The sequence below is a fragment of the Winogradskyella sp. PC-19 genome (genome assembly GCF_002163855.1).
Classification (GTDB): domain Bacteria; phylum Bacteroidota; class Bacteroidia; order Flavobacteriales; family Flavobacteriaceae; genus Winogradskyella.
The window spans coordinates 2,453,291-2,568,633 of record NZ_CP019332.1; the positions used below are offsets into that span (position 1 = coordinate 2,453,291).

General features: G+C 32.8%; 117 protein-coding genes (2 of these 117 running past the window's edge). 57 read left to right on the forward strand and 60 right to left on the reverse strand.

All coding sequences use genetic code 11. The features are described from left to right. The 8 genes from BTO05_RS11225 to BTO05_RS11260 form a co-directional block, all read left to right on the forward strand. Positions 1–135, forward strand: partial view of a hypothetical protein gene (locus BTO05_RS11225; RefSeq protein WP_157662580.1) — the 3' portion only. 57 nt of this gene lie to the left of the window's left edge; only the last 135 of its 192 coding nucleotides appear in the window; its start codon lies off the left edge, out of view; it ends in the stop codon at positions 133–135. Positions 136–261: 126 nt separating this feature from the next. Further along, positions 262–675 (forward strand): response regulator, encoded by a 414-nt coding sequence (locus BTO05_RS11230; RefSeq protein WP_087492755.1) that lies wholly within the window; start codon positions 262–264, stop codon positions 673–675. Continuing rightward, on the forward strand, positions 672–1,211 hold the full coding sequence (locus BTO05_RS11235) for a heme NO-binding domain-containing protein (RefSeq protein ID WP_087492756.1): 540 nt from the start codon (positions 672–674) through the stop codon (positions 1,209–1,211). Before BTO05_RS11230 ends, BTO05_RS11235 begins: the two co-directional genes overlap by 4 nt. A 5-nt stretch (positions 1,212–1,216) precedes the next feature. Then, positions 1,217–3,679 carry a PAS domain S-box protein gene (locus tag BTO05_RS11240; protein WP_232459735.1) on the forward strand — a complete coding sequence of 821 codons (2,463 nt, stop codon included), beginning with the start codon at positions 1,217–1,219 and terminating at the stop codon, positions 3,677–3,679. A 3-nt stretch (positions 3,680–3,682) separates the two neighbouring features. Continuing rightward, complete coding sequence (locus BTO05_RS11245; protein WP_087492757.1) at positions 3,683–4,000, forward strand: histidine kinase; 318 nt, start codon at positions 3,683–3,685, stop codon at positions 3,998–4,000. Between the two features lie 9 nt (positions 4,001–4,009). Then, complete coding sequence (locus BTO05_RS11250) at positions 4,010–4,726, forward strand: LytR/AlgR family response regulator transcription factor (protein WP_087492758.1); 717 nt, start codon at positions 4,010–4,012, stop codon at positions 4,724–4,726. 116 nt (positions 4,727–4,842) lie between these two features. Next, positions 4,843–7,446 (forward strand): T9SS type A sorting domain-containing protein, encoded by a 2,604-nt coding sequence (locus BTO05_RS11255; protein WP_087492759.1) that lies wholly within the window; start codon positions 4,843–4,845, stop codon positions 7,444–7,446. 209 nt (positions 7,447–7,655) lie between these two features. Next, complete coding sequence (locus tag BTO05_RS11260; protein WP_157662581.1) at positions 7,656–8,510, forward strand: hypothetical protein; 855 nt, start codon at positions 7,656–7,658, stop codon at positions 8,508–8,510. Between the two features lie 116 nt (positions 8,511–8,626). Here BTO05_RS11260 and BTO05_RS11265 read toward each other — a convergent pair whose 3' ends face one another. Continuing rightward, positions 8,627–10,690, reverse strand: a complete 2,064-nt coding sequence (locus BTO05_RS11265) for a tetratricopeptide repeat protein (RefSeq protein ID WP_087492761.1) — start codon at positions 10,688–10,690, stop codon at positions 8,627–8,629. A gap of 154 nt (positions 10,691–10,844) precedes the next feature. On the opposite strand from BTO05_RS11265, the gene BTO05_RS11270 reads away from it, so the two are divergent. The 4 genes from BTO05_RS11270 to BTO05_RS11285 all read left to right on the forward strand — a co-directional run bounded on the left by BTO05_RS11270 (position 10,845) and on the right by BTO05_RS11285 (position 14,055). Then, positions 10,845–11,126 (forward strand): STAS domain-containing protein, encoded by a 282-nt coding sequence (locus BTO05_RS11270; protein ID WP_087492762.1) that lies wholly within the window; start codon positions 10,845–10,847, stop codon positions 11,124–11,126. Positions 11,127–11,158: 32 nt separating this feature from the next. Further along, positions 11,159–11,440, forward strand: coding sequence for an STAS domain-containing protein (locus BTO05_RS11275; protein ID WP_087492763.1), 282 nt, complete (start codon positions 11,159–11,161; stop codon positions 11,438–11,440). Between the two features lie 30 nt (positions 11,441–11,470). Next, the gene (locus BTO05_RS11280) at positions 11,471–12,721 is read left to right on the forward strand and encodes an oligosaccharide flippase family protein (protein ID WP_087492764.1); all 1,251 of its coding nucleotides are present in this window, start codon (positions 11,471–11,473) and stop codon (positions 12,719–12,721) included. Positions 12,722–12,843: 122 nt separating this feature from the next. Beyond that, positions 12,844–14,055: a glycosyltransferase gene (locus tag BTO05_RS11285; protein ID WP_087492765.1), complete on the forward strand. Its 1,212-nt coding sequence runs from the start codon at positions 12,844–12,846 to the stop codon at positions 14,053–14,055. Here the strand turns inward: BTO05_RS11285 and BTO05_RS11290 are convergent. Genes BTO05_RS11290 through BTO05_RS11300 form a run of 3 tightly spaced genes read right to left on the reverse strand, consistent with a single transcriptional unit; the run spans position 14,045 to position 19,864 of the window. Next, the gene (locus tag BTO05_RS11290) at positions 14,045–15,568 is read right to left on the reverse strand and encodes a cellulase family glycosylhydrolase (RefSeq protein ID WP_087492766.1); all 1,524 of its coding nucleotides are present in this window, start codon (positions 15,566–15,568) and stop codon (positions 14,045–14,047) included. The genes BTO05_RS11285 and BTO05_RS11290 overlap by 11 nt on opposite strands. Further along, the gene (locus tag BTO05_RS11295; RefSeq protein WP_087492767.1) at positions 15,561–16,775 is read right to left on the reverse strand and encodes a hypothetical protein; all 1,215 of its coding nucleotides are present in this window, start codon (positions 16,773–16,775) and stop codon (positions 15,561–15,563) included. Before BTO05_RS11295 ends, BTO05_RS11290 begins: the two co-directional genes overlap by 8 nt. Continuing rightward, on the reverse strand, positions 16,775–19,864 hold the full coding sequence (locus tag BTO05_RS11300) for a hypothetical protein (protein ID WP_087492768.1): 3,090 nt from the start codon (positions 19,862–19,864) through the stop codon (positions 16,775–16,777). The genes BTO05_RS11295 and BTO05_RS11300 overlap by 1 nt, the downstream gene beginning before the upstream one ends. Before the next feature lie 184 nt (positions 19,865–20,048). Between BTO05_RS11300 and BTO05_RS11305 the strand changes: the two genes are divergently transcribed. From BTO05_RS11305 to wecB, 9 genes are all read left to right on the forward strand, one after another. Further along, a complete protein-coding gene (locus tag BTO05_RS11305; RefSeq protein ID WP_087492769.1) occupies positions 20,049–21,236 on the forward strand; it encodes a response regulator in 1,188 nt (395 codons plus the stop codon). 13 nt (positions 21,237–21,249) lie between these two features. Next, positions 21,250–21,741 carry a glycosyltransferase family A protein gene (locus BTO05_RS11310; protein WP_087492770.1) on the forward strand — a complete coding sequence of 164 codons (492 nt, stop codon included), beginning with the start codon at positions 21,250–21,252 and terminating at the stop codon, positions 21,739–21,741. Between the two features lie 11 nt (positions 21,742–21,752). Continuing rightward, the gene (locus BTO05_RS11315; RefSeq protein WP_087492771.1) at positions 21,753–22,721 is read left to right on the forward strand and encodes a type I phosphomannose isomerase catalytic subunit; all 969 of its coding nucleotides are present in this window, start codon (positions 21,753–21,755) and stop codon (positions 22,719–22,721) included. A gap of 85 nt (positions 22,722–22,806) precedes the next feature. Next, positions 22,807–23,652: a zinc-dependent peptidase gene (locus BTO05_RS11320; RefSeq protein ID WP_087492772.1), complete on the forward strand. Its 846-nt coding sequence runs from the start codon at positions 22,807–22,809 to the stop codon at positions 23,650–23,652. A gap of 171 nt (positions 23,653–23,823) precedes the next feature. Then, positions 23,824–24,246, forward strand: coding sequence for a hypothetical protein (locus BTO05_RS11325; protein ID WP_087492773.1), 423 nt, complete (start codon positions 23,824–23,826; stop codon positions 24,244–24,246). Positions 24,247–24,299: 53 nt separating this feature from the next. Beyond that, the gene (locus BTO05_RS11330; RefSeq protein ID WP_087492774.1) at positions 24,300–26,039 is read left to right on the forward strand and encodes a tetratricopeptide repeat-containing sensor histidine kinase; all 1,740 of its coding nucleotides are present in this window, start codon (positions 24,300–24,302) and stop codon (positions 26,037–26,039) included. Then, on the forward strand, positions 26,032–26,778 hold the full coding sequence (locus BTO05_RS11335) for a LytR/AlgR family response regulator transcription factor (RefSeq protein ID WP_087492775.1): 747 nt from the start codon (positions 26,032–26,034) through the stop codon (positions 26,776–26,778). Before BTO05_RS11330 ends, BTO05_RS11335 begins: the two co-directional genes overlap by 8 nt. Positions 26,779–26,921: 143 nt before the next feature. Continuing rightward, entirely contained in the window at positions 26,922–27,224 is a 303-nt protein-coding gene (locus BTO05_RS11340; protein ID WP_087492776.1) for a hypothetical protein, read from the forward strand. A 181-nt stretch (positions 27,225–27,405) separates the two neighbouring features. Next, positions 27,406–28,506 (forward strand): non-hydrolyzing UDP-N-acetylglucosamine 2-epimerase, encoded by a 1,101-nt coding sequence (gene wecB / locus BTO05_RS11345; RefSeq protein WP_087492777.1) that lies wholly within the window; start codon positions 27,406–27,408, stop codon positions 28,504–28,506. Here wecB and rpe read toward each other — a convergent pair. The 4 genes from rpe to BTO05_RS11370 all read right to left on the reverse strand — a co-directional run bounded on the left by rpe (position 28,496) and on the right by BTO05_RS11370 (position 32,141). Continuing rightward, the gene (gene rpe / locus BTO05_RS11350; RefSeq protein ID WP_087492778.1) at positions 28,496–29,158 is read right to left on the reverse strand and encodes a ribulose-phosphate 3-epimerase; all 663 of its coding nucleotides are present in this window, start codon (positions 29,156–29,158) and stop codon (positions 28,496–28,498) included. The two genes, wecB and rpe, sit on opposite strands and share 11 nt — an antisense overlap. Before the next feature lie 175 nt (positions 29,159–29,333). Next, entirely contained in the window at positions 29,334–29,564 is a 231-nt protein-coding gene (locus tag BTO05_RS11360; RefSeq protein ID WP_157662582.1) for a BLUF domain-containing protein, read from the reverse strand. Positions 29,565–29,830: 266 nt separating this feature from the next. Continuing rightward, positions 29,831–30,694, reverse strand: coding sequence for an RNA polymerase sigma factor RpoD/SigA (locus BTO05_RS11365; protein ID WP_008270568.1), 864 nt, complete (start codon positions 30,692–30,694; stop codon positions 29,831–29,833). A 121-nt stretch (positions 30,695–30,815) separates the two neighbouring features. After that, positions 30,816–32,141 carry an Omp28-related outer membrane protein gene (locus BTO05_RS11370; protein ID WP_087492781.1) on the reverse strand — a complete coding sequence of 442 codons (1,326 nt, stop codon included), beginning with the start codon at positions 32,139–32,141 and terminating at the stop codon, positions 30,816–30,818. A gap of 95 nt (positions 32,142–32,236) precedes the next feature. Here BTO05_RS11370 and BTO05_RS11375 point away from each other — a divergent pair, with 95 nt between their 5' ends. The 3 genes from BTO05_RS11375 to BTO05_RS11390 all read left to right on the forward strand — a co-directional run bounded on the left by BTO05_RS11375 (position 32,237) and on the right by BTO05_RS11390 (position 34,970). Beyond that, positions 32,237–32,716: a TlpA family protein disulfide reductase gene (locus BTO05_RS11375; RefSeq protein WP_087492782.1), complete on the forward strand. Its 480-nt coding sequence runs from the start codon at positions 32,237–32,239 to the stop codon at positions 32,714–32,716. A 17-nt stretch (positions 32,717–32,733) separates the two neighbouring features. Then, positions 32,734–34,416, forward strand: coding sequence for a DUF6029 family protein (locus tag BTO05_RS11380; RefSeq protein WP_087492783.1), 1,683 nt, complete (start codon positions 32,734–32,736; stop codon positions 34,414–34,416). A 293-nt stretch (positions 34,417–34,709) separates the two neighbouring features. Further along, a complete protein-coding gene (locus BTO05_RS11390; protein ID WP_087492785.1) occupies positions 34,710–34,970 on the forward strand; it encodes a hypothetical protein in 261 nt (86 codons plus the stop codon). 59 nt (positions 34,971–35,029) lie between these two features. Here the strand turns inward: BTO05_RS11390 and BTO05_RS11395 are convergent, their stop codons facing one another. Further along, positions 35,030–37,294, reverse strand: coding sequence for a polyribonucleotide nucleotidyltransferase (locus tag BTO05_RS11395; RefSeq protein ID WP_087492786.1), 2,265 nt, complete (start codon positions 37,292–37,294; stop codon positions 35,030–35,032). A gap of 209 nt (positions 37,295–37,503) precedes the next feature. Next, positions 37,504–37,773 (reverse strand): 30S ribosomal protein S15, encoded by a 270-nt coding sequence (rpsO, locus tag BTO05_RS11400; protein ID WP_087492787.1) that lies wholly within the window; start codon positions 37,771–37,773, stop codon positions 37,504–37,506. A 261-nt stretch (positions 37,774–38,034) separates the two neighbouring features. Here rpsO and BTO05_RS11405 point away from each other — a divergent pair, with 261 nt between their 5' ends. Then, entirely contained in the window at positions 38,035–38,877 is an 843-nt protein-coding gene (locus BTO05_RS11405; RefSeq protein ID WP_087492788.1) for a hypothetical protein, read from the forward strand. Positions 38,878–38,936: 59 nt separating this feature from the next. On the opposite strand, the gene accD is transcribed toward BTO05_RS11405, so the two are convergent. The 3 genes from accD to BTO05_RS11420 form a co-directional block, all read right to left on the reverse strand. Further along, positions 38,937–39,794, reverse strand: coding sequence for an acetyl-CoA carboxylase, carboxyltransferase subunit beta (gene accD, locus BTO05_RS11410; RefSeq protein WP_087492789.1), 858 nt, complete (start codon positions 39,792–39,794; stop codon positions 38,937–38,939). A gap of 177 nt (positions 39,795–39,971) precedes the next feature. Beyond that, the gene (gene fbaA / locus BTO05_RS11415; protein ID WP_087492790.1) at positions 39,972–41,039 is read right to left on the reverse strand and encodes a class II fructose-bisphosphate aldolase; all 1,068 of its coding nucleotides are present in this window, start codon (positions 41,037–41,039) and stop codon (positions 39,972–39,974) included. A gap of 116 nt (positions 41,040–41,155) precedes the next feature. Continuing rightward, positions 41,156–43,747 (reverse strand): BamA/TamA family outer membrane protein, encoded by a 2,592-nt coding sequence (locus BTO05_RS11420; RefSeq protein WP_232459736.1) that lies wholly within the window; start codon positions 43,745–43,747, stop codon positions 41,156–41,158. Positions 43,748–43,849: 102 nt separating this feature from the next. On the opposite strand from BTO05_RS11420, the gene BTO05_RS11425 reads away from it, so the two are divergent. Continuing rightward, positions 43,850–44,575 carry a TrmH family RNA methyltransferase gene (locus BTO05_RS11425; RefSeq protein ID WP_087492791.1) on the forward strand — a complete coding sequence of 242 codons (726 nt, stop codon included), beginning with the start codon at positions 43,850–43,852 and terminating at the stop codon, positions 44,573–44,575. Here BTO05_RS11425 and BTO05_RS11430 read toward each other — a convergent pair. Further along, positions 44,568–45,281, reverse strand: coding sequence for a porin family protein (locus tag BTO05_RS11430; RefSeq protein WP_087492792.1), 714 nt, complete (start codon positions 45,279–45,281; stop codon positions 44,568–44,570). The genes BTO05_RS11425 and BTO05_RS11430 overlap by 8 nt on opposite strands. A gap of 6 nt (positions 45,282–45,287) precedes the next feature. Further along, on the reverse strand, positions 45,288–46,019 hold the full coding sequence (gene ubiE / locus BTO05_RS11435; protein WP_087492793.1) for a bifunctional demethylmenaquinone methyltransferase/2-methoxy-6-polyprenyl-1,4-benzoquinol methylase UbiE: 732 nt from the start codon (positions 46,017–46,019) through the stop codon (positions 45,288–45,290). A 208-nt stretch (positions 46,020–46,227) separates the two neighbouring features. On the opposite strand from ubiE, the gene trkA reads away from it, so the two are divergent. The 5 genes from trkA to BTO05_RS11460 all read left to right on the forward strand — a co-directional run bounded on the left by trkA (position 46,228) and on the right by BTO05_RS11460 (position 50,179). Continuing rightward, positions 46,228–47,577 (forward strand): Trk system potassium transporter TrkA, encoded by a 1,350-nt coding sequence (gene trkA, locus BTO05_RS11440; RefSeq protein ID WP_087492794.1) that lies wholly within the window; start codon positions 46,228–46,230, stop codon positions 47,575–47,577. An 18-nt stretch (positions 47,578–47,595) separates the two neighbouring features. Beyond that, positions 47,596–49,089 carry a TrkH family potassium uptake protein gene (locus tag BTO05_RS11445; RefSeq protein WP_087493353.1) on the forward strand — a complete coding sequence of 498 codons (1,494 nt, stop codon included), beginning with the start codon at positions 47,596–47,598 and terminating at the stop codon, positions 49,087–49,089. Positions 49,090–49,295: 206 nt separating this feature from the next. Next, on the forward strand, positions 49,296–49,547 hold the full coding sequence (locus BTO05_RS11450) for a hypothetical protein (protein WP_087492795.1): 252 nt from the start codon (positions 49,296–49,298) through the stop codon (positions 49,545–49,547). A gap of 97 nt (positions 49,548–49,644) precedes the next feature. Next, on the forward strand, positions 49,645–49,914 hold the full coding sequence (locus BTO05_RS11455) for a hypothetical protein (protein ID WP_087492796.1): 270 nt from the start codon (positions 49,645–49,647) through the stop codon (positions 49,912–49,914). Between the two features lies 1 nt (position 49,915). Beyond that, entirely contained in the window at positions 49,916–50,179 is a 264-nt protein-coding gene (locus BTO05_RS11460) for a hypothetical protein (protein WP_087492797.1), read from the forward strand. Here the strand turns inward: BTO05_RS11460 and BTO05_RS11465 are convergent. Then, entirely contained in the window at positions 50,171–51,355 is a 1,185-nt protein-coding gene (locus tag BTO05_RS11465) for a pyridoxal phosphate-dependent aminotransferase (RefSeq protein WP_087492798.1), read from the reverse strand. The genes BTO05_RS11460 and BTO05_RS11465 overlap by 9 nt on opposite strands. Before the next feature lie 22 nt (positions 51,356–51,377). After that, complete coding sequence (locus tag BTO05_RS11470) at positions 51,378–52,481, reverse strand: fatty acid desaturase family protein (RefSeq protein WP_087492799.1); 1,104 nt, start codon at positions 52,479–52,481, stop codon at positions 51,378–51,380. Positions 52,482–52,620: 139 nt separating this feature from the next. Here BTO05_RS11470 and rsmG point away from each other — a divergent pair, with 139 nt between their 5' ends. Beyond that, entirely contained in the window at positions 52,621–53,247 is a 627-nt protein-coding gene (gene rsmG, locus BTO05_RS11475) for a 16S rRNA (guanine(527)-N(7))-methyltransferase RsmG (protein ID WP_087492800.1), read from the forward strand. 43 nt (positions 53,248–53,290) lie between these two features. On the opposite strand, the gene BTO05_RS11480 is transcribed toward rsmG, so the two are convergent. Together BTO05_RS11480 and pruA are read right to left on the reverse strand one after the other, a co-directional pair. After that, on the reverse strand, positions 53,291–55,024 hold the full coding sequence (locus BTO05_RS11480; RefSeq protein ID WP_087492801.1) for a T9SS type A sorting domain-containing protein: 1,734 nt from the start codon (positions 55,022–55,024) through the stop codon (positions 53,291–53,293). A gap of 116 nt (positions 55,025–55,140) precedes the next feature. Further along, positions 55,141–56,769: an L-glutamate gamma-semialdehyde dehydrogenase gene (pruA, locus tag BTO05_RS11485; RefSeq protein WP_087492802.1), complete on the reverse strand. Its 1,629-nt coding sequence runs from the start codon at positions 56,767–56,769 to the stop codon at positions 55,141–55,143. A gap of 162 nt (positions 56,770–56,931) precedes the next feature. Between pruA and BTO05_RS11490 the strand changes: the two genes are divergently transcribed. Then, on the forward strand, positions 56,932–57,936 hold the full coding sequence (locus BTO05_RS11490; RefSeq protein ID WP_087493354.1) for a DUF6695 family protein: 1,005 nt from the start codon (positions 56,932–56,934) through the stop codon (positions 57,934–57,936). A gap of 36 nt (positions 57,937–57,972) precedes the next feature. Here BTO05_RS11490 and apaG read toward each other — a convergent pair whose 3' ends face one another. From apaG to BTO05_RS11505, 3 genes are all read right to left on the reverse strand, one after another. Beyond that, on the reverse strand, positions 57,973–58,359 hold the full coding sequence (gene apaG, locus BTO05_RS11495) for a Co2+/Mg2+ efflux protein ApaG (RefSeq protein ID WP_087492803.1): 387 nt from the start codon (positions 58,357–58,359) through the stop codon (positions 57,973–57,975). Between the two features lie 57 nt (positions 58,360–58,416). Then, positions 58,417–59,793, reverse strand: coding sequence for a pyridoxal phosphate-dependent decarboxylase family protein (locus BTO05_RS11500; RefSeq protein ID WP_087492804.1), 1,377 nt, complete (start codon positions 59,791–59,793; stop codon positions 58,417–58,419). Positions 59,794–59,876: 83 nt separating this feature from the next. Then, a complete protein-coding gene (locus BTO05_RS11505) occupies positions 59,877–61,124 on the reverse strand; it encodes a type IX secretion system plug protein domain-containing protein (protein WP_087492805.1) in 1,248 nt (415 codons plus the stop codon). 244 nt (positions 61,125–61,368) lie between these two features. Here BTO05_RS11505 and BTO05_RS11510 point away from each other — a divergent pair, with 244 nt between their 5' ends. The 6 genes from BTO05_RS11510 to nqrF are packed head-to-tail and all read left to right on the forward strand — an operon-like array spanning position 61,369 to position 67,443. Further along, positions 61,369–62,721, forward strand: a complete 1,353-nt coding sequence (locus BTO05_RS11510) for a Na(+)-translocating NADH-quinone reductase subunit A (protein ID WP_087492806.1) — start codon at positions 61,369–61,371, stop codon at positions 62,719–62,721. Further along, on the forward strand, positions 62,721–63,929 hold the full coding sequence (locus BTO05_RS11515) for an NADH:ubiquinone reductase (Na(+)-transporting) subunit B (protein ID WP_087492807.1): 1,209 nt from the start codon (positions 62,721–62,723) through the stop codon (positions 63,927–63,929). Before BTO05_RS11510 ends, BTO05_RS11515 begins: the two co-directional genes overlap by 1 nt. 2 nt (positions 63,930–63,931) lie before the next feature. Beyond that, the gene (locus BTO05_RS11520; protein ID WP_087492808.1) at positions 63,932–64,726 is read left to right on the forward strand and encodes a Na(+)-translocating NADH-quinone reductase subunit C; all 795 of its coding nucleotides are present in this window, start codon (positions 63,932–63,934) and stop codon (positions 64,724–64,726) included. Positions 64,727–64,731: 5 nt separating this feature from the next. Then, entirely contained in the window at positions 64,732–65,376 is a 645-nt protein-coding gene (locus BTO05_RS11525; protein ID WP_087492809.1) for an NADH:ubiquinone reductase (Na(+)-transporting) subunit D, read from the forward strand. Between the two features lie 32 nt (positions 65,377–65,408). Beyond that, positions 65,409–66,131 carry an NADH:ubiquinone reductase (Na(+)-transporting) subunit E gene (gene nqrE, locus BTO05_RS11530; RefSeq protein ID WP_087492810.1) on the forward strand — a complete coding sequence of 241 codons (723 nt, stop codon included), beginning with the start codon at positions 65,409–65,411 and terminating at the stop codon, positions 66,129–66,131. 1 nt (position 66,132) lies between these two features. Next, the gene (nqrF, locus tag BTO05_RS11535; protein WP_087492811.1) at positions 66,133–67,443 is read left to right on the forward strand and encodes an NADH:ubiquinone reductase (Na(+)-transporting) subunit F; all 1,311 of its coding nucleotides are present in this window, start codon (positions 66,133–66,135) and stop codon (positions 67,441–67,443) included. A 74-nt stretch (positions 67,444–67,517) separates the two neighbouring features. On the opposite strand, the gene BTO05_RS11540 is transcribed toward nqrF, so the two are convergent. From BTO05_RS11540 to BTO05_RS11575, 8 genes are all read right to left on the reverse strand, one after another. Next, positions 67,518–67,967 (reverse strand): Na(+)-translocating NADH-quinone reductase subunit F, encoded by a 450-nt coding sequence (locus BTO05_RS11540; RefSeq protein ID WP_087493355.1) that lies wholly within the window; start codon positions 67,965–67,967, stop codon positions 67,518–67,520. Between the two features lie 177 nt (positions 67,968–68,144). Then, a complete protein-coding gene (locus tag BTO05_RS11545; RefSeq protein WP_087492812.1) occupies positions 68,145–68,519 on the reverse strand; it encodes a hypothetical protein in 375 nt (124 codons plus the stop codon). A 3-nt stretch (positions 68,520–68,522) separates the two neighbouring features. Then, positions 68,523–69,278: a DUF6090 family protein gene (locus tag BTO05_RS11550; RefSeq protein ID WP_087492813.1), complete on the reverse strand. Its 756-nt coding sequence runs from the start codon at positions 69,276–69,278 to the stop codon at positions 68,523–68,525. Further along, complete coding sequence (locus BTO05_RS11555) at positions 69,279–69,656, reverse strand: hypothetical protein (RefSeq protein WP_087492814.1); 378 nt, start codon at positions 69,654–69,656, stop codon at positions 69,279–69,281. It lies immediately after the preceding gene. Between the two features lie 58 nt (positions 69,657–69,714). Further along, positions 69,715–69,963, reverse strand: coding sequence for a DUF6090 family protein (locus tag BTO05_RS11560; RefSeq protein ID WP_087492815.1), 249 nt, complete (start codon positions 69,961–69,963; stop codon positions 69,715–69,717). 38 nt (positions 69,964–70,001) lie between these two features. After that, the gene (locus BTO05_RS11565) at positions 70,002–70,721 is read right to left on the reverse strand and encodes a DUF6090 family protein (RefSeq protein WP_087492816.1); all 720 of its coding nucleotides are present in this window, start codon (positions 70,719–70,721) and stop codon (positions 70,002–70,004) included. Beyond that, entirely contained in the window at positions 70,714–71,487 is a 774-nt protein-coding gene (locus BTO05_RS11570; RefSeq protein WP_087492817.1) for a DUF6090 family protein, read from the reverse strand. The genes BTO05_RS11565 and BTO05_RS11570 overlap by 8 nt, the downstream gene beginning before the upstream one ends. Positions 71,488–71,611: 124 nt before the next feature. After that, entirely contained in the window at positions 71,612–73,051 is a 1,440-nt protein-coding gene (locus tag BTO05_RS11575; RefSeq protein ID WP_087492818.1) for an SLC13 family permease, read from the reverse strand. A 55-nt stretch (positions 73,052–73,106) separates the two neighbouring features. Between BTO05_RS11575 and BTO05_RS11580 the strand changes: the two genes are divergently transcribed. The 6 genes from BTO05_RS11580 to BTO05_RS11605 all read left to right on the forward strand — a co-directional run bounded on the left by BTO05_RS11580 (position 73,107) and on the right by BTO05_RS11605 (position 79,700). Beyond that, a complete protein-coding gene (locus BTO05_RS11580; protein WP_087492819.1) occupies positions 73,107–73,973 on the forward strand; it encodes a DUF4846 domain-containing protein in 867 nt (288 codons plus the stop codon). Continuing rightward, positions 73,966–74,343: a Na(+)-translocating NADH-quinone reductase subunit F gene (locus tag BTO05_RS11585; protein WP_087492820.1), complete on the forward strand. Its 378-nt coding sequence runs from the start codon at positions 73,966–73,968 to the stop codon at positions 74,341–74,343. The genes BTO05_RS11580 and BTO05_RS11585 overlap by 8 nt, the downstream gene beginning before the upstream one ends. Positions 74,344–74,348: 5 nt before the next feature. After that, positions 74,349–75,338, forward strand: coding sequence for an FAD:protein FMN transferase (locus tag BTO05_RS11590; protein ID WP_087492821.1), 990 nt, complete (start codon positions 74,349–74,351; stop codon positions 75,336–75,338). 93 nt (positions 75,339–75,431) lie between these two features. Then, the gene (locus BTO05_RS11595; RefSeq protein ID WP_198295227.1) at positions 75,432–77,276 is read left to right on the forward strand and encodes a histidine kinase; all 1,845 of its coding nucleotides are present in this window, start codon (positions 75,432–75,434) and stop codon (positions 77,274–77,276) included. Between the two features lies 1 nt (position 77,277). Continuing rightward, a complete protein-coding gene (locus tag BTO05_RS11600; protein ID WP_087492823.1) occupies positions 77,278–78,027 on the forward strand; it encodes a LytR/AlgR family response regulator transcription factor in 750 nt (249 codons plus the stop codon). A gap of 95 nt (positions 78,028–78,122) precedes the next feature. After that, on the forward strand, positions 78,123–79,700 hold the full coding sequence (locus BTO05_RS11605) for a LamG-like jellyroll fold domain-containing protein (protein WP_087492824.1): 1,578 nt from the start codon (positions 78,123–78,125) through the stop codon (positions 79,698–79,700). A gap of 48 nt (positions 79,701–79,748) precedes the next feature. Here BTO05_RS11605 and BTO05_RS11610 read toward each other — a convergent pair whose 3' ends face one another. Genes BTO05_RS11610 through gpmI form a run of 5 tightly spaced genes read right to left on the reverse strand, consistent with a single transcriptional unit; the run spans position 79,749 to position 83,519 of the window. Further along, positions 79,749–80,513, reverse strand: coding sequence for a class I SAM-dependent methyltransferase (locus tag BTO05_RS11610; RefSeq protein ID WP_087492825.1), 765 nt, complete (start codon positions 80,511–80,513; stop codon positions 79,749–79,751). Between the two features lie 5 nt (positions 80,514–80,518). Next, positions 80,519–80,716 (reverse strand): hypothetical protein, encoded by a 198-nt coding sequence (locus BTO05_RS11615; protein ID WP_087492826.1) that lies wholly within the window; start codon positions 80,714–80,716, stop codon positions 80,519–80,521. Between the two features lie 2 nt (positions 80,717–80,718). Next, entirely contained in the window at positions 80,719–81,537 is an 819-nt protein-coding gene (gene map / locus BTO05_RS11620) for a type I methionyl aminopeptidase (RefSeq protein WP_087492827.1), read from the reverse strand. A 47-nt stretch (positions 81,538–81,584) separates the two neighbouring features. After that, positions 81,585–81,998: a BT0820 family HAD-type phosphatase gene (locus BTO05_RS11625; RefSeq protein ID WP_087492828.1), complete on the reverse strand. Its 414-nt coding sequence runs from the start codon at positions 81,996–81,998 to the stop codon at positions 81,585–81,587. Between the two features lie 3 nt (positions 81,999–82,001). Next, positions 82,002–83,519 (reverse strand): 2,3-bisphosphoglycerate-independent phosphoglycerate mutase, encoded by a 1,518-nt coding sequence (gene gpmI, locus BTO05_RS11630; RefSeq protein ID WP_087492829.1) that lies wholly within the window; start codon positions 83,517–83,519, stop codon positions 82,002–82,004. A 262-nt stretch (positions 83,520–83,781) separates the two neighbouring features. Between gpmI and BTO05_RS11635 the strand changes: the two genes are divergently transcribed. Next, positions 83,782–84,177, forward strand: a complete 396-nt coding sequence (locus tag BTO05_RS11635; protein WP_087492830.1) for an ankyrin repeat domain-containing protein — start codon at positions 83,782–83,784, stop codon at positions 84,175–84,177. 51 nt (positions 84,178–84,228) lie between these two features. On the opposite strand, the gene BTO05_RS11640 is transcribed toward BTO05_RS11635, so the two are convergent. Both BTO05_RS11640 and BTO05_RS11645 read right to left on the reverse strand, forming a co-directional pair. Next, complete coding sequence (locus BTO05_RS11640; RefSeq protein ID WP_087492831.1) at positions 84,229–84,996, reverse strand: M48 family metalloprotease; 768 nt, start codon at positions 84,994–84,996, stop codon at positions 84,229–84,231. 119 nt (positions 84,997–85,115) lie between these two features. Further along, positions 85,116–85,382: a gliding motility-associated C-terminal domain-containing protein gene (locus BTO05_RS11645; protein WP_157662583.1), complete on the reverse strand. Its 267-nt coding sequence runs from the start codon at positions 85,380–85,382 to the stop codon at positions 85,116–85,118. 152 nt (positions 85,383–85,534) lie between these two features. Between BTO05_RS11645 and BTO05_RS11650 the strand changes: the two genes are divergently transcribed. Next, positions 85,535–85,960 carry a GNAT family N-acetyltransferase gene (locus tag BTO05_RS11650; RefSeq protein ID WP_087492833.1) on the forward strand — a complete coding sequence of 142 codons (426 nt, stop codon included), beginning with the start codon at positions 85,535–85,537 and terminating at the stop codon, positions 85,958–85,960. Here the strand turns inward: BTO05_RS11650 and pepE are convergent, their stop codons facing one another. Beyond that, positions 85,961–86,668, reverse strand: a complete 708-nt coding sequence (gene pepE / locus BTO05_RS11655; RefSeq protein WP_087492834.1) for a dipeptidase PepE — start codon at positions 86,666–86,668, stop codon at positions 85,961–85,963. It lies immediately after the preceding gene. Between the two features lie 175 nt (positions 86,669–86,843). Here pepE and BTO05_RS11660 point away from each other — a divergent pair, with 175 nt between their 5' ends. The 6 genes from BTO05_RS11660 (at position 86,844) to BTO05_RS11685 (ending at position 92,472) form a co-directional block, all read left to right on the forward strand. Next, on the forward strand, positions 86,844–87,629 hold the full coding sequence (locus tag BTO05_RS11660) for a carboxypeptidase-like regulatory domain-containing protein (protein ID WP_087492835.1): 786 nt from the start codon (positions 86,844–86,846) through the stop codon (positions 87,627–87,629). A gap of 29 nt (positions 87,630–87,658) precedes the next feature. Continuing rightward, on the forward strand, positions 87,659–88,402 hold the full coding sequence (locus BTO05_RS11665; RefSeq protein WP_157662584.1) for a hypothetical protein: 744 nt from the start codon (positions 87,659–87,661) through the stop codon (positions 88,400–88,402). Then, positions 88,386–89,180, forward strand: a complete 795-nt coding sequence (locus BTO05_RS11670; protein WP_087492837.1) for a carboxypeptidase-like regulatory domain-containing protein — start codon at positions 88,386–88,388, stop codon at positions 89,178–89,180. Before BTO05_RS11665 ends, BTO05_RS11670 begins: the two co-directional genes overlap by 17 nt. 45 nt (positions 89,181–89,225) lie before the next feature. Further along, complete coding sequence (locus BTO05_RS11675; RefSeq protein WP_087492838.1) at positions 89,226–89,735, forward strand: DUF6702 family protein; 510 nt, start codon at positions 89,226–89,228, stop codon at positions 89,733–89,735. Between the two features lie 63 nt (positions 89,736–89,798). Further along, positions 89,799–92,102: a M1 family metallopeptidase gene (locus BTO05_RS11680; RefSeq protein ID WP_087492839.1), complete on the forward strand. Its 2,304-nt coding sequence runs from the start codon at positions 89,799–89,801 to the stop codon at positions 92,100–92,102. Between the two features lie 79 nt (positions 92,103–92,181). After that, positions 92,182–92,472 carry a twin-arginine translocase TatA/TatE family subunit gene (locus BTO05_RS11685; RefSeq protein ID WP_087492840.1) on the forward strand — a complete coding sequence of 97 codons (291 nt, stop codon included), beginning with the start codon at positions 92,182–92,184 and terminating at the stop codon, positions 92,470–92,472. 9 nt (positions 92,473–92,481) lie between these two features. Here the strand turns inward: BTO05_RS11685 and BTO05_RS11690 are convergent, their stop codons facing one another. The 11 genes from BTO05_RS11690 to BTO05_RS11740 form a co-directional block, all read right to left on the reverse strand. Then, positions 92,482–93,123, reverse strand: a complete 642-nt coding sequence (locus BTO05_RS11690; protein WP_087492841.1) for an O-methyltransferase — start codon at positions 93,121–93,123, stop codon at positions 92,482–92,484. A gap of 28 nt (positions 93,124–93,151) precedes the next feature. Further along, positions 93,152–93,373 carry a hypothetical protein gene (locus tag BTO05_RS11695; RefSeq protein WP_087492842.1) on the reverse strand — a complete coding sequence of 74 codons (222 nt, stop codon included), beginning with the start codon at positions 93,371–93,373 and terminating at the stop codon, positions 93,152–93,154. A 56-nt stretch (positions 93,374–93,429) separates the two neighbouring features. Continuing rightward, positions 93,430–94,515 carry an amidohydrolase family protein gene (locus BTO05_RS11700; RefSeq protein WP_087492843.1) on the reverse strand — a complete coding sequence of 362 codons (1,086 nt, stop codon included), beginning with the start codon at positions 94,513–94,515 and terminating at the stop codon, positions 93,430–93,432. Further along, positions 94,508–95,044: a 3-hydroxyanthranilate 3,4-dioxygenase gene (locus BTO05_RS11705; RefSeq protein WP_087492844.1), complete on the reverse strand. Its 537-nt coding sequence runs from the start codon at positions 95,042–95,044 to the stop codon at positions 94,508–94,510. Before BTO05_RS11705 ends, BTO05_RS11700 begins: the two co-directional genes overlap by 8 nt. Before the next feature lie 30 nt (positions 95,045–95,074). Further along, a complete protein-coding gene (locus BTO05_RS11710; protein ID WP_087492845.1) occupies positions 95,075–95,857 on the reverse strand; it encodes an SDR family oxidoreductase in 783 nt (260 codons plus the stop codon). After that, positions 95,858–96,382, reverse strand: a complete 525-nt coding sequence (locus tag BTO05_RS11715) for a hypothetical protein (RefSeq protein WP_087492846.1) — start codon at positions 96,380–96,382, stop codon at positions 95,858–95,860. Positions 96,383–96,393: 11 nt separating this feature from the next. Further along, entirely contained in the window at positions 96,394–97,833 is a 1,440-nt protein-coding gene (locus tag BTO05_RS11720; protein WP_087492847.1) for an aldehyde dehydrogenase, read from the reverse strand. Next, positions 97,833–98,237 carry a RidA family protein gene (locus tag BTO05_RS11725; RefSeq protein WP_087492848.1) on the reverse strand — a complete coding sequence of 135 codons (405 nt, stop codon included), beginning with the start codon at positions 98,235–98,237 and terminating at the stop codon, positions 97,833–97,835. The genes BTO05_RS11720 and BTO05_RS11725 overlap by 1 nt, the downstream gene beginning before the upstream one ends. 6 nt (positions 98,238–98,243) lie before the next feature. After that, positions 98,244–99,644, reverse strand: a complete 1,401-nt coding sequence (locus BTO05_RS11730) for an FAD-dependent oxidoreductase (protein ID WP_087492849.1) — start codon at positions 99,642–99,644, stop codon at positions 98,244–98,246. Beyond that, positions 99,641–100,906 (reverse strand): kynureninase, encoded by a 1,266-nt coding sequence (kynU, locus tag BTO05_RS11735; protein WP_087493356.1) that lies wholly within the window; start codon positions 100,904–100,906, stop codon positions 99,641–99,643. Before kynU ends, BTO05_RS11730 begins: the two co-directional genes overlap by 4 nt. Positions 100,907–101,077: 171 nt before the next feature. Further along, a complete protein-coding gene (locus tag BTO05_RS11740; RefSeq protein WP_087492850.1) occupies positions 101,078–101,749 on the reverse strand; it encodes a hypothetical protein in 672 nt (223 codons plus the stop codon). A 41-nt stretch (positions 101,750–101,790) separates the two neighbouring features. On the opposite strand from BTO05_RS11740, the gene BTO05_RS11745 reads away from it, so the two are divergent. Together BTO05_RS11745 and BTO05_RS11750 are read left to right on the forward strand one after the other, a co-directional pair. After that, on the forward strand, positions 101,791–102,591 hold the full coding sequence (locus tag BTO05_RS11745) for a class I SAM-dependent methyltransferase (RefSeq protein ID WP_087492851.1): 801 nt from the start codon (positions 101,791–101,793) through the stop codon (positions 102,589–102,591). Between the two features lie 83 nt (positions 102,592–102,674). Then, positions 102,675–103,301, forward strand: a complete 627-nt coding sequence (locus BTO05_RS11750; RefSeq protein WP_087492852.1) for a hypothetical protein — start codon at positions 102,675–102,677, stop codon at positions 103,299–103,301. 47 nt (positions 103,302–103,348) lie between these two features. Here the strand turns inward: BTO05_RS11750 and msrA are convergent, their stop codons facing one another. The 3 genes from msrA to BTO05_RS11765 all read right to left on the reverse strand — a co-directional run bounded on the left by msrA (position 103,349) and on the right by BTO05_RS11765 (position 106,022). After that, entirely contained in the window at positions 103,349–104,014 is a 666-nt protein-coding gene (gene msrA, locus BTO05_RS11755) for a peptide-methionine (S)-S-oxide reductase MsrA (RefSeq protein ID WP_087492853.1), read from the reverse strand. Positions 104,015–104,139: 125 nt separating this feature from the next. Then, the gene (locus BTO05_RS11760; protein WP_087492854.1) at positions 104,140–104,925 is read right to left on the reverse strand and encodes a zinc ribbon domain-containing protein; all 786 of its coding nucleotides are present in this window, start codon (positions 104,923–104,925) and stop codon (positions 104,140–104,142) included. A 2-nt stretch (positions 104,926–104,927) separates the two neighbouring features. Beyond that, positions 104,928–106,022 carry a Nif3-like dinuclear metal center hexameric protein gene (locus tag BTO05_RS11765; RefSeq protein WP_087492855.1) on the reverse strand — a complete coding sequence of 365 codons (1,095 nt, stop codon included), beginning with the start codon at positions 106,020–106,022 and terminating at the stop codon, positions 104,928–104,930. Positions 106,023–106,064: 42 nt separating this feature from the next. Between BTO05_RS11765 and lpxK the strand changes: the two genes are divergently transcribed. Next, positions 106,065–107,063, forward strand: a complete 999-nt coding sequence (lpxK, locus tag BTO05_RS11770; RefSeq protein WP_087492856.1) for a tetraacyldisaccharide 4'-kinase — start codon at positions 106,065–106,067, stop codon at positions 107,061–107,063. Here lpxK and BTO05_RS11775 read toward each other — a convergent pair. From BTO05_RS11775 to BTO05_RS11805, 7 genes are all read right to left on the reverse strand, one after another. Continuing rightward, a complete protein-coding gene (locus BTO05_RS11775) occupies positions 107,060–109,294 on the reverse strand; it encodes an ATP-binding protein (RefSeq protein ID WP_087492857.1) in 2,235 nt (744 codons plus the stop codon). The genes lpxK and BTO05_RS11775 overlap by 4 nt on opposite strands. 27 nt (positions 109,295–109,321) lie before the next feature. Further along, complete coding sequence (gene gap, locus BTO05_RS11780) at positions 109,322–110,338, reverse strand: type I glyceraldehyde-3-phosphate dehydrogenase (RefSeq protein ID WP_087492858.1); 1,017 nt, start codon at positions 110,336–110,338, stop codon at positions 109,322–109,324. Beyond that, entirely contained in the window at positions 110,338–111,210 is an 873-nt protein-coding gene (lipA, locus tag BTO05_RS11785; protein WP_087492859.1) for a lipoyl synthase, read from the reverse strand. Before lipA ends, gap begins: the two co-directional genes overlap by 1 nt. Before the next feature lie 64 nt (positions 111,211–111,274). Beyond that, positions 111,275–112,516 (reverse strand): NRAMP family divalent metal transporter, encoded by a 1,242-nt coding sequence (locus BTO05_RS11790; RefSeq protein WP_087492860.1) that lies wholly within the window; start codon positions 112,514–112,516, stop codon positions 111,275–111,277. Beyond that, positions 112,509–113,063 (reverse strand): RNA polymerase sigma factor, encoded by a 555-nt coding sequence (locus tag BTO05_RS11795; protein ID WP_087492861.1) that lies wholly within the window; start codon positions 113,061–113,063, stop codon positions 112,509–112,511. The genes BTO05_RS11790 and BTO05_RS11795 overlap by 8 nt, the downstream gene beginning before the upstream one ends. Next, the gene (locus BTO05_RS11800) at positions 113,054–114,166 is read right to left on the reverse strand and encodes a glycosyltransferase (protein WP_087492862.1); all 1,113 of its coding nucleotides are present in this window, start codon (positions 114,164–114,166) and stop codon (positions 113,054–113,056) included. Before BTO05_RS11800 ends, BTO05_RS11795 begins: the two co-directional genes overlap by 10 nt. Before the next feature lie 7 nt (positions 114,167–114,173). Beyond that, on the reverse strand, positions 114,174–114,377 hold the full coding sequence (locus tag BTO05_RS11805; protein ID WP_087492863.1) for a membrane or secreted protein: 204 nt from the start codon (positions 114,375–114,377) through the stop codon (positions 114,174–114,176). A 99-nt stretch (positions 114,378–114,476) separates the two neighbouring features. Between BTO05_RS11805 and aqpZ the strand changes: the two genes are divergently transcribed. Then, positions 114,477–115,163, forward strand: coding sequence for an aquaporin Z (aqpZ, locus tag BTO05_RS11810; protein ID WP_087492864.1), 687 nt, complete (start codon positions 114,477–114,479; stop codon positions 115,161–115,163). Positions 115,164–115,240: 77 nt separating this feature from the next. On the opposite strand, the gene BTO05_RS11815 is transcribed toward aqpZ, so the two are convergent. Further along, positions 115,241–115,343: the final stretch of an RNA polymerase subunit sigma-70 gene (locus tag BTO05_RS11815; RefSeq protein WP_087492865.1), read on the reverse strand. It continues 677 nt past the right edge of the window; the window shows 103 of its 780 coding nt (coding positions 678–780); its start codon lies off the right edge, out of view; it ends in the stop codon at positions 115,241–115,243.

Here is a 115,343-nt window from a genome sequence, read left to right on the forward strand (position 1 = left end):
TATTTATCCTGCAGAGAAGATTCTGACTTTTCATCAGAATTTCTTCAGAGCTTTAATCAATTAAAGATTGATGCACAACTAGCAACGCTAAATAGTACTAATGCAATAATGAAAAAAGTTAAAACTGCAGCTTAATTTTTAATTTCCATTCGTCGACACTTAACTGCCATCCAACGACACTTAATCTCGCTTAACCGAAATCAAAATTATAAGTATAGTACATAATTTACCTTGCATTATTCTAAAATGTAAAAACTGATTATGATACCTCTTAAAATAATGCTTATTGAAGATGATATGATTGAAGTGATGAAGCTAAATAGAGCAACTAGTTCACTAAAATTAAACCATAAAATAATCGAAGCTAATAACGGAGAAGAAGCACTTAAAGCTCTTGAGCAAAAGGATAATCTTCCAGACATTATTTTGTTAGATTTAAATATGCCTAAAATTAATGGTATAGAATTTTTAAAAATTCTAAAAACTGACGAAAGGCTAAAATATATACCTACCATAATATTAACCACCTCCAATAATCAACGTGATTTATTGGAGTGCTACAAAATAGGTGTAGCTGGTTACATTCTAAAACCATTAAAATATGAGGAGTATGTTTTTAAAATAGAAAAATTATTATCATATTGGAGTATTAATGAATTGATTAAAGTATTATGAAAGGAATAATATTTACCGAGTTTTTAGAATTAGTTGAGAATAAATTTGGTCTTGGCATGGTCGATAAAATCATCAACCAGTCAGAATTGAAGTCTGGAGGTGTTTACACTTCAGTAGGTACATATGAATTTTCAGAAATGCTACAGCTTATATCTCAACTGAGTGAAAATACCGATATATCTGTCGATGATTTACTTTTAGTCTACTCTGAACATCTATTTTCTGTTTTAATAAACTCTTATCCCAGTTTAATTGAGCATTACAAAACCCCTATGGATCTTTTAGCATCAATTGAAAACCATATACATGTAGACGTGCAAAAAATTTATACAGAAGCACAATTACCTACTTTTGAACTAGAAGAACGTACAGAAACTAAAATGGTAATGGTTTACAAATCTGATAGAGCTTTATACATGCTAGGTAAAGGATTAATGCTAGAAACATTTAAACTCTTTAACATCCCTGTGGATATTAAATTTGAGAAACTTAATGATGATGGCACAGAAGTAAGATTTTTTATAAATAAAAAATAAGGATTTTGGAGGAAGTAGATATTCTTAAAAGAGCACTGGTTAGAGAAAGAGCCTCAAGAAAGGCTGCTGAAGCTATTCTAGAGGCTAAATCTGCTGAACTTTATAACCTGAATAAAAAATTAGAAACCTCACATGAAAAACTTAATGTCTTATATAATAAGACTACCTCTCAACTTCAAGGTGTTTTTGAAAATATAGTAGATGCTTATGTGATTATGGATTTATGGGGTAATGTTTTAAAGATGAATGATGCCGCTGTAGAATTGTTAGGATTTCAAAGTGCTAAAGATGATTATAATTTAATAAAAATTGTCAATCCTAAAGAAGTACATCGCATAGCTCCTGCATTTAGGACTTTAAATGAAAAAGGTTCTATTACAGATTTTAAAATAAAGATAGTTACGCTAAAGAAAGAGCACAAACTTATTCATATTAATGCCAGTATCATCTATGAAAACAATATTCCCGTTGCCGCCCAAGGAATTATTAGAGATATAACATTGGATAACAATTATCAATTAGCAATTGAAAGCGAGAAACAAAAGTATAGTAATGTAATAGCCAATATGAATCTTGGTTTAGTTGAAGTAAATAACAACGATGAAATTTTGATGGTTAATCAAAGTTTTGAAATTATGTCTGGATATTCAGCAAAAGAACTTATTGGAAAAAAAGGATCAGAACTATTCTTTGAACCTAGCAATAATACTATTAATTCAGAAACAAGAAAACGAATTAGAGGGGAATCCAGTTCTTATGAATTAAATGTAAAGACTAAAGCTGGTGATTTACGTTGTTGGCTTGTAAGCGGTGCACCTAATTATGATGCAAAAGGAAATGTAATTGGTTCTATTGGAATTCATTTAGATATAACGGAAGGAAAAAGAAACTTAAAACTATTAAAAGAGAAAAAAGATGAATTAGATATCATTTTAAATAATGCCTCCATAGGAATTGTGCTTGGAAAGAATGAAAAAATTTTGAGAACAAATCCAAGCTTCAATAAAATGTTAGGATATAAAAGCAATGAACTATTTGGAAAAAATATGAGTCATATCACAGTATTAGATGATTTTTATGAGAATCAACATAATTTAGATAAATTAAGTCAAGGACTAATTGATAACTTTATAATCAATAAAAGATTCAGATGTAAAGATAAATCTTATATATGGGCAAGGACCAATGTTTCTGGAGTACGAGATTACAACGGAGAATTAAAATATCAAATAGCAACAATAGAAGATATAACTACAGAAAGGAATAAGTCTTTGATTTTTCAAATGATTAATAATTTGACAAAATCGATTTTAGGTAAAATAAATGTAAATGAATTAGCATGGGAAATCGTTAATATTTTGGGAGAATATTTACAAACGGAAGATTGTGTAATTTATGTTGTTGACAATACTAATAAAACGCTACAACAAGTTGCGGCGCTAGGGAATAAATTGGATGAAGATAAAAATATTTTAAATAAATTAACTTTTTCATTTGGAGAGGGAATTGTCGGTGAGGTGGCTAAAACGGGAAAGTCAGAACTGATAAAAGATACTTCAAAAGATAGTAGATATGTTATAGACGATAAGATGAGATTTTCAGAGATAACAGTCCCAATAATTAGAAATAGCAAAGTAATAGGAATTATAGATGCTGAGCACATAAATATAAATTATTTTACCAAAGAACATTTGAAAACATTAGAAAGTGTTGCTCATATAGTAGGAATACAAATAGAAACAGCGGTTAACATTAGTAAAAGAGAAAAAGCAGAAGCAACAAATAATGAGTTATTAGAAAAATTAGAAAAAAGTAATTTTGAATTGCACGAATATGCACACATTGTCTCACATGATTTAAAGTCACCTCTCAGAAGTATTAATGCTTTGGTAAATTGGCTTAAGGAGGATAATCAAGATAAATTTGATGAAAATAGTCTTCAAAATTTATCTCATATTGAAGCTATATTAGAAAAAATGGAACTTTTGATTTCTAATGTCTTGGAATATTCCGGTATTAATTCAAATGATTATGACACTGAATATGTAGATTTAAATGAGCTTATAAATGAACTTTCAAAGATTTTATTAATTCCTAAACATATAAAATTTAATGTTACAAGACGACTTCCGATTGTAAAAGGTGATAAGGTTAAATTGCAGCAACTCTTTCAAAACTTAATTGGAAATGCTATTAAGTTTAATGACAAAAAGGAGGGCTTAATAGAACTAGATATAGAAGATGAAAATTCATTTTTTCAGTTTTCTATTAGTGACAACGGTATGGGAATTGAAAAACAGTATCACGACAAGATTTTTAAGATGTTCAATGCTTTAAATAAAAGTAAAAATTCCACAGGTATTGGACTATCCATCGTTAAAAAAATAGTAGACTTGTATAAAGGTCAGATTTGGGTTGAATCCGAATATGGTAAAGGTACAACCTTTCACTTTACACTTAAGAAATAGAAAATGCAACAACCAAATTTATCATATTTAAAAAGCATGTCTGATGGTGATAAGGTTTTTCAGCAAAAATTAATAGATATCATAAAGTCTGAGTTTCCAATAGAGAAAAAACATTACCTTAATAATATTAAAGATAAAAATTTTAAAGCAACAGCTGAAAATGTTCATAAAATTAAACATAAAATTAGTATTTTAGGACTTGTTAAGGGTTATGAAATAGCGGCTAATTATGAAAATAACCTAAATCAAAATAGTACTAAGGGTAAAGCTGAATTTGAATCTATATTAAAGTTAATAACAAAATTTTTAAAGACCATATAAACCTACTTTATGAATTGTATTATTATTGATGATGAAGCGACAGCAAGAGCTATAATTTCTCAATATTGCTCAAATGTCTCAAGTTTGAATATGTTGGAAGAATTTTCAAATGCAATGCAAGCCATAAAATATCTTAATCAAAACATAGTAGACTTAATATTTTTGGATATTCATATGCCAGATTTTACAGGTTTTGATTTTATAGAAACTTTAAAAAATATACCAAAAATTATCCTTACCACATCAGATGCTAATTTTGCTATACTAGCATTTGAGTACGATTGTATTGTCGATTATTTGGTAAAACCAATAACACCAGAACGTTTTCAAAAAGCAATTCAGAAAGCAGAGTCTTCACCAACTGTAAAAAAATCTACTGGAGAAAGTTCTACTGAAAAAGTCGAAACGACATCAGGCAATGATTTGTATGTCAATATCGATAGAAGACTTATTAAAATCGATATCCCAAGTATTTATTTGGTAGAAGCCAAAGGCGATTATATCCATGTAAAAACAGAAGATAAAAATTATACAGTACATTCAACGCTTAAAAAAATTGAAGAGAAATTACCAGATAGCTTATTCCTTAAAGTACATCGTTCATATATTATTAACGTCGATAAAATTATTGATATCGAGGATAATAGTGTGCTTATAAAAAAGGATGTGATACCTGTAAGTCGTTCAAATAGACCTGAGTTAATGAAAAGACTAAATTTACTTTAAAGCCATTGGTCGATAGTAAACGGTCTTCCGTCGCTTCCATTTCTATGCCAATCGAAAATTAATAAATAAACTCTGATAGCTAGATAGTTTTGTTTCATATTATTAAATGAAATAGAATGAAATCAGAACTTTACACTTTAAAAAATCAACTAAGATTAATCCTAATATTAGCATTAAGTTTTATTGGTCAAGCACAAGAAGGAGAACCTTTTTACTGCGATTATAATGCTTACTTATTTCAGTACAATGATGTTTTTGCCATAGACTTGGCTTCTGGTGACTCTTATAGAGTAGCAACAGATATAACTCCAGGTAATGTTAATGCAGCAGCTTATAATCCTGCAGACGGATACATTTGGGGTTCTTTATCATCACCTGCAAAATCTATTGTAAAGATTGGTAAGGATTTTTCTACAACAACGTATTACATTGAAGAATTGCCTAACAATGGAAGGTATATTGGAGACGTAAGTGCTACTGGAATGTATTTCCTAAAAGGTGGCGGAACAACCTATTACAAAATAGATTTAGACCCAGAATCTTCAACTTACATACAGCATAATGCTACAGAAAGCCTGTCTCAAAATATCAGTATTCACGATTGGGCATTTAACGCAGTAGATAATCAATTATATACAGTAGAAAAGAACTCGAATATACTTTACAGAATTAATCCTGATAATGGACAAGTAACATCATTAGGTGTTGTGCCAATTTTAGATGGTAATAATTATACGTATGGTGCTGTATATTTTGATGCAGACGGACGTTTTTACGTGTCGGCAAATCAAACAGGAACGATATATGTTATTCAAGCTGTGCAGAATGTGAATAGTGCTGATGATATGGAATCTAACCTGTTTGCTTTTGGACCATCGAGTGCCAGTAACGATGGTGCGCGTTGTCCTACAGCGCCAGTATTACAAGAAGATTGTGATAATGGTATTGATGATGATGGCGATGGACTTATTGATTGCGAAGACCCATCATGTTCTGGTTTTGGTTCTTGTGAGGTTATAGAGCCACCTGTTTCTGGTGGAGATGGCGGCGGATTAGAAAGTAATAATCGCCTATCTGAACAGATTAATAAGCGTAATTTTAATCGTGCGAAATCTGGTTATACATTTAATAGAAGTACAGCACCAAGGTTCGAAAGACCGCAAAGTTACTTGCAGCGTAATACCGACAATTCGTTTACCCTAGAAGACTTTATTCCTGTAGGTGTTATTGGCGAGACTGAAGCTATTAATTCTTCGCCAACAGATTTATTAGAGATTACAAATGCAACAGAGATATTCGCAGTAGATTATATGAATGTCGATACGCCTATTGCCACCATATTAGCATTAAAAACTGAAGATGGAGTTTACGAACACACTAAATATATTTGTGATCGTTTATTAGGAGCTGAGTTAATAACAGTGTCTACAATAAATATTAATGAGCAGCAGTTTATTAAATCTGTAATAAAAAATCCTGATGGTACACATGAGTTTGTATTAAGCTTATCTGCAAAAGTGATTAATAATGATGCTGAATTTGCTATAGAAAGCCACTGGAATTTAGATAAGTACGAAGAAAATACAACGTTCTATAATTTTCAGATATGGGCTAATACTGTAGACGATTTATACTTATTAGGCGCCGAGGTTTTAAACCTATTGGCTATCGAAAAGCCAATTGTAGATTACAATAATTCTGAACCACCAGTAGTATTTGTAAGAAAGGGAGAATACAACAATGGCGGATTAGACTTGCAAATTATAAATATCAATGCAACACAGAGCGTCAACTTTGATGCGGGCTATAGAACTTCTGAAACAGCTGAGTTTAGTAACCTTAATATGGATATTGACTTAAACGGGCAATACCTAACTAACATTAGAGTAGAAACTGGACTATTATTTGATATTGGTTTTAGAATCGGTGATGGCATCACTACACCAGACGATTTGTTTATGTCTGATGGCCCTTGGGGATTAGACGATTCTCAAGAAGGAACAAATATAGATAGTTATGAAATTACAACTAATGACTATACTTTTGCTGAGCAAGACAGGCCAATAGAACGTAATGTTTATTTAGACGCTACAACAAATACTTATGTTGCTGTTTATAGAGCTTTGACACCACGTTTTAAAGCTATAGACTTAACCACCTTTAGTAGTTTAAAATTTAAAGCAAAAGGGACAGGGCAATTAGAAATCGCTTTTGTTAAGGAAAGTATCACTGATTGGGGCCAACAATTTAAAAGAACAGTTACGTTATCCGATACTTGCCAAACCTATTTGCTGCCAATTGAAGAGTTTGCTTCTAGCACAGGAAACGGCTCGCTCGACGATGTAGTTACATTAGTGTTTACAATGGTATCTCAAGACGGAACATTAGTAAATAAAAAAATGACTTTAGAGAATTTAAGACTCTCGAATAACAATGCATTATCAGTAGAAGATTTTTCTAGTGACGTATCAGAATTAAGAGCATTCCCTAACCCAATGGATACGCAAACAGAATTGCAATTTACAGCTGCACAAAACGAAACAATCAGTTGTATTATTTACAATACACTTGGTAAAGAAGTGTACAAGACAACTTTTGATGCAAAATCTGGTAAAAATAGTATGACCCTAAAAAATGAAGGCTTAGTCCCGGGCTTATACTTCTGTAAGTTGCAAAGCCAATACAATGATTACAAAATAATAAAGCTATTAGTGAAGTAGAGTTTCATTAATGATTTGGTTTGATGGGCAGAAGGCAAAAGCGAAAGCTTTTGCTTTCTGTTTTTTAATATAGGTTTCGGTTTTATAATTGTATTTATGTGTCTTCATCCATAAAAATGATATTAACTTGTGAGTAAAAAAATAGTACTTTTCAAGTAGGATATAGTTATTGTATTAAATTGTTGTAAGCAAGCTAAAAAAGAACAGAAATGTCTAAAATGTACAATTATATTGACCAAACAGGAATTCCATTTAAAAAGCTCGATTGCTTCTCAGTCAGAGTTCAAGAAAGAAACATTTTAAATAAGTTGAAAATTGAATCTGATGAAACAACAAATAAGATTATAAATAAGGGAGAATTAATCATTTCTACACATAACCACCCCAATATAAAAGCACCTGATTTTCCAAATAAATTCATGCTTAACAGAAAAGCCCAAGAAGAAATTGTGATTAATTGGTTAAAAGATACCACAGGTTATGTTGTTGATGATTTTAAAACTCTTTTTGAACTTCCTGAATTGAATGGAAAACCTTTTTTGTTGCAAATTGAAAGAGGTATACGGAATTACTTTTTAATTCTAGCGAATCATATAGTTGATGGAGATATGATTGTAAGAGAAAAATACCATAGTTATCATGGTTTTGTACAGGAAAATTTCATTAAAACATTTGGACAAATAACAAAAATAAACGGAACTTTAGGTATTGACGGGAAAATGAATGACTTTGCAAACTTAAACGAAGTTGGTGGCGATTTGTGGTTTTCTAATCACGTTTACCAAGAAAATTTAGAATCTATTTATCCATTAAAAATAGTTTATGGTGATTTAAATTTAAAAAACACTCATGCGTCATTAGAGTGTTTAGAAGAAGTTGGAGGGAATTTGAATTTAAGAAAGACTACATGCTATAATATTTCATCTTTAAAAAGAGTTGGTGGTAATGTATTAATTTCAAAAAGTCAATTCGAAAAATATGATTTTTCAAAAGTTGAAATTAAAGGAAAAATCAAGATTTTTAATGATAAATTTAATCATAGAGTACTGACAAGACCACATTAATTATTACAAAATAATTTAAAAAATAGATGAAGTCAATAAACAAATAAACTTTATGTTCATCACAAGAGTTCACTTTGTGTTTTCTCAACTAGTTGAATATATAGATAGCTAAATTGTTATTTCTTAAAGGTAGCCCTGTTCCAAAACACCCACTTAAACCTCAACCCAATCTCCGTAAAAGTAAATCCAGCAGCAGTCGCAGAGGCAATATTACTATGGGTGCCATAAGCGTTAAGTAAACTACGCTCAGAAAACTTGTACCCAAAAGCACCTTGTAGTCTATACGTACTTTGCTTGGCATCGTCTTCTATAAACTGGTAACCAAATGCTGCGGTTAGGTTGTAAAACCACTCGTTTGGTTTAGCAACTGCTTCGTCCTTTATAAGGTTTACAAATACTTCGCCAGCATTAAATTGCTCTGGGCTAAAGTAAATACTTGGTACTTGGTCTTTAAACGTAATGTACTGGTAGTTAAGTCCAACTTTTAAAGAGGGTTTTGCCAATAGGTTATAGTACAATGAAGTAAATAGTAAGTTACGGTTATTGCCATCGTTCTGGTCCGTAAACATGTATTGTGTATACCAACCTAAATTAAAATTAGTGCTTAAATTATAAGTGGCGTAGTAGTTGTTTTGCACTAACTCTTGGTCTAATAAATCGGCATTAAAACTTTCGACTTGTCTTTTATAACCAACTGCGATGTTCTGTAATTTTAGTGCATTGATATTAAGTGATAGGTCAGTCACTAATTGTGTAAAATCGTTAGTTTCTGCATTTGCTGCAGTGATACCTGCAGTACCATTAACTGTAATATTTGGTATAAGTTGGTATGCCAAGCCTAATGAAAAATTGTTAGAGCTTGCCGTATTATTTGTTACTGTATTATTAGTGGTTCTGTAATTATAGCTTCCTAACACCTTTAGTTTTGTAGATAGCGGATAGGTTACTGTGGTATTAAAGGCAAATGCTTTATTATCTCCATTATCAAAAGTATGTGATGCTTTAGATTCTAAAACTGGTGAAAAACTGCGGTCTAATTGGTCAATAAAATTAACGGCATCTTTTTGGTTGTCATATATTTTTAATGTGTTTTCTGCCCAAGTATACGCATCGTCAAATCTACCTAAGGCTTTTAGGGTATTAGCTTTTCCCAAGTTGCCATCAAAAGATGTACTGTCATTTTCTAAAATTCTGTTATAATCGGCGAGACTCTGCTTAAAATTGCTTTTGTAAACATTTAGTGTTGCTCTTAAAGCCAATACCCAATTTTTGTTAGGATGCTTCGCGATTAAGTCTGTAATAAGATGTGTCGCAGCGCTGTACTTTTTATTCCAAATCAATGCTTGTGCATAACGCTCAGTGGTTTGTTGTGCTACATTTGCATCTGTATTATCAGTAATGCTATTATAAGCTTCAGTACTTATTTGTAAAGCCTTTTTTTCTTTTCCGTTTAAATGCGCTACCAAAGACAAACCGTTTTGTGCTAACATTAGATTTTCAGGTTGTTTGGCTAGACGTTGGTAGGTTAGCTCGGCATCATCAAGCTTTTCCCATATTAAATACAAGTTGGCCAGATTTAGTAAAGTGTCTTTATCGTCATTAAATAATTCTAGGTTTTTTATTAATAACTGTTCTGCCTTATCATAGTTTTGCTGTTGTTGGTTTTGGTAAGCGTAACCCAAATAGATATACTTTTTTGAGGTTAGCGCATTAGGATTTCCCGGGGAAACAGCTAATGCATTATTGACTTGAGTTAATGCATCTTCATATTCTTTTAGATTAGATAAGGTATTTGCATAACCTAATAATGCAGCAAAGCTTTTTGAGTCTTCAGAAACCAAAGTCTTGTAATATTGTTTTGCAGCTTTAAAGTTATTGGTCCACAAAAGAGATTCGCCGTAGTTTAGTTTTACTTCAAAATCATTTGGATAGTCTTTAAGTAAGTCTGTAAATAGTGTATTCGCTTTTTCTGCATTACCATTAAGTCCAATAGCGCGACCATAACACAAACGTGCCGTCTTATTATTAGGGTATGTCTTTAGTATGGTACTAAAAAACTGTTCTGCATTTGCGTATTTCCCCGTTTCTAAATAGGTAAAACCGTCTTGCATGTCTTGTGCTTGTGCAGGTAACGTAAACAATATAATATATGCAATTCCTATTAATTTTAAAGTCTTCATATCTGTTGTATTTAACTAATTGCAAGTTACGGACAAGAACCGTTTCATTCATCTACAGCAAACGACCATCCGTCGAAATAGATTGCACATACATGGAAATACTAAAGATATTTGTGTCAGAAATAAATGTAAAACATCAAAAAAATAAGAAAATATGGCTCTTACAATTAAAGAAAACAATGGCGCTTATCAATTAGAAGGTGTACTAAATGTAAACACTGCAAATCACTTTTTAACGCATTGCGAAATACTACTTAATGCGTTTGGAAAATTAACTATTGATATAGAAAAAACAAGCTTAATAGATAGCGATGGTATGCGCGCTATTAAATCACTATTTGCAAATGCAAATACTAGTCAAAGAAAATTTTATGTGATTGGTACAGGTTGTAAAGATATCTATGACGACATGAGAACCACAAACACAGCTGCTTAAAAACTAATTAATAAAACAAAAATCAAAATAGTATGGCAATTACAATAGAAGAGAATAACGGCATATATGAAGTGCAAGGTCCCTTGACAGTAAATACAGCAAAGAACTTTCAGTCGCATTGCGAACTTATCATGAATCATGATAAACAACTTACTATTGATGTTCAGTTTTTGACGGATATAGATGAAGATGGCATTAAGGCAATACACGCCTTGTATACCAATGCAATTTATAAGGATTGCGCCTTTTTTATAGAAGGTAATCGTAGTAAAAAGTTATACGAAGCATTTCCTTTTACAGTTGCAGCAGCATAAAACTTAGTAATAACTACAAATCAAAACAACATGCAATTATTAACAGCTATAAAATCAAAACGCCTTACGCCAGAGCAACTATTTATGTTGAGTGTATTGGCTGTAAATGGTGGTAACTATCTATATAATCTTATTTTGGGTCGTTTACTGGGTCCTAGTCAATTTGCAGATGCGGCAGTGCTTATCACATTTTTATTGGTGTTGTCTTTTATGGCAATGACATTTCAGTTGGTAACTGCAAAATTTTCGGTACTTTTTGAAAACGAAATCTTTAATAATTTCATTGCCAAGGTTTATAAGCAGGCGTTTTTTGTGGGTCTATTATTGGGTGTGATTATTGTTGCCTGTGCGTCTCAATTGCAAACACTATTTAATACATCATCTTCCACGATGTTTGTCATATTTGGTTTTGGTGTTCCGCTTTATTTTTTGATGAGTGTAAATCGCGGTACGTATCAAGGCAAAAAAGCCTATAAATCACTTTCTATAACGTATCAAGGTGAAATGTTAAGCCGTCTGCTAATAACACTAGGTTTGATTCTGGTTTTTAATATCCAATCTTCAGCAGTTATAGCTATAGGAATTGTGATCTCTTTTGTTTTTGGATTATTTCCTTTCAAAACAAAGCATGTTAGTATTAAGAAGCTCATTCCGTTAGACTCAAAATATAGTAAGCAGATTAAAAATTTCTTCTTGCTAACTGCTTTTTACGAGTTAACTCAAATCATTATAAACAATAGCGATATACTATTGGTAAAACATTATTTCGATTCTTATGACGCTGGTTTATATGCATCATTAGCATTAATAGGTCGTATTGTATACTTCATAGCTTGGATGTTTGTAATGTTGCTTTTACCTGCTGTTGTTGAGCTAAAAAAGGAAGGAAAGGAAACAGCTTCTGTTTTATTTAAATATGTAGGATATATAGCTTTAATATCAGCAGTTATAGTATTGGCGTGTTTAGTGTTCCCAGAGTTAATAATACAACTACTATTTGGAGAGCAGTATCTTACCATGGCGCCTTTGTTATGGAAATATGCTATCGCTACATCTATGTTTGCCATCTCTAACATTTTTGCGTATTACTATTTGTCTTTAGATAAATACGTGCCTGTAATTATCTCTGGTGTTTTTGGAATGTTACAAATGTTGTTAGTCGTATTCTATCACGATTCTTTAGAGCAAGTTGTACATATGCAAATCGTTGCAATGGCATTACTTTTAGTCATACAAGTGCTGTTTTTTAAAAGCGAAAGTCTACTCAATAAAAAAAGCTAATCTAAAGCTAATGACCATTCGTCTACAGCAAAATGCAACCCAACTACACCAAACAATTTTAATGACTTTTTAGCTGCAAATTTGTAGTGTAAATAAGAAATAACAATTATAAAAACAATATCATGAAACTAGCAATTGTAACAGCATATCCGCCAAGTAAAGTCACTTTAAACGAGTACGCCTATCACTTGGTAAAACAGTTTATAAAAAATAAAGATGTTACAGAATTAATTTTATTAACAGATAAAACTGAAGGTGCAAAGGGTATCACTTTTACAGAACAAGGTTGTAAGATTACAGTAAAAGAATGTTGGTCTTTTAATAGCTATGCAAATATCTTTTCTGTAACAAAGGCCATCAACAAAACTAAGCCAGATTCAGTATTGTTCAACTTACAATTCATGAAGTTTGGTGATAAGAAAATTGCTGCAGCTTTAGGTTTATTATTGCCATTGGTTTGTAAACTAAAAAAGATTCCTAACATCGTATTATTACACAATATACTTGAGGAAGTAGATTTAGGAAGTGCAGGATTTACATCAAATAAATTGATGAAGAAAATCTACGGATTTATTGGTACAACGTTGACTAAATTTATTTTGCAAGCGGATACCGTTGCAGTAACCATGCAAAAATATGTGGATATCCTTGAGGAAAAATACAATGCAAAGAACGTTAAGTTAATACCTCATGGTACTTTTGAAATTCCTGCAGAACCAGATTATAGCCTGTCTAAAGGACCATTTCAAATTATGACCTTTGGTAAATTTGGTACCTATAAAAAAGTAGAAGGTATGATCCAAGCCGTTGAGATGGTGAGAAAGTCAACCGGACTAAATTTAGAAGTTGTAATTGCGGGTACTGATAATCCAAATGTACCTGGGTATTTAGCTCAAGTTGAAGAAGATTATAAACACGTCCCACAAGTAAGATTCACAGGTTATGTTGAAGAAGAAGACGTGCCAGTAATATTTAATGAAAGTGCAGTTGTTGTTTTCCCGTATACATCTACAACAGGAAGTTCAGGTGTTTTACATCAAGCCGGAAGTTATGGTAAAGCTGTGGTTATGCCAGATTTAGGAGACTTGGCATTACTGGTTCAAGATGAAGGTTACTTAGGTGAGTTTTTTGAGCCAACAAGCGTAAAAAGTTTAGCCTATGCTATTGAAATATTAGTAACAAATGAAGCACATAGATTGCATATAGCTAAAACTAATTATAAAGCTGCAACATCGCATCCTATGTCAAAAATTACACAAATGTATATTGAAGAATTCCAAACTATTATTGAAAGTAAGTCAATAGTAGTAAAAGCTCAAGAAATTATTCTTTAGACGAGATATATTTGTACGATGCCTTTTTTACCCCATTTTCATTTATAAAACCAAAATATTTTTGAGCATTTTGCCTCCAAGGAAGTCCGCCTACGACTTCCTTTGGTATTTCCGTAAAATCGTACAAGGTCCATGACATAAATTGAATCTTATTTTCAGAGAAAATGGCTTGGATTTTTTGATGATAATCCGCCTGATCTTTTTCGCTATGACCTGTAGGATTCCAGATGCCATTGTAAGACGATAATCCAAACTCTGTAATAATAGCTGGCTTATCTTTAATTTTTGATTTTAAAACTTTATAACTCTCAGAAAGTTTTTCTAAATCTTCATAATAGTGAAATGTTACAAAATCTAATTTATCAACTAATATATTAGCACTTTCTACATTAGACCAACCAATGGTAACTGGGTGATTAGGGTCATAAAGTTTTACTACATCTATCATTTTATCTAACCACGTATTTACCAATTCTTTTCCTCTTGATTCAAAATCTAAATTAGGCTCATTCTTAATATCCCAACCCATTAGAGCTTCATGATTTTTTATATGGTTAACAACAATCTTAGCATGCCTTTGATTTAATGTCCAATCTAACACCGAATAATCGCCATAAAAATCAAATAGTGTTACTAATACTTTTAAGTCTTTACGTTCTGCAATATCTAAGACTGTAGATAGTTTTTCTAGCTTATCTGCTTTGATATTAGACTTTCCAAAGTCTTCGTAGGGAACAAAAATCCTGATACTATTTAATCCAGCATTTTTTATGATTTCGAAGTCATTACTTATAATTGAAGCATCAAAATTATCACCATACATGTCCCAAGGTGTATTTTGCGGATAGTAATTAATACCTTTTATGTTGGAAGTTGATAATGGTTTTTCTTTCTTTTTTGGGTAATAAAATTCACTACTAGTTTTTACAAGATGTCGTATTCTCCAAAAGCCATCTTCTAATAATAAGATAACTTTATAGGTAGATTTTTCATTTATCTCTGTTATGAGTTTTTCTCCTTTAAAAATGCGTTTGTATTCAATCACATCCTTATCAGTTAGTACGGCCATTTGCCCATCTTCACTAAAAAATTCTAGATTAGGGTTGTGGGATAGGCTTGTGCCTTCAATAGAAGTTGTGTTTTCTTTGTTTTGGTCTATTATACCGTATAGATTTAGACGAGCACTCTCTGTGTAATAGTCATCTAGGCCAATTTTTGTATTAGATTTAAAGGAAATATGCTTTACATACCAAGCGTCTAAATAATCGTTTTCAATAGATCTTAAAGTCTGTTGGTCCATTGACCTGCCTTCATTAGTTAATGGACTCCAATTAAATTCTGGCAGATATTGGTCTACTTGTTTAATTTCTGTATGCAACATTTTACTTCGGTCTGCTCCTGTATTTAGATATGTGAAGATTGCAGCTATTCCATAAATAATTAATGACATAATAACAATGTAGATTAGGAGTATTACACCACGCAATATGTTTTTGTTCATACTACTACTCATAGGTGATATTTTTAAAAGATTTGACCAAGCCAGCAGATTCTATAATAAAACTGTAGGTTGATTCTGGATACCTATCGGAATTTAGTTTAAAGATGCCGAAGCCTTCTAAAGTAGTCACTAATAATTCATCTTCTAAATTATTTTTATTGTAAATTTTTAATCTAATTTTCAGTCCATCTGGGATTTTCTGATTCATAAAGCTTTTGATAGGTCCAATTTTGATAGTTCTGTTATTATCTAAAAAAGAAACTTCAAAATCTGAGACAGCTTGCTTATAGTTCAACGCAATACTATTACTATTTGCCATACCTTCAATATACGCTTTGACAGACCATTGGTCTTCCTCATCTGGATGTAATATTTTTGCTGTTGCAACACCATTAATTGTTGCTCCGAAGGTTTGAGTTTTATTACCGTTTTTATCTGTTATAAAAAAGTTTACAAAGGTTCCATCACTAACAATATTATTATACCTATCTCTTATTATTGAAGTTGTAAATGTTGTCATTTGATTACCATCTGCATAATCGTGAATTCGTTTAGCATTAATGGTAAAATCTGTAGGGATGGCTGGCATAACATTGACATCAAACTCTTTTGAGTTAAGTTCTAAGCATTCTGAACTAATTAAAATACGTCCGCTAGGTTGGTAAGAATAGATATTCTTATAAGCAAAACCGTGTTTAGTAAATACAGAATCACTAACCTGTTTATCCAGAAACTGATGTTTTACTTGGACTTTAGTGCTGTCTTTTAGAGGATTGTCAAGATTGTCAGTTGGTATAGTAACAAGCATAGTGTAATCTGTTTTGCCAGCCTCAATACTTGGAGGTCCAAGGTAGCTTTCTATTGTTTTAATAGCTTCTCTAGGTTTTATGTCAATTTGCCCACGAATTGTATTTGTTGGTGTGATTAGTTGCCAATTTAAAACACCGGATTTTTTAGATAGTGCTATCGGAATTTTAAATATGAGCGCCTTATTATTGATTTTAGGATCTAATAACGCAGAACCATAACTATTTGAGCAATATAATTGAACATCTGAGTTTGAGGTAAAACTAAACTTAAGACTTATATCTGCTCCAGCAACGTAAGTGGTCGTTTGGCTTAAAAGTTTATAATCTGATACATCATTGGTATCTCTCGCTCTGTTTGGAGAGACAATGATTAAAAACCAAAGCAATATGTAAAAATGTTTAGCTGTCATTAATTAGGACTTCCTATATATGTGTTCACTTCTAATTTTATGAAATTATATGTTTTATGTTCTATGTTTTGAAGTTCTTTTTTATTGTGGTTTGTAATTCTATTTGCAATTATTTTGTCTGAAATAGCTGTATTTGGCAGACCATTTACATAACAATTACTCATGTCCTCGTTAATAACTTCTACGGCTGAGTTGTCAATAATTTTATATTTAAAAACACCTTGCCGTTGTTGTCTTACACCTTCTGTAATGAATAAATGATCAACCCATTTTATTTTTTTGTCTTTACTGTAATATGAGACCAACAGCTGAGGTATAGTTACCTCTTCCGTACCCATATTTACTATAGTTCCATATACATAGTTTACTTCGGATTTGGATACTGAGATAGCCGTATTTTTAAATAAATCAGAACCAGAGACGTTCCCAGCGGCTTGAAGATTAAATTTAGTTGGTTGTTCTTCAAATGCAATTGGGGTAAACTCATCAGGGTTAAATGTTTTGGGAATAGAGTCTTTAGTTTGTGACCATGCAATACCCTCAAAATTTATTCTAAAAGATGTTACCTCTTTAGGTAACAGTTTGTGTTTTACATGATATTTGGCATTATATGTGGCTAGCTCTTTATTGTTATCATTGTATAGCGTACCCTTTAGGACCACATCAGATGGGACGTTATCGATATTTTGAATTTCACCAATGATAGCATAACTGCCTTTGTGTTTTACAAGTTTGGCAGTTAAAATCTCGAGTACAGGTTGTTTTAAAACGTCTTCATGATGTGTTTGCTCTGTAGTTATGCGTCTTCTACCTTGATTAAAATAAGTTGTTTTGTTATCAGAATATAATTGGTCTGGCGGAAGGTCAGTAGGTTTATCTTCAGGTTGTAAGTACCACTTGCCATTGACTTTAATAAGCTTTTTAAAGTCTATTTTTTCAATCATCTCTAAAGGTGTTATCCAATCTGTTGTTACCTTTAAGCTTGCTAAATCACCTGTTTGACTAATAGTTTCTGTTGTAAGAGATTCTAGTTTTGCATATGAGCTTAATAATCCATCGGTTACAGATATCTCTAACATATATTGTGCTATAGAAAGCTCACTTTTTGGATTGATTAAACTGTGTGCTTTTTCAAACTCTTTAAAATCAAGCGCATCATAGTAAGTCAAAACGGCATTCTCTGGCGAATGATGTGATTCATTTTTTATATAAAAAAAATACACGCCGTAGACCACGAAAATTGCTAAAATAACAGACCAAATATGAGTTATACGTAAAACACTTCTAGAGAATTTTGAATAGTTATTCTGAAATTTCATAAATACAGGTGGCGCAGTAATTCTAGTTTTTAACGCATGGACTAGCAAGAATTGAACATTCAAAATAAAAGCAATCAAGACGCTTAAGAACGGCATTGTACCCCATAGTATTTTTTGCCAAGTAGCTACATCATCTTTTGGTAAAATAGATGACAATGGAGGAACATTTAATTTTTCCCATACCATAATACCATTTTCTAATTGGCGTAATCTTTGCCAGCCACAGAAATATAAAATAGGATCATAAAATTTATCATTAGAAAAAATATATTTCAGATTGTATTTTTCTGGCGTGGTCAAAAACTGCTGTAACGAACCAATTCCTTCTACGCCTTTAAACTTTGAGTTTTCTAGGCGTTCTGTAGGTCGTGTAGTGAGTTCAGGAAGTCGTCTAGCAGAATGATAATTTCCATCTACAGATAGCGCATTGGTTTGTGCTGATAACCAAGCCATCTGATCTCCAAAACCCAAGGTCATGTAACGCCATTGGTCGTGTTGATCTTGATTAAGAAAATTTACAATGGGTAACATTTTAATCTTCTGCGGTTGTGATGGCTTAAAATAGCCAAGACTCATTGTAAATATGGTCATAAATAAAAAGAGCCCTGCTAAAATACCACCTGAAATTCTATGAAAAACAGCACCAAATTTATTCTGAATGAGAGACTTTAAATCGCCTTCTACAAAACGATAAGCAAACTCGCCAAATAATGGTAAGGACATTATTGAAGCCCAAAGCGTAAATCTATCTAGGGTTAATATGTTAAATGCAGTTTCACCAAGTACCATTCTTGGAATTGGAGTAGTGCCACCTGTTCCTAAAACAAAGAGTATTGTAATAGATAACCCAAAAAAGAGATACCGCTTGCTGTAGTATCTATAAAAAATATAAGGTAATAATATGAGTAAAATCCCCCAAGGGATTAAAAAGAAAACCAATCCTGAAGACGTGATTTCAAGAAAATTATCTCTCGAGCCATGTGGTATTGGTACCTGGGTAATAGGGTTGTTTTTAGAGTTTATCCAATACGGTAGTATGCATCCAATAATTATAGTTAAAGACAGCATACCAAAGCTAATAATACGTTTAAAGAGTTTAAAGAAACTATTGATAAACACCTTTATAGTCACTTCTTTTATGGTCTTTACCTTTTCTTTAGCATCATTCATGATAACCATTCCTATTAAAGGAAAAATGAAAAATATCATACCAAAGATTGGGGTGACATGATGAGAAGTAACTGTGACTGCTATTAAGGATAAGGACGTACCTAGGTAACGTTTTTTACCTGTTTTAAGCCATAAGTATATCTCTGGTAATGCATGCATAAGTATAGAGATACCAATGATACCCGGTAATTGACCAAAAATATGAAGGGTTTCTACAAATGAGGAAGAAAACACGGCAAGTACAGCGGCATAACCAGCAACAGTTCTATTTGCCGACATAAGAAGCGAAAATCTGTAAACGCCAGTTATAAAAAGTATAATACCCAAAAGCGCAACTGTAAACATTCCAAACTTTAATCCTCCAATTAATGAGAGTGCGGCAATGGATTGATGGACTAATGGAGGATAACTCATAACAGTAAAACCGGTATACCATTTTGTGTTCCATGGTTCAAACCAACTCGATGAATAATGGTCTGCAAAAAATAAGTGTATCAAAGCATCATAGGTAGTTTCTAAAGTAAAGAAGATAGAAGTACCATGAAACGCAATACCAATGAGTAGTGCAGCAATAAGATATTTATTTGAAGTGTTTTTCACTAAGCAGTATAGGTCTTAAGTCTACAGTGTAAAGATATATAAATAAAAAAGCCATTTGATTTTTAATCATCTACACCATTTTACCATTCGTCTACACTTAGAAGCGCATTAGTCTAAATTAAACTTTTTGAAGACGCTTTAAAACTAATTTTGAGGTATAATTAAAACAATAAAATAAATTATTATGAAGGTTTTAGCAATAGATGATCAACAATTAGTACTCCTTCCATTACAAAAAAGATTAATGGATTTAGGATACGAAGTTAAAATAGAAACTGATGCTTCTAATGGTCTAAAGACTTACGATGTATTTAATCCAGACTTAGTAATAGTAGATTTAAACATGCCAAATGTATCGGGTTTTGAGGTGATCAATCATATAAGAGTAAAAAGAGCTTCTCAAACGCCTATTATGATTTTGTCTGGTAATACTCAAGACGATGCAATAACAGCTGCTTTTGATTTAGGTGTTAACGATTATATGAAAAAACCATTAAGCCTTGTAGAAATATGCGCAAGAGTTAAAAACTTAATCGGTGCACCACAAATGCAAAACCAATCTGTTACAGCATCTAATATTATAATTCAGCAAAGATGTGTTGGTGTTGTTATCCCTTGTTATAATGAAGAGGAACGTTTATTAAGTGAAGAGTTTTTAGATTTTGTAAATACAAATTCGGGCTACCATTTATGTTTTGTTAACGATGGAAGTAAAGATAATACTTTAAATGTTCTTAAGGATTTGCAAAAAGGAAGAGAAGACTATATCACTGTTTATGATTGCGAAAAAAATGGAGGTAAAGCTGAAGCTGTAAGACTCGGAATGTTACACATGTCTAAAAAAGAGGATTTAGATTATATAGGGTTTTTAGATGCCGATTTATCTACTGACTTAGCGGATTTTGACGATTTGGTTAAAACTATAGAAACATCAGATTTTAAAATTGTAAGTGGATCTCGTATTTCTAGAATGGGAGCAAATATCACAAAAGAATCAGCACGTAAGATTATTAGTTTAACGATTAATTACATCATAAGAAAAATTCTTTCCATGGATTTTAAAGATACACAATGTGGTGCTAAGATTTTTCATAAAGATGTTATAGATATAGCCTTTAAAGAAAAGTTTGTTACTCAGTGGATTTTTGATGTTGAAATTTTCAAAAGAATGACAATGCATTTTGGACTAACTAAAGCTAAGTCAATGTTATGTGAACAACCATTAAAAAGATGGATACATACCGATGGCTCTAAATTATCAATGAAAGATTCAGTAAAAATAGTTTTTCAATTAGCACAAATAGCTTGGGTGTATAGAAACAAGAAAGAATACGTAAAGTATGACACAAAAGGCGAAATAGAAATCATATAAGCTACTAAACATAATGAAGTTAGGAATCATAATAATTTTTAGAAACAATGCAGATAAAATTGATATTGAAGCTATCTCGAAAAGCCTAAAATCTGTAAGTGATTTGGTCTTGTGTGTAGTAGATAATCAAAGCAAAGATGATACACTAGAAAAGCTTAAAGAAGTCAGAGAAAATTCTTCAAACGTTGAGGTTGTAGAAATTAAAAAACATAGCACTTTAGAAGCAGCAAAAAAAGCTGGAGCTCGGTTTATGTTCAATACTTATAATTTAAAACATCTAGGCTTTATAGATGTTAATGCTATAGAAAAAAATACCCTAGATGTTAATAATGTAATAGAGTTAGTTTGCCAAAGTCAAGGTTCTATAATCGATTTTGATAAAGAATTAAAAAGAGAGACACAAGTTCGGCAGACTTTTTTTAAAAGTATCTTTTCTGTACTAGATTTTCTTAAACAGAATCATTTAAATAATTCATCTGACACTACTTTTTTGTCAACAACTTAAAAAAATAAATCATGCAAGCATATCCAATAAAATTCAGACCAATACTCAAAGAAAAAATTTGGGGTGGACAAAAGCTCAATAAATTATTTAGAAAAGCATCTAACTCTACAAATTTGGGCGAGAGTTGGGAAATTTCAGGAGTAGAAAATAATATTTCTGTAGTTGCAAATGGTATTTACAAAGGAAAAACGTTAAATGACTTAATTACTTCTTACAAGAGTAGTTTTTTAGGTTCAGAAAATATCAAAACCTATGGCGAGAATTTTCCTTTACTTATTAAGTATTTAGACGCAAATACAAATCTTTCTGTACAGGTTCATCCTGATGATAAGATGGCTAATAAGTATCATAATTCATTTGGAAAAACAGAAATGTGGTATGTGATGGATAGCGAAGAAGATGCCGAAATTATTGTAGGATTGAAGGACGAAAACTTAGATAAAAATAAACTAGCTGAAATAAATAAGAATAACGTCAGTGATATATTCAACGCTGTAAAAGTAAAAAAAGGAGATAGTTATTTTATTCCGGCTGGTAAAGTGCACGCCATTGGAGCAGGAGTGGTTGTTGCAGAAATACAGCAGACAAGTGATATTACTTACCGTGTTTATGATTGGGATAGAGAAGATAGTAATGGTCAAAAAAGAGAACTCCATATAGACTTAGCTCAACAAGCAACAAAAGTTTTTTCTTCAAGTGGAAAGGTAAGTCATAATACTCAAAATTGTACAACTGCTAATTTAGTGGACTGTAATTATTTTACAACAAATGAATTTACTGTTTCTGAATCTATGGTTAAAAATTACAAAAGTTTAGACTCATTTGTAATCTATATGTGTGTGGAAGGAAGACTTAAGGTAACAATTAATGGTCTTTCAGAATTTCTTGCTGAAGGAGAAACTATATTGATTCCTGCTAATTGCGAAGAGGTAATTTTGGATTCTCAATCTTCAAAACTATTAGAGGTTTACATAGATTAAATGAATAGACATTTTAGTGTATTGTTTTAGTGAGTTGATTAAGATATGGGTTCCTTACTAAAGCTAAAAAAGTATATATTTACATATGCTCTTAGCCCTAAATCAAGAAACAGATTTAAGTTTCTTTTCTAATATTCTAATATTATCATTAATAGGTTTTTTTGTACTAAAGTATATTATAAGGTATGCTGAGCAATCTTATGCCGAGGTCAAGAAAAAACCTTTTGTGCTTAATTTTGTAGTTTTTAAAAAGGATTTATCCAATAAAGAAGAAAAAATTCTAAATAATCAGTTTAGTTTTTATAAACGTTTGTCAAATAAAGAGCAACTTATCTTTAAGCATCGTTTATCTGTATTTATAAATAGTAAAGAGTTTGTAGGAAGAGAGAATTTAGAAGTTACTAGTGAGATGAAGGTATTAATTTCAGCCACAGCAGTTATGATAACTTTTGGTTTTAGAAACTATAATCTGCCAATTATAAATACTGTTTTGATATACCCAAAACCGTTTTACTCAAAGCAGAATGAACAATTACACAAAGGAGAAGTTAACCCTAGATTGTCAGTTATTGCATTATCATGGGAAGATTTTAGACATGGTTTCGATATAGAAAATGACAATCTTAATCTAGGTATTCATGAATTTACTCATGCTATTCATCTAAATAGTTACAGAAATAATGATGTTAGTTCCTTAATTTTTAGAGATGGTTTTAATGAATTAAAAAGTTTTTTAAAATCTAACGAGTTAAAGCGACAGCAGCTTATTACTACAAAATATTTTAGAGAATATGCATACACAAATGAGTTTGAATTTGCGGCAGTTTTAATTGAATGTTTTATTGAAACACCTGATGAATTTAAATCTAATTTTCCAACATTATATAACTATGTTAAGCAGATGCTTAATTTTAATTTTGCATCCTTTTGACCTTTTCCTTTGATTTTAAAAAATGAAATTAAGTATCTAACACATATTTAGTTTTTGATTTCATGCCTAACTTTTGGGCTTCTGCACCATTAAATAATCGCTTAAAGGATAAAAAACACGATAAAACGCAAATTTTATCTATATTTGGTTAAACTAAAAAACTAAATTATTATGTCAGAAACAATTAAAGTGTCTAATGTATCCATCTCCCAAATTGAAAGTGGAGAAAGTTTTCAAAGTCAAGAAAATCCACTTGTTTACTCGAGTCCAGTAGTCAACGGACAAGTTACAGTTGGAGTTGTTGCACCATTTCATAACAATGTAGATGCTTCAGTACTGCCATCTATTTCAGTTTCGGTTGGTGATGATGGTAACGATGTGTTAATTACCCCATCATACAATCCACAAATGCCTTTAAGCACAACTTATACACAAGTGGCTAAAATTTCATTTACATTAAACGATGTGGCTTTAAATATGGGTGAAGCAGTTATCAATGTCACTGTTGACGAAGAAGGCTTACCTGATAACAACTCAGATAGATTAGGTGACCCTAAAAAGAAAACAAAAGTTACAGCCTCTAATGGTGGTTAAAAAATAACAGAGTAAAATTTTTTCACATTAGCAGATATATCTATTTTAGTTGTATGTCTGCTAATTTTAGTTTAGTACTTTTTTTGTTGTATATCCCACTTCTTTCTTTTGCACAAAATGGCAATTGTACGAGGCAGGATCTTATAAAATCTTTTTCCAAATCTGAAAAGCTCCTTGAAGTTGATGAATTTATAACAAAAGGAAAGAATGAAGAAGCCTTCAAAATAATTAGGGACATAAACTCTAAACAGAATTTTGACCAGAGTTTAAGTGGTATCTTATTCTTTTTAGAAGCACAAATTCACAACAACAATGGCTCATTTAACAAAAGTTTAGAGGCCTATAACAAAATTTTAAATAAGGAATCTACTAATAAGGATTTGCTTTTTTACACTTATTTAGGAATTGGTGCAAGTTATATGTCAGGTCTTAGAGAGTTCGAAGAAGTAATTCCTAATTACAAAAAAGCAGAGGCATTATTAGATAGTAATTCATGTAAAATAAAGAAAGCACTTGTTTATGAAGCTTTAGGAACAGTTAATTTGCTCAAAGAAAATTTAAAAGATTCCGAAAGTTACTATTTAAAAGCACTAAATATATACCTCAAAGAGAGAAATGTTCTTAGCACAGCGCGAACTTATAATAACCTAGGTAATCTGTATTTTGAACATGACTTCGACCAAAAAGCAAAAGTATATTTTTTAAAAGCATTAGAATCTTTTCCTATAAAAGACAGCACAAATATTCATTTACGAGAAAAGTTTAATTATAATTTATTCGCTGTAAACGAGTACTTGGGAAATTATAAAAAAGCAATCGCTTACTTAGAGAAATCAAATTCATTAAGGGATTCTATATTGAATCGTGACAAAGTCTGGGAAATCGCCGAATATGATAAAAAGTTGGCTATTTCCGAAAAACAAAAAGAGCTAACAATTCTCGGAGCAGAAAACAAGGCTAAAGAAGCTCAACGAAATGCAGTTTTTATATCTGCTGCTGTATTATTACTATTGTTAGGCGTAAGTATGTATTACTATATACAAAAGGTGAAAACCAATAAAATAATTTCCTCTCAAAACGAAACGTTAGATAACCTTAACGCTACCAAAGACAAACTGTTTTCTATTGTTAGTCATGACTTAAGGTCTTCTGTAAATGCCTTAAAATCCAATAACAAAACTTTAATCAATAGTCTTCAAACAAAAAATTTAGAAAAGTTAGATGGATTGTTGGCATCAAATAGTAGTATTGTAAATGGTGCCTATAATTTATTAGATAATTTGCTTAATTGGGCTATGCTTCAAACTAAGCAAACTTACTTTTTAATAGAGCCACACAGGTTACATCATTTAGTAGGGCAAGTTGTTTTTAATTATGAAGCTTTATTAAAGGAAAAGGAAATAACTTTCAAAAACCAAGTTTCAAAAAATGCCAAAGTTCTTATTGACAAAGAATCATTTAAAATAATACTCCGTAATTTTTTAGACAACGCTATCAAATTCACACAGAAAAATGGTGAGATTTCAATATTATCGAGCCTAGATGATGATTATTGGCAAGTTATAATTGAGGATAATGGATTAGGTATGAGAGCAGATAAAAAAGCCGAATTGTTAAGTGATAGTAAATTGCTTTCTAAAAAAGAGAATGAAGGTATTATTGGTACTGGTCTAGGTATGCATTTATGTAAATCTTATATTAAAAAAAACAAGGGAAAATTCGATATCGAAACGCAATTCGGTATTGGAACAAAAATCATTGTATCTTTACCAAAAGCCGATGTAGATGGATAAAATTAATGTGCTTATAGTAGAAGATACAGTCTCTGAAAGAGATGCACTAATTCCTGTTTTAGAAGCAAATAATTATAATGTTCTTGGTGTAGCGTCAACATTTAAAGACGCACTTCAGCTTTATAATAGTACTAATCCAGATGTTCTAATCATTGATATTTTTTTAAACGGCACACCAGACGGTATTAACTTTGCGGAGTTTGTCGATGCTAGTAGTAACGGCTCAAAGCCCTTTGTGTTTTTAACTAGTTCTACTGACAGAAAAATTTTCGAAAAAGCTAAGCTGGCTAAACCTTTTAGTTACTTGTTGAAACCTTTTAATGAACTAGAATTACTTTACGCAATTGAGATGGCTGTAGAAAAGTTTTACAACCAAAACGATGTATTTTCTGGAGATGAAGAAGACACTGTAATAAGTGATGAGCATTTATTCATTAAAAAAGGGAAATCACTAAAGAAGGTTCTTGTTAGTGACATTATTTATGTCGAAGTTGAAGATAAATATTGCAACGTTGTAACTGAAAAAGAAAATTTTGTCATTTTAATGTCTTTAAAGAAGATGATAAAGTTTTTAAACTCTTCTCTTTTTTATCAAACACATCGACGTTTTGTAGTAAATATTGAAAAGATTCAAGAAATCACGATTTCAGATAATTTAATCTTACTTTCTGGAGGTCACAAAGTTGATATTAGTGATAATTATCGTGATGTCATAAAAGACATTAAAACGTTGAAATAGTTTGGGTTTTTCCTTTACTTCAAACTTTCAAAATTTAATACCAAAAAATTCCGCTTTCGCGAATAAGAAATTCCGTTTTACAACATTTTAAAAATTTTGCCTGAGTTTATACTGTAGATTTGTGTCAAACAAAACACACAGTTATGTCTTACAGATACAAAGTTCACTCAGCCATATATTCTTGCAATGCATCACAATCTGATATCATTGCTGGTTACGATGTTACAGAAAAAGTACAAAGCTTATTAAGTGAGCCAAAAAGTAATGGTGTTTTACATGTTGATGAAGGCAAAATCAGAAATTCGAAAACCGAATGCTCTTCAAAATGTTTTGCAATAATTGTAACGGTTGTATATCCTAGCGGAAATATAGAAACGAGGTTTACATCCTGCGGAGAAGGTAGTACGCTAAATATAAAAGAATCTGGAGTTGTTTGCTCCTTTTAAAAACATATAATTCAATTGCGCATAAGTAGGTGAACCAAGTTGTGGTAATTACTATTGGGGGATTTAATTTACACTTCAATTATTCACCAAAATTAACCAGGAGAGAAATCTTCTGGTTTTTTAATTTTCAGGATAAATACTATTTCTAAAAGTGTAAATTTGAATACATTCTAATTTCAATATGTATAAGATTACCATAATAGCAGGTGCGCGACCAAATTTCATAAAAATAGCACCTATAATGTATGCGCTTAAAGAAGCAAAAGAAAAAGGTTTCAATATATCTTATAGATTGGTGCATACAGGTCAGCACTACGATAAAAATATGTCTGATAGTTTTTTTGAGCAACTCTCTATTCCTGAACCTAATACTAATTTAGAATGTTCAGGTGGTTCTCAGGCAGAACAAACAGCAAGTATATTATTAGCATTTGAAAAAGAATTAAAAATAAATCCTGCAGATTTACTTATAGTGGTTGGTGATGTGACATCTACAATGGCTTGCACACTTGTAGCTAAAAAAAATAATGTAAAAGTTGCACATGTTGAAGGTGGAATACGTTCAGGAGATATGACAATGCCAGAAGAAATTAATAGAATTGTTACCGATAGCATAGCCGATTATTTTTTTACAACATCAGAATTAGCAAATCAGAATTTAATAGCTGAAGGTGTTGATAAAAATCAGTTGTTCTTAGTTGGTAATACAATGATAGATACTTTACTTAAAAATAAACAACGTTTTTTTAAGCCAGAAATATGGGGTAATTTAAATTTAAGACTTAAGTCATATGTAGTTTTAACCATGCATCGTCCTGCGAATGTTGATGCTGAAAAAAACTTGGAAGCTATGTTGAATGAAATCATTCTTCAAACAAAAAATTTACCAATTATATTTCCAGCACATCCACGAACACAAAGAATCTTATCAAAACTTAATATTGAAAGTAATCGACTTCACATAGTTGAACCCTTAAGCTATTTGGAATTTAATTATTTAGTAAAAAATGCTAAAGCTGTTATTACAGATTCGGGAGGTATCACTGAAGAAGCCTCTATAATGAATGTGCCTTGTCTAACTCTAAGAGATAATACCGAACGTCCAGAAACGATTACTTTAGGTACTAACGAACTTATTGGTACAAATCCTAAAAATCTAAAAACTTATTTAAATAAACTATTTGATGGACAATGGAAACAAATGCAATCTATTCCGTTCTGGGACGGAAAAACTGCTGAACGTATCGTTAAAGTAATTACTAATAATCTAATTAAGAATTAGCTAAACGTTTAAGATTTGTAATTGTTTCAGGCTGATTATCGCTTTTAAAAACGTGGCTACCAGCAACAAAAACATTAGCACCAGCATCTGCTAGCTTTTTAATGTTTTTATCTGTTACACCTCCATCAATTTCGATAAGTGTATTTAAACCTTGTTCATCAATCATCTTACGTAATTTTTTTACACGATTATAAGTGATATCTTCAAATTTTTGACCCCCAAAGCCAGGATTAATAGACATTAACAAAACCATGTAACATTCAGGTAAAATATCTTCTAATACAGAAACAGGAGTTGTCAAGTTCAGAACAATGCCAGCTTTGCAACCAGCAGCTTTTATTTGTCTAAGTGTTCTGTGAAGATGCACAGTGCTTTCGTGATGCACAGTGATAATATCTGCACCAACTTTGACAAATTCTTCGATATAACGTTCAGGTTTCTCAATCATTAAATGAACATCTAGTGGCTTAGTCGCGTGCTTTTTAATAGCAGCTATGACAGGCATGCCATAAGAGATATTTGGCACAAAATGTCCATCCATAACATCAATGTGAAACCAGTCGGCATCACTATTATTTACCATTTCAGTATCACGTTGAAGATTTCCGAAATCTGAAGCAAGCATTGAAGGTGCTATGAGGCATTTACTCATTTGTTTTTGTTTAAGAAGTTTGTTGTTAATTCAATTAATTCGTTTGCAGGTAAATATTCTGCTTTTTTAATCCAACTGAAGTACAAATATAGTTTTTTCATACTACTAAATTTTTGAAAGGCATCAAATTCACCACTATTATAATCTTTTAATATTTTTCCTTCAATTTTGGTATTTAGCAATCTAATAACACCTGTATGTCAAGAGTCATTTTTATCTTTTCGTATAGTGGGTCTATTTTCTCGTCCTCACCTTCAAGAATCTGAAAAAAGTGTTTGTTTTTAATGATTAATAGCCCAGTAACATTCAAAAGTTTATTTTTCTTATTGACTGTTTGAATTAATTTGTCAATATCGTGCTTACTTAAATCTTTAGAAAAATTACTAATGTAATAAATGGCTTTCAACAGAGGAACGATTAAGTTTGATATAACTAAGTTACTTAAAAAAGTGAAACCCCGGTAATCAGCCGAGGTTTCTTTCATCAATCAAAAAACGAACAGTTATGTTTTGTAACTGTTGTTACCGTAATTCAGTCGTATTTCTTATAAAAACTAACAGATTTTACTGTGAGTTTATTTTCAAATATAAACAACTAAAATGATATTTTAAAACTTCTTTAACAATTCAAAGAATTCCTTACCCTAAAGTTGGATGATGAGTGTGCCGAAGCTTATCCCAAATAGGTCTTTAATATTTTGCTTCTTGAGGTATGTTTTAATCTACGAATAGCTTTTTCTTTTATTTGTCTAACACGTTCTCTCGTAAGGTCAAACGTTTCTCCAATTTCTTCAAGAGTCATCGGGTGTTGGTTACCTAAACCAAAATACAAACGAATAACATCTGCTTCACGAGGTGTTAATGTCTCAAGTGCACGTTCTATTTCAGTACGTAAAGATTCATGTAATAAATCCCTATCAGGGTTTGGAGACTCTCCACTACGTAATACATCGTATAGATTAGAATCTTCTCCTTCAACAAGCGGTGCATCCATTGATACGTGACGACCAGAATTTTTCATTGACTCTTTAACATCGTTAATAGTCATATCTAATTCCTTTGCTATTTCTTCTGCAGAAGGCGGGCGCTCATGACTTTGCTCTAAAAAAGCAAATGTCTTGTTGATTTTATTAATAGAACCAATTTTATTAAGAGGCAAACGTACAATACGAGACTGTTCTGCCAATGCTTGTAAGATTGATTGTCTAATCCACCATACAGCGTATGATATAAATTTAAAACCACGTGTCTCATCAAAACGTTGAGCTGCTTTAATTAGACCTAAATTACCTTCATTAATTAAATCAGGTAAAGTTAAGCCCTGGTTTTGGTATTGTTTAGCCACAGATACTACAAAACGTAAGTTTGCCTTTGTTAGTTTCTCTAAAGCGATTTGGTCACCAGCTTTGATACGCTGTGCCAATTCTACTTCTTCGTCCGCCGTGATAAGGTCTACTTTTCCAATTTCTTGTAAGTATTTGTCTAACGATGCAGTTTCTCTGTTGGTTACCTGCTTGGTAATTTTAAGCTGTCTCATGTATTTTATATGTGCAATTTTTGGGGCAACACTATGTTGCGCTATAGTTATACGCAAAAAGTAAATGTTTTGTTACAATATTTTAATTTTTTTTACATATTATTTTGTCTTTTAATTTTTGCTATTCCTCTTCAAAAGTTTGAGAGTCTCCAAAGTTTGCAGATCTTGCATTTATCGCATCATTTGTGATGGCGTCCACAACTATAGCTACTAAACTTAAATTACTGTTGTTTTCTATGCTAGCAGGTAGTGAGCCTATTATAGTTGTTGTATACTCTTCTTCACCAACAACTTCAGATGAAGGAATAGATTCTCCGAGTAAATCTGTGTAGGCTGCTCTTAATACATGATTGTGTTCAAAATTTACTAATGGATTAACACCTCCATAATAGCTTGTACCATTTGTTTGGTTGAATTCTAATCCATCTTCAAGAAGGTATAAAACAATTCTTAAGTCAGTAGCAGCTATTTCACCACCAAATTTAACTTTAACCTCTACAGATACATTGTTGCCGTTTAGAGTAGGCACTATTGCAAGGCCCAAATCTGCATCATCTCCTGTTAAGTTTGTTACTTGTGCAACATTATTTGGCTCTGGAAAAGTCCAATCTGTAGTACGGTCTAACATTGCTGTAGGATACCCAGTAAGATTAATCATGTCCTCAAGAGCACCTGCATTAAAATTATACGGGTCATAAGAACCGCTTGCTGGATTTGTACTTCCTCTATGTATAGCAACAATTATTGCATCATCTGTTTGTCCATTTACTAAATCAATGGCATGAGATACTCTTGGGCAAAATTGACACCAAGTTCCAGTGTAATCTTCTATTAAAACATTTTTAGTAAACTTAGTTGGCGGCGGCGCCACAATAACTTGTAATGAATTACTGTTTAATCCATCATAAGTGGCCGTGACATCTAAATTACCGACAGTTGTTGTTTGGTAAGTATTATTGGCTAAAGGTGTACCATTTACAGAAATGGTACTTTGGCTAGTAACATTCTCACTTGTATCACCTACAACTTGAAATGTTACAGTGTCACCTGGATAAATAGGTGCATTGCCTACTCTAAATAATGAAATGCTTGTAATAACTGGCTCTGGGTCGACGGTTATTTGTATTGTATTGCTCGTTAAGTTCTCATATGTAGCACTGACGCTTAGTTGACCAGCAGAATTAGTTTGATAACTACTACCATTTATTGGTGTTCCGTTTACTGTAATGCTACTTGAGGATGTAACCACTGCATTTGTATTTCCTTTAACTTCAAAGGCAACAGTGTCTCCAGGGAATAAAGTCCCTGTCCCAACCCTTGCTAAAGTTATACTTGTAATAGTGTTTGTATTACCTCCTGGGTTCTCATCATCACTACTGCTGCTACAACCTAAAATTGTTAAAGCAGATAGAAAGAATAAAATTTTTGTTGAGAATCTAATCTTCATATTAATTATTTAAAAATTTATGATATTAAAATTATTTTATTTCCTTTTTAGGCATTATAATTGCGAATATATTAATAAAATGTTAAAATCAAAATATGAGAACTTTTTTCACTTTATGTCTTCTGTTTATCACACTTTGTGTTAAGGCACAAGACATTCCAGAAGTCACAGTAAAAAATTTAGCTGGAGATGACATTTCTACGTCAGAATTTAAAAATTCAAAAGACATTAAAGTCATTAGTTTTTGGGCTACATGGTGTGTGCCATGTATTAATGAGTTAGATGCAATAAGCGAGATTTATCAAGATTGGCAGGACGAAACAAATGTTGAAGTTATAGCTATATCTACAGATGATGCTAGAACAAGACGTAGAGTAAAACCCCTGATTAATGGAAAAGATTGGGGGTTTAAAATTTATGTAGACGAAAATCAAGATCTTAAGCGAGCACTTAATATCAATATTTTACCATATGTAATCGTAGTTAAAGAAGGGAAAATAATTCATACAAGAACAGGGTACACGCCAGGTAGTGAAGAAGAACTTTTTGAAATTGTAAAGCAACACACTGATTAATATTTTCCTATTCTTTTATGAAAAAACTAACCACCCTAATTATTTTTTTGAGCTTTGTTTCGTTAGGACATTGCCAATTAATAGAGAACTTACGAGTAGGATTAGAAGTCAATGCTGCTTGGTACAATGATGACAAAAATACAGGACCATTTTTTGATTCTGATAACCAAGATTCAGATAAACATTTAAGAGCTAATAGCTATTTAAAACTCGATTATGACTTTTTGAAAAACTTTACGGCAACTGTGCAATTAGAATCTTATGCACCACTAGCGTTGTTGAATTATTCTCCAAATTTTGATGGTACCAATTTAGGTATATACTCCTTAAACTATAGAAGTGAAAAATTAGAAGCAACCGTTGGACATTTTTATGAGCAATTTGGAAGTGGTCTAATTTTAAGAAATTGGGAAGATCGTCAACTAGGTGTTAATAATGCGTTGTTAGGTGGTCGCGTCAACTATTCAATCTTAGATGAGTTATCGATAACTGCCTTGTATGGTAAGCAACGCGTAGGATTTAAAACTTCTGATGGAGAGATTTTTGGTGCTAATATAGAATATGACCTTTCTAAATCTTTAGGATTATCAGAATCTTCAGTGAATTTAGGATTTAGTTATGTCGGTAGAAAGCAGGATATAGATATTATGAATCCAGAATACGATGAGCTAACAAATTCATTTTCTGGGCGTTTAGATTATTCAAAGAATAGTTTTTATGCAGGTTTAGAATATGTATATAAGTCGGAGGACGTGGCTGTACTAACGGGTCAGTTAATCAATCAATTTGTAAATCCAGGAAGTGCTTTACTTATTAATACAGGATTCTCTAAAAAAGGTTTTGGTTTAGACGCCACTTTTAGAAGATTAGAGAATATGGCATTCTTTTCTGATCGAGAAAAAGCTGGAAATATATACTTGGAGAACAATGTGAATTTCACACCTGCTTTAACAAAGCAACACGATTATTTACTTACTAATATTTTTGTTTATCAAGCACAATCTCAAGTTGTTTTTGCCGATCCTCAATTAACAGAAGTAGGTGAAATTGGTGGTCAAGTCGATATGTATTACAATATTAAAAAAGACACTCCATTAGGTGGAAAGTATGGAACAAAATTAGCTGTTAACGCATCGTATTGGGCAGGATTGAAAGGTAATTATGATTTTAATAACCTGTCCTATGATGTAGACTATTTAGGTTTTGGAGAAAAATACTTTTCAGATATCAGTTTAGAAGTAAGAAAAAAATGGTCTTCAAAGTTGAATACAATATTCTATTATGTTAATCAATATTATAATCAGAGAGCTATTGAGGATAACTTCTCAGGAGAACAAATTCAAACTAATATATTGGCTTTAGAGACTATGCATAGATTAGGTAGTAATGGAAAATCTTTGCGTCTTGTAGCTCAGAAATTATGGTCTAATTCAGATAACCATGATTGGATTGGTGGTGTCGTTGAGTATAACTTTAATACTAAATTCTCTATATATGCCAATGATATATATAATAGCGGAGATGATAGTGATACTACCGAAACGCATTACTATAATTTTGGTGGCAGTTATACAAAAGGAGCTACACGTTTTTCTTTAAATTACGGAAGACAACGAGCTGGATTAGTTTGCGTGGGTGGTGTCTGTCGTTTTGTGCCAGAAGCCACAGGACTTTCTGCTAGCTTCTTATATAGTTTTTAGTCCTATTCAGCCATAGAAAATTTGAGCCGCGTTTTTACGCGGCTTTTTTATATTACACATCAATCGGAGAACTATAAAAAATTCATCTTATAGTCTAAATTTATTCTCTCTTTTGTTAATGAAATTTTATTATGTATTGTTTTAAAAAATAATGCTCTATCTTTTTCACCAGCCGTAGCAAGTAGTTTTGAGTTTGCCATTTGTTTATTCAAAAATTCATGCATCATGTCACATGTTACCTTATTCTCAATTTTAAAATAACTTAGGACTGTAAAAGGTGTAAAAAATGCTTTTTGAGCTGGTGTAACAATCATTACCCAGCAGATCCTCTTCCTGGAGGAGGCAGTATTGGTCCATACGATGACACTTCTTGTACTGGAATTAATGTGAATTCAATTGTATATTACAGCGTTCCAGAGTCTGCTCAGAGTTTTAAAGTTAGATGGTATAAAAATAAAAATGGAATTCAAACAGATGGATTTACTAATGAAATTCCTTTTAATATTGATATTGTCAACTCATTTTCTTTTGAATATTTAGACTATTGCTTTTAAATAAAAACAGCCTATCGAAATCTGATAGGCTGTTTTTTATTCATAATGATTAAGAAAAATTAATCTTCTTTCTTATCTTCTCTTGGTTTTCTGTCGTCTCTGCGATTGTCTCTATTGCGATTATCACGTCCACGATTGTCACGACCTCTGTTGTCACGTCCATTACGATTGTTATCTCTTGGAGGTCTTTCTACATAACCTTCTGGTTTTGGTAAAATCGCCTTACGAGATACTTTTTCTTTACGGGTACGTTTATCAATACCAAAGTATTTTACATCAAACACATCGCCCATGTTTACCACATCTGATACATTTTCTGTGCGTTCCCATGCCAATTCAGAAACGTGTAAAAGTACCTCATTTCCTGGTGCTTCCATATATTCTACAACAGCACCAAAATCTAACATTTTGATGACTTTTACTTCATATACGCTTCCAACTTCTGGCTTAAATAATAATGAATCTATTTTTGCCATTACAGCATCAATACCCGTTTTGCCTACTCCTAAAATTTCAACAATACCTTCTTCAGTAACTGGGTCTTCATTAATAACGATAGTTGTCTCAGTTTCTTTTTGCATTTCCTGAATCACTTTTCCACCAGGACCAATTAAGGCTCCGATAAATTCGTTAGGAATGCGACGCGTAATCATAGTTGGTGCGTGATCCTTAACTTCAGCATTTGGTGTTGCAATTGTATCAGTTAATTTTTCTAAGATATGTAAACGACCATCACGAGCTTGTTGTAGTGCATTCACTAAAATCTCGTAGCTTAATCCTTTTACTTTAATATCCATTTGACAAGCAGTAATTCCATCTGCTGTACCAGTTACTTTAAAGTCCATATCACCTAAGTGATCTTCATCTCCTAAGATATCTGAAAGTACAGCGTATTTTCCAGAGTCTGCATCGGAAATTAATCCCATAGCAATACCAGAAACTGGCTTTGTCATTTGTACACCAGCATCCATCATAGCCATTGTACCAGCACAAACTGTAGCCATAGAAGACGAACCGTTAGATTCTAATACTTCAGACACAACTCTTACTGTGTAAGGGCAATCATCTGGCACCATGCCTTTTAATGCACGTTGTGCTAAGTTACCATGTCCAACTTCACGACGTGATGTTCCGCGGATTGGTCTAGCTTCACCTGTACAGAATGGTGGAAAGTTATAATGTAAATAGAAACGCTCTTCACCTTCTTGAGATGGCATATCTATTTGGTTAGCATCTCTAGATGTACCTAAAGTTACTGTAGCTAATGCTTGTGTTTCTCCACGCGTAAAAACAGAGGAGCCATGTGTTGATGGTAAGTAATCTACCTCACACCAAATAGGTCTAATATCTGTCGTTTTACGACCGTCTAAACGTAAACCTTCGTCTAATGTTAAGTTACGAATCGCTTCTTTTTGTGCTTTAGCAACATATTTGTGGATGAGTTTTCCTAAGTCTGCTTGTTCTTCTTCAGAGAAAGCATTGAACACCTCTTCTTTAATTTCAGAGAATTTAGCGCCGCGTTCATGTTTTGCAGAGCCTGCTTTTGCAATAGCATATGTTTTGTCATATACCATATCATGAATTTTCTTGGCTAATTCTTCGTCAGCACGTTCTGGCTCATATTCACGTACTTCTTTTTTACCAACAGCTTCGGCCAAACGCACTTGAGCAGCACATTGTACTTTGATATGCTCGTGCGCAAATTTGATTGCATCTGCCATTTCTTCTTCTGAAATCTCATCCATTTCACCTTCAACCATCATCACAGAATCGGCAGAAGCACCAATCATCATATCGATGTCTGATTCTTCTAACTGTGCTAATGTCGGGTTAATGATAAATTCGCCATTGATGCGTCCAACTCTGGCTTCAGAAATTGGGCATTCAAATGGAAAATCTGATAATTGAATCGCTGCAGAAGCAGCTAAACCTGCCATTGCATCTGGCATAACGTTTGGGTCATGAGACATTAACTGAATCATTACCTGAGTTTCTGAATGGTAATCTTTTGGAAATAATGGACGTAAAACACGGTCTACTAAACGCATTGTTAATACTTCACCATCACTTGGACGTGCTTCTCTTTTAAAGAAACCGCCTGGATAGCGACCAGCTGCTGCAAATTTTTCGCGGTAATCTACTGTTAACGGTAAAAAGTCAACATCGTTTTGATGGTAGTTGGAAACAACTGTACATAATAACATACATTTTCCTGATTGCACAACAACGCTACCATGAGCTTGTTTTGCTAGTTTTCCGGTTTCGATAGAAATTTCTCTACCATCACCAAGGTCAATAACCTCTTTGTAAGTCTTTGGAATCATAAATTTTTAATTCACGCTTTGATATTAAACTATCAAAGTCTTGTTAAACAATGGTCGTTGTGTTGTTGTGTGTAGTTGTTGTAAATGACATTTAATGTCTGACCAATGAAAAACTGTATTTAGCTTCTTCAACTCGAATTTTAGACGCTTTCGATTGCGTTGTATAGTAATAAAAAACCACGCTGTTAGGCGTGGTCTTTTTATTTAGATTATTTTCTTAATCCTAATTCTTTAACTATTGCACGATATCTTAAAATATCTTTCTTAGTTAAATAGTCAAGTAATGCGCGACGCTTACCTACTAATTTTACTAAAGAACGCTCAGTGTTATAATCCTTACGGTTATTTTTTAAGTGTTCAGTTAAATGGTTAATTCGTGCTGTAAATAAAGCAATTTGTCCTTCTGCAGAACCTGTGTCGTTTGCACCTTTTCCGTGCTTTGCAAAAATTTTTGCTTTTTCTTCTTTTGTAACGTACATGCTAATATTATTGTAAATGATTGTTATGTATTCTGAAAGTCGTTCTTTCAGGCGGCAAATATAAGAAAATTAAAATATTAACAAATCGAACATGATATTTATTTGACTTTTTTTGAGTCCTTACTAAACCTTTTTAAAAATGTAAAGTCTTAAAAGCATGTTAACAACTAAAATTAATCCTACTCAATTGTTATTTCATTTTAGTGCACATAAGATGAGACGCAATTATGATTTTACATTAACAACTTAAACATTTTAATCATGAAACACTTTAAATGTATTACAAAATCTGCTTTGGCAGTATTAATTATAGGACTACTATTTAGTTCTTGCTCAGATAATAATGAGGATTTACAAATCGATGACTCGGCAAATGACGCTATCGAGTTATCACGGGCATCAGAGGTAGACGCTGCTAGCTCTTCTATGACAGATATAGTTACTGAAGTATTTGAATTCGATGAAGCAAATCCTAATGGAAGAGTGCAACCACTAGCATTACCAGATTGTGTAACTATTACGGTTGTTGCACAACAAGCCTTTAGAGAAGTTACTATAGATTTTGGAAATGAAGGTTGTTTAGTGAGAGGACATGTTCTTAAAGGACAAATCGTTTTCTCTTATACTAGAGATATTGAAGCTCAGGAAGTATTGATTACTTACAACCTTATTGATTTTTACTTTGATAATAAAAACGTATTAGGAAGTCGAACTATTTTAAGAGAGAAAGAAAATGATAATGGAAATCCACAGTTTACTCACAATTTAGACTTAACTGTGATTTGGCCGAATGGTGTACAAGCTTCTAGAACAGGAACTAAAGTTAGAGAATGGGTTGAAGGTTTTGGTAGCGGAAATTTTAGTGATAACGTTTTTGAAGTTTCGGGAGATTGGACAACAACCTTCGTAAATGGTAACTCTCACACTTATGAAGTGATGACGCCTCTACGACGGGAAGTCATTTGTACTTATTTTGTGAGCGGTACTGTCGAGGTACAACGCACAAATTTTGGTGGAACTTTTGATTACGGTAATGGAGATTGCGATAATCAAGCATCATTTACCTTTAACAATGGTACCGAGATTAATATAACTCTGAATTGATTTTAGTTTGTTTGATTGAGTTTTGAAAAGAAAAAAGTGAGCCGATTGGCTCGCTTTTTTTATGTTCTTAAAGGTTGATTTTTTATTAAATCTATATAAAGATTCACCTTATTTTTTAATTCTTTTCTATGTGTGATAAAATCTAAGAAACCATGCTCCAGTAAAAATTCTGAAGTTTGAAAGCCTTCAGGTAATTCTTTTCCTGTTGTGTCTCTTACAACTCGTGGTCCTGCAAAACCAATTAACGCACCTGGTTCAGAGATATTAATATCGCCCAGCATAGCAAAAGATGCTGTTGTACCACCAGTTGTAGGGTCAGTACACAAAGAGATGTATGGTATTCCTGCATCAGCTAGTTGTGCTAATTTTGCAGATGTTTTTGCTAATTGCATTAAGGACAATGCTGCTTCCATCATACGTGCACCACCAGATTTACTAATAATCATAAATGGCAGTTTTTTCTTTAAAGCGTAATCAGCTGCTCTAGCAATTTTCTCTCCAACGACACTACCCATTGAGCCTCCGATAAAGGCAAAATCCATACACGCAATTACCAGGTCATTACCTTTAGATTTACCAACAGCACAACGCACTGCATCGGTAAGATTTGTTTTAGCTTGAGCAGCTTTTAAACGGTCTGGGTATTTTTTTGTGTCTTCGAATTTTAAAGGGTCTTTCGATGATAATCCTGCGTCTAATTCTTTAAACTTATTGTCATCAAAAAGAATTTCGAAATATTCTTTACTGCCAATTCTTACATGATATCCATCTTCGGGACTTACATAAAAATTTTGAGCCAATTCTTTAGTGTCTACAATCTTTCCTGTAGGTGATTTATACCAAAGACCTTTTGGAGTATCCTTTTTTTCTTCGGTAGAGGTTTGTATGCCTTTATCTTTTCTTTTAAACCAAGCCATATGTCGATTTACGATTTTAGTTAGTTTTAATACGTGTTATACACAGCGACAAAATTAGGCATTTTATTAATACCACTCAACATTTGCTTTTGCTATCTATTATAGAATTATTGATATCAAAAAAAAACCTGTTTCAGATATATTGAAACAGGTTTTTTGAATTTTATAAATATCTAATTATAAAGTATCTACGTTGTTTAGGTCTTCAAATGCTTTTTTAAGACGCTCCACAAATGCATTTTCTCCTTTACGTAACCAAACTCTTGGATCATAGTATTTTTTATTTGGAGAATCTGGTCCATCAGGACTTCCGATTTGTGATGCTAAATACGCTTCTTTTTCACCCATATAATCTCTAACTCCAGACATAAAGGCATACTGCATATCGGTGTCAATATTCATTTTAATTACACCGTAACCAATGGCTTCTTGTATTTCTTCTTCTGTAGATCCCGAACCACCATGAAATACAAAATCAATATGATTATGAGCTACACCATATTTTTCTGTTATGTGCTCCTGAGAGTTTTTTAGAATTTTTGGTGTTAATTTTACGTTTCCAGGTTTATACACTCCGTGAACATTACCAAATGCGGCTGCAATTGTAAATTGGTCGCTAACTTTACTTAACTCTTCATAAGCATATGCAACTTCTTCTGGTTGTGTATATAGCTTTGATTCGTCAACATCACTATTGTCAACACCATCTTCTTCTCCACCGGTTATACCTAGCTCAATTTCCAGAGTCATACCCATTTTGCTCATGCGCTCTAGGTACGTCTTACAAATTTCTATATTTTCTTCAAGAGGTTCTTCACTTAAATCAATCATGTGAGAACTGTATAACGATTTTCCTGTTGCTGCAAAATGTTGCTCGCTTGCATCTAATAATCCATCTATCCAAGGCAATAATTTTTTGGCGCAGTGGTCAGTGTGTAAAATAACAGGTACACCGTAGGCTTCTGCCATATGGTGTACATGTTTTGCACCTGCTATACTGCCAGCAATTGCTGCTTTTTGATTTTCGTTACTTAAGCCTTTACCTGCATTAAATTGCGCCCCACCATTTGAGAATTGAATAATTACTGGTGAGTTTAAAGCCTTAGCAGTTTCTAATACTCCATTAATAGTGTTAGAGCCAATAACATTTACGGCTGGTAATGCAAAGCCTTTTTCTTTAGCTAGTTTAAAAATTTCTTGAACTTGGTATCCTGTTGCAACGCCTGGTTTTATATTATGACTCATGGTTATTTTTTAATAATTAATGAAATCAAAAATACATAATTTACAGCATTATAATATGCGAAAAACACTATAATTACTCAAAAAAATACGAAAACGATGTAGCTAAAACTAGTTTTTTAGAAAGGATAATTTATTCCAATATTATATGTTGCATTACCAAAGTTATAATTTGTAAACCAACGATTGCCTATCTCTAATGATGGATCATAGGTCTTGAAGCCAATGTCACCTCTAAGTACAAAAAAGGTAAAGTCATATCTGATACCAAAACCACTACCAACTGCAATATTTTGTAACGATTTAAAATTATTGAATGTAGATTCAGGGTCGTCTTCTACGTTACCAAAGGCGTTCCAAATGTTACCAGCATCCATAAAAAGTGCACCGTCAAAACTTCCAAAAAGGTTAAAGCGTTGTTCTAAACTAAAATGAAGTTTAAGGTTAGCTTCATTGAACTCATTAGTATTCTGTGAGCTTCCTGGTCCTAAATTGTAAGCTGTCCAGGCTCGATTATCATTTGGCCCACCAGCAAAAAAACTTTCTACAAATGGTATGTTGTTTGAATTTCCAAACGGTATAGCTACACCAAAATAACCTCTAAATGCTAAAACACTTTTTCGACCACGTTGCCCAAAATATTTAACGTAGTCCAATTCAGTTTTAAAATATTGCGAAAATGGTACATTTAAAATTTCGTAGCGACCATCAGAGTTTTTTTCTGTGTTTGTTAAACTAGAAATACCAGATAATAAATTACCAGCCAATTCTACATGATATTTAAATCTCGAAAAATTATTATCTGATAAATCTGACCTTGTATCTCTGGTATAATCAAAATTGGTCGATATTATAAGGTTGTTTTCTGTTAATCTGTCTTGACGTTGGTTAATATTGTTTACGTCTATAAAATCGTTATCTGTCGGTGTCAAACTAGTATTTCCGGTCAATACATCATTAATAAAGGTATCAGCAGGTTGAAATCCATTATCTGGTGGTGGGTCTTGTAGAACTTGATTATTGTTTATATAGCCTATGTTACGAGCAATATCATTTAATCGGTTAAATGAATTTGTGTATACCCCAAAATAATTTTCAGGATTTAAATTTCTAACATACTGAATATTAAACAGTTCTAAATTATTTGTTACTTTTTTTGAAGGAAACCAATTGTAAGCCAAAATACTTGATAGTGTCTGTCTATCTAAGCCAATGTTTTGTTGACTTGTAGCAGCCATATTTATTTTCGTACTTGGGGACATTGATTTTGGTATAATTTTGTCAGTGTTCATAGGAAAGAAAATCCTTGGTATTGTCAATCCTATTGCTCCACCAAACTCATTAATATCAAAAAACGAATCTTCATTATTACCTGCATCTTTAGAAGCGCCTATTGACCCTAAAGCAGATATATCAAGAGTTTCTGCGCCTTTAAAAACATTTCTGATTTTTAGACCTGTACTAAATGCAAAACCAACTGTTTGAATGTTGCTTTGAGACACGTCAAAAGCAAATTGCAGCTTGTATTTTTTGAGTGGAGATAAGAGTATGTTTGCTACTAAAGTCGAGTCTGATTCGTTAGCTACATAATCAACTGTAGGATATCTAAACATTTGTAGTTGATTTAGGTAATCCGAAGTTCTTGTTCTGTCTATATCACGATAGACATCTCCTTTTTTTATAAAAATAGCATCAGTTAAGGCTTTGGGCTTAAATTTTAGTTCATTAAAGCTATAAAGATTGTAACCGTCGTAAGTTATACTGTCTTTTATTTGTCCGCTTTCAATAAGATTTTCATTTGATGCATCAGTAATTATATTTACAGCTTTTATTTTATAAACTTTAAAAGGTTTAATAACAGAAGAGTCACTATATCTAATTGTCCTATTATCTATAAACATCTCTGTATTAACTGTTTTTCTTGATTTGAAGGTGTCAATCTCAAAACGAACGTAATCTTGACCAAAAAAGTAAAGCCCAGAATTTCGCATCAACCTGTTTATTCTAACCCTTTCATTTGTAAAATTGTCTTCATCGTATTGCTGACCTTTTTTGATTAATGACGCATTAATATTTGCTTTATAAATAGAGTCTACAACTGGTGTCTTTATGGTGGTTTTTAAGGTGTCAAGTTTACTAGGTAAATTTTTAGTTACTGTATATTTTACTTTAGCTTTTTTGTTTGAATCTTTTTCAATAGTATAATCTACTTCATTATATAAAAAGCCTCGTTTGTAGTAATAGGCGCGAAGTCTGCTTTTTGTTTTTTCAGTCTTTTCTTCGTTTAATATTGAAGGTGCTTCTCCAATTCGCTTTAACCATGAATTAAATCCTAAAACGGACTGTTTGTATTTTTCAAGTTGCTTTTTGGATAATGTGTTTGTTAGACGTTTTCGTCTATTACCTTTATCTAACCAAGATTCAAAGATTGAGTCTCTATTTGGTCTTGCTAAATTATAAACGTGAAGATTAAGAGGAAAAAAGCCAATCCCAGAATTGGGCTTCTGAAGCGGAATATTATTTACACGTTCTTTATTGGTGACTTTACCATCAACTTCAATTTTATTTTCTATTAAAAGGTATTTACCATCCTTTACACGCTTAACGGTACTACAAGATGCGATTAGTAATAAAAAGCTAATGCAAATAGCCGCTTTAGTGAAAAAGGAGTTTATTTTTTGTAATACCAGTTTATGACGTTTAACGTTCAAATTGAAAGCAATTTTTCGATATTAAATACACTGAGCAATAATTAGTCCAAAAAGTATTAATTTGTCAGCGCATATACTACTAACAAATGTAAATACATTTTAATGTTATCAAAGAATCAGATAAAATTAATTAAAAGTTTAGCCCAAAAAAAAATTAGAAGCCAACATGGATTATTTACAGTCGAAGGTGTAAAAGGGATTACCGAGTTCGTAAATTCTTCATTTCGATTACAACATATTTACACTACAAATTCGGTTTTTGATGTTGAAAGTGATGCCTTAACAATTATAGGTGAATCAGATTTAAAAAGAATAAGTCAATTAAAAAATCCAAATACTGCTGTTGGTGTTTTCGAAATTTCTAAACCTAAACCTATTAATAAGTCAAAGCTAATTATTGCTTTGGATGATGTGCAAGACCCTGGGAATTTAGGGACAATTATACGTTTGTGTGATTGGTTTGGAGTTTCTGATTTAGTTTGTAATGGTAATACAGTAGACTGCTATAATCCTAAAGTAGTACAAGCTACAATGGGTTCACTAACTCGAGTAAATGTTAGTTATGTAGATTTAGAAAGTTTTATTTCTGAATATGAACATGAAATTTATGGCACTTTTATGGATGGAGAAAATATATACAGTAAAGAATTATCAGGAGCAGGTATTTTAGTTATGGGTAATGAAGGTAAAGGGATATCTCAAAGTATTGAAGACTTAGTAACTAAAAGAATATCTATACCAAAATTTGGAGAAAAAGCGACAGAGAGTCTTAATGTTGCTACAGCGACTGCAATTTGTTTAAGTGAATTTATGCGAAAAACTATCTAAACGTAAAGTTTATAAAAACACCTCTTGTCTTCATTGATGTAACATTGCCTGTCCATGGACTATTAGGGTCGACATCTCTAACGATTTCATCATTTATAGCAAATACACCTCTAATCGATGGTGTAAATTTAAAGTATAATAGATATAAATCAATACCGAATCCGATTTCGTAGAAATAGTTATTTGATGTCATTCGGAATTGACCTGCGCTGTTGTCGTCAGGATTTTGCTCATTACTTGCTAGATTAATAGCCGTAGAAACGCCTCCAACAATAAATGGTCTGATATTATTAATTCTATTAGTCGAAAACTTAATTAATAATGGTAGGTGTATATACGTAGATTTTGTTTCACGTAATAAGTCTGAAGGATTAAAACTTTGGCCATCGAAGTAACTCTCGTCATATCTTAGATTTCTAGTCGTAAAATATACACCTGGCTCAAATCTTAAATTTAAGTGATTATTCAGCCTTAAGTCACCAGTTAATCCAACTTGAAACCCTGTTGTTGCATCAACTAAAATATCATCTAAATTTTGTTCGTATTCAAATTTATAATCATAACTATTAAAACCCAAAAAGTAACCCCATGACAATATTTTTTTATCCATGTTTTCAAGGTTGATAACCTTTTTGTTAGTGAATAATTGTCCGAAACTTACGTTGTAGCTGATTAGAACAGCAATAACTATAATTATTTTTTTCATATAAAACTAAGCCTTCGTTGCAGTATAGATTGTTGCTACACCAAACGTTTGTGGTTTATCCTCGACATTAATAAACCCAATTTCCCTTAAAATATTGTTTAGCTCTTCTCCAAAAGGAAATACTGATGCAGATTCACTTAAATACTTATAGGCACTTTGGTCTTTTGAAAAGACTCTGCCAATAGTAGGTAAAATAAATTTAGAATACAATTTATAGCCTTGTTTGAAAGGTGTTTTTGTTGGTACAGATGTTTCTAGTATTACAAAAATGCCGTTAGGTTTTAGGACTCGTAATATTTCGGCTAGCCCTTTTTTTAGATTCATAAAATTTCTAACTCCAAAAGCTACAGTTATAGCATCAAAAGTGTTATCCTCAAAGGGTAAATCTTCTGAATCTCCAATAACCATATTGATTACACCGTCTAAGCTTTTGGTTTTAATCTTCTTACGGCCAACTTCAAGCATTCCGTCGCTAATGTCTAAGCCAATAATTTCTTTAGCCGATGTATTAGCAAGACTGATTGCTAAATCACCTGTTCCAGTAGCAATATCTAATATGTTTTTTGGATTGGTGTCTGCAACAAGTTTTACAACTTTATTTCTCCATTTGATATCGATTCCGAAAGAAATAACTCGATTTAATCCATCGTATTCTTCAGAGATGGTATCAAACATTTTTGTGACTTGTTCTTTCTTATCAAGCTCGCTATTCTTGTATGGCTTTACGTTTTTTGACATCAAAATTTTTTTTTGCAAATATAGTCATAACTAATAAGTACTTAAAGCTGTAAAGGACTAAATTAACCAATCTATAACACCAGATTTGGTTTAAAAAAATATGCATACGATTAAAAATTACTTTTGAATTCCGTTAATAAGATCTATAACTTTAGTAGCACTCTTTGAGGTTTAGTATATTTGTATACTTTTTTTCAAATTATTATAAATGAAAATTATCATTGCTGGTGCAGGAGAAGTCGGATTCCATCTGGCTAAACTACTTTCTTACGAGTCTCAAGAAATTACTTTAATAGACAATAAAAAAGATAGCTTAAGCTACGCTGGCGAAAATTTAGATATCAAAACTATAAAAGGAGATGCAACCTCTATTGCAACTTTAAAAGAAGGTCGAATAGAGAATTCTGAATTATTTATTGCAGTAACATCTTCTGAAACTACAAATATTACAGCTTGTGTATTGGCAAAGCAATTGGGTGCAAAACGAACAATTGCAAGAATTTCTAATACAGAGTTTATTGAAAATAAAGACGAGGTTGGATTTTCTAAATTTGGGATTGACGAGTTGATTTCACCAGAATCTTTAGCTGCTTCAGAAATCGAATTATTATTAAACCAATATGGTTTTAATGATACTTATGAGTTTGAAGATGGAAAACTAACCATGCTAGGTCTTCGATTATCTCGTACTGCAACTTTTGTTGGTAAAACCGTAAAAGAAGCTGCTGAGTCGTATTCTGAATTGCACTTTATACCTATTGCAATTCAGCGATATGGTACACAATACACTATAATTCCGAGAGGAGACACTATTTTTAAAGAAGGAGATCAAGTCGTTTTTATAACTTCAAAAGGTGGAGACGAAGAGTTGTTTGAGCTATCAGGAAAAGTAAAAGTAGGTATTAAGGATGTAATGATTTTAGGTGGTAGTCAAATCGGTTTTAAGACTGCGCAAGATTTATGTAAAAGTAAGTTTAATGTAAAACTCGTTGAAGGAAAAAGAGCTACAGCAGAGGATTTAGCGGATGAATTACCAGACGCTTTAGTGATTTGTGGAGATGGAAGGAATGTAGATATTCTTCAAGAAGAGAGTATATCTGAAATGGATGCTTTTATATCGGTTACAGGTAATTCCGAAACTAATATAATGTCTTGCCTCTTGGCAAAATCAAAAGGCGTAAAAAAGACTATCGCATTGGTCGAAAATATGGATTACTATCAACTATCTCAATCCATCGGAATTGATACATTAATTAATAAAAAACTTTTAGCAGCAAACACCATTTTTAGATACATTAGAAAAGGTGAAGTTGTTGCAATGACAAAATTGACCAATATGAATGCTGAGCTTTTAGAGTTTGAAGTCAAGTCAAATTCTAAAATAACAAATCAGAAAATCAAAGATTCTAGTTTTCCTAAATCGGCCATCATTGGTGGTGTTATTCGTGATGAAGAGGGATTAATTCCTTTGGGAGATTTTAAAATTGAAGCTGGAGACCGAGTTGTCGTTTGTTGCTTACCACGTTCTATCGCCGAAGTTGAAAAGTTTTTTGCATGATTTGGTATTATGGCAAAAATGAAACTTAATTATAAAATCATTTTCCATTTTTTAGGATTATTACTCCTATTTAATGGAGGTTTTATGCTTATAGCTACATTGATAAGCTTCATCTACAAAGATGGTGTTACTTTAGAGTTATTGCTCTCGGGCTTTACAATTCTTCTCTTAGGTGGTATTGTGATGTTTAACACACGCAATCACCGTAAAGAAATGAATAAGCGAGAAGGTTACATTGTCGTCGCTTTTGGATGGATTGTAATGTCACTTTCGGGTTCGCTACCATACATGATTACAGAGGTAATTCCGTCATTTACAGATGCTTTTTTCGAAACAATGTCGGGCTACACTACAACTGGCGCAAGTATACTTAATGATATCGAGATTGTGCCTAAAGGTGTACTGTTTTGGCGTAGTATGACGCATTGGATAGGTGGTATGGGAATTATCGTACTAGCCATTGCTATTTTACCATTATTAGGTATTGGTGGTATGCAGTTGTTTGCTGCTGAAGCACCAGGTCCAGGTGGTGATAAATTACATCCAAGGATTACAGACACTGCTAAACGTTTGTGGCTTATCTATTTTGGATATACTGCAGCAGAGACTATTCTGCTTCAAGTTGCTGGGATGTCATTTTTCGATGCTATTAATCATGCCTTAAGTACGTTATCTACAGGTGGTTTTTCTACTAAAAATGCTAGTGTTGCGCATTGGAATGATAATCCTGCTATCCAGTACATTATTATCACATTTATGTTTTTAGCAGGTACAAATTTTGTATTGAGTTATTTTGCTTTTAAGGGTAAGGTTCAGAAAATTATTAAGGATGATGAGTTTAAGGTTTACTTCAAGTTTATCGCTGTTTTTACAATCGTAGCTGCTCTAGTTATTTACTTTAATGCAGACGTTTCCAAATCTTCAATAGAACATCCTATGGTTTTAGGTGAGTTTGAGAGCGCCTTGCGTCATTCATTATTTCAAGTATTAGCGATTATAACAACAACTGGTTTTGTTACAGCAGATTATACGATGTGGACGCCATTTTTGACAGTCCTTTTCTTTGGACTTATGTTTTTAGGAGGTTCTGCTGGGAGTACATCTGGTGGTATTAAAGTTGTAAGACATTTAGTGTTGATTAAAAATGGATTCTTAGAGTTTAAGCGGGCGTTACACCCTAATGCTATTTTACCTGTACGCTACAATCAAAAATCTGTATCTAAGGATATTGTGTTTAATATTCTTGGTTTTTTTATTACCTATATGCTATTCTTTATATTCGGAGCATTGGTATTCTCTATGTTTCAACTAGACTTTGAATCCGCTATTGGACTTTCGGCATCGAGCTTAGGTAATGTTGGTCCTGCTTTGGGTGATTTTGGTCCTGTAAATAATTATGCAGCATTACCGCCTTTAGGAAAATGGTGGGCTTCGTTTTTAATGCTTTTGGGACGTCTTGAACTATTTACAGTACTAATTTTACTGACGCCTTTTTTCTGGAGAAATAGATAATTGTTTTATTAAAATTGCCTCAATTTTTACTTCAAATTGATATATTTTCTATTTTTTTTGATAAAATTCAATTTTATTCCAGCCTATATAAATACTAATATCTCAGTGATTTTAGTGTTGGTTTTTAAGTGTTTAGCGAGAAATATCTTGTAACATTTTTAAAATAGCTTCGTCTTATAAGCATAACCAATTAATTTTTATCAATCATGGAATTAGTATTAAACACATTTGAAACAGAACCATTACCCGAACCCAGAGAAACGTTTGCAATTGTAAACGAACCATTACTAAACTCTAATTACAAAGCAGCGGTTCAGCAGAACTTCATCAAATCTTCAAAGCCATCTGTTTTCGGAATGAGACAACGTCTTAAATTTAAGCAATTCAATAACGTACAAGCTATTGGAGTCATTTTAAAATTATCTGTATTTGTAACAGTACTTACTATTATGTTTTAAGTTACAAAACGGCATATGGACCTTTAACTGATGCTTTTTAAGAAATTAAAAAGCATCTTTTATTATATCACTTTTCAAACTTTTAAAACTTATCGCTATGCATGGAAATTCAATGAATACAAGTGTGCGTAATAATCTTAAACTACTTAAAAAAAGAGATAAGCTCAAGAATAGATTAGGCGGTTATGATGCATCAAAAACTACCGAGTATAATTTCCCTAAGGCATCATCAAAACAATTAAGAGATATAAAGAAAAAGATGAAAGAAGAGCGAAGAAACTGGTGGTTCAATGTAATAATGTTGACTTTGATAAACTTCACTTTTGTAGCGATTATATTTTATTGTGTAATTAAATATATTTTTTAATATGCCTTTAGGAGAATCAATGCTGAGCGTCGTTAGAAGTAACAAAAGTGTTATGCTAGATAAGTCAAAACATTTTAGGAAAACTCGTGGTGGTAATTCTAGGAAGTCAAAAACAGAATATAATCTTCCTGAAGCTACACCTGAGTTAATCTCAAAAATTAGAGAAAGGATGATTAAAGAAAACAAAAAAACCAGAACAATACGGTTAATAATTTCCTTAGTTCTGGTTATTGCTTCGACTGTGATTGTTTACTTATTAACCTAAAGCTTTTTTAATTCGCTTTATAGCTTCTTTGATTTGTTCTTGAGACGCTGCATAAGAAATTCTAATACAATTAGGGTTGCCAAAAGCATCGCCAGTTACAGTGGCTACATTAGCATATTCTAAAAGATACATAGCAAATTCTGAAGCATTATTTATTTTGGTACCATTAAGAGTTTTTCCAAAATAAGCTGAGATGTCTGGAAATACATAAAATGCACCTTCGGGTTCATTACAAGAAAAACCTTCTACATCACTAAGTAATTTTAATATTAGCTGACGACGTTCTTTAAACTCGTCAACCATGTACTGTATTTTTTCAGGAGAAGCTTCCATAGCAGTAATTACTGCACGTTGCGCGATACAGTTGGCACCACTTGTAACTTGACCCTGCATTTTGTTACAAGCTCTAGCAATAGCGGTAGGAGCACCAATAAAACCTATTCGCCAACCTGTCATTGCAAATGCTTTAGAAACACCATTTACTGTGATTGTACGCTCAAACATATCATCGAATTGTGCCATGCTAGAGTGACCGCCAATGAAGTTTATATGCTCATAGATTTCGTCAGAAACCACATAAATATTAGGATGCTTTTGTAGTACATCAGCCAAAGCTCTCAATTCATCTTTGCTGTAAACTGAGCCACTAGGATTACAAGGAGAACTATACCAAATCATTTTAGTTTTTGGCGTAATAGCAGCTTCAAGTTGTGCTGGTGTCATTTTAAAATCATCATCAATTGACGTCTTTACTTCAACAGGAACACCTCCATTTAGTTTAACAATATCACTGTAGCTCACCCAGTATGGACAAGGTAAAATTACTTCGTCTCCATCATTAAGCAATACAGATGCAATGTTAAACAAAGATTGTTTTGCACCAGTAGATACTACAATTTGAGAACGATTATACTCAAGTTTATTATCGCGCTTGAATTTTGTTATAATAGCATCTTTTAATTCTGCATAACCATCAACAGGTGTGTAGCTATTATAGTTGTCATCTATAGCTTTTTTAGCAGCTTCTTTTATAAAGTCTGGTGTGTCAAAGTCTGGCTCACCTAAGCTAAGTCCGATTATATCTTTTCCTTCTTCTCTTAATTCTCTTGCTTTAGCGGCCATTGCTAAAGTTGCCGAAGTCGATAGATTGTTAATTCTATCCGAAAGGTGGTTCATGCGCGTGTTGGTTGTCTAAGATTTATGCTTGCATTGCAGGCTTCATTCCCATTTCTTTCAAAAATCTAAAATGTGCTACAATAGCTTTTCTTGTGGTTTTATATTCCTTGTATGGTAAATTAAATTCTTTAGCAGTATCCTTTACGATTTTTGCAATTTTTCCGTAATGAACGTGGCTTATGTTCGGGAAAATGTGATGCTCTACTTGATGGTTTAATCCACCTGTATACCAGTTGATAAACCAGCTTTTTGCACCAAAATTAACAGTAGTTTTTAACTGATGAATAGCCCAAGTATTTTTCATAGTACCATCTTTTTCTGGCATCGGCATTTCTGCTTCGTCCATAACATGAGCGAGTTGAAAAACTACACTTAAAATTAGACCAGCGACATAATGCATTAAAAAGAAACCTATTAAAACTTTATACCAAGCCAAATCAGTTAATACAATTGGGATTACAATCCACATACTTACATAAATCAGTTTTGAAACCACCAATTTACTCCAATTTACAACTGGGTTTGGAAGTTTACCATATGATAATCTACGCTTCATGTAACGATACATTTGCTGAAAATCAGTAGTGATTGCCCAGTTAATCGTAAGTAATCCGTATAATAAGATAGAATAGTAGTGCTGAAATTTATGATGCTTACGCCATTCAGAATGTTCAGAAAATCTAAGTACACGTCCAGCTTCTAAATCCTCATCATGACCGTGAATATTTGTGTAAGTATGGTGCAGTACATTATGCTGTACTTTCCAGTTGTAAACATTTCCGGCAAGAATATAAATACTACTTCCCATTAAACGATTTACCCATTCTTTATTAGAAAAAGAACCGTGGTTCCCGTCATGCATTACATTCATACCAACGCCAGCCATTCCAACACCCATTACTAGAGTGAGTAAAAGTTGTGCCCAAGTAGGAATATTGAGTGTTAATAATAAAAAATATGGTGTTAAAAACAGCGCAAACATAACAATGGTTTTAATCCATAATTTGTAGTTTCCTGTGCGCTTTATGTTGTTTTCTTTAAAATAATCGTTGACACGTTTATTAAGAGTTCTGAAGAATTTAGCAGAATCTTTTCTAGAAAAAGTAAGGGCTTTTTGTGTATTCATAGGGCTTTTAATTTTAATACATAACGCTTCAAAAAATTGTTAAGTATACGTAGCAAAGATAATTAATATATGCTGTCAAAACATGACCAAATGTTAAAAAATCCAAGCTAAAAATAACTATTTTTGTCAAAACTATATAATGGAACTAATCTTAAAATATTTTCCAAACCTAGCAGAGCAGCAAATAGAGCAATTTGAAGCTTTATTGCCATTATATAAAGATTGGAATGCTAAGATAAATGTGATTTCTCGAAAAGATATTGACGAACTCTATTTACGTCATGTTTTGCACTCATTAGCAATAGCCAAAGTGATGCCGTTTAGTGGTGGTTCATCAATATTAGATGTAGGTACTGGTGGAGGATTTCCTGGTGTACCGTTAGCTATTTTGTTTCCAGAATGCCAGTTTCATTTGGTAGATAGTATCAATAAAAAACTAAAAGTTATTAATGGTGTGGCTGAATCTCTAGGTTTAAAAAATATTAGAACTACTCACAGTAGAGTAGAGGCTATTGACGAGCAATATGATTTTATAGTAAGTCGTGCAGTTACTGCTATGCCAGAATTTACTAAATGGATAAAAGGTAAGATTAGAAAAGAACAGAAAAACGAATTTAAAAACGGGATTTTGTATCTAAAAGGTGGAGATTTGACTGAAGAGTTAAAGCAATATAAGACCGTAAAACAATTTTCGTTAACAGAGTATTTTGAAGAAGATTTTTTCGAAACAAAAAAAGTGGTGTATTTACCAATAAAGTACAAATAAAGAAAGCGCCATTCGGCGCTTTTTTATTTGATAAAACGAAATTTTAGTTAACTATAAATTTCGTTGTAAATCTAGAATTATTCTCTCCTTCAATATTCAAAATATAAAAGCCAGAATTTAATCTAACTGGTATTTCTATTCTGTTATTCAATTCTGTTTGAGTTTTGAAAACTATTTTTCCTGTGAAATCAATAATAGAAACTGATACATTTTGATTACCATTTGTTAATAAAACTAATTTGTCTTTAATTGGATTATTTTCTAATTGAAAAGCTGTAACGTTTACATCATCAGAACCTAATACCGTGCCTCTTATTTCTGCAAGTATAAAAGCTGCGTTGCCTGGCGTTATTGCAACATGATCTTCATTATCATCTGGTAAATAGGTGTTATCAAACGGTGTATTGTTTGTTGTTGCTCGACCAGATGTTAAATCAATATTATGATACCAATTTATATTGTCTGCATTGTTTCCTTCGTCATTAATTTCTAATGCAAGTGCACTAACCGTTGGAATAAAACTAAATTTATCAATAGTTAAAGCGTCTAGAAAATCAGCTGCAAGACCAGTGGATGGTAAATCTCCTGCTAAACCAGTTAAATCAAATAGACCGCCAGGAGCTGCATCTACACCATCAAAATTTGTAGTTCCGGAATTTGCAGTTGAAACAATATCTGGGAAGAATGGTATTGGAGCAAAAAAACTACTAACCTGTTGAGAGCTTCCAGAAACTGGTGTCATATATACGTCAATATCTACGTTTAGACTTCCTAAAATAGGTACATCATTTACAGTGAATGTATCCGATATAATAGTAAAACCAGGAACAACTTCAGTAACTCCATCTTTAGCTAAATAAGAAGAGCCAATACCGCTACCATTAACAACTGATATTTTTCTTGTGTTTTGCGGAAAATCAATTGTATTTGGGTTTCCATCTAAGCTATTAATATTTATCTCAAATTGCGTTCGGTATGAATCAGGTATTGGTAGAGTCAATGATGAATCAAATGTTACACCATCACCAGAACCATCAAGATGTGCCAAAAAATGGTCAACTAATAATTGTCTAGCAGCAGGAGAATTTAAAACATCATCAATAATTGGCTGTACTTCAATAACTGGATTTGTACTATTATTAGCTAAATAATTAAATTGATGTTGAAGTCCAATAGGGACATTTGCCCCAAGGTGTGGCGAATCTATAGATACCCACAAGCTTGTATCGGTATCTAACATATTACCTTCCATATAATTTAAAGCATATCGGGAGATTAAACCACCCATACTTGGACCAATGATAATATTTTGTTCAGGTGAACTTGCTAGTGCTTTTTCAGTATTTATGTCTTCAATAAGTGCTACCAATGTTAGTGCATTTCGTTCAATAAAATCTGCTCCGCCGTCTACCATTAGATTTCCGTCAGTTGGGTTGGTGTATTGCGGGAAATTTACAACCACTATATCAAAACCTTCAGCTCTAAGTTCGTCACCAATGTTAGTGAAGTTAGGATTTCCTGTGTAATCTAAAGAAGAATAAAGGGCATCGATATTTCGTGTATCACCTGGGTCAAAACCATCTATTAAAAAGATAGGTTTATCTAAAATATCATCACTGCTTTTGTATACAAAATATTCTGCTTGGCCTGCAAATTCTGTTGCGCCTGTATAACCCGTTAGATTTGCTGTTAAATCAGACGTTATCGAAACTGGAGTTACTTGTGCTACTGCAAAAAATGATGCTAAAGTTAAAGTCAAAGAGTAAATTTTTTTCATATAATTTCATTTATTTCGCAATAAAGATACAAAGTTTAGATTTTAAATTTCTGATAAAATAAAACCCTTAATATCAATAAGATAAAAAGGGTTTTTAAGTATTGTTTTTGTAAATGTTATTCTCCTAAAAATGGATATCTGTAATCAGTTGGTGTTACAAATGTTTCTTTAATCATTCGTGGCGAAACCCAACGCAGTAAGTTAAGTGCGCTACCAGCTTTGTCATTTGTTCCAGAAGCTCTTGCGCCTCCAAATGGTTGTTGCCCTACAACTGCGCCAGTTGGCTTATCGTTGATGTAGAAGTTTCCGGCTGCGTTTTGTAAGATGTTTGTTGCTTCTTGGATGGCATATCTATCTGTCGATAAAATGGCACCTGTTAATGCATACTCACTTGTTTCGTCTACTAATTTTAAGGTTGCTGTATAGTCGTTTTCATCGTATACATAGATTGTTATTACGGGGCCAAAAAGCTCTGTGCACATCGTTGTATATTTTGGATTTGATGTTACGATTACTGTTGGCTCAATAAAGTAGCCTTTAGACTTGTCATAACCACCACCTACTATAATTTCAGCATCAGCATCGGATTTAGCAGCATCAATGTATTTTGCCAATTTGTCAAACGAACCTTCATGGATTACTGCAGTAACAAAATTACTCATATCTTCAGGAGAACCCATTTTAAAAGAGTTCACGTCTTTAATTACAGAAGCTTTTACTTCTGGCCATAAATTAGAAGGAACATAAGCACGTGAAGCAGCTGAACATTTTTGTCCTTGGAACTCAAAGGCTCCACGAGAAATAGCTGTTGCTACTTGTTGTGGATTAGCCGATTTATGAGCGACAATAAAATCTTTACCACCAGTCTCACCTACTATCCTTGGATACGTTTTATAGTTATGTATGTTGTTTCCGATTTGTTTCCAAAGCTCTTTAAAGATATATGTAGAACCTGTAAAGTGTAAGCCAGAAAAATCTGGACTTGCCATCACGGTATTAGTAATCATAACAGGGTCACCAAAAACAACGTTAATTACACCATCCGGAACACCAGCTTCTTTAAATATATCCATGATTATTTTAGCAGAAAAAATCTGGCTATCACTTGGTTTCCATACGACAACATTACCCATCATTGCCATACATGCAGGTAAGTTTGCTGCAATTGCCGTAAAATTAAAAGGAGTAACTGCATAAGTAAATCCTTCAAGCGGACGATACTCTAACCTGTTCCATGCATCAGATGTACTTTCTGGTTGTTCGTGATAAATATCAGTCATAAACTGAACGTTAAAACGCAAGAAGTCAATTAACTCACAAGCAGCATCAATTTCGGCTTGGTGTACTGTTTTTGACTGAGCAATCATAGTTGCTGCATTAATCTTTGCGCGGTAAGGACCAGCAATTAACTCAGCAGCTTTTAAGAAAATACCTGCACGTTGTTCCCAAGGTAATTGAGACCAAGTTTTACGAGCTTCCAAAGCCGTAGAAATAGCTTCTTCAACATGAGATTGTTCAGCTAAATGGTATTCTCCAACAATATGTTTATGGTCGTGAGGCGGAGACATAGTTCTGGTATTACCAGTTTTTACGTCTTTACCATTAATATACATTGGTACTTCTGTCTTACTATTAAACATAGTTTTATATGCCTCTGTAACAGCAGTTCTCTCAGGAGAACCTGGAGCATATGATTTTACAGGCTCGTTAACAGCGATTGGTACATTGAAGAATCCTTTTCCCATTTTATAGTGTGATTTTAATTATAAATTTTGAAAGTGCAAAGGTACAATTTTTAAAAGATTATTTTGAAAACCAACTCATAATGAAAACTTAATTATTGATTAATTTTTGTAAGTTGCTTCTTATAAAAATGACAAAATAGCTGATTATTTATTTCTATGACTATGCTTCAAAATGATGCTTTTATAATAACTATGGCTTATCCGGAAACTATTGTTTCTCATGCCGAAGAATGGTATTCAAAATTTCTCAGATTTTTGTTTATAGGAAATAAAAAACATGTGCGTGCAGGACATGCAGCTTTGGTGTTAATAGATAAGAAAACGGGTGAATTAGAATATCACGATTTTGGACGATATATAACATCTTCACCAAATGGAAGAGTAAGAGGTAAAGAGACCGATTTTGAACTAAATTTTCCTATAAAAGCAAATATCAAAGGTGATAGGATTCTGAATTTTGATGAAGTTTTAAAGTTTCTAGCTACAAATCCTAAATTAACTCACGGTGATGGTGATTTATATGCTTCAATATGTAACAGTATAAATTATGATTTGGCTCGTAAACATATTACCGAACGCCAGAATGAAGGCTTTATAAGATATGCAGCTTTTATTGGTCAAGCTTGTAATTGCGCGCGTTTTGTTACGGATGCATTGATAGCATCTGTAATCGATAAAAAAATAAAAAGAGCATTAATTAAATCTAAATGGTTTACACCAAGTACTATCGGAAACGTAGTTATAGCTGATACAGATAATCATGTATATAGAGTTACTGACAAAGCAGAAATACATAAATTCACTTCTTCTGTTAGTAAAGAAAATAGACGATTGTTCTTGGATCTTCTTAAAGAGTATAACCCAAGTATAGAAGGAACAATATTACCAAAGCATAATGATACAAAAGAAGACCACGCTCAGTGGCTTGGTGGTATTGCAGCTGGTGCTTGGTTCGAAATTTATGGATTAGAAAGTAAATCTGAATACAGATTTCGAAGAATTTCTCCTTACGGAAATATAGATTGTGATGGCGTCTATAAAATAAATGACGCTAGTTTTGATGTTAGTCTAAGCTATGAATTTATACATTATTCTAACTGTAAATTTTTTCACATTAATCAAAACGAAAAAACATTTCGATTTGAATATCAAAAAGATTTCAAATAATTAAATATTATAATTTGGTGGCTGAGTTTGTCGAAGTCAGTTCAGAGAAAAAGGTGCACTTAATCTAAAAGAAGGTATGTAAACTTTAAACCTTTTAGAGTTTGAAAAGTTAATCATATTGTAATAACCGTGCATACTACCAAAAGGTGATGTTAGTAAGCAACCCGAATTATAAGTATGAGATTCACCTGGTTGAAGAATTGGTTTCTGACCAATTACGCCTTCACCACGTACTACCTCAATATTATTTAAGGCATCCTTGATTTTCCAATAGCGAGAGTTTAGCTGTACAACGTCGTTACTCTGATTTTCAATAGTAACTTTATAAGCGAAGGCAAAATTCATTTTATAATTTTTATAAAATGTACCCTCGAAATCAGTTTCAACTGAAATTTTAATTCCGCTTGTAACTTGTTGTACCATTGCTTTTTTGTTCACTGCGAAGATAAGCTATTTTTTTATTTGTTATATAATATTGCTTTATGTTAGTGTGTTTTTTAACAAAGATTTAGAGGCATAAGTTTCTAAGGTTTCAAAGAAATTCAGAATATCTTCTTTTTGTAATACTGTATTTATTGTAACCATTCTTACGAATTCTGTATTATTAAACTTACCAAAGCCAACCATGAGTTCAGAATCTTCATATAGAGCTGTGCATAATAAATTTGCAGGTATGTCTTTATAATTAAAACATATAGAAATAGAATCGTCAAAACTATAAAGTTTGTAATCTGGATTATTATTAATGTAATCTCTTGCAGTTTGAGCTAGTTCAAATTGATGGTCAACTATTTTCTCAAGCCCTTTAGTACCAACAGATTTCCATAGTGTCCATAGTTTTAAAGCATCATTTCGACGCCCGCATTGTAATGAAGTTTTGCCTAGATTGTAATCATCGCCATCTGTTTGGTATAAATAATCAGCTTCATTAGAAAAAGAATGATGTAGCTGAGATTTGTGTTGTGTAGTAATAATTGAGCAACCTAAAGGTGTTCCAAGCATTTTATGAGCATTGACACTAAAAGAATCAGATAATCTTAGTCCGTCAACAAGATGTTTATATTTTGCGCTAAATATTACACTGCCACAATATGCGCCATCAACATGTAACCATAAATTGTGTGCTTTGCAGACTTTACTTAGATTAGTAATATCGTCAAAAGCTCCCAATACGGTTGTGCCAGCTGTTGCATTTACAAAAAACGGTTGATGTCCATTTGCGATGTCTTCTTTAACGACTTGATCTAAATGAGTTGCGCTCATTTCACCTTTATTATTGGTTTTAATCAATCTTACATTATGTCTTCCTATACCAGATAAAACTGCATTTTTAGAAATGGAATAATGAGAAGCTTCAGAAGTGTAAATTGTCATTTTCTGGGTAATGCCTTCAGTTCTAATTTTAGGGAATTTATAATCTCTAGCCATTAATAACGCCATAAAATTGGTCATTGAGCCACCAGCAGCCAATGTGCCACCGCTATTTTTGGGATAGCCAGAAAGGTTACAAATATTATCTATAATCTCTTTCTCTATACCAACTTGTGGGCCAGCAACTTTGTATGTATACATGCTGTTATTAAGCATAACTGCTAGTAAATCTCCTAAAGTGGCTTTTCCAATTCTTCCACCAAAAAGTTGATTAAAAAATGATTTTGAAGCTGTTTTAGGCGTATATTTTATAATAGACTTTAATGTCAAAGCTAATTCCTCGTTTATGACACCTTCGTCATTTAGTGATAAATCTAATTTTTGAAATAATTCTGAAGTAGGGATAGGTTGTGCTACAGGGTTGTTCTTTTCTTCTTCAAAAAGAAAATCACATAATTCTGAAAATATCTTGAGGTCTTGCTGCATTTTGTAATACTCTAAAATGTTGGTTTCTATGTCTAAAAACCTACAAGATACTTACAAAATTACTTTAAATAAAATATTGAGTATTAATTGGTAATGCGTTCGGAGTTTGCTTCTCCAAAGCCTATTAATCTATCATAACGTGCACCTAAATCTCTGTAGTAAACCAAAACTTTATAGTTATTTTCAGTTTGCCAAAAGTTACCACTAATTGCTCCTTCATCAACTGTACCATCGCCATCTACTGTTACAAATTTATAATTGTAAAAACCTTGTTTTAACTTTATAATGCATTCGTAATTACCACTTTCATTGTTATAATACATACGTGTCATATCCTCTATTGCAAAGTTGTTAAAGTTGCCAAAAACATGTACATCTTTACCTGGGATTTGTTCGTGCATAAGTGTAAAGTGAACTTCGGTATAATCAGCTTGGGTGTCTAGATTATTGACGCCAATAGCATTTATCAAAAAGTTGCCATTTATATCTGGATTCCATGTGTATGGTCTATCTCTTCTACTTATTTGTTTAAATAAGTAGCTATGATATAAGTCTTGTAAATCTATAAATTGAATACCAAGATTCGCAGAACGCACATTTTTACTTTCAAAATTTAAGTATTCATTACCTGCCCAAAAAGACGCTTCGTCGTCATATCGATATATTAATTCGTTCCCTACTGTAAATTGGGGTATTAGGTTAGATATTGCAGTATTTAAATTGTTGTTTTGAATAACAAGAGTCTTTACAGTTTCTAAAGGATTATTCAAATTAGTGTCCCCAGAATTTATTTTGATATTGACAATTTGCTTCTCGTTAATTGTTTCAAAATTACGAGTACGTCTTGGTTTTACGCCGACAGATGCTATGTCTTCTACAACCATAAACTTTCTAGAAAACATAACTTCATCATAGTCATCATATATGGTAATCATATAATTACCAGATTTAAGTAATCCTTTAGTTTGTTGATTAGGGATATTTAAATCGTAATGAGAATAAATTTGAAATGTGTTAAGAGAATTAAGGTAAGTGATGATTCTCATATTATCAATGCCTCTTAAATATTCTCCCTTTACAAGTTGCGAAGGCGTCCAATCAAAATTAAAGTGTTCAATCTTATAGTAAAAATCTTCTTCATTGCCAGTTAATGCATCAAATTCAAGACTAAAAGGTTCACCAAGTCTTAAAATAGGTAATTGTGCTTGACTCGTACTTCCTTTGAATGTAATGGTCTTTATAAAATTCGGAGGTAATGTTTCTTCAACTTGAGAAAAGCTAAAAAAAGAAATTCCAACGAGTAGTAAAGTAGCGTAGTATTTAAAATTCATAGTTTAATAAATTCTCATTCAAAGATAATCAAAATCCATGCCTCAGTATGTTTACATTTTGTTATAAGATTTGTTTAATCTGTTTTTAGTATTTGATTAGAATTGAAAGTGATTGTTAAACAAAACGATTTTGCGACAAATTCCTTAACAACAATTAACTAAAAATTTTAAGAATGGTCTAAATTGTTTTGGCTTTAATTCGTATTTTTGCACCGATTTTTAGATAACTAAATCTTAAAGACATATGTCAAAAGACATTAGAATAAAAAAGGGTTTAAATATAAAGTTGGTCGGCGAAGCCGAAAAGACCACTGAAAACGCTATTATTAGCAACACTTACACGATTAGACCCGAAGATTTTCACAGCATTACACCAAAATTGGTTGCCAAAGAAGGTACTAAAGTAAAAGCAGGTGATACACTATTTTACAATAAGGAAAATGAAGCTATGAAGTTTGTGTCACCAGTGTCTGGTGAGATTGCTGAAATACAACGTGGACCAAAACGTAGAATTGACGGCATTAAAATTAACGCAGACAAAGCACAAGTCTATGCTGAGCATGGAAAGTTTGACTTAAGTGCAGATGCAGCTGCTATTAAGGCACATTTGTTAGCTTCAGGTTGTTGGGCATTTATTAAACAACGTCCTTACGACGTTGTGGCTAGTGCAGAAAAAGCACCTAGAGATATTTATATTTCTGGCTTTGCAACAGCACCATTAGCAGCAGATTTAGACTATGTTTTAGAAGGTAAAGAAGCTGAATTGCAAGCTGCGGTAACAGCACTTTCAAAATTAACTGAAGGTAATGTACATGTTTCTGTAGCTAAGGGTTCTGGTTCTATATTTTCTAATATTACAGGCGCTAGTGTTCATGTTGTTTCTGGGCCGCATCCAGCAGGAAACGTTGGAACTTTAATCAATAAAGTAGGACCAGTAAATAAAGGCGAAACTGTTTGGACTGTAAATGCTCAGGATTTAGTAATTATTGGAGAGTTACTATTAACAGGTAAGTTTAACGCCGAAAGAACAATTGCACTTGCAGGTTCTTCAGTAAAGAAACCACGTTATTTCAAAACCAAAATCGGTGCAGAGGTAGCAACCATGATTTATGATAATGGTGTTGATAAAGATGGGAATGATAGGATTATATCTGGAAATGTATTAAGTGGAAAACAAGTAAGTCCTGATGGGAATTTAGATTATTATAGTAATGTAATTACTGTAATCCCTGAAGGTGACGATTACGAATTTTTCGGATGGAACAAGCCTGTTTTTGATAAAGTATCGACTTCAAGAGCTTTGACATTTTCATGGTTAACTCCAAATAAAAAGTTTGATTTAACAACAAATACTAATGGAGAGCATCGTGCATTTGTAATCACTGGTAGTTATGAAGAGGTGTTCCCTTTAGATATCTATCCGATGCAGATTTTAAAGGCGTGTATGTACAAAGACTTAGATGAAATGGAAGCTCTAGGGATGTACGAAGTTGCACCTGAGGATTTTGCATTGACTGAGTTTATTTGTGTGTCTAAACAACCACATCAAAAAATAATAAGAGAAGGATTAGACTTAATGCTTAAAGAAATAGGATAATGGGTTTAAAGCAAAAATTACATAATTTCAAAGTTAAAAATCAGGACAAGAAATGGTTGCCTGGATTTAACGCATTATTTACGTTTTTATACATGCCAAATGAGACAACTCATAACGGTACTCATATAAAAGCTGCAGATGATTTAAAGCGAACAATGAATACTGTAATCATGGCTTTAGTACCATGTTTAGTATTTGGAATGTTTAACGCAGGTTACCAACACTACTTAGCACAAGGTCTAATTGAATCTGCTGATGGGTTCTTAGGCGCATCTTTCTGGACTTGGGACAACTTTGTTATAGGTCTTTGGAAAGTATTGCCGCTAGTCATAGTTTCTTATGGTGTAGGTCTTGTAGTAGAATTCATATTTGCAATTATTAAAGGTCACGAAGTTGAAGAAGGGTACTTAGTAACTGGTATGTTAGTGCCATTAATTGTACCTGTAGACATCCCGTTATGGATGCTAGCAGTAGCAGTTGTTTTTGGTGTAGTTATCGGTAAGGAAGTTTTTGGAGGAACAGGAATGAATATCTTGAATCCAGCTCTAACAATACGTGCATTTTTATTCTTTGCTTATCCAACATGGATGTCAGGAGATAAAGTGTGGGTGCATGGTGCAACTGCGGCAGCAGGAACACCAGATGCATATTCTGGAGAAACTTTATTAGGAGCATATGCTCAAAATAGCTCTTTAGCAGGTATAGATTATTGGGATATGTTCTGGGGAATTATACCTGGTTCTGTTGGAGAAACTTCAAAATTCTTAATCATAATAGGTGCATTATTTTTGATATTCACTAAAGTAGGAAGTTGGAGAATTATATTTTCAACATTGATAGGTGCTTTAGCAATGGGACTAATTTTTAATGGTGTTGTTGATGCAGGTTGGATTAGCGAATCAAGTAAGTTTTATGGATTGATGAGCGTTCCTTTTTGGCAACACCTAATTATCGGTTCAATATTATTTGGTGCGGTATATATGGCAACAGACCCAGTAACAGCATCACAAACAAATAAAGGAAAATGGATTTATGGTTTCTTAATAGGATTTATTTCAATTATGATTCGCGTATTTAATCCAGCTTATCCAGAAGGAGTATTCTTAGCAATATTATTAATGAATGTTTTTGCACCAACTATTGACCATTATGTGGTTCAAGGAAATGTAAAACGAAGATTAAAACGTGTAAAAGTTAAAGCAGCATAATTATGGCAGTTAACACAGATAAAAATTCGTACACAATATTATTTGCAGTTGTAATGGTATTGGTTGTAGGTTCTTTACTAGCATTTACAGCTTCAGCATTGAAGCCAAATATTAAAGAGAATGAGCGTATAGAAAAGCAACAAAATATTCTTTATGCTATGGGTATAAATGGAAATGAAGGAGCTGGAGACATTACTTTTATTGATGCGAAGATAGCTGAAGCAGAATTTGCTTCCAATGTTTCTGAGCAAGTTGTTTTAGAAGTTAAAGATGGTAAGATAATCAATGAAATGACAGGTGAAGAGTTTGCAAATTCCAAAGATGCTGATAAAGGTATTGCTCCTTATTTGATTGATGTGAAGAAACAACAAACAAGAGTAAAAGAAGGTAAGTCTAGATATTTACCACTTTTTATCTCAAACAAAAATGGTCAAAAAGTTTATGTTGCACCAATTAGAGGAAAAGGACTTTGGGATGCTATTTGGGGTTATGTTGCTGTAGATAAAAATATGGTTGTCCAAGGCGCGTTTTTTGACCATAAAGGTGAAACTCCAGGTTTAGGTGCTAACATAAAGCAGCGCTATTTTATGGATGATTTTGCAGGTGAAAAATTATTAACAGAAGCTGGTGTATTTAAAGGTATATCAGTCGCTAAAGGTAATAATGATCCAAAAAACGAAATAAAAGACGATTACGAAGTTGACGCACTTGCTGGCGCAACAATCACAGGTGACGGTGTTTCTAAAATGATAAAGAAAGATTTAAAATTGTATTTACCTTACTTTAAAAACTTATAATAACTATGGGACTACTTTCAAAAAAAGACACTAAGTTAATTACTGACCCATTAGCGGACAATAATCCAATTACAATTCAAGTATTAGGTATATGTTCTGCATTAGCAATTACTGCTGAACTGAAAGCTTCTTTGGTAATGGGTATTGCCGTACTATTTGTTTTAGGTGTAGGTAACGTTGTAATTTCTTTATTAAGGAATCTTATTCCTTCAAAAATTAGAATTATCGTTCAACTAATTGTAGTTGCTTCTTTAGTAATTATTGTTGATCAAGTGTTAAAGGCTTTTGCTTTTGAATTAAGTAAAACACTTTCGGTATTTATTGGTTTAATAATTACCAACTGTATCATTATGGGACGTTTTGAAGCTTTCGCTCTAGGAAATGGGCCTTGGAAATCTTTTCTTGATGGAATTGGTAACGCTTTAGGTTACGCAGTAATCTTGATTATTGTTGGTTTCTTTAGAGAGTTATTTGGATCCGGAACTTTATTCGGCATTCCAGTTTTAGGAGATCCAATTGAAAAGACAGGTGTTTATTCTATCGGATATGAGAACAACGGATTTATGTTAATGCCGCCAATGGCGTTAGTCATAGTAGGACTTATTATTTGGGTACAACGTAGCAGAAACAAAGATTTAATCGAAGACTAAACGCTTAGCGTTTTAATTTAAAGTATAAGAAAATGATAGAGCATTTAGAATTATTTTTCAAATCCATCTTTATAGATAATATGGTATTTGCCGTATTCTTAGGGATGTGTTCATACTTAGCCGTATCTAAAAAAGTAGCTACAGCAGTAGGTCTTGGAGCAGCAGTAATATTTGTATTGGCAATCACAGTACCATTAAACTGGTTATTAGACCAGTATTTATTACAGCCAGGTGCATTAAAATGGTTAGGCCCAGAATATGCAGACTACGATTTAGGCTTCTTGTCTTTTATCATGTTTATTGCAACGATTGCAACCATGGTGCAATTAGTAGAAATAGTGGTTGAGAAATTCTCTCCATCGTTATATAATTCATTAGGTATATTTTTACCACTAATTGCCGTAAACTGTGCGATTTTAGGTGGTTCTTTATTTATGCAATCTCGTGAGATTGAAACTTTTGGATTAGCACTTAACTATGGTATATCATCAGGTATAGGTTGGTTTTTAGCGATTTTAGCAATTGCTGCAATCCGTGAAAAAATTAGATACAGTGCAGTGCCAGCACCATTAAGAGGTTTAGGAATTACATTTATCATTACTGGATTAATGGGTATTGGTTTCCTAAGTTTTGGTGGTATGTTAACTGGTGGAGATGAAGAAGAAGCACCAAAAGATGTGCCAACAGCACAAGTTGAAAAGCTTGAAGTTAAAGAAGAAAACAAACTAGCAGAAAATACTAAAACTATAGATTAATATGATTTTAGCAGCAGGAACAACAGGAACAGTTATAGCAACAGTAGCAGCGTTTTTATTAATTACGTTGGTGCTAGTTAGTTTATTGTTATTTGTAAAACAAAAATTATCACCATCTGGACCAGTAAAAATTCTGATTAATGGTGAACGCGAAATAGAAGTAGCATCTGGTAGTACACTATTATCTACCTTAGGAAGTAATAAAATTTTCTTACCATCTGCTTGTGGTGGTGGTGGAACTTGTATACAATGTGAGTGTCATGTATTATCTGGTGGTGGAGAAGCTTTACCAACAGAGACGCCTCACTTTTCAAGAAAAGAGTTAGCACACGGTGCACGTTTGTCTTGCCAAGTAAAAGTGAAACAGGATATGGAAATTACCATACCTGAAGAAGTATTTGGTATCAAGAAATGGGAAGCAACTGTAGTACGTAACTATAATGTAGCATCATTTATTAAGGAATTTGTAGTAGAGATTCCTGAAGATATGGGATATAAAGCTGGTGGATATATTCAGATTGAAATCCCTGAATGTACTATCGATTACAAAGATATTGATATAACAGCACACCCAGAAGAGCATGATACGCCAGACAAGTTTCAAGCAGAATGGGATAAGTTTGGTCTTTGGCCATTAACAATGAAAAATACGGAGACTGTTGAGCGTGCATATTCTATGGCATCTTACCCAGCAGAAGGACGTGAGATTATGTTGAATGTGCGTATAGCAACACCGCCATGGGATAGAAGTAAAAACCAATGGATGGATGTAAATCCAGGTGTAGCATCATCATATATTTTTGCACAAAAACCAGGAGATAAAGTAACGATTTCTGGACCTTATGGAGAATTCTTCATTAACGAGTCAGAAAGTGAAATGCTTTACGTAGGTGGTGGTGCAGGTATGGCGCCAATGCGTTCACACTTATACGAATTGTTCCGTACGATTAAAACTGGTCGTAAAGTGACGTATTGGTATGGTGGACGTTCTAAGCGTGAATTATTCTACATTGAGCACTTTAGAAAATTAGAGCAAGATTTCCCTAACTTTAAATTCTATATGGCACTTTCTGAGCCAATGGAAGAAGATAATTGGAAGGTGAAAAAGGATATTAATGACGAAGCTGGAGATGGTTTCGTAGGATTTATTCACAACTGTGTGATTGATAATTATTTAAATCATCATGAAGCACCAGAAGATATAGAGCTGTATTTCTGTGGACCACCATTAATGAACCAAGCGGTTCAGAAAATGGGAGAAGATTTTGGTATCCCAGATGAGCATATTAGATTTGATGACTTTGGTGGGTAATCACTAAATTTTATAAAATAAAAAACCCAATAATTAAATTATTGGGTTTTCTGTTTCTACAAATGATGTCTTTCTTAAACTAAGTGGTATTTAGGCTTGTTATTTTCGTATTCTAATAGCTTAGAATAATCCATTATGTTTGTGATGCCTTCTATCCTACATAGATGCGAAATTACAGCGGAAAGCCCCTTAAAAAGCACCTCTTTTTCTTTAATGTTATCTGGTCTACCATTTTTATGATGCAACGGTAGCTTGTAACCACAAGCTTTTAAGAAAATAGATTCTATAGTCAATAATTCTAGTGGCGTATAACCATTAAAACGACGTCCTAAATTTTGATGTACCTTACCTACATAACTGAGTTGTGTGGAGCCATGGTCGTCAGAAAGGTATTTCCAACTTTCGGTATTATTCAAAATATTACCAACAGCACATTGCTTACAACATTCGGGATTTAGTGTGTTGTTATGAAACGCTAAATAGAGTTTTTTTATAGCAGCTTCAAAACGTTTTGAAGTTTTCATAGTTTGTGATTTTTCTACTTTCATGGAAATAAGATACAAAAAAATAAAAAAGCTATTGTTTTATTTATTGCTCTTACTTATCCTCTTTTTTCATTTTTATATAACCAGTAACTAATCTTACACCTAATCTTGCAAAAAGAATTATAGCAATTACCATTATGATATTAAATCCATCCATCATTTATATTCCATAATTAAAAACACAGCAGTACTGTCTCCAATATTTAAAACTTCGTGTGTTGTTAGTTTATCTTTAGAGAACGAATAACCTGTTGGGACATTTACTTCTCTTACTCCAGATGTGTCTTTAATTTTAAACTTGCTTCCAACTAAAGTATAGCCAAAATGTGGTTTATGATAGTGTAATTCGTGTCCAACTTTTGGAGGAAATGTACATTTGAGGACTCTTAATTCTTTATTGTCTTCTAAGACTTTACATACAGACTTGCCTTCCCAACCTGCTTCTAGTGGGTCAGGTAACGAAGGTTTAGTTTTATTACAACTAAGAGCTACTAATACTATAAATAAAAGGATATGTGCTTTACAATTCATTTTTTATTTTGAATTAATTTCAGACTCTATCGCGGTTATTAAATCCGTTACTTTAATTTTTACCATTTCGCAATGTTTTAGTCTGTTTTCAGAGGTTTGTTTTAGCTGAAATAATATATTTTTGAAGGTGTTGTCATTTGAAAGATTCTCTAAATCTAAAGGTTGAAAGAAATTCTTTTGATTATCGTCTATACCACTAAAACTCATCTGATAACCCGATAAAATTTCAAAATTTTTATTTGTATATGAAAAAAGAGCGTTTTCTATAAAACCATGCATTTGCCTTTCAAATGTAAAGGCATTATCAAAATCAACTTCATAGAGTTCAATTATTCTATTGAGTATACTGTCGTTATTTATAGCTACACTAGGACTATTTTGAATACGTTTGTAACCGCTATTTATAGAATTTAAAAATTGTTTAGAATGAATTATAGAATAATATAAAGATGTGTTTGCTCTAAATTCTGGCTTTTTTAGAGCAGATAAAACGGAATCAATAGCTTGATTATTGGATTCTAATTTATCAATTACACTTTCTATTTCTTTATTATTGCTCTCGAGGTCAATTTTAACCTGTTTTAATAATTGTATCTCTACTTTATGATACTTATTCGCTTCATTCCAATTATTAATCTGTAATGCAATTAAAATTCCTATAACCACAAGGATAATTTCACCAATAGCGTATTTAAAGTATTTGCCTGTCTTGTTTTTTATAAGTAAGTTTTTGCGGATATGTCTAAAAAATTTAATCATTTACATGTCGTTAATATGATTGTTAATTACTGGTACAAGTTCTTTATTGAGTTTCATTAGGTTTTCTATGTCTTCAATAAGCTCTGCTGTTTTTACTCTCAATTCAAATAATATTTGACCAAATTCATCAGTATCGTAGAGCTTTTCGAGTTTTGATATGTCTAATATATTTTTCCCATAATCTTCTATATTAATAACAGCTTTTTTAGGGATGTGTATAGCGTTTTTTCGTAAATAAGGTCTAATTAGATTTAATACTACGTTACTGTAAGTTACATTATCCCTTAATGCCACTTGCTGATACCTGTAATAGTTTTTTAGGACTTCAATAATCTCTTTATTATTTATACCTTCGGGTATATTATCCTCGAAGGTCACTGGGTAGATGTAAACAAGATATCTTATAAAATTGATATCGGTTTTTGCTAATGTAGAATTATAAGGGTCTATCTATAAGCTCGTCAACTAATTTTAATTGCCTGTGTAGGTTTTTTTTGTCTTCAGTAAAAGCTTTATAATCTAATTCTAAATCTTCGACTAAATCGATTAGGATAATTTTTTCATTATTATTTAATTTTCTGTTTTCATTCCAATTATTAATCTGTAGCGCAATGAGAATCCCAATCACTACTAGAATAATTTCGCCAATAGCGTATTTAAAGTATTTGGATGTTTTGTTTTCCATAACAAGATTTTGGCGGATTTTTCGGAAGAATTTTATCATTACTTATTTCTTTCTTTAAGAAGACTTAATATTTTGGTTGCTTCTATTTGAATTTTTTCAAGATCCTTAGTTAATAAGATACAATTCAAATAATAGTAGTTTGCGACTCTGTTTTTGTAATCCATATTATTGATGGAATATGTTATAAATTCTTCAGACTTTTGCTCTATTAAATAATCTGGATACCAATTAAAATTTTCTTTCCAATAGTTATAGTTACTCTTTAAATCTTCAAAAATAACTTCATTAAGTCCTTCTAATCTTTGGTTGTAGAGTTCGTAAAAATCATTAATGGTAATTTGCAAAGCATCTGAAAAGAAATCACTTTCATTAAAACTGCGTAGTTGCTCATAACCTTTAGTTTTTAAAGTAAAGCCTTCGCTTCCGTTAATTAAATTATAGTATGTAGAATTAGTATCATAATCCTCTTTATTTAAGTTACCTTTTATAACGTGATTTAATAAAGGCGACTTACTCTCGTTGTATTTTAATATTTTTGCTATAGCTTTTTTGTCTGACTCTAAATCGCTAATCACTAAATCATATATAGCATTTAATGATTCTTTTTCTTTTCTGTTTTCATTCCAATTGTTTATTGCCAAAGCGATGAGAATCCCAATAACAACAAGGATAATCTCGCCAATAGCGTATTTAAAGTATTTGCCTGTTTTATTTTCCATAAGTAAGTTTTTACGAATTTTTCGGAAGAATTTAATCATTATTAAAACTTGGGTTTTTCTCAATTAACTTTTGAATATTTTGGGCTTTTTCTATAGCCTCTGCGTAAAGATCTTGTTGTTGTTTTAATTGGTAATATCTCGCGAAAATTAGTGTTGCCATTTTATGATCATTTTTTATTGTTTCAACGTCAAGCGCAATAGGTTTTCGTCTATCGTTTTTGTAATACTCACTTGTTATAGGGTTTTTATTACTACCTTTTCTATGATACTTACTATAATTATCAAAGTAGTATGGCTCAAAATCTTTTTTTATGAATGTGTTTGCAATTTCTTCGCGTTCCGTCACACGATATAATAGGTTATAAAAATATGTTATGTCACTCTGTAAGGTTATGGGTAAAAGAGAAAATTCACCATTTTGATTTAATTTATCATAAGCCGAAGTATTACCATAAAAATTATATTCAAATATGTTGTCTATAATATAACTTGTTGTTAAAGAATCGAACGGTGTTATTTGTTGAAATTGTTCGGAGAGTTTTTTACATGAAGTTAAATTATTTTTGACTTTAGTACTTAATGTATTTAACTGAATAAGATCATCCGAAATATTTTGATACAATAGATTTAGTTGCACATCAGCAGACTTTTTTGATTTAGACTGCTCATTCCAATTATTAATTTGTAGTGCAATCAAAATCCCAATAACAACGAGCACAATTTCGCCAATGGCGTAGATAAGGTACTTACTAAATTTGTTTTCAGTAAGTAGGCGTTGACGAACGCGACGAAAAAATTTAATCATTTACTGTCTTTAGGTTCAAAGTAAATTAGGTTGATGGTGTAGTTGGGTTAGTTGTAAATATCTGTCTGTAAATATGTTATTATGTTACAAAGCTATATTGTTTTTAAAATTACAATTTTCTAGCTTAAAAAATAAAAGGCATTACAAACTGAAATAATAGTATTAATAAAGCTACTGAAATTAAATTCAAGATAATACCAGCGCGAGCCATTTGATACACTTTTATAAAACCACTAGCAAATACAATGGCATTTGGAGGTGTTGCCATTGGTAGCATAAACGCGCAACTGCTCGCAATAGTTACAGGAATTAGTAAATGTAAAATTGGGATATCTAAACCAATAGCTATACCTGCAACAACAGGTGCTAAAACAGCGGTTAAGGCAACGTTGCTCATCAATTCGGTCATAAATAGCATAAGGATAATTAGTAGCGAAGCCGCAGCTAAAACACCTATATTGGCGTTAGAAATTCCGTTAGCAACTACATCTACAATACCACTCGACGACATACCTTTTGCTAAAGCTAAACCACCACCAAATAATATTAAAATACCCCAAGCCAATTTATGAGTATCGCTCCATTGTAAAACAAAATCTCCCTTTTTTAGGTTATGCGGAACAGCAAATAAAGCTATGGCCCCAAAAATACTAATCATCGTATCGTTAAGACCAAGAGACGGAATAAGCTGATTAACTAGTGTTCTAAAAATCCATAGCGAAACAATAACTGCAAAAATAATAAGTACATGCTTTTCTTTTGGAGTCAGTTTCCCAAGCTTTTTTAACTCATCCGAAATCACAGAATTCGAAGCGCCAAAAACCAAACCTTTGGACGGAAAAAGCAGCTTGACTAATATCAAATACACAATCGAAACCAATAATGCTGAAAATGGCAATCCAAAAGACATCCATTTCACAAAAGAGATTTGGGTGTTATATTCGTTTTCTAACAATCCTATTAATACCGAGTTTGGTGGTGTCCCAATTACCGTTGCGATTCCACCGGCATTAGCCGCAAAAGCTATACCTAGCATAACGCTTAGTGCAAAGTTTTTATCGGCTTTAGTAAAACCATCGTCGTCATTAATAAGTAAGTTTATAACTGACATTGCAATAGGTAACATTACAACGGTACTCGCCGTGTTACTTATCCACATGCTCATAAAAGCGGTGGCAATCATAAAACCTAAAATAACTTTGTTGGGTGATGTTCCTGTGAGTTTTATAATGGTTAATGCAATGCGTTTATGAAGATTGACTTTCTCTAAAGCCAATGCCAGTACAAAACCTCCAAAGAATAAAAACACAATAGGACTGCCGTAATTAGCGCCAACATCTGCCATTGGCATTATTTTAAATAACGGAAATAACAGCAACGGCAAAAGCGCTGTTACTGATATTGAAACCGCTTCGGTAATCCACCAAATTACCATCCAAGTGGCAACACCAATTACAGTATCGGCAGTTTCTGAAATAAAACTAATGGATGTAAACTGAATAATGAAAAATAAAATTGGTCCCAAAAAAAGACCAATGCGTTTTGATAGTGGATGGTTATTCATGATTTAAAAATAGAAATTAAATACGAAACTTTAGTTTTGAGACGTTCACTTTAATATGAAGAAAATTTTAGGCTTTTTAATCTTAATTGTCGTCGGTGTTGCAGTTGCGTATCAATTTCAGCCAGTAAAGCAAACTATTGCAGCTGTAGTAACAAAACCATCCTATGTAAATGAAACAGAAAAAATCATTAAAACGCGAGTTAATACTACTGAAAATTTTGAACGTGTAGTTGTAGATTCTTCTTCATTTCAATATTACATCAGACATCAAAAATTAAAAGTCTTTGGTTCTAAGGTGATTAATTACGATGGTAATCCTTATTTCTATCAACTCGGTCATGTTGGTGTTTTAGATGTCGATGTGCCAAGCAATGGCTTACAGCAATGTGCAGATGCTTTAATGCGTTTGCGAAGCGAATATTTATGGGAAACCAATCAGAAAAATAAAATAGGATTTAATTTTACAAGCGGCCATTATTGCTCTTGGACAAAATATGCTGAAGGTTACCGACCTAAAATTAACGATAATAAAGTAAGCTTTCATAAAACAGCTTCTGCAAATAGTAGTAAGGCGAATTTTTACAAATATCTCAATCTAATTTATACCTACGCTGGTACAATGTCTTTAAACCATGAGTTGAAGGAGATAAAAGCCATTAATAAGTTACAAATCGGAGATATGCTTATTGTTGGTGGTTTTCCTGGTCACATTATTATGATTGCCGATATTGCTAAAAATGTAAATGGCGAGCGCCAATTTCTGCTTATACAAGGCAACACACCAGCACAAAGTATTCATATGCTTAAAAACTTGGATGATACCTCAATTTCGCCTTGGTATAATTTAGAAATAAATTCGGAAATATCTGTCCCAGGCTTTACCTTTGCAAACTCTAAGTTTGTAAGATTTAAAGATGAGTAAAGCACTTTCAAAACAAGAATTACATAACCTTGCCATGAACCATGTTGGTAAGGATTTGGAGTCACGCGGGTTCGAGTTTGTTGCCATTAATAGCAAACTAAAAAAGCACCCTCAATTTGTATGTATTGACAAAAATAGTCAGTACTTTTTTGTAATTGTTAGAGCTACAGTTTTACCTGATAATCCTAATAACTATGATGTTGTTTGGATGGAAACATTTAAAAAGCATGCCTATGACAAAGACGCAAAAGTCCTATACGCAGGTGTTGGCTTAGGTAATCCAAATGGCGAAGACTTACCAATCTATCTTAACGAAGAATACTTAATTGAATACAATGGGATTCAAGTATTAGAGAATAACTTAAACTAGATATTATGAAAAGAGTGATTTTGTTATTGTGTGTTTGTTTATCCTTTTTTTCATGTAAAAATGAAAAGTCGATAGAAAAAAACATTAAACTTAATGGGCCAGTTTTTGGTACAGGATATAACATTCAATACCATTCTGAAGAAGGGATTAATTATCAGCCTCAGTTTGATAGTTTATTTGCAGTTATTAATAAGTCGTTGTCAACGTATATACCTGATTCTGATATTTCTAAATGGAATAGGAATGAAGAGTTCAATGTTGATAAGCACTTCCGAAAAGTATTTAATACTTCAAAAAAAATTTTCAAAGAGTCTAAAGGTATTTTTGATCCTACCATTGGTAATGTTGTTAATGCATGGAATTTTGGACCTGATGAAAACAAGTTTTTAACAGACAGTGCAACCATTCAAAATTTAATGAAGCATGTTGGGTTTGATAATGTAAAAATGTTACCGACTCGTTTTATTAAGCCTGATACAGTTTATTTAGACTTTAATGCCATCGCTAAGGGTTATGGAATTGATGTTATTGCAGATTTTATAGCATCCAAAGGTATCAATAACTATTTGGTTGATATTGGTGGAGATATGCGTTCTTCTGGTATAAATAAAGACAGTAAAAAAGGTTGGACCGTAGGAATTGAAGACCCTAATTTTGATGGTTCAAAATCCTATTCTAAAGCAATTACATTGAAAAATATGGGTATGGCAACTTCTGGTACATACCGAAAGTTTAAGCTTGATGCTGCCGGAAATAGATACGCACATATTATAGATACCAAAACAGGCTATCCAACAAAGACTAATGTGCTCAGTGTTACAGTCATTGCACCAAGTGCAATGTTAGCAGATGCTTATGCCACTACGTTTCAGGCTATGGGAGTTGAAGAGGCCAAACACTTTTTAAATGTACACCCAGAACTGCAGGCTTATTTTATTTATTTAGATAAGAAGAATGTATTGAAAATTATGAGTTTGAATGGGTTTGCAGAGTAAGCTTGGCTTTAGCAGTTGTAAATGCCAATTCACAAAAAAATAGAACAACATTGTCATAGTATTTTTATTTTTGTTAAAACTAATTTCTTTACAATGAAGTTTAAACAAGGTTTTCTTGGCTTATTTTCTATAGTTATTATGGCTGGCTTTTCGCAATCACCTAAGTTAGATAGTTTGCAAAATTTGGTAGATAATTATGCAAATAAAGATAAAGTTAGGATAAGTTATCTGGTAGATATCTCGAACTATCATTATAAGAAAGATATAGATAAGGCGGAGCCTTACATGAAAGAGGCTATTGCCATAGCAGAATCTCTAGAGGATTATCAAACTGTATCAGAATTAAAAACCCGCATGGCTGATAATTATGTATCGCGAGGACTATTTAAAGAAGCACTTTCTGAAATTCTGCAGGCGGCAAGAATCCAAGATAGTATAGATGTATCTTTAAAAGATAAAATTTTTACTCAAAACATATTGTCTACGGTCTACAGAGGTTATGGAGATAATCAAAAATCGTTAGATGTGATTTTAAAGGTTATTGAATTATCAAAAAAAATCCCATTATCAAGTGAAACCGTTAAATATTATTATAATGCAGGTGGATCTTATGCCCAATTGAAAGATTTAGATAATGCTGAAATATGTTATTTGAAAGCTAAAGAAATAGCAAATAAAATAGGTGATAAACACATGGAAATTATTATGACTTCTGTTTTAGGAGACCATTATAAGAATATTTCAAAGTATAAGGAGGCTAAGCAGATGATTACAAAATCCTTGGATTATTACAAAGCCAATAACGAAGATCGAAACTTGGCATCTTCATATAGAATTTTAGGAGATATAGAATCTTTACAAGGTAATACCAAAGAATCCATACCATGTTATGAAAACGCCTTAGAAATATTTGACAGAACGGGTAACTTGTATTATTCTAAAATGACTAATCAACGTTTGTTTATTGCATATAGCATTGTAAAGGAGCGCGAGAAAGCTAATATGGCCAACAACCGCTATAATACATTAAAAGACTCTTTAGATACTAAGGAGCGTAAATCTTTAATTGCAGAAATGAATGTAAAGTTCGATATTGAAAAAGTAAAAAAACAAAAGGAAATAGCAAATTTGCAAAGTAATAAGAATAAAAATATGTTTATTGGTTCGACCATATTTGCAGTCTTAATACTTTTAAGTTCTTTGCTTTATATCGGTAGACTTCGCGCTCATAAAAAAGCAGAATTGATTACAGCAGAATTGAAAGAAACTCAAAAGCGTTTGGCACTAGAAAAACAGTATCGAGATTCTGAGTTAAAAGCTTTAAAATCGCAAATGAATCCACACTTTGTTTTCAATGCACTTAATTCTATTCAGGATTATATTGTCCTTAATAAAAAGGATTTGGCAAGTGATTACTTAGGGAAGTTTGCGGACTTAATAAGGAATTATCTTCATTTTAGCGATACAGGTTTTATTTCGGTTAGTGATGAAGTTCATAATCTAAAATTATATTTAGAGCTTGAGAAACTAAGATTTGAAGATGAATTTCAGTACCATCTAAAAGTTGACAGCACAATCAATACAGAGGTTGTAAAAATCCCGACAATGCTTATTCAACCCTACATAGAAAATGCACTAAAGCACGGGCTTTTCCATAAGAAAGATGATAGGAGTTTAGATATTAATTTTTTTAAGTTATCCGACAAAGTGCTTCAATGCGTAATAAAAGATAACGGCATTGGAAGAGAGAAATCCAATGCAATAAATGCAAAACGAAAAGAAGTCCAGAAAGCATTTGCTCTTAAAGCTACTGCAGAGCGTTTAGATTTGCTCAATTACGGAAAAGAACGAAAAATCGGTGTGAATATCATAGACTTGAGAGAAGACGGTAAAGCTCTGGGGACTAAAGTCATTCTTAATATCCCAATTTTAACTTAGTATGAAAGCACTCATTATTGATGACGAAAAAAAGGCACGACAAGTATTGCGTATCTTGGTTCAAGAAAACTGCTCAAAAATTACAGACATTTTTGAAGCCAAAGACTTGCTTTCAGGTATAGAGCTAATAAAAATACAACAACCCAGTATTGTCTTTTTAGATATAGAAATGCCAGAACATTCAGGATTAGAGATTTTGAATTTTATTGAAAAAGAAGTTCATAATTTTGAAATTATTTTTACAACGGCTTATAGCGAATATGCCATACAAGCATTTCAATTATCAGCTATTGATTACCTATTGAAGCCTGTGCGTCCAAATCAGGTAAAAGCCGCTGTGCAAAAAGCCATTAGCTTTTTGGGGAATACCCAAATTAACAAGCGATTGACAGAACTAAAATCTAGTCTAGAGGACAGCAGCTTTAAAAAGATAGGATTGCCTTATTCTGAAGGTATAAAGTTTGTAAATTTTAACGATATCATTACGCTTGAGGCAGATGGTATGTATACCAATGTGAGTACAACATCCTATGGTAATATTTTAGTTAGTAAGCCTCTTAAGTTTTTCGTAGAAGCTTTAATAAACATAAAGTTATTTTATCGCCCACATCGTTCTCACCTAATTAATCTTTCCTATATAAAAGATTATGTCCGTAAAGATGGCGGATATATTATTATGGAGAATGACAAAACTATATCTATTTCAAATGATAAAAAAGAAGAATTTCTAACGATTGTTCATAATATCTGAAGGCTTTAAAAGTTCAAAATCCAGTTTCAGCAATTAGTCACTAAACTAGGTTGTTTTTGATGGTATTTTTATCCTAAACAATAAGTTTTATACTCATGAAAACAAAATTACTTTTTTTGATGTTACTGTTAGGTGCTTATGCATTTACTCAAATTCCGATAGACGATACAAAACGATATTTGTTTATAAATGGCAGTTTACAAAATGATGCTAATCCAGGAACAAGTGATTTGGTTCGTTCGGGTAATGCACCTTCTGTAATAACAGGGCAAGACGGCATTCCTAATAATGCTGTACAGTTGCTAGGAACAAGTTTTAATGCAGGTCAAATATCTGCAAGCCAATTTCAAAGTACCAATCAAGAAGTGTCTATTAGTGTTTGGATTAAAATCGAATTTTCTAGTAGTGCTACTCGAGGTATTTTTAGGCAAACACATTCAAATGGAACACTTTATGGTTATGATTTTTATTACAGTGGTACTACGTTAAAAATGTATAGCCGACACAGTTGTTTTGGTACAAACTGTGATCAAACAAATACACTTTCTAGTTCTACCACAATAAATGATAATCAGTGGCATCATGTCGTTTTTAGTGTGTATAAAGAGCAAGGTACAAGTCAAGAACGCTACGTACAACGATTATATATAGATGGTGTTTTAGATGCTAGTTATGATTTTCCTTTTGTAGCTTCAGGAACTGGTTTTGGCCCTGTACTTTGGTCAAATAATAACAATTTGTTGATTGCACAACAACCACAAAGTCAATTTTATGAAGGTGCTTTAGACGATATAAGGCTTTATGAACGAGCCTTAACAAATGATGAAATCGTGTATTTGTCAGGTGGTACACCACCACCAGTTGTTAATATTCCAGATGTTAATTTTAAATCTTGGTTGGTCAACAATGCCTCTGTAAATACAAACGGAGATACAGAAATTCAAGTTAGTGAGGCTATGAGTTTTTCAGGAACCTTACAACCCATTGGAGTAGGTATTTTAGACTGGACGGGTATTGAATCGTTTACAGCATTAACAAGGTTGGACGCTGATACTAACAATGCTTCAACAATAGACTTAAGTCAAAATATAAATTTGCATACCTTTTTGTATGCAGAAGCTTTTCAATTGGCCACTGTAGTCTTACCTAATTCTAATACCTTACAAATCATTAATATTACAGATTCAAAACTTTCAAGTCTAGATTTATCAAATTATACTAACCTCACTGCTGTTGGATTTGCTAGTGGGAGCCTGCTTTCTAGCTTGGATTTAAGAAATGGAAATAACACAAGTATTACATCATTCAACTCGCAATTTACTCCCAATTTGAATTGTATTTTTGTTGATGATAAAATGTATAGCCAAACGAATTGGATTAATATTGATGCTGCCAATAATTTTGTTGAAACCGAGTTTGAATGTAATTCTCTTACCGTTACAGACTTTAATTTTAATAAAATTAAAATGTATCCAAACCCAACACGCAATACCTTAAATATCGAGGTAAATAAACTTGAAAACAGCTACATAAGAATTTTTGACATCACTGGTAATGAAGTCATTACAACAAACCAAAAGCAGATAAATATTTCACAGCTTAAAAGCGGTGTTTATATTCTTAAGGCGTTAACAATTTCGGGAGAGGTCGTTAAACGTTTTATAAAACAATGATTCTTTAAATTTAAGTCTATAATAAGAGCAGTAAAAGTTTCTTTTACTCTATTTATATACAAGTGGAATAACTTCTCCTTTAGTAAGGCAATATTTTTTTATCTCATCTTTTGAGAGTTTAGCAGTGTAATCAATTTCATTAACTCTAAAGCCAATAGAACGAAGTTTGTCAAAGTAATCACGACCATAAACTCTAACATGATCATATTGGCCAAATATTTTTGCTCGTTCCTTTTTATTAGTTATTGTATTGTCTTCAAAAGTTAAACTTTTTTCTAGGTCCTGTGGAATTTGAAAAATCCCCCATCCATTTGGTTTCATAACACGATATAGCTCTTGCATAGCTTTAGTGTCGTCTGGAATATGTTCCAAAACATGGTTGCAAAGAATAATGTCATAACTGTTATCTTCAAAAGGAAGATTACAAATATCTGCTTTGATATCGGCTATTGGAGATAATAAGTCTGTTGTTGTATAATCTAGATTATCTAACTTTTTAAATAGTTTTAGAAAACACTGTTCTGGCGCAAAATGTAATACTTTCTTTTTCGCAGAGAAAAAATCAGTTTCATTTTTTAAATATAGCCAAAGTAGTCTGTGTCTTTCTAAAGAAAGAGTTGATGGAGAAAGTATACTACTTCTTTGTTCATCATAACCATATGGCAAGAAAGTCCTAAAACTATTACCATCAATTGGGTCAGTAAATTTATTTCCTTTTAGAAAGAATGCGAAAATTGGACGAACAATGTAACTAAACCTTATTAGTAATGGTCTTGGAATAACGTTTAATATATACTTAAAAATTGATTTCAAGTTAATTATAAATTTAGGAAGTCTTGAAATTTTTTGTATGTCAAGATTTTATAGATAAGTGCAACTCCAAATACCAATTTAAAAAGTGTTCCAATAATATATAATTCAAAACCATAAGGCCAATGTAGAATTTTGAATAAAGAACTAATAATTGCTATAAGAAACCCAACGATAATTAAAACTAAAATATATTTTGTTTTCATAATTATAAAGTTAATGTCTTTTGTCTAAACTCATCTTCTTCATTACTTTTGATACCTAAAGCTTCATAAACATATGCAAAGGTCGAAAGTAGTTCTGGCTTACCATCTAATATTGCGACATCGTGTTCAAAATGTGCACTTGGCTTATTGTCTAAGGTGGTAATAGTCCAGCCATCCCTGTGTTGCTTTATCCGTTGCGTTCCTAAATTTATCATAGGCTCGATAGCGACTACCATACCTTCAACAAATTTTTTACCACGACCACGTTTTCCGTAGTTTGGCATTTCTGGATCCTCGTGCATTTTACTTCCCAAGCCATGTCCTACCAATTCGCGAACCACTCCATAGCCATGGTTTTCACAATATTTTTGAATAGCATAACCAACATCACCTACACGATTTCCAAGCTTAAATTCTCTAATACCAACGTAAAGCGATTCTTTTGTTACCTGAAGTAATTTTTTTGTTTCAGGAGCAACTTCTCCTATTTCAAAAGTGTAAGCGTGGTCACCATAAAAGTCATTTTTGATAGCACCACAATCAATAGAAATAATATCACCTTCAACTAGAGGTGTGTCATTTGGGATGCCATGAACCACTTGAGAGTTTGGACTCATACATAGTGTGTTTGGAAAATCATATAATCCCAAAAATCCTGGTATGGCACCTTGGTCACGGATACATTCTTCAGCTATCTTGTCTAACTCTAATGAGGTTACTCCTGGCTTTACAGCTTTTGCCACTTCACCTAAAGTTCTAGAAACAACAAGGGCAGCTTCACGCATTAACTCAATTTCTTCTTTTGTTTTTACAACAATCATTTTATTCTGTATTGGTGCGCAAAGATACTAAAATAAGTATGCTGTTTCTATCTATTAAATAAGCCAAAGAAACCTTTTTTAGATTTTGGTTTTTCCATATTAGGAATGTCGTTTGTAAGCATTTGATAAACTTTTCCCCAACCAATAAAACCGCCAATATTTCTATCATCAATAAAATAGTCTGCATGAATTTTTGGACTCTTGTCTATATCAAACTGTTCTTCTGGAAAACTTTTATTGACTGCGTAAAATTCTATGCCATTTTCTTTACAAAATAAAACTGCTTCTTCTAGCTTTTTACCATCTCTATAAGTCCAGAGTATTAGACGATGTCCATCGTTCTGAAGACGTGTTAAAGTTTCAAAAGCAAAGAGTTGAGGTTTACCGATATTAGGATAGGCATCCTCGACTATGGTGCCATCAAAATCTATAGCTAATATGAGTTTGTCTTTATATTTCATTAGTTAAACCAAACTATGTTGAGTCATTGCTTCAGGTTTCTCAATTCCCATTAAATGTAATATTGTAGGTGCAATATCTCCCAAAATACCGTCTTTAATTTGTTTTAGGTCATTATCAATTAAAATTACAGGAACAGGATTTGTGGTGTGTGCTGTATGTGGTGTTCCATCAGGATTTATCATGGTTTCGCAATTACCATGGTCTGCGATAAGTATAGTAGTGTAATTATTATCTAATGCTGCAGTAATAACGTCTTTTGTACAAATATCAACAGCTTCACAAGCCTTAATAGCAGCTTCCATAACACCAGTATGTCCAACCATATCGCCATTTGCAAAATTTAGACAAACAAAATCGACATCTCCTTTTTCTAATTCAGGAACCAAAGCATCTCGTAATTCGTAAGCACTCATTTCTGGTTTTAAATCGTAAGTTGCCACTTTAGGTGAATTTCTTAAAAGTCGTGTTTCACCGTTAAATGGTTCTTCTTGACCACCAGAAAAGAAAAATGTTACGTGTGGATACTTTTCAGTTTCTGCAATACGAATTTGCTTTTTATTATATTCCTCTAACACCTCGCCTAAGGTCTCAGTAAGATTATCTTTATTAAAAATGACGTTAATGCCCTTAAAATTTTCGTCATAATTAGTCAGTGTGACATAATGTAAGTTAAGCTTATGCATACCAAACTCATGAAAATCCTTTTGAGAAAGTACCTCTGTCAATTGACGACCTCGGTCTGTCCTGAAATTAAAGAAAATAATAACATCATCTTCTTTGATAGTACCAATAGGATTACCGTTTTCATCAATATTTACTATTGGTTTAATAAATTCGTCGGTAATACCTTCTTCGTAACTAGATTCTATAGCTTTTAGGATTTGTGATGTTTGTTCGCCATTTCCATTAACCAATGCATCATAGGCTATTTTCACTCGTTCCCAACGTTTGTCTCTATCCATTGCGTAGTAACGACCAGTAACTGTTGCTAATGTTGCATTGGATTCGGTAAGTTTGTCTTCTAACTCAGAGATAAATCCATAGCCAGATTTAGGGCCTACGTCTCTTCCATCTGTAAATGCGTGTACAAAAACATTATCAAGATTATTTTCTTTAGTAGCGTCTAATAGACCAAAAAGATGTTTGATATGAGAATGAACACCGCCATCACTAACTAATCCTAATAGGTGTACATTTTTATTATTATTTTTTGCATAAGCAAAAGCATCTTTTAGTACTTGCTCTTCTTGAAGTGTTTTGTTTTTGACAGCTAAGTTGATTTTTACTAAATCTTGGTATACGATGCGACCGGCACCCAAATTCATATGTCCTACTTCACTATTGCCCATTTGGCCTTCTGGTAAACCTACATGTAAACCATCTGTTCTTAAAGTCGCGTGTGGGTATTTAGTATATAGTGAATCTATAAAAGGTGTTTCAGCATTGTCAATAGCAGAAACTTTTGGGTCTGGGGACATGCCCCAGCCATCCAAAATCATAAGAATTACTTTTTTATTCATGACCATTTGTTAGTGAATACCAAAGATAATACTTCATCATTCATATCATATTTCAATATCATAAAAAAAATTAACTAACATTTTTTTATTTAAATAAAAACTAAATATTGTGTGAAATAAGTTAATTGTGATGAAGTTAACATATTTGTTTCCATACTGTTAAAGCTATGTTATCTCTTATCTTTTTATGTAACAGAATAAAATTTTAGTCGTCTCTCTATTATAATCAAAAACATAATTAATCAATTAAAAATCATTCATCATGAAAAAATCAGTAACAGTTTTGGCTTTAGCATTAAGCCTTTCAATTCCAACAGTAAATGCATCAAATCCCGAAATTTTATCAATTCCTATTTCTGTAGTTGAAGAGAACACTAATGTTAGTGCACTTTGCACAGCTGTAGCTAAAGGAGATATTGAAAAGGTAAAGCAACTACTAAATAATGGAGTAGATGTAAACAAAAAATCGAACGGTATGCAGCCTATACATTATGCGGCAAGGCATAATAGAGTAGATATAATTAAAGTACTTATTACTGCGGGTTCGGATATTCATACACCATGTGATAAAGGCTATACAGCAATAAGCCATGCGCAGAAAACAAACGCAGTTGAAGCTGCTGAGTTTTTAAAGCGTTTTAAAAGATTTAAAAGATAAATGTCTGGAGAGACAATTATTTGAGTTAGTTAATTGAGAAAAGCGTCCTTTTTAGGATGCTTTTCTGTATTTATTAATAGCTTCTTTTATTTTTTCAATTCGATTTTCTGGATCAGGATGAGTGCTTTGGAACTCTGGTTGTCTGTTTGGACCGGCTGCATCTTTCAATATTTTCATGACGCCTATCATTTCTTCGGGATTGTATCCTGCTTTTATCATAAAGCGTAAACCGAGTTCATCACTTTCTAATTCGTCATCACGACCGTTGGCTAGTAGTTTTCCTTGGCCATATTGTTGTGCTACAGCTCCCATGTCTATTGCTCCAGCACCCATAATCATGGTTTGCCAAAACTTAGAATCTGTAATACGTTCATTAGAATGTTTTCCGAGTACATGACCAATTTCGTGTCCCAAAACCCCTGCAAGCTGATCTTGGTTTTCTAATTTAGAAAACAAAGCATAAGTTATAAAACATTGTCCGCCGGGAAGTGCAAAGGCATTTATAGTTTTGTCATCTGCAAGGAGATGAAAATCGTATTTATAAGGTGTATTTTTTGCAATACTATTATTCACCAGCTTGTTACCAACTTGATCTACCAATGCTTGATATTGATTATTAGGGTGAAGACCACCATGTTGTTGAGCCATGCCAGGTGCGCTTTCTAATCCAATAGCAATTTCTTGATCTGGAGATAATGATATTGCCTGAGTTCTTCCAGTATAAGGGTTTGTCTCTTGTTGACTACAGCGGCGTATAAAAGCAAATGCAACGACAGCTACACCCATAAGTAAACGCACTTTAAAATTTCCTCTTCTCACAATTAATGGGATATATTTATAAAATTACAAAAAAGTTTATGAAGCGTTTTTGTAATAAAATTTCTTCTAATAATTTATATAAAGCCAACCTGTTGTAGCTCTTCCAGATTCGGTAAGCTCTAAAGTAAATAGTAAGTTCCAGCAGGTAATCTTTTATTTCTTCTAACTACTCGACCTGTGTTTGAGGTTCCATTCCAATCATTTTGATAGTTGTCGACTTCAAAAACAATATTACCCCAACGGTTATAGATTTTTAAATTATTTTCATAGGATTCTATACCTTTTATAACAAAGGTATCATTAGTACCGTCATCGTTAGGAGAAAATAGATTGAAGATGTCTAAATGATCTGTTACTAATGTACTAAATGAAATACTATGTTTCAAAATCAAATACTGATGTTTTTTTATAATAGCTAGCTATAAAATTATCAGCTAGGTATTGACATCTGCTAATTTTAGACACTTAAATGTAACTTAGGTCACACCATATGAAAGTTTTAGTAATTTTAAGCTACAAAGCAAAAAAATAAATTGTCATGGATATTCATTTTGGAATAGTTGAGAAAAATAATATGGATTCTATAATTCCTTTAGTTTTTGAGCTTAATGAAGGACGTATTTCTGAAGCAACTTTAAAATTACGATTCGATGAGATGATACATCAAAATTATGAGTGTGCTGCCATGTACGATGGTAATGTGCTTATTGGAATTTCTGGACTTTGGTTTTGTACACGTCATTATTCTGGTAAGTCTGTAGAATTAGATCATGTCTATATTTCACCAGAGCATCGCAACAAAGGTTTGGGAAAGCAATTTATGGATTGGGTAAAAGTATATTGTACAAAAAAAGGTTGCGAATCTATTGAGTTAAATACATATGTAAATAATTATCCATCACATAAATTTTATTACAATGAGGGTATGGAAATTTTGTGTTACCACTTTTTTAAGCATTTGTAATTATTTCAAAAACGATAAATCTGAATTTTTTTCTATTTCATAGGGCAATTTATCGTGCTCAAAGATTCTTGCATTTAAATTTCCCTTAAGCGTAATTGAATTATTTTTTATTTCAATCCAGCTACCTTCTCTAATACCAATGACAGGTTGAGTATTAAATTTATTAAACTCTTTAATTCTGGTTTCGCGAGTTTCACCCTTATGTGTGCTACCTTTAATAGGGTCTAGATAATGCGGATTAATATTAAAAGGGACAATGCCAAGTGTTTTAAAGCTTGGCGGGTATACTATCGGCATATCATTAGTCGTATTCATGGTCAATCCACAAATATTACTTCCAGCACTAGTTCCCAAATATGGTGTTCCATCTTTTATAACTGTTTTTAAAGGTTCGAGAACTTTTTTTTTATAAAGTTGATTGACTAAAACAAAGGTGTTGCCGCCACCAGTAAAGATGCCTTTAGCGCTTAAAATAGCGTCAGGAGCATTATCGAATTCATGAAGTCCAACAACAGTTTTGTTTATTTTTTTAAATGCTTTTTTAACGACTTTGGTATACTCATCATGAGAAATTCCTCCTGGTCTTGCATAAGGGATAAACACAATTTCATCAATAGATTTAAAATGTTGATCTAAAGTTTCAAGAAGATACTCAAGATATCCACTTCCGTGAATTGTCGATGTACTTGCAATAATTACTGATTTCAAAATAATGAGTTTTATAGGTTTTTATTCTAGAAGTAAAAATATAAGATCAAACTTTTAAAACAGCGAGTAATTCAACTTTCAATAAAAATACCATTTAACAAAACTTTACAAAGAGCTTATTACCTTTTTAAGATTTCTTAACCGATATTTATAATAGATTGCAAAACCAACCCAGATGAAAAGCATAATCTTATACATAGCATTACTTTTTGGCTTTACTTTAATAGAAGCTCAAGAGATAGAACGAATAGAAATTAATGGAAGAGTAAATGTCGAAACTAAAGATGTTGAGGGCATAACAGTTTATAATCAAAGTACTAAAAGCGGCGTAACTACAGACGAAAAAGGCGCTTTTAAAATTGATGTTGCAGAAAACGACATATTAGCGTTTGGGGCATTGCAGTTCAAAGATTTTAGCATTGTAATAGATAAAAGAATTATAAAATCTCGTCAAGTCTCCGTTAGATTAGTAGAGGAAATAAATAAACTCGATGAGGTTATTGTTTTACCATATGATTTGTCAGGAAATATTAATGTAGATGTCGAAGCCGTAAGAACTTACAATGTAGAAATGTCTAAAATATATAAAGGCGAAGAAGATTTTGATGATTATAAGTTTTCAGCAGATAATAAAACAAAAATTGACGACCCACTTTTAGACGAAAATAGGTTTAGAGATGGTCTGAATATTGTCAATCTCTTTAACCTTTTTTTAAAGAAAAAGAAAAAGCCTAAAACAGAAGCAGAGCGATTAGAAGAAAAGCAAAGTGATATTGCAAAACGTTACAGCGAAAGTTTTTTGAAAGAGAACTTTGATATACCAATAAATCAGACTGAAGCTTTTATAGAATATATCGAAGATAAAGGTTATGAAAACTCGCTACTGTTGCGTAAAAACGAAATATTTCTCATAGAGTTTCTTGAAAAAGAAAGTCAATTATTTTTACTATCTAGAAATTGAAATTCCCCTTTTATCTTTTAATATTTACTTTGTTTACAAGTGTAGTTTCGTTTGCACAATTGAGAGATTTAGAAGGAATAGTTATTGGTGGTGGCGACGTAGAAGGTATTCATATTCTCAATAAAACTGCATTAAAATATACAGTTACTGATACTGATGGTAGTTTTACCATACGAGCAAAATTAAACGATACACTCACCATTTCAGGATTAAAGTATAAGACTCAAGAGTTGTTAGTTTCTAAGGAAGTACTTTCAAAATCCGTTTTTGAAATTTATTTAACCGAATTCGTGACTGAATTAGATGAGGTTACTGTTGGAAAAATATTAACAGGTAATTTGGGCTCAGACATAAAAAACCAAGATATCGAAACACCGATTAATTTTTATGATTTGGGCATACCTGGCTACACAGGTAAGCAAAAAACATTAAGTGAGCGTAAATTAGCAGAAGCTACTTCTGGTGTTGGTGGAATTCCACTCTTTCCTTTGATTAACTTTATAACAGGTAGGACAAAAGAACTTAAATTAAGAGTTAAGTTAGATAAAAAGATTAAGTGTGTTGAGCGTTTAAAGTCAAATTACAAAGAACTTCTTTTTGAAGAAGATGAATTTTCTGAAGTATTGCAAAATAGATTTTTTAACTTTATCATGGATAGTGATAAACTTGAAGATGCTTGTACTGCAAATAATGTTATGACTCCTATTACGTTTCTTAAGAAAGAATTAAAACTATTTAAAAGCCGTTTAACAGCAAATGACGATAAAGATTAACATATTTACCATAGTCTTTGCGGTACTTTGTTTTGGTGTTAATGCGCAATTAAGAACTCTTGAAGGTATTGTTATAGCAAATGATGACGTCGAAGGTATTCATGTTTTAAATAAATCCTCAGTAAAATACACGGTAACTGACACTGACGGTAGTTTTTCAATATTAGCAAAAGCAGATGATACGCTAGTGGTTTCTGGATTAAAATATGAGTTGAAAGAAATTAAAATCATTCCTGAGTATTTCGAAAATAATAATCTTAAAATATACTTGACTGAAAAAGTAAATACACTTGATGAAGTTGTCGTGGGTCAAATACTCACTGGTGATATTGGTTCTGATGTCGGTAACGTAAAAATTAAAGAAGAAGTTAATTTTTATGACTTAGGCATTCCTGGTTATATAGGTAAACCTAAAACCATACCAGAACGAAAACTTGCAGATGCAGATGGTGGTAGTTGGGGATATGTTGGTCTTGGGTTTGGTCTTAATTTTCATAAGCTGTTAAATAAAATTAGTGGCCGTACAAAAAAGCTTAAGGCTAACGTTGAGTTGGAGAGAAAAGACAAATGCATGAAACGTATGAGAGATTCTTACTCCAAAGTCATACTAGATAAAGAAAGGTTTTCTGATGCTCAGAAGGCAGAATATTTCTACTTTTGTATGGACGATTTAAGTTTCAAAACCATATGTGAGCGTAATGTCCCATCTGAAGTAATACCATTTTTAAATAATAAATTAGAAGCTTACAAAAAAAATTTAGAATCCAAGGAAGATTAACTTGGCATATATTTTGTCAATTCAAAATTGTTACAATTCAAATTCATGAAAAAATTAAAATATAGCGTCGTAATTATTATTGCTTTTTTACTGTTTACATCAGGTTTGGTAAATCATGAATATTACGTTAGCGTTACAAAGATTGAATACGTAAAGAAAGAAAAATCGCTTCAAATTATAAGTCAAATATTTATTGATGATTTTGAAAAATTGATTCATGAACGCTATGACGAATCGGTAACTCTTGCTGTCAAAAATGAATCTAAAAAGATTGATGGTTACATGGAAAAATATCTAAAGTATAAACTTGATTTTAAAGTAAACACCCAAGATTTAGATTTTAATTTTTTAGGAAAAGAATACAAAGAAGATATCGTTTACTGTTATCTCGAAATCGAAAATATTGAAGCCATTAAAACCTTAGAAATTAAAAACGAGGTTTTATTTGATATCTACCCAAAACAACAAAACATTCTTCGTACAAAGATCAACGGTAAAGACAAAAGTTTTATTCTCATTCCTCAGAATAACAAAGCAGTGTTAAACTTTGACTAAAAACCTTAAAAAGAATTGCTTTTTTTTTACTTTAGGCATCATTTTTAAACACCAAAATCAATTATGAAAATCTTTAAACACGCTTTATTGGCGCTTCTTTTTGTTTCTGTAGGTGCATTTGCACAAGACGCAGAAGAAAAGGAAAAGCCTCAAGGACACACTAATCAAAACAAATTCAAGCAATTATACGACGAGTTTGCAACGCCAAATATGTTCCGTACAGGTTCAGGTGCTCCAGGTCCTGCTTACTACCAACAGCAAGCAGATTACAAAATGGACATCGAAATAGATGACGAAAAAGCAAGGTTATATGGTTACGAAACTATCACTTATACTAACAATTCGCCTGACCCACTAACTTATCTTTGGGTTCAATTAGACCAAAACATGCGTGCAAGAGACTCAAAGACGCCATTGATAAATAGTAGTGGTATTGGTCCAGCAAATACAAATTCAAGAGTTGCAAATGCTTATTTGAAGGAGCGTTTTGACGGTGGTTTTAATATACAAGAGGTTTCTGATACAAATGGAAAAGAGTTACCTCACATGATTAACAGAACAATGATGCGTATAGAGTTGCCAAAAACTCTTAATGAAGGCGATAAGTTTTCTTTTAACATAAAGTGGTGGTACAATATTAACGACCACGTAAAAGATGGTGGGCGTTCTGGTTATGAGTATTTCGAAGAAAACGATAACAGAATTTATGTAATGGCACAATTCTATCCTCGTATGGCAGTCTATAATGATGTCGAAGGATGGCAAAACTCTCAGTTCTGGGGACGTGATGAGTTTGCATTACCATTTGGTAATTTTGATGTAAATATTACAGTACCAGCAGACCATGTATTAGACGGAACAGGTTACTTAACAAACAGAAAAGAAGTCTTTACAAAAGACATGATGAAGCGTTACGAAAAGGCAAAAAAATCATACGATGAGCCTGTAGTAATTGTAACTCAAGAAGAAGCAGAAAAAGCCGAAAAGTCAAAAAGTAAAGACAAAAAGACTTGGAAATTATCTGCACAAATGGTTCGTGACTTTGGTTTTGCTACATCACGAAAGTTTATATGGGACATGATGGCTGTCAAGTTAGATACAAAAGATGTTATGGCAGTTTCAATGTATTCTAAAGAAGGAAATCCTCTTTGGGGTGATTGGTCAACTAAAGTAGTGGCTAGTACATTAAAGAGTTACTCACGAATGACTTTTGACTATCCGTACCATAAAGCTATTTCTGCTCACGCACCAATGGGTATGGAGTATCCAATGATATGTTATAATTTTGGTCGTCCTAATAAGGACGGAACTTACTCAGATAGAACAAAATTTGGTATGATGGGAGTTATAATACATGAGGTTGGTCATAACTGGTTTCCAATGATTGTCAATAGTGATGAACGTCAATGGACATGGATGGATGAGGGATTAAACACTTTTGTACAATACGTAGCAGAGCAAGATTTTGGTGAGTGGTATCCTGCAGCATTATCGCCAGGGCAAACACAATACCCATCAAGACGAGGACCTGCAAAAAATATTGTGAGATATATGGGTGGAAACCAAGATTATATCGCGCCAATTATGACAAAAGGCCTAAACACTTATCAGTTTGGTAGTAATGCGTATTCTAAGCCAGCTACAGGTCTTAATATATTAAGAGAAACAGTAATGGGTCGTGACTTGTTTGATTATTCATTTAAAGAATATGCAAACCGTTGGAAATTTAAGCATCCAACTCCAGAAGATTTTTTCCGTACAATGGAAGATGCATCAGCTGTAGACTTAGATTGGTTTTGGAGAGGATGGTTTTTTACAACAGATTATACTGATATAGGAATTAAAGAAGTTAAGAAATTTGCTGTTACAGGAACTCCAACTGAAGAAGGAAAAAAATTAGCAGAAAGATATAAGCGCTTTGGTATCGATGCAAAGGATTTGGTATACTTTGTTGAAGAAGGAAAAGAAGGTTATGAAGAGGCCATGAATAATCCAGAAGCTCTTCAGAATCTACCTACAGTAAAAGAATTTGTAATGGATAACTTTACTCCAGAAGAGCAGAAAGAAATGGAATCTCCAAAGTATTTCTATCAGGTTACATACAACAAACCAGGTGGTTTAGTAATGCCTTTAATTGTTGAGTATACATATGCAGACGGAACAAAGAAAAAAGAAACGTTCCCAGCTCAAATATGGAGACTTAACGACAAAGAAGCTACTAGAGCTATCGCAAGTACGAAGGAGATAGTATCTATAACTGTAGATCCAGAATTAGAAACTGCAGATGTAGACACTTCAAACAACTCTTGGCCAAAAGAAGTTAAGGAAAGTGATTTCAATAAGTTTAAGAAGAAAATAAAAGACTAATTATTAGTTTTTTTAATAATAAAGCCGACTTTAACGAGTCGGCTTTTTTTATTACGTAAAGTCACTCTATATTTGCAATATGTTTAGTCAATCTATATTATTATTTATCGGTGGTACCGAAATCATATTTATACTATTTATAGTGGTTATGGTTTTTGGTGCTGATAAAATTCCTGAAATAGCAAGAGGTTTAGGTAAAGGCATGCGTACACTAAAGGATGCTACAAATGATATAAAGCACGAAGTGACAAAAAGTGCAAAAGAAAATGGTATTATTGACACCGAAGTTACTCAGAGTATAAATGAAGAACTCAATAAAGTACGCGATGAGGTTGAAGATTTTGCTGGCTCAGTAAAACGCAAGCCATAAACTAAACTGCTATATTTTTCGACTTACTGTTAGTCCGTCACGGATTGGTAAAACGACAGTTTCTATCCTCGGGTCGTTTTTAAGCAATGTATTATAATCTAAAACAGCTTTTGTAGATTTATCTTTTGGGTCTAATTTTTTGATAACCTTTCCATGCCATAATACATTATCTGATAAGATAATACCACCAGGATTTAGTTTGTCAATTATTTGATGAAAGTAATTGCTGTAGTTAGGTTTATCGGCATCTATAAAAACTAAATCAAACGTTGTATCTAGTTTAGGAATGATATCAAGAGCGTTTCCTACGTGCTGTATAATTTGTTCGCCATAACCAGACTTATCAAAATATTTTCTCTGAAAATCTTCTAGCTCCTCGTTAATATCAATAGTGTTTATAACACCATCTTTGGCTAAACCTTCAGCTAAGCAGAGTGTCGCGTATCCAGTAAAAGTACCAAGTTCAAGAATACGCTTTGGTGATTTTAGTTTTGAAATCATACTCAATACGCGTCCCTGATAAGGACCACTGATCATAATTGGCTGTAAAATTTTCTGGTAAGTTTCTCTAGTGAGTTGTTGTAGTAATTCTGGTTCTTGCTCAGAATGTGCAACAACATAGTTGTCTAAAGCTTCAGGCAAGAAATACATAAATTAATGATTATTAAGAATGTTGTAATTACTCTGCAGGTTCTTCGATTGTATCAGAGTTTTCTTCCTCAGTTGGTTTGTCTAAGAAAAAGAGAACAGCACCAACAACGATAAGTCCAATTTTAATAGCCCAAGCAGCAGTCTCTCCAAGTTCATCAATCCAACCGAGTAATCTTAATGTTAGTCCAAAAAATGGCAGAACAATTAATAAAAGACCTGCAATTGCCATGTAAGTTCCTACTTTTCTCATAATTATAATAGTTGATTTAGTTTCTAAATATAGAAATAAAAAACGAATAGTTTTATCTAAGAGGTAATGCGTTTTACCAATTTGTCTTTGGTATCTTGGTTATCTCCACAAAGCCATTGTATAACGTTGTCTTCCCAAATGGCATCACGTTGATTTTCTGTGATGATGTCACGCTCAATGGCTAAATCCAAAATTTTTCCTGGATAAGAAGATTGTTTTTCACTTTCCATTTCGCCAAGAGGATATGGGTCATCTAAGCCCATTAAAACTTGTTTTGAGGTTTGGTTTCTAATTAATAACTCCAAGCCACCAGTATCATGAACAAGCGTATCAAAAAAGATGTTTTTGTGAGCTACTGCTTTTCTTGGATGACTTTTGCCTTCAAATAAATCTGGTCGTCCATCAAAACCTTGAATACGTCTTCCTAAATTTATCTGTGCTAGTTGTCCACCGTGAGCAAAACAAGTTCGCATGTTTGGGTATTTGTCTTGGTAGCCATTCAGAGTTAAAAAATGGTAGGCATCAGCACATTGCGCTAACATCCAAATCAAATGAAAACGCCAAGATGTGTTTTCAAGCTTTATGAATTTTTCGCCATCGTAAGGGTGAATTTCTACCGCTAAATTATATTTATTGGCCAATTCAAAAATAGGCTCATTTTCTTCATCAAAAATACAACGCCACGTACCAATAGTATCCATATAGTGCGTTGGTAAGCATAAGAGTTGCATGCCTAATTCCTCGACACAGCGTTCAATTTCCCAACATGCACCACGAACAAAACCAGGGTGAACTACAAAACCTGTAGTGAATTTACTTGGGTTTTCATGCTGGACTTTAGCATTAAAATCATTCTGAAAACGAAGGGCTTGCTTCATCTCTTCAACACGAAGCCCATTACCATATAGTTGAGATAAATTTAATACAACAGCATGGTCAATATCAAAACGCTCCATCCAAGCTAGTTTTTCGTTCAAGAAAAAACTCGAATCAGTGATTGGTCGGTTCCAATCTTTCTGAAGCATATATTTACGGTCTTTATCCACCCAAAAAATGCCTTTGTCTTTCATAAACTGAGGAATTTCTTCAGGATATGGTAGTAGGTGAGAGTGGCCGTTTATTCTGAGTTTTCTTTTAGTCATCTAGCTTAACTTTCTTTGGTGCTTGCATTACAGCACTACAGTTTGGGCAAGTCCGTTTGTCTGAATCGCCGTAGTACTTGTCAAAAATTGCAGGCATGTCTGTTTCAATATTATCTAAAGTGAAATCTTCTTCGTACAATTTTGTAGTACAGTTTTCACAAAACCATAGTAATGCGTCTTTCACTCCTTTTTCGCGTGGATATTCGATAACAAGACCTACAGTGTTGGCTCCTCGTTGAGGAGAATGTGGTATTTTAGGAGGTAATAAAAATATATCACCTTCTTTTATATGAATATCTTTTGGCGTGCCTTTATCAATGACTTTGAGAATTATATCACCTTCAACTTGATAGAAAAACTCCGGAGTCTCATTATAGTGATAATCCTTTCTGCTATTAGGACCGCCGACAACCATAACAATATAGTCGCCATCTTTCCAAACGACTTTATTACCAACGGGTGGTTTTAATAAATGACGGTTTTCTTCAATCCATGCTTTGAAATTTATTGGAGGATATAGTTTACTCATTCTGTTTTGGTTTTTTGCTCAGTTATAAAGTTACAAACTTTTAGTTCTTCCGCCATCGACAGGAAGGTTAATTCCGTTGATATAAGCAGCACGTTGACTTGCTAAAAATGTAATCGCATCTGCAGTTTCTTCAGGTTTTGCAAAGCGTTTTGCTGGTACTGAATTTTGCATTGCTTGTGCAGCGGCATCTTCAGTTTGATTTGTTTTAGAGGCTTTGTTTTTTATGATTTGTGACAAGCGTTCAGTAGATGTAGCTCCTGGCAATACATTGTTTACTGTAACCCCAAATTGTCCTAATTCATTAGCTAAGGTCTTACTCCAATTAGCTACTGCGCCGCGTATAGTGTTACTTACGCCAAGTCCATCTAAAGGTTGTTTTACAGAAGTTGAAATCACATTTATTATGCGCCCATAGTTTTCGCTTTTCATAAAAGGTACAAGTGATTGTACTAATACATGATTACACTTTAGGTGTTGTGTAAAGGCACTTTGAAATTCATCTAAATTTGCAGAGAATACTGGCCCACCAGCTGGTCCACCTGTATTATTTACTAGTATATGAAAGCCATGATTCTCAGAAATATACTCTAAAACTTTAGTTTTTAAATCTTCAGGATTTGAGAAATCTGCAACAATGTAACTGTGGTTTCTATGACTTGGCAACTCAGCTAAAACAGCTTTAAGCTTATTTTTATTTCTAGCAATAAGAGTCACAATTGCACCTTCTTCTGCTAGAGCAAAAGCTGTTGCTTTACCTATGCCTGCTGTACTACCGCAAACTAACGCGTATTTTTTATTGAGTTCTAGATTCATTTAATTAACAAATTTAAAGCTCTTCATCATTAGGTCTGCTGATTTTATATGTTCCTCATATTCAGCAGTTGAACTTGAAAAAGTAAGTACATAACCATTGCCACCTCTAACCATTGCTACTTGTTTAAATTTTAAAATCATATTGTTGCCAAAATCTGCAGACCAAACAGTTTCGTTAGCTTCGATTCCGTTGAGGTCTAAAGTCTTGCTTGATATTACTTTAGCTGTAGGAATTTGGGCTTTTATTTGTTCTAAAGCTAAGTTTAGATATTCTGATGCGTTTAAGACCTGCCCTTGAAGGGATTCTGAAGCAAGATTAATATTTTCTCTAAAACCGTCTTTGGCCTGAGTTGATTCGTTAGACATTAGCATAAATTGGACACCAGGCTGAGTCTGATTACCATTAATTTCCCAGCTTGCGTCATAATCTATGGTGTAATTGTCTTTTGTGAATGTTTTCATTTCTTGAGAAAATGCTACACTAACTAAAAGACTTAAAGTCAATACAAATAATTTTTTTTTCATGATTTATTGTTTTAATATTTAATACATACATTTTTTGGTTCAGTAAAAAAACGAAGCGCTTCAAAACCACCTTCGCGACCAACACCACTAGCTTTTACACCACCAAAAGGTGTGCGTAAATCACGCATCATCCAAGTGTTTACCCAAATAATACCAGCTTGTAATTGATGACTCATGCGCATAGTGCGTTTTAGGTCATTAGTCCAAAGTGTGGCGGATAATCCGTATTTCACTTTGTTTGCCATTTTTAAAACTTCATCTTCAGTATTAAATGGCATTATCGTAACTACAGGGCCAAATATTTCTTCTTGGTTTACGCGGCATTCGTCATTTGGTACTTCAATGACTGTTGGTTCTAGATAATAACCGTTTTCATAACCTTGAACAGTGACTTCATTTCCGCCACATAAAATAGTTCCGTTTTCTTCTTTAGCAATGTTAATGAAGTCTTTTACTTTCTCTAAATGCGGTTTTGAGACTAGTGCTCCAATATTAGTGTCTTTTTCTGAAGGATGACCCACTTTTAGTGCTTTTACTTTTGCAACAAAGTCGTTTTTGAATTTTTCGTAAATAGATGCTTCTACAAAGATGCGACTACCACAAAGACAGATTTGCCCTTGATTGGCAAAGGATGAACGTACTGTTGTATCTAACATATCGTCATAATCGCAATCTGCAAAAATGATATTTGGATTTTTACCTCCTAATTCTAAAGATAATTTTTTAAACATTGGCGCTGCGACTCTGGCAATGTGTGCGCCTGTTGCTGTGCCGCCAGTAAATGAAATGGCTTTTATATCTGGATGTTCTACAATGGCTTGACCTGTTGATGTGCCCAATCCGTGAACTATATTTAATACACCTTTTGGTAAGCCAGCTTCATTACAAATTTCGCCTAATAAATAAGCGGTCATTGGTGTCACTTCACTTGGTTTTGCAACCACACAATTACCAGCGGCAATGGCTGGTGCAATTTTCCAGGTAAATAAGTAGAGTGGAAGATTCCAAGGTGAAATACAGCCAACAACACCAATAGGTTGTCGTAACGTATAGTTAATAGCGTTTTGTCCAACACTTTCATGACTTTCACTCGCAAACTGTGTTATGGCATTTCCAAAAAATCTAAAGTTACTCGCTGCCCTTGGTATGTCTACAGCCTTTGCTAAGCTAATAGGTTTACCATTGTCCTTACTTTCTGCTTCCGCAAAACGTTGTAAGTTAGCTTCTAATAATTCTGAGATTTTAATGAGTATACGACTTCGTTCTTCTAAAGTGGTTTGTGACCACTGCTTAAAAGCAGATTTGGCAGACTGATATGCATTTTCTACATCTTCTTTTGAAGAATTAGGGATTTGACCATAAACTTCTCCATTAGATGGATTGTAATTGTCTATCCAATTGTCTTGAAGTGGATTGTGAAATTTTCCGTTAATGTAGTTTTTGATATTCATTACGCTTTCTTATAAGCCATAACCTTAATCTCAATTACTAAATCTGGATGTGGTAATTGGTGTACAGCAACAGTTGTGCGCGTTGGTCCGGTTTCTTTTTCGAAGAATTCTGCATAGGCTTTATTATAGTCTGCAAAGTCATTCATGTTTACTAAAAATGAAGTCACATCAACGACGTCTTTTAAACTAGCACCTTCCTTGGCTAGGTTGCTTTCAATATTCTTTAAAACCTCTTGCGTTTGGGTATATGCATTTAATCGTTTTGTTCCCATCTCGTCAATAATATCTACACCGGCAATGGTATTATCTGGTCTTCGAGAACTTGTTCCTGAAACAAAAATAAAATCGCCTACACGTTTTGTGTGTGGATATGCGCCTCTTGGTGTTACAATATCTTTACTCATATATTTTTAATGTAATCCAGCGATTTTGTCATCTTCTAAAATCGCGTCTGTTTCTGTTTTTACTTTGTCTAAAATATCTTTGATGTCGTCTTCTGTAGAGATTATTCCATCAGATAACATATTTAATATGGCCTTGTCTTGCGCTCTTCCTCTGAGCATAGCTTCTCTATAGCCAATGTGCTCATTAAATGTAACCAAACTATATTTTGAGGAATAGTCTTCAGGGAATTCTTTCTCCAAAGCCATCTCTATTTTTCGTTTTTCTTGAAATATGGCTTGACCAACATGATCTTTCATTTCATGAAAATTATCAATCGCTAAATCTGCAATGGCATCGGTGTCTTTTTTTCTGGTTTTTCCGTATTCACTAAAAATAGTTTCCCAATCACCTTGGTGTTTGTCTAAAATGGCATCAAATTCTACGACATCTTCAAAAGATGCATTCATGCCTTGACCATAAAATGGTACAATTGCATGAGCTGAATCTCCCATTAATAGGGTATTGCCTTTGTAGTGCCAAGGCGAACATTTTACAGTGCCTAATGGTGCTGTTGGGTTGTTAAAGAAATCTTCTACTAGATTAGGCATAAGCTCTAACGCATCAGGGAATTCTTTTTGGAAGAACTCTGTAACGATTTCCGGCGTTGTCAAATTATTAAAATTGTATTCGCCTTCTGCATAGCTTAAGAAAAGCGTTACGGTGAAACTGCCATCTAAGTTTGGTAATGCAATGACCATGAAGTCTCCTCGTGGCCATATGTGAAGCGCACTTTTATAGGTTTTATAATCGCCATTTTCGGTCGGTAGAATAGTTAATTCCTTATAGCCATGCGTTAAATAATCTTGTGAAAAACTGAATAAAAATTTACGCTCTAAATAATAACTTCTGCGTAACGCAGAACCTGCACCATCAGTAGCTATGATACAATCAGCATCCTCAATAAACTTATCTTTTGTATGATAGTCTTCAAAATGAGCTGTTGTATTTTCAAAATCTACGGAAAGACATTTTTTATTAAAGTGAATTTTTACATTTTCATGTTTTTCTGCTTCGTCCAAAAGCATGGCATTTAATCCTTCTCGCGAAATAGAGTTGATATATTCATGGTCTCTTCCGCTGTAATTAGATAAAAACGTATTGCCTTCTCTGTCATGTAACATACGTCCATTCATAGGAATGCAAAGTGCTTTGACTTTCTCTTCAAGTCCGACGAGTTTCATGCCTTTATTACCGCGGTCAGAAAATGCTAGGTTAATGGATCGTCCAGCAGAAATATCAGTTTTACGTAGGTCTGGACGCATTTCATAAACATTGACATTATAGCCGCGTTGTCCCATTCGTAATGCGAGAAGACTTCCGCATAAACCTGCGCCTATAATTAATATATTTTGTTGTTTTTCTTTCATAAAACGTTTTTCAGTCTTTCTACAAATTCATAAATATCTGTAAATGAATTATAAAGTGGTACTGGTGCACATCGTATTACATCTGGTTCTCTCCAATCTGTAATAATGCCAGTATCAGTTAGTTTTTTGTGTAATGATTTGTCAGCGTTTTTAACTTGTATTGATAATTGACAACCACGTTCTTCAGGATTTGAAGGTGTAATAATTTTAATGTCAGAATTTTTTAATGCGTTGATTAAAAATTCAAAATAGCCTGTCAATGATTTAGATTTTAGGCATAGTTTATCAAATCCTGCTTCCTTAAAAACGTCTAGTGATGCTCTAATAGCTGCCATTGATAATATTGGCGGATTACTTAGTTGCCAACCTTCGGCTCCGGGAAGTTGGTCAAATTCATCACGCATTCTAAAACGCATTTCTTTATTATGACTCCACCAACCTGTAAATCTGTTGAGGTCTTTTCTGTTGGCATGACGTTCGTGTACAAATGCACCAGATAAACTACCTGGTCCGGAGTTTAAATATTTATAAGTACACCAAACTGCAAAGTCAGCACCTGAATTATGAAGATTTAACTGCACATTTCCTGCGCCATGCGCACAGTCAAAACCAACAGTACAACCATGACTATGTCCAAGGTCTGTAATACGTTTTAAGTCAAAAAATTGCCCAGTATAATAGTTAACACCACCAATCATAATTAAGGCAATCTCATCACCTTGTTCTTGTAAAATAGCTTCTAAATCTTGGTAATTGGCAAGTTCTTCGTTGTCTCTAGATTTCCAAAGTATCAATCCTTCTTTATCATCGAAGCCGTGATGACGCAATTGAGATTCTACGGCATACTTATCTGATGGAAATGCATCTGCTTCAATTAATATTTTATAACGTTCTTTTGTTGGCTTGTAAAAGCTAACCATCATTAGGTGTAAATTAGCTGTTAGCGAATTCATCACTACAACTTCTAAAGGTTTTGCACCAACAATATTTGCCATGGTTTCAGTCAAAAACTCATGATAATGTAACCATGGATTTTTACCTTCGGTATGACCTTCTACACCAAGATTTGCCCAATCTTCAAGTTCTTGGTCAATGTAAGATTTTGTGATTTTTGGTTGAAGCCCTAAAGAGTTTCCTGTCATGTAAATCAATTCTTTTCCATTTTCGTCTTTTGGAATATGAAATTGATTTCTAAATTTTGACAACTGGTCGTTCTGGTCTAAGTGATTTGCAAAGTCGCGACCTAATTTATATTGAGACAAAGTGAGATTGATTTTGGTGTCTAACAAAAATAAGGATTTGAGAGGCATAAAAAAAGCGCCTTGAAAACAAAGCGCTAGAGAATATATATAGACGCCCTAAGGCGGAGAATGTAAGATATACGATTTAAGTCTAAACTTAAGCGCGAACCTTACATTATGAGCTACAACAAATTAGTTTTTTGTTGTAACCTTTACGTTTTTAAAATTTAAATTCCAGCTGGCATCTTCTTGTTTATGGTCAATGGCAATTTTAATGCCATTAAAATCTTTATAATTTTCGAAAGTCGTGCTTAATGACGGCTCTGGAGCGTTTCCTTTTCTAAATGTCCATTCTTTAATCATATAATCACTATCATAATAGATATCGTAGGCATCACCAGGCGTATAACCACCTTCGCTTGGATAAAGAATTGTAATCATATTCATATCGGTTTTGCTAATAGGTGCGTTAGCTTTTGCAGGTTTAGAAATTGTTGCTGTATTATCCCAAATGAGTTGAAACGGTACAAATGCCCAATATTTATCGTTAATAAATGCGCGGTCAACATTTTGAGGTATGCTATCTGTGTTTTGCCTGCTGTATTTTACATTCTGAACACCTGCTTGCATATAAACACTATCTTTTTGAGGTAACCACGTCCAAGAACGACCATTACCTTTTATGGTGTCTCTGTCAACTGCAAAAGTAAATTGTACTTCAGTGACATTTTTCCAGTTTTCAAAACCGTGTGCATTGGCTATTTTTTGAGTAATGCTAAGTTCTTCTTTTGGGACTTCAGTTTTGTCAGATTTACAACTCACTGAGTAAAAGAAAAGTAACAGAATGGCATATAAAGGTTTCATATTAAAAATATAAATTAATTTAGATGTAAAATTACACAACCATGAACGAGAATGCTAATTATTTTGAAACCAATAAAGCCACTTGGAATAAAAAAGTAGCCATACATGCGCAAAGCGAAATGTATAACATGGAAGGTTTTAAATCTGGCGAAACCTCTTTAATGCCATACGAGTTAGAGGCTTTGGGAGATGTTAATGGAAAGTCTTTGCTGCATTTGCAATGCCATTTTGGACAAGATACGTTGAGTTGGAGTAGACTAGGAGCCAAATGTACAGCGGTTGATTTGAGTGATGAAGCTATAAAATTAGCAACAAAACTTAACGAAGAACTTGAGCTTGACGCAGAGTTTGTTTGCTGCAACGTACTGGAAACTTCAAAACATGTTACTGAAACTTTTGATATCGTTTTTACAAGTTATGGTACTATTGGTTGGTTGCCAGATTTAAAACCTTGGGCTAAGATGATTTCCGAGAGATTAAAACCTGGTGGTGTATTTTATATCGTTGAGTTTCATCCTATTTTATGGATGTTTGATTATAGCGAAGGTCAACCAAAAATGAAATACCATTATAACCAAGACGCCGTTATTTATGACGAGTATGAAGGTACTTATGCAGACCAATCTTCAAAAATGGTTAGTAAAGAATACGGTTGGAATCATGGCTTAAGTGATGTTGTAAACGCATTGATTGAAGCTGGTTTACAAATTGAATATCTCAATGAACACGACAAAAGTCCGTATGACGTTTTTCCTGATTTAATTAAAACAGAAGATGGGATGTATAAGATGGTAAATCAGTTGTTTCCTATGATTTTTGAGGTTAAGGCTGTTAAGAAGTAGCTCAACTAAACGACATCACTGTTTCACTCATTTTGACTTTAGCAATGATATGAGTTTTTCTACTTTAGAAAAAAATAAATAATATGAAATTTATATTTACTTCTCTTCTGTCATTTTTAGTTTTATCATCATATGCTCAAGAATTTCCTGTTGTTAATTCAGATTTGAAACTACCAGATTCATTAACAAATAAAACCGAAATAAGGATTTATAGAGATAGGGGAATGACAAATTATACTTCTTTGTTTAGAATGTTCAAGGATGATAAAGGTAAATGGGAAGCAGAATTCTACGAACATTTTGGCATTGTTGATAAACCGTCAGATTTGAAGATCTATAAAACGAAAATCAATTCTAAAAATGATATGGAGTATGTTTATTTAAACTTACTTAGAAGTTATATTTTTAGACTGCCAAATATTAATGATATCTTTTGGAAATTGGGTAGTAGAGGTGATATAAAAAAGGTGAAAACAAAGTTTAGGGGAAAAATTATTGAAGAGTATGATTATTTAAGAAAAATGGGAAGTTCTTACCTTGATAGTCGTGGTTTTGTTGTTATGGCTAAAGCTCGTGGCTGGGGAACTAATGAATTTAGATTTTCAAATATAGAGCATCATTTGAAGGAAAACCCAGAAGTTGATGAACTAATTTTTATGAAAGAAATAATGGATATAATTCAGAATGAGTTTGGTATATGGAAAGACTAAGTTTTTAAAATAAATCCGCTAGTTCTATAAACTAACGGATTCATGATTTAATGCCCAGCACCATTCTTTAAAACCTCAGGCATCTTTGCCTGAAAACGTTTTAACCGCGGTACAGATACACCTTGTATATAACGTTGATTTGGGTGAAGCCTTTCGTAATTTTGGTGATAATCTTCCGCAATCCAAAACTTTTGGAAAGGATATACTTCTGCAGCAATTTTAGCGTCTAGTTTTTTAGCTAAAGCTGCTTTTTTTTCTTCAATGATTTTCTTTTGTTCGTCATTTTGGTAGAAAATAATGGAACGGTATTGGCTACCTCTATCTGGTCCTTGACCATTAACCTGCGTTGGGTTTTGTGATGCAAAATAGACATCGACTAAGGTGGCAAAACTTACAACTTTTGGGTCGTAAATAATTTCTACAGCTTCGGCATGACCTGTTCTTCCAGTATTACTAGCTTCGTAAGTTGGGTTTTTTGTGTAGCCACCAGAATAACCGCTAATAGATTCTTCAACGCCTTTTACACTTTCGTATACGGCTTCAACACACCAAAAGCAGCCACTAGCAAAATATGCACGTGCTTTACCATCTTTTATTGGTACTACTACTGGGTCAGCATCAATGACAGCTTGTTGTTTTTTGTTTATGTTTTGCGCAGAATTATTACAGTTGAATAATACTGCGATTGCTAAAAAAGCGATTAATTTTTTCATATTTTAATTTTTCTTTTTCAATAGTCGTGCAAAGTTATGTAACCTTATACTGATTTGTTTTAAAATTTTATTAAATAAAAAAGCCCCTGAAAATTCAGAGGCTTTAATTACTATTGGGTAGAAGATTATTTACTAAGCTTAGCAAATAACTTTTCCATTTTTACTTTTTCTTCTTCGGCTAATGCAGCGTCAACTAATATACGACCACTATGCTCGTCCGTGATTACTTTTTTTCTAGCAGCAATCTCAACTTGAACTTGTGGTGGTATAGTAAAGAAAGATCCACCAGATGCACCTCTTTCGATTGGTACAACAGCTAAACCATTTTTTACATTATTTCTTATACGGTTATAGGCAATAACTAAACGCTCTTCGATTTTCTTCTGATATTTAGCAGACTCATTATTTAATGCTTCTTCTTCCTTTTCAGTTTCTTTTAGAATGGCATCTAATTCACCTTTTTTGTGTTTTAAGTGCTCAGTACGTTCTTTTAATTTGTCTTTTGCATCAGAAATAACTTCTTTCTTTTGCTCTATCTGAACCTTAAATTCTTTGATATGCTTTTCAGCTAATTGCATTTCTAATTCCTGAAATTCAATCTCTTTACTTAAAGAATTGTATTCTCTGTTATTTCTAACGTTGTTTTGTTGCTCAGTATATTTTTTAATAAGCGTCTTAGATTCCTCGATTTGATTTTTCTTTGCTTTAATCTCCTCGTCAATCGTGTTAAGGCTGTCGTTAAGCTTTTCTAATCTTGTGTTAAGACCTGCAACATCGTCTTCTAAATCTCTTACTTCTAAAGGAAGCTCACCTCTGATGTTTCTAATTTCGTCTACTCTTGAGTCAATTAATTGTAAATCGTATAATGCTCTTAATCGCTCTTCTACAGTAGCTTCAGCTTTTTTTGCCATAGTTATAAATACTTTACCGGATTTGTATTTGTGTTTGATAAAATGATTGCAAAATTACTAATTTTTTTCGAGAGATAGTCTACTAAAAACGTTTTTGTGAACTGTTCACTCTCATAATGCCCAATGTCTGCTAAAACAATATAATTTTCGGCGGAGAAAAAGTCGTGATATTTTAGGTCTGCTGTGATAAAAATATCTGCGCCAGCTGCTTTTGCAGCACCAATTGCAAAACTACCTGAACCGCCTAAAACAGCTACTTTTTTTACTGGCTTATCTAAAAATTTTGAATGCCTCACTGATGAGACTTTCATCTTTTCTTTTACAAATTTCAGGAAATCAATTTCGGATTGTGCATTGCTGAGCTCACCAATCATACCCATTCCTATATGCTGATTGGTGTTTTCTAAAGTGGTGACTTCAAAAGCAACTTCTTCGTACGGATGTGCTTCAAAAAGCGTTTTTAATATCTTAGATTCTAAGTGTTTTTGAAAAGTAAGATTAAGCTGAATCTCTTCTTCTTGTTGAAGTGTTCCACGCTCGCCAATAACAGGATTAGAGTCTTCATTACCTTGATAAGTGCCGATACCTTCAGTATTAAAACTACAATTGTCATAATTACCAATATTACCTGCACCAGCTTTAAAAATTGATTGTCTTAACTCATTGGCGTTTGCCTTTGGTACATAAGTGGTAAGCTTTTTTATAGTACCTTTTTGGGGCAGTAAAATTTGTTTATTTTTTAAATGTAATTGATCACAAATAATCGAATTTACACCTTGAAATGCGTTGTCTAGAGCAGTATGAATTGCAAAAATTGAAATATTATTTTGTATAGCTTTAATAACTACACGCTCTACGTAACTTTTGCCTGTGAGTTTTTTTAGACCTTTAAAAATTATAGGATGAAAACTAATGATAAGGTTACAGTCTTTTTCGATAGCTTCATCTACTACAGTTTCGAGTGTGTCTAGTGTTACTAGAATTCCTGTAACTGACTGTTTTTTGTCGCCTACCAAAAGACCAACATTATCAAAATCTTCGGCATAAGCCAAAGGCGCTAAATCGTGTAAATGATTAATGACGTCTTGTACAATCATCGAATTTGTGTTTTTGTAAATATAAATATTACTTTCGTGTTAATGAAAATCCTAAGAATCTTATTATTCCCAATTGTACCCATCTACTTTTTTGTGACTTGGTTACGAAATCGATTTTATGACTCTGGCGTAAAACCTTCACAATCTTATGATTTTCCTGTTATTTGTGTAGGGAATTTAAGTACTGGTGGCACTGGGAAAACACCAATGATTGAGTACTTGATACGACTTTTGCAATCAGATAAAAAAGTAGCAACACTAAGTCGTGGTTATAAACGCGTTACTAAAGGATTTTTATTGGCTGATGAGAATGTCAATGTTGATATGGTCGGTGACGAACCGTTTCAGTTTTATAACAAGTTTAATGACATATATGTAGCAGTTGATGAAGATAGACAGCATGGTATTACCGAGCTTAGAAGTTTTGAGCCACAACCAGAAGTTGTTTTACTTGACGATGCATATCAACATAGAAAAGTAAAAGCAGGTTTTAATATTTTGCTAACTTCTTTTGGAAAACTATATACTATCGATATGGTGTTACCAACTGGTAATTTAAGAGAGCCAAAGTCTGGTGCAAAAAGAGCAAATGTTATTGTTGTGACCAAATGTCCAAATGATTTAACTGAAGATAAAAAAGCATCAATTATTAGGAGAATTAATCCCAAAAATTATCAGAGTGTGTTTTTTAGTAGTATTAAATATTGTGATACTATTTATAGTTCAGAAAGTGAGATGTCTCTAGAAACATTATCTACTTTTACTTTGGTTACAGGAATTGCAAATGCTACTCCTTTAGTAAAATATCTGAAATCTAAAACTCTAGATTTTGAGCATTTAGAATACGGAGATCATTATAATTTTACAATAAAAGACATTGAACTCTTAGAGCAAAAGGAATTAATTTTAACTACAGAGAAAGATTATATGCGTTTGTTAGAGGTAGAGAGTTTACGCTCAAAACTATACTATATTTCTATAGAAGTTACTTTAGATAAACCTTTAACGTTTGACAGTTTAATTAAAGATTTCGTTAACTAAGCCGAAGTTTCTGTTTTACCAGATAGAGCTACGTAAAGTTTCTTTTCGAAAGTCTCTTGTTTGAATGGTTTTGAGATGATATCATCAAAACCTGCTTCGTCAAACTCATGCATTTTGTCTTCTAGTGTTACTGCCGTCAAGGCAAATATAGTCAGTTCTTTATTAAATAATCGAATGCGTTTTGTTGCTTCTAGACCACTAATTCCTGGCATATGTATATCCATTAAGACAACATTGTACTCCGTATTTTTGACCATTTCTACAGCGTCTTCGCCATTATCTACAATATCGCAACCAAGCCCCATTTTAGTTAATATCTTCTTGGTGATCATTTGGTTGATTTTGTTGTCTTCAACCACTAGAATCTTGATGTTTTCTAAGTCCAATGCTTTAATGTTTTCTATATGTTTACTTTCTTTCGGAGTTTCTTTTTTCTTCTTTGGTTCAACATGTTTTAAAGGCAGTTCAAAGAAAAAGCTTGTGCCTTTTCCAAGTTGACTTTTCAGAGATATTTTACCATTTAAAATCTTTATCAAACCTTTTACAATCGATAACCCAAGTCCTGTGCCACCATATTTACGATTAATCTGAATTGATCCTTGTGAGAAACTTTCAAACATCTGTTCTTGTTTCTCTTTGGAGATGCCTATACCATTATCTTTAATTTCAAATTGCAAGTTGTATAAGTTTTTACTAACATTGTTGTGGTTCACTTTCACCCAAATATCACCATCTTTAGTAAACTTAATAGCATTTCCTAAAAGATTAATTAGTATCTGCGAAATCTTAAGTTGGTCACCAATATAATTTTCTGGTAAGTCTTTTTCGTATTCAAAATGAATCTGAGTGTTATTGTCATGAGCCGAATTATTAAGTGCGGCGATGACATTTTCGATTTTTGTTTTTAGATTAAAATCTTCAGGATCTAATTCTACCTTATTAGCTTCAATTTTATTTATTTGAAGTATATCATTAATAAAAGTCAATAAGTAATCTCCTGAAAATTTTAGAGATTTCAAATGCGGAATTTGCTTTTCCTTTGGTTCTTCATCAAGTAATAAATTTGTCAAACCAGTAACTGCATAAAGTGGTGTTCTTAACTCATGTGTTACCGTTGATAGAAAATTAGCTTTAGTTTTTGATGCTAATTCTGCTTTCTCTTTAGCGACAATAAGCTCATCATTTTTAATCTGAAGCATATTGTTTGTTCGTAATCTAATATTGTTGTTTTTGTAAAGTGAAAGCGTTAATAGCGATAAGATTGTTATTAAAGAGATACTCAGAATTGTGGTTATTCTAGCGAGATTACTTTCAGATTCTGATTCAGTAGGCTGGTTTTTTAACTGTTCGTTATCCGAATTTTGCTTACCAGCAATTAGATTAGGATTGTTTTCTGAAAATGATGTCTCTGCATTAATTACTTTTAGGGAATCAGTTAATTGTAGATGCTTATTTAAATAAAGGTTTGCAGACCTATATTGCTCTTTACTTTGGTGAATTTTACTTAATAAAAGATAGGCATCGTTAATATTTGATGTGTTACCATTTTCAATAGCTATATCAAGTCCTGTTTTTGCTTGGTCAAGTGCCAAATTAAATTCTTCTTTGGTGTAATAGACTTTTGCATTTTGAATATAGCTAGATGCTAATACGCGATTGAGTTCGTATTTTTTTGCAATTACGATACTGTTCTCTAATTTTCTTTGTGCTGTATCAATTTGATTTAATTCTAAATGTATACGAGCTTCGTTTAGATATACATCTGCCAGATATTTTTCAGAGTTTTGATCGTTAAAACTTAGTTGGGCGTTATTAAAATACTCTAGTGCAGGTTCATATTGTTTTAAGTTACTATGAATTACACCTCTTATATTATAGGTAAGACCAAGATTGACCTTATCATCGTTTTCTCGTTGAATACTAATGGCTTTTGTTAAGGATGATAATGCTTTTTCGGGTTCGTCCAATAAAAATTGCAACTTTCCTATTTTGGTATTAATAACACCTAAACTTTTTTTGTCATCTATTTTTGTAGCAACAGTTAATGCTATTTCTAGACTACTTTTTGCATTATAATAGTCACCACGTTCAGTAAGAATTTTTGCTTGATTGAGTTGTTGTTGTAGGTCTAACACCAAGTCATCGGTGTCTAATTCGCCAGAATTTTGGCCGAAATTTATTATACCGCTTAGCATTATAACTAGGCAAATGAGTTGTTTAATCTGGGACATTAAAACATATTTTACAAACAAATATAATTATTTATTCGACAAAAGTGTATTTTTTTCCGATATATTACACATAAGATTAAGCAATCTTTGACTGTAGGCGGTCTCATTATCATACCAGCCAATGATTTTTACCATATCACCAATCACAGAAGTCATCTGAGCATCAAATATACACGAGTGTGGATTTCCGACAATATCAATAGATACAATTGGGTCTTCAGTATATTGAAGAATACCTTTTAGATGAGTTTCTGATGCTTTTTTAAATAGCGAATTGATACTTTGTATATCAACCTCTTTTTCAACATTGAACGTAATATCTGTTAGTGAGCCGTTTGGAACAGGGACTCTAATGCCACAACCACCAATAACGTCTGCTAAATCAGGAAATATTTTAGTCAAGGCTTTTGCAGCACCTGTTGTAGTTGGAACTATTGATTGACCTGCAGCACGAGCACGTCTTAAATCGCGATGTGGTTGGTCGTGTAAACTTTGATCTGTAGTATAACTGTGAATAGTAGTAATGTAAGCCTGTTTTACCCCAAAATTTTGATGAATTATATCAATCATTGGAGCTGCATTATTTGTTGTACAAGACGCGTTTGAGATTATTACTTCGTCACCGTTAATTGAATCTTCGTTAACACCTAAAACTATGGTCTTAATATTATCTTCAACTGGTGGCACTGATAAGATGACACGTTTAGCACCATTATTAATATGGTGTTGTAGTTGCTTTTTTTCTTTGAATTTTCCTGTAGCTTCAATTACAAAATCAGGTTGAAAAGACCTCCAATCTACTTTAGATATGTCTTTTTCATTAAGTAGAGGAATAGTAACGTTGTTAATAACGATACCTTTATTTGAATGCTTAATGTCATCGTCTAGGACACCATGAATGCTATCATACTTTAATAGGTGACTAAGCGTGTGTGCATCTGCTAAATCATTAATTGCAACAATTTGTATTGAAGGATTTTTAGAAGCTAGTCTATAAACGCGACGACCTATGCGTCCAAAACCATTGATTGCAACTTTTATCATTAATTGATGTGTTTTTGCGCCTTGTAAGAAGAACGAACTAATGCGCTACTTTCAACATGCCTAAAACCTAGCTCTAAACCTATGGCTTTGTATTCGTCAAATTCATCTGGGTTAACAAAACGTTGAACAGGTAAATGCTTTTTACTAGGCTGAAGATATTGGCCAATGGTAACAACATCTACATCATTCTCGCGTAAATCGTGTAATGTTTGTATAACTTCTTCTCTGGCTTCGCCTAAACCTAACATAATTCCAGATTTTGTACGGCGTTGCCCCTGATTTTTCAGATATTTTAGCACACCCATACTTTTATCGTACTTGGCTTGTATTCTAACTTCTCTTGTTAGACGTCTTACTGTCTCAATATTATGTGATACTACTTCTGGAGCAACTTCGATAATTCTGTCGATATGTCTTTCGACACCCTGAAAATCAGGAATCAACGTTTCTAGAGTAGTTTCAGGATTCATACGCCTAACAGCTTTAACAGTTTCTGCCCACATAATGCTACCCATATCTTTTAGGTCATCACGATCTACACTGGTTAGTACAGCGTGTTTAATACCCATTAACTTAATGGAGCGAGCTACCTTTTCTGGTTCGTCCCAATCAACAGTTTCTGGTCTTCCGGTTTTTACACCGCAGAATCCACATGAACGCGTGCAAATATTACCTAAAATCATAAATGTTGCAGTGCCTTCTCCCCAACATTCACCCATGTTTGGGCAGCTTCCAGAGGTACAAATTGTATTTAACTTGTATTTATCTACAAGACTTCTTAATTCGGTGTATTTTTTACCAGTCGGAAGCTTAACACGTAACCATTTTGGTTTGCGTTCAGGAAGTATATTTGATGCTGTTACTGTATTCATTCTTTATTCTTTTCAAGTTGAAAAAATCAAAAAGCAAAGATACGAAGTAAATAATTAAGAAAAGCTAAAGAATTGTCAGATACCAAATGCCAAAACCTACAAGAAAAATAATACCAAGAATACTCAATAAATTCATAAAATCACTTGGTTTCCAGTGTTCAGGAACATGTTTTGAACGTATTAATTTATAATTTAGAATGGCATAAAAAGGCGCAGTTAAAAAAGATAAGACTGTTGCAACTTTAACAAGATTCCCTAATTCTGCACTAAGAAAAAAGAATATCAATATTGTTCCAGCAAATAGAATAAATAACCAATAACGGTAGCTATTCTTTTTTATGGTTTTGAATAAAAGTGATGTTGTACGTTCCATGACACGTGGCGAACCATCAAAAGTAGTAAGTGTCGTGCTAAACATAGTCGTGAATGCTGCTATTCCGATAATGATATAAGCCCAATTTCCAAGGCTGGTGGTGTACATGTTTATCAGTTGTTCTGAAAATCCACTAGAATTTGCGCTTAATGTTTCACCAGTATTAAACATTACTAAAGCACCTAGTGATAAAAAACCAATACCTAATATTATTGTGGCAATGTAACCGATGTTAAAATCAAAGAGTGCAGATTTGGTTTTGAAATTTGTGTCTTTTTTGTTTTTTTCAATTGCCCAAAGCGAATGCCATATGGAAATATCTAAAGGCGCTGGCATCCAGCCCATAAATGCAATTAGAAAAATCCAACTCGATTTTTCAGGGAATATTTGAGAAAATGAAATTGATGATTGGTGTTGCGTTGATGCTGTGAATACAGCAGCAATCGTACTAATCGTAAGAGTTACGATGATGACTTTCATTAAAACATCAAGCACTTTATACTTTCCTAGGATAAGTATGGCGGAACATAAAGTTAGGATTAAAACTGTCCAAATTTGGATACTAGACAATGTCAATGTCCCTATTGTAATCGGATTAAAATCACCAATTAAATTTGAGGCTAAGCTTGCTGTGACTATGGTTACAGCAGTTTGAATGGTAAACATTGTTGCAAAAGTGAGTAAAAAATAAATGACTAAAACACTTTTACCTAGTCGCTTGTAGCCGTCAATTAAACTCTCACCAGTTGCCATTGCGTAACGAGGTCCGTATTGAAAGAAAGGATATTTAAATAGATTTACAAGTAATAATGCCCAAAGTAAACCAAACCCAAAATTTGCGCCAGCTCTAGTCGATTGTACTAGGTGAGAAACACCAATGGCTGCACCAGCAAAGAGTAATCCAGGACCAAGTTTTTTTAAATGACTAAGCATTAGATTTGGTCAAAATTTCAGATAATAATTTTTTTGCTCTAAGAAGCTTCACCTTTATATTGCTCATTGGCTCTTTAAGTTCGGTAGATATTTCTTTGTAAGTCAGTTCCTGAAAATACCTGAGGTTTATCACTTCTTGGTAATGAGGTTTCAGTTTTTTGATGTCACGTAGTAATTTGGCTAAGTTTTGTTCTCTTATTATTTTATCTTCTGGAGTAGGAGATTCGTCAGGGATGTCATAGACAATGTCTTCATCTTTAGTATTTATTTTACTATTTATGGATGACTTATGTTTTCTTACTAAATCTATATGAATATTTTTGGAGATGGTAATCAACCACGTTTTAAAAACATATTTATTATTATAAGTCCCAATTTTATCAAAAGCTTTTGAGAAGGTTTGAATAGTAATGTCCTCCGCATCATTTTCATTTTCAGTACGTTTTAGTTGAAAGCCATACACATCATTCCAATATGTATCTAATAAAAAATTAAATGCAGCTTGGTTATTTTTTTTGGCTAAGGTAATAGCTTCTTTTACTTCCAATGTTTTGGTTTTGAAATAAGATTAGCACTAAAGATAGCTAATTGAAAGATAATTAAGAAAACTTCAAGAAAAGGAGAAAATATGGTCAAATCTTTAGAATCTAATTTGTTTGCAGCTTTACCAGTAGTTAGCCATTGTAAGAGGACTCTGAAAATTATAATTGCTACAACGATAGACCATTGGTACAAAAAACATAATAACGTTATTGCAAGAATCCAAAAAGCTATTTGGCTCAAATAAAATAAGCCAAGTAGAGATTTATGTATTGGCTTGTAATATTTTGAAGTACTTACATGTCTTCGCTTTTGAATTATCCAATCTTTAAAAGTTGTTTTTGGTTCTGACAATGTAAAGCTGTCTTTCGAAAAACAGATAGCTGTATTTTTGCTATTTGCACTTTCGCTTATAAACAAATCATCATCACCAGATTTAATGCTCATATGATTCATGAAACCACCATTGTTAAAAAACAATTCTTTTCTGTACGCTAGATTTCTACCAACACCCATATACGGTATACCTGCTTTTGCATATGAAAAATACTGAATAGCCGTCATTAAGGTTTCAAATCTTATAAGCGCATTCAAGAAAGAGTATTTTACTTTTTTATAGCCTCCAAAACCAAGAACTATTGATTTTGTATTACTAAAACCTTGACTAATTTCTTTCAACCATTTGTCAGAAGTTGGGATGCAATCGGCATCTGTAAAAACTAAAAATTCATTTTTAGAGGCCTTAATTCCAAGTGTTAGTGCGTATTTTTTATTTCCCCAAAATTGTTCTATTGACTTTACATCAACGATGGATATATTATCATGTTTCGCTTCAAAAGTCTCCATGATTTCCAGCGTATCATCCCAAGAGCTGTCGTTAATAAGGACAATCTCAAAGTTTTTATAATCTTGATTAATAATTTTAGTAAGATTCTTTTTTAGATTTCCGGCCTCGTTTTTTGCGCAAATGATTACCGAAAGTGCAATATTTTTTGATTTATATTTTTTTGACTTTTTTGAAGAAAAGAAACTTAAAAAAAAGAAATAATAAATAATTTGAATACTTGCGACAGCAATAAAACTGTAAAAAAGAATCTGTAGGGTAGTCATTTATTGACTAAGAGTGTTGAGATTCTGAACACGAGTCAAATTGGTCTGGTGTTTTTCCGCAAAAACCACAAGCATCACCTTGTTTGTTAAGCATTGGGTTTTGACTAGCACAAGTACCAGCAAATTCACCATCTTTTTTTGCCCAAATTTTGATAGCTATGCCAGCTACTGCAAGTAGTAATAATCCTAAGGTGATGAGTAATAACTTCATGAGTGAAGAATATTTTATTAAATTTATGCAAAGATACTGCTTTTTAATAATTAAAAATAGTAGACATCTTAAAACTAACATTAACTAAATTAATTAATTATGAAAAAATTATTTGCTGAGTTTTTTGGAACATTCTGGCTTGTTTTCGGAGGTTGCGGTAGTGCAATTTTTGCAGCTGCATTCCCTGAATTAGGTATAGGATTTGTGGGTGTTTCGCTATCTTTTGGACTAACAGTGTTAACAATGGCCTATGCCGTTGGTCATATTTCTGGAGGTCATTTTAATCCTGCAGTTTCTCTTGGTCTTTGGGCAGGAGGAAAGTTTGATGGTAAATCATTGCCAGGCTATGTTGTTGCTCAATTAGTTGGCGCAATAGCAGCAGCTGGAGTTTTGTATCTCATAGTAAGTGGCAAAGCAGGATTTACAGATGTTGGTGGTTTTGCATCTAATGGGTATGGAGATTTATCGCCAGATGGTTATAGTATGGTTTCTGTTTTGTTAGCAGAATTTGTACTAACGTTATTCTTTTTATTAATTATTCTTGGAAGTACTAATGAAAGAGCTCCTAAAGGATTTGCACCTATTGCTATTGGTCTTGGATTAACTCTCATTCATTTAATCAGTATACCTATATCTAATACTTCTGTAAACCCTGCACGTTCAACAAGTCAGGCATTATTTGCAGGTGGAGATTATACAGCTCAATTATGGTTATTTTGGTTAGCACCTATTGCAGGAGCTATTGTTGCTGGAGTAATTCATAAAGCTTTTTTTGACAAAGAATAGATTCCTATATATAGTTGAAATAATAATCCCGTTCATTTTGTTTATAAACGGGATTATTCGTTTTATAAAATACTTCGTTATTTTTTTAAAGAAATCTCTGCAACCTCATTTTCTTCAGAAGTAGATTCTCCATTTTTATTTTGGATTACAATGCTTAGAGCTAAAGCATCTTCCATATAA

Bases quoted from the DNA above. Each gene is read 5' to 3' on its own strand.
- BTO05_RS11245 (WP_087492757.1), top strand. From the start codon at position 3,683: ATGCAACAACCAAATTTATCATATTTAAAAAGCATGTCTGATGGTGAT.
- lipA (WP_087492859.1), bottom strand. From the start codon at position 111,210: ATGAATACAGTAACAGCATCAAATATACTTCCTGAACGCAAACCAAAA.
- trkA (WP_087492794.1), top strand. From the start codon at position 46,228: ATGAAAATTATCATTGCTGGTGCAGGAGAAGTCGGATTCCATCTGGCT.
- BTO05_RS11460 (WP_087492797.1), top strand. From the start codon at position 49,916: ATGCCTTTAGGAGAATCAATGCTGAGCGTCGTTAGAAGTAACAAAAGT.
- BTO05_RS11295 (WP_087492767.1), bottom strand. From the start codon at position 16,775: ATGACAGCTAAACATTTTTACATATTGCTTTGGTTTTTAATCATTGTC.
- BTO05_RS11715 (WP_087492846.1), bottom strand. From the start codon at position 96,382: ATGAAAAAAAAATTATTTGTATTGACTTTAAGTCTTTTAGTTAGTGTA.
- BTO05_RS11570 (WP_087492817.1), bottom strand. From the start codon at position 71,487: ATGATTAAATTTTTTCGTCGCGTTCGTCAACGCCTACTTACTGAAAAC.
- BTO05_RS11790 (WP_087492860.1), bottom strand. From the start codon at position 112,516: ATGCTTAGTCATTTAAAAAAACTTGGTCCTGGATTACTCTTTGCTGGT.
- aqpZ (WP_087492864.1), top strand. From the start codon at position 114,477: ATGAAAAAATTATTTGCTGAGTTTTTTGGAACATTCTGGCTTGTTTTC.
- BTO05_RS11270 (WP_087492762.1), top strand. From the start codon at position 10,845: ATGGCTCTTACAATTAAAGAAAACAATGGCGCTTATCAATTAGAAGGT.
- BTO05_RS11695 (WP_087492842.1), bottom strand. From the start codon at position 93,373: ATGAGAAAAGTAGGAACTTACATGGCAATTGCAGGTCTTTTATTAATT.
- BTO05_RS11305 (WP_087492769.1), top strand. From the start codon at position 20,049: ATGAAGGTTTTAGCAATAGATGATCAACAATTAGTACTCCTTCCATTA.
- BTO05_RS11335 (WP_087492775.1), top strand. From the start codon at position 26,032: ATGGATAAAATTAATGTGCTTATAGTAGAAGATACAGTCTCTGAAAGA.
- BTO05_RS11490 (WP_087493354.1), top strand. From the start codon at position 56,932: ATGCTTCAAAATGATGCTTTTATAATAACTATGGCTTATCCGGAAACT.
- BTO05_RS11585 (WP_087492820.1), top strand. From the start codon at position 73,966: ATGAGTAAAGCACTTTCAAAACAAGAATTACATAACCTTGCCATGAAC.
- rpe (WP_087492778.1), bottom strand. From the start codon at position 29,158: ATGAGTAAATGCCTCATAGCACCTTCAATGCTTGCTTCAGATTTCGGA.
- BTO05_RS11525 (WP_087492809.1), top strand. From the start codon at position 64,732: ATGGGACTACTTTCAAAAAAAGACACTAAGTTAATTACTGACCCATTA.
- apaG (WP_087492803.1), bottom strand. From the start codon at position 58,359: ATGGTACAACAAGTTACAAGCGGAATTAAAATTTCAGTTGAAACTGAT.
- map (WP_087492827.1), bottom strand. From the start codon at position 81,537: ATGATTGTTGTAAAAACAAAAGAAGAAATTGAGTTAATGCGTGAAGCT.
- BTO05_RS11365 (WP_008270568.1), bottom strand. From the start codon at position 30,694: ATGAGACAGCTTAAAATTACCAAGCAGGTAACCAACAGAGAAACTGCA.
- BTO05_RS11700 (WP_087492843.1), bottom strand. From the start codon at position 94,515: ATGACTAAAAGAAAACTCAGAATAAACGGCCACTCTCACCTACTACCA.
- accD (WP_087492789.1), bottom strand. From the start codon at position 39,794: ATGGCTTGGTTTAAAAGAAAAGATAAAGGCATACAAACCTCTACCGAA.
- BTO05_RS11720 (WP_087492847.1), bottom strand. From the start codon at position 97,833: ATGAATATCAAAAACTACATTAACGGAAAATTTCACAATCCACTTCAA.
- BTO05_RS11325 (WP_087492773.1), top strand. From the start codon at position 23,824: ATGTCAGAAACAATTAAAGTGTCTAATGTATCCATCTCCCAAATTGAA.
- BTO05_RS11750 (WP_087492852.1), top strand. From the start codon at position 102,675: ATGAAATTTATATTTACTTCTCTTCTGTCATTTTTAGTTTTATCATCA.
- BTO05_RS11500 (WP_087492804.1), bottom strand. From the start codon at position 59,793: ATGCAGCAAGACCTCAAGATATTTTCAGAATTATGTGATTTTCTTTTT.
- BTO05_RS11680 (WP_087492839.1), top strand. From the start codon at position 89,799: ATGAAAATCTTTAAACACGCTTTATTGGCGCTTCTTTTTGTTTCTGTA.
- BTO05_RS11740 (WP_087492850.1), bottom strand. From the start codon at position 101,749: ATGAAACCTTTATATGCCATTCTGTTACTTTTCTTTTACTCAGTGAGT.
- BTO05_RS11280 (WP_087492764.1), top strand. From the start codon at position 11,471: ATGCAATTATTAACAGCTATAAAATCAAAACGCCTTACGCCAGAGCAA.
- BTO05_RS11380 (WP_087492783.1), top strand. From the start codon at position 32,734: ATGAAAAAACTAACCACCCTAATTATTTTTTTGAGCTTTGTTTCGTTA.
- ubiE (WP_087492793.1), bottom strand. From the start codon at position 46,019: ATGTCAAAAAACGTAAAGCCATACAAGAATAGCGAGCTTGATAAGAAA.
- BTO05_RS11705 (WP_087492844.1), bottom strand. From the start codon at position 95,044: ATGAGTAAACTATATCCTCCAATAAATTTCAAAGCATGGATTGAAGAA.
- BTO05_RS11255 (WP_087492759.1), top strand. From the start codon at position 4,843: ATGAAATCAGAACTTTACACTTTAAAAAATCAACTAAGATTAATCCTA.
- pruA (WP_087492802.1), bottom strand. From the start codon at position 56,769: ATGGGAAAAGGATTCTTCAATGTACCAATCGCTGTTAACGAGCCTGTA.
- BTO05_RS11540 (WP_087493355.1), bottom strand. From the start codon at position 67,967: ATGAAAACTTCAAAACGTTTTGAAGCTGCTATAAAAAAACTCTATTTA.
- BTO05_RS11260 (WP_157662581.1), top strand. From the start codon at position 7,656: ATGTCTAAAATGTACAATTATATTGACCAAACAGGAATTCCATTTAAA.
- BTO05_RS11395 (WP_087492786.1), bottom strand. From the start codon at position 37,294: ATGATTCCAAAGACTTACAAAGAGGTTATTGACCTTGGTGATGGTAGA.
- BTO05_RS11575 (WP_087492818.1), bottom strand. From the start codon at position 73,051: ATGAATAACCATCCACTATCAAAACGCATTGGTCTTTTTTTGGGACCA.
- BTO05_RS11275 (WP_087492763.1), top strand. From the start codon at position 11,159: ATGGCAATTACAATAGAAGAGAATAACGGCATATATGAAGTGCAAGGT.
- BTO05_RS11565 (WP_087492816.1), bottom strand. From the start codon at position 70,721: ATGATTAAATTCTTCCGAAAAATTCGTAAAAACTTACTTATGGAAAAT.
- BTO05_RS11370 (WP_087492781.1), bottom strand. From the start codon at position 32,141: ATGAAGATTAGATTCTCAACAAAAATTTTATTCTTTCTATCTGCTTTA.
- BTO05_RS11315 (WP_087492771.1), top strand. From the start codon at position 21,753: ATGCAAGCATATCCAATAAAATTCAGACCAATACTCAAAGAAAAAATT.
- BTO05_RS11800 (WP_087492862.1), bottom strand. From the start codon at position 114,166: ATGACTACCCTACAGATTCTTTTTTACAGTTTTATTGCTGTCGCAAGT.
- BTO05_RS11425 (WP_087492791.1), top strand. From the start codon at position 43,850: ATGTTATCAAAGAATCAGATAAAATTAATTAAAAGTTTAGCCCAAAAA.
- BTO05_RS11230 (WP_087492755.1), top strand. From the start codon at position 262: ATGATACCTCTTAAAATAATGCTTATTGAAGATGATATGATTGAAGTG.
- rsmG (WP_087492800.1), top strand. From the start codon at position 52,621: ATGGAACTAATCTTAAAATATTTTCCAAACCTAGCAGAGCAGCAAATA.
- msrA (WP_087492853.1), bottom strand. From the start codon at position 104,014: ATGAAAAAATTAATCGCTTTTTTAGCAATCGCAGTATTATTCAACTGT.
- BTO05_RS11470 (WP_087492799.1), bottom strand. From the start codon at position 52,481: ATGAATACACAAAAAGCCCTTACTTTTTCTAGAAAAGATTCTGCTAAA.
- BTO05_RS11730 (WP_087492849.1), bottom strand. From the start codon at position 99,644: ATGAAAGAAAAACAACAAAATATATTAATTATAGGCGCAGGTTTATGC.
- nqrE (WP_087492810.1), top strand. From the start codon at position 65,409: ATGATAGAGCATTTAGAATTATTTTTCAAATCCATCTTTATAGATAAT.
- BTO05_RS11650 (WP_087492833.1), top strand. From the start codon at position 85,535: ATGGATATTCATTTTGGAATAGTTGAGAAAAATAATATGGATTCTATA.
- BTO05_RS11430 (WP_087492792.1), bottom strand. From the start codon at position 45,281: ATGAAAAAAATAATTATAGTTATTGCTGTTCTAATCAGCTACAACGTA.
- BTO05_RS11550 (WP_087492813.1), bottom strand. From the start codon at position 69,278: ATGATTAAATTTTTTAGACATATCCGCAAAAACTTACTTATAAAAAAC.
- BTO05_RS11595 (WP_198295227.1), top strand. From the start codon at position 75,432: ATGAAGTTTAAACAAGGTTTTCTTGGCTTATTTTCTATAGTTATTATG.
- lpxK (WP_087492856.1), top strand. From the start codon at position 106,065: ATGAAAATCCTAAGAATCTTATTATTCCCAATTGTACCCATCTACTTT.
- BTO05_RS11290 (WP_087492766.1), bottom strand. From the start codon at position 15,568: ATGAGTAGTAGTATGAACAAAAACATATTGCGTGGTGTAATACTCCTA.
- BTO05_RS11250 (WP_087492758.1), top strand. From the start codon at position 4,010: ATGAATTGTATTATTATTGATGATGAAGCGACAGCAAGAGCTATAATT.
- BTO05_RS11675 (WP_087492838.1), top strand. From the start codon at position 89,226: ATGAAAAAATTAAAATATAGCGTCGTAATTATTATTGCTTTTTTACTG.
- BTO05_RS11450 (WP_087492795.1), top strand. From the start codon at position 49,296: ATGGAATTAGTATTAAACACATTTGAAACAGAACCATTACCCGAACCC.
- BTO05_RS11775 (WP_087492857.1), bottom strand. From the start codon at position 109,294: ATGTCCCAGATTAAACAACTCATTTGCCTAGTTATAATGCTAAGCGGT.
- BTO05_RS11745 (WP_087492851.1), top strand. From the start codon at position 101,791: ATGAACGAGAATGCTAATTATTTTGAAACCAATAAAGCCACTTGGAAT.
- rpsO (WP_087492787.1), bottom strand. From the start codon at position 37,773: ATGTACGTTACAAAAGAAGAAAAAGCAAAAATTTTTGCAAAGCACGGA.
- BTO05_RS11520 (WP_087492808.1), top strand. From the start codon at position 63,932: ATGGCAGTTAACACAGATAAAAATTCGTACACAATATTATTTGCAGTT.
- fbaA (WP_087492790.1), bottom strand. From the start codon at position 41,039: ATGAGTCATAATATAAAACCAGGCGTTGCAACAGGATACCAAGTTCAA.
- BTO05_RS11320 (WP_087492772.1), top strand. From the start codon at position 22,807: ATGCTCTTAGCCCTAAATCAAGAAACAGATTTAAGTTTCTTTTCTAAT.
- BTO05_RS11505 (WP_087492805.1), bottom strand. From the start codon at position 61,124: ATGAATTTTAAATACTACGCTACTTTACTACTCGTTGGAATTTCTTTT.
- BTO05_RS11340 (WP_087492776.1), top strand. From the start codon at position 26,922: ATGTCTTACAGATACAAAGTTCACTCAGCCATATATTCTTGCAATGCA.
- BTO05_RS11660 (WP_087492835.1), top strand. From the start codon at position 86,844: ATGAAAAGCATAATCTTATACATAGCATTACTTTTTGGCTTTACTTTA.
- BTO05_RS11635 (WP_087492830.1), top strand. From the start codon at position 83,782: ATGAAAAAATCAGTAACAGTTTTGGCTTTAGCATTAAGCCTTTCAATT.
- BTO05_RS11310 (WP_087492770.1), top strand. From the start codon at position 21,250: ATGAAGTTAGGAATCATAATAATTTTTAGAAACAATGCAGATAAAATT.
- BTO05_RS11600 (WP_087492823.1), top strand. From the start codon at position 77,278: ATGAAAGCACTCATTATTGATGACGAAAAAAAGGCACGACAAGTATTG.
- BTO05_RS11760 (WP_087492854.1), bottom strand. From the start codon at position 104,925: ATGGCAAAAAAAGCTGAAGCTACTGTAGAAGAGCGATTAAGAGCATTA.
- BTO05_RS11615 (WP_087492826.1), bottom strand. From the start codon at position 80,716: ATGAAAACAAAATATATTTTAGTTTTAATTATCGTTGGGTTTCTTATA.
- BTO05_RS11580 (WP_087492819.1), top strand. From the start codon at position 73,107: ATGAAGAAAATTTTAGGCTTTTTAATCTTAATTGTCGTCGGTGTTGCA.
- BTO05_RS11670 (WP_087492837.1), top strand. From the start codon at position 88,386: ATGACGATAAAGATTAACATATTTACCATAGTCTTTGCGGTACTTTGT.
- BTO05_RS11685 (WP_087492840.1), top strand. From the start codon at position 92,182: ATGTTTAGTCAATCTATATTATTATTTATCGGTGGTACCGAAATCATA.
- gpmI (WP_087492829.1), bottom strand. From the start codon at position 83,519: ATGAATAAAAAAGTAATTCTTATGATTTTGGATGGCTGGGGCATGTCC.
- BTO05_RS11445 (WP_087493353.1), top strand. From the start codon at position 47,596: ATGAAACTTAATTATAAAATCATTTTCCATTTTTTAGGATTATTACTC.
- BTO05_RS11560 (WP_087492815.1), bottom strand. From the start codon at position 69,963: ATGGAAAACAAAACATCCAAATACTTTAAATACGCTATTGGCGAAATT.
- BTO05_RS11465 (WP_087492798.1), bottom strand. From the start codon at position 51,355: ATGAACCACCTTTCGGATAGAATTAACAATCTATCGACTTCGGCAACT.
- BTO05_RS11510 (WP_087492806.1), top strand. From the start codon at position 61,369: ATGTCAAAAGACATTAGAATAAAAAAGGGTTTAAATATAAAGTTGGTC.
- BTO05_RS11545 (WP_087492812.1), bottom strand. From the start codon at position 68,519: ATGAATTGTAAAGCACATATCCTTTTATTTATAGTATTAGTAGCTCTT.
- BTO05_RS11765 (WP_087492855.1), bottom strand. From the start codon at position 106,022: ATGATTGTACAAGACGTCATTAATCATTTACACGATTTAGCGCCTTTG.
- BTO05_RS11625 (WP_087492828.1), bottom strand. From the start codon at position 81,998: ATGAAATATAAAGACAAACTCATATTAGCTATAGATTTTGATGGCACC.
- BTO05_RS11710 (WP_087492845.1), bottom strand. From the start codon at position 95,857: ATGAATCTAGAACTCAATAAAAAATACGCGTTAGTTTGCGGTAGTACA.
- BTO05_RS11690 (WP_087492841.1), bottom strand. From the start codon at position 93,123: ATGTATTTCTTGCCTGAAGCTTTAGACAACTATGTTGTTGCACATTCT.
- nqrF (WP_087492811.1), top strand. From the start codon at position 66,133: ATGATTTTAGCAGCAGGAACAACAGGAACAGTTATAGCAACAGTAGCA.
- BTO05_RS11235 (WP_087492756.1), top strand. From the start codon at position 672: ATGAAAGGAATAATATTTACCGAGTTTTTAGAATTAGTTGAGAATAAA.
- gap (WP_087492858.1), bottom strand. From the start codon at position 110,338: ATGATAAAAGTTGCAATCAATGGTTTTGGACGCATAGGTCGTCGCGTT.
- BTO05_RS11455 (WP_087492796.1), top strand. From the start codon at position 49,645: ATGCATGGAAATTCAATGAATACAAGTGTGCGTAATAATCTTAAACTA.
- BTO05_RS11330 (WP_087492774.1), top strand. From the start codon at position 24,300: ATGTCTGCTAATTTTAGTTTAGTACTTTTTTTGTTGTATATCCCACTT.
- BTO05_RS11480 (WP_087492801.1), bottom strand. From the start codon at position 55,024: ATGAAAAAAATTTACTCTTTGACTTTAACTTTAGCATCATTTTTTGCA.
- BTO05_RS11375 (WP_087492782.1), top strand. From the start codon at position 32,237: ATGAGAACTTTTTTCACTTTATGTCTTCTGTTTATCACACTTTGTGTT.
- BTO05_RS11605 (WP_087492824.1), top strand. From the start codon at position 78,123: ATGAAAACAAAATTACTTTTTTTGATGTTACTGTTAGGTGCTTATGCA.
- BTO05_RS11285 (WP_087492765.1), top strand. From the start codon at position 12,844: ATGAAACTAGCAATTGTAACAGCATATCCGCCAAGTAAAGTCACTTTA.
- wecB (WP_087492777.1), top strand. From the start codon at position 27,406: ATGTATAAGATTACCATAATAGCAGGTGCGCGACCAAATTTCATAAAA.
- BTO05_RS11805 (WP_087492863.1), bottom strand. From the start codon at position 114,377: ATGAAGTTATTACTCATCACCTTAGGATTATTACTACTTGCAGTAGCT.
- BTO05_RS11265 (WP_087492761.1), bottom strand. From the start codon at position 10,690: ATGAAGACTTTAAAATTAATAGGAATTGCATATATTATATTGTTTACG.
- BTO05_RS11515 (WP_087492807.1), top strand. From the start codon at position 62,721: ATGGGTTTAAAGCAAAAATTACATAATTTCAAAGTTAAAAATCAGGAC.
- BTO05_RS11590 (WP_087492821.1), top strand. From the start codon at position 74,349: ATGAAAAGAGTGATTTTGTTATTGTGTGTTTGTTTATCCTTTTTTTCA.
- BTO05_RS11405 (WP_087492788.1), top strand. From the start codon at position 38,035: ATGAAACACTTTAAATGTATTACAAAATCTGCTTTGGCAGTATTAATT.
- BTO05_RS11725 (WP_087492848.1), bottom strand. From the start codon at position 98,237: ATGAGTAAAGATATTGTAACACCAAGAGGCGCATATCCACACACAAAA.